The 114,491-nt window shown below is 70.6% G+C and carries 106 protein-coding genes, 1 tRNA gene and 1 pseudogene (2 of these 108 running past the window's edge); 36 read left to right on the top strand and 72 right to left on the bottom strand.

What is annotated here, in order from left to right:
• The 5 genes in view from DEI85_RS02480 to DEI85_RS02460 are tightly spaced (each overlapping or abutting the next) and all read right to left on the bottom strand, a layout consistent with a single transcriptional unit that may run on beyond the window.
• Positions 1-387, bottom strand: partial view of a hypothetical protein gene (locus DEI85_RS02480; RefSeq protein ID WP_111124343.1) — the 5' portion only. 216 nt of this gene lie to the left of the window's left edge; 387 of the gene's 603 nt are visible here — the first part of the coding sequence; it begins with the start codon at positions 385-387; the stop codon falls past the left edge of the window.
• Positions 384-1,025: a hypothetical protein gene (locus DEI85_RS02475; protein ID WP_110858769.1), complete on the bottom strand. Its 642-nt coding sequence runs from the start codon at positions 1,023-1,025 to the stop codon at positions 384-386. Before DEI85_RS02475 ends, DEI85_RS02480 begins: the two co-directional genes overlap by 4 nt.
• Positions 1,022-1,393 (bottom strand): hypothetical protein, encoded by a 372-nt coding sequence (locus DEI85_RS02470; RefSeq protein WP_111124342.1) that lies wholly within the window; start codon positions 1,391-1,393, stop codon positions 1,022-1,024. The genes DEI85_RS02475 and DEI85_RS02470 overlap by 4 nt, the downstream gene beginning before the upstream one ends.
• The gene (locus DEI85_RS02465) at positions 1,390-1,581 is read right to left on the bottom strand and encodes a DUF2273 domain-containing protein (protein ID WP_110858767.1); all 192 of its coding nucleotides are present in this window, start codon (positions 1,579-1,581) and stop codon (positions 1,390-1,392) included. The genes DEI85_RS02470 and DEI85_RS02465 overlap by 4 nt, the downstream gene beginning before the upstream one ends.
• A complete protein-coding gene (locus tag DEI85_RS02460; protein ID WP_110858766.1) occupies positions 1,578-2,072 on the bottom strand; it encodes an Asp23/Gls24 family envelope stress response protein in 495 nt (164 codons plus the stop codon). Before DEI85_RS02460 ends, DEI85_RS02465 begins: the two co-directional genes overlap by 4 nt.
• Before the next feature lie 45 nt (positions 2,073-2,117).
• Here DEI85_RS02460 and DEI85_RS02455 point away from each other — a divergent pair, with 45 nt between their 5' ends.
• From DEI85_RS02455 to DEI85_RS02445, 3 genes are all read left to right on the top strand, one after another.
• On the top strand, positions 2,118-2,255 hold the full coding sequence (locus DEI85_RS02455; RefSeq protein ID WP_181430057.1) for a hypothetical protein: 138 nt from the start codon (positions 2,118-2,120) through the stop codon (positions 2,253-2,255).
• A gap of 11 nt (positions 2,256-2,266) precedes the next feature.
• Positions 2,267-3,103: an exodeoxyribonuclease III gene (locus DEI85_RS02450; RefSeq protein WP_111124341.1), complete on the top strand. Its 837-nt coding sequence runs from the start codon at positions 2,267-2,269 to the stop codon at positions 3,101-3,103.
• A 133-nt stretch (positions 3,104-3,236) separates the two neighbouring features.
• Complete coding sequence (locus DEI85_RS02445; RefSeq protein WP_111124340.1) at positions 3,237-3,485, top strand: nuclease; 249 nt, start codon at positions 3,237-3,239, stop codon at positions 3,483-3,485.
• A gap of 24 nt (positions 3,486-3,509) precedes the next feature.
• Here DEI85_RS02445 and DEI85_RS02440 read toward each other — a convergent pair whose 3' ends face one another.
• On the bottom strand, positions 3,510-3,884 hold the full coding sequence (locus DEI85_RS02440) for a four-helix bundle copper-binding protein (RefSeq protein WP_284183459.1): 375 nt from the start codon (positions 3,882-3,884) through the stop codon (positions 3,510-3,512).
• Between DEI85_RS02440 and DEI85_RS02435 the strand changes: the two genes are divergently transcribed.
• Positions 3,856-4,005: a hypothetical protein gene (locus DEI85_RS02435; protein WP_181435501.1), complete on the top strand. Its 150-nt coding sequence runs from the start codon at positions 3,856-3,858 to the stop codon at positions 4,003-4,005. The two genes, DEI85_RS02440 and DEI85_RS02435, sit on opposite strands and share 29 nt — an antisense overlap.
• Positions 4,006-4,282: 277 nt before the next feature.
• On the opposite strand, the gene DEI85_RS02430 is transcribed toward DEI85_RS02435, so the two are convergent.
• Positions 4,283-5,206 (bottom strand): AEC family transporter, encoded by a 924-nt coding sequence (locus DEI85_RS02430; protein ID WP_111124338.1) that lies wholly within the window; start codon positions 5,204-5,206, stop codon positions 4,283-4,285.
• A gap of 84 nt (positions 5,207-5,290) precedes the next feature.
• On the opposite strand from DEI85_RS02430, the gene DEI85_RS02425 reads away from it, so the two are divergent.
• The 3 genes from DEI85_RS02425 to DEI85_RS02415 all read left to right on the top strand — a co-directional run bounded on the left by DEI85_RS02425 (position 5,291) and on the right by DEI85_RS02415 (position 7,245).
• Complete coding sequence (locus DEI85_RS02425; RefSeq protein ID WP_110858762.1) at positions 5,291-5,887, top strand: nitroreductase family protein; 597 nt, start codon at positions 5,291-5,293, stop codon at positions 5,885-5,887.
• 82 nt (positions 5,888-5,969) lie between these two features.
• Entirely contained in the window at positions 5,970-6,404 is a 435-nt protein-coding gene (locus DEI85_RS02420) for an acyl-CoA thioesterase (RefSeq protein WP_017886352.1), read from the top strand.
• 82 nt (positions 6,405-6,486) lie between these two features.
• Positions 6,487-7,245 (top strand): HAD-IIB family hydrolase, encoded by a 759-nt coding sequence (locus DEI85_RS02415; RefSeq protein WP_111124337.1) that lies wholly within the window; start codon positions 6,487-6,489, stop codon positions 7,243-7,245.
• Positions 7,246-7,281: 36 nt separating this feature from the next.
• Here the strand turns inward: DEI85_RS02415 and DEI85_RS02410 are convergent, their stop codons facing one another.
• Both DEI85_RS02410 and DEI85_RS02405 read right to left on the bottom strand, forming a co-directional pair.
• The gene (locus tag DEI85_RS02410; protein ID WP_027464868.1) at positions 7,282-7,902 is read right to left on the bottom strand and encodes a phosphoribosylanthranilate isomerase; all 621 of its coding nucleotides are present in this window, start codon (positions 7,900-7,902) and stop codon (positions 7,282-7,284) included.
• A 130-nt stretch (positions 7,903-8,032) separates the two neighbouring features.
• Complete coding sequence (locus DEI85_RS02405; protein ID WP_110858761.1) at positions 8,033-9,085, bottom strand: serine/threonine-protein kinase; 1,053 nt, start codon at positions 9,083-9,085, stop codon at positions 8,033-8,035.
• 198 nt (positions 9,086-9,283) lie between these two features.
• Between DEI85_RS02405 and DEI85_RS02400 the strand changes: the two genes are divergently transcribed.
• On the top strand, positions 9,284-9,487 hold the full coding sequence (locus DEI85_RS02400) for a hypervirulence associated TUDOR domain-containing protein (RefSeq protein WP_110858760.1): 204 nt from the start codon (positions 9,284-9,286) through the stop codon (positions 9,485-9,487).
• Positions 9,488-9,490: 3 nt separating this feature from the next.
• Here the strand turns inward: DEI85_RS02400 and DEI85_RS02395 are convergent, their stop codons facing one another.
• Together DEI85_RS02395 and DEI85_RS02390 are read right to left on the bottom strand one after the other, a co-directional pair.
• Entirely contained in the window at positions 9,491-10,261 is a 771-nt protein-coding gene (locus DEI85_RS02395; protein WP_258369770.1) for a DedA family protein, read from the bottom strand.
• A 51-nt stretch (positions 10,262-10,312) separates the two neighbouring features.
• Complete coding sequence (locus DEI85_RS02390; RefSeq protein WP_181436451.1) at positions 10,313-11,593, bottom strand: ROK family transcriptional regulator; 1,281 nt, start codon at positions 11,591-11,593, stop codon at positions 10,313-10,315.
• 50 nt (positions 11,594-11,643) lie between these two features.
• Between DEI85_RS02390 and DEI85_RS02385 the strand changes: the two genes are divergently transcribed.
• Positions 11,644-13,341, top strand: coding sequence for a beta-N-acetylhexosaminidase (locus DEI85_RS02385; protein ID WP_111124335.1), 1,698 nt, complete (start codon positions 11,644-11,646; stop codon positions 13,339-13,341).
• 187 nt (positions 13,342-13,528) lie between these two features.
• On the opposite strand, the gene DEI85_RS02380 is transcribed toward DEI85_RS02385, so the two are convergent.
• From DEI85_RS02380 to DEI85_RS02295, 18 genes are all read right to left on the bottom strand, one after another.
• Positions 13,529-15,658 carry a PTS fructose transporter subunit IIABC gene (locus tag DEI85_RS02380; protein WP_111124334.1) on the bottom strand — a complete coding sequence of 710 codons (2,130 nt, stop codon included), beginning with the start codon at positions 15,656-15,658 and terminating at the stop codon, positions 13,529-13,531.
• A 79-nt stretch (positions 15,659-15,737) separates the two neighbouring features.
• The gene (locus tag DEI85_RS02375) at positions 15,738-16,733 is read right to left on the bottom strand and encodes a 1-phosphofructokinase family hexose kinase (RefSeq protein ID WP_111124333.1); all 996 of its coding nucleotides are present in this window, start codon (positions 16,731-16,733) and stop codon (positions 15,738-15,740) included.
• Positions 16,730-17,518 carry a DeoR/GlpR family DNA-binding transcription regulator gene (locus DEI85_RS02370; RefSeq protein ID WP_071404329.1) on the bottom strand — a complete coding sequence of 263 codons (789 nt, stop codon included), beginning with the start codon at positions 17,516-17,518 and terminating at the stop codon, positions 16,730-16,732. Before DEI85_RS02370 ends, DEI85_RS02375 begins: the two co-directional genes overlap by 4 nt.
• A 261-nt stretch (positions 17,519-17,779) precedes the next feature.
• The gene (locus DEI85_RS02365; RefSeq protein WP_258376411.1) at positions 17,780-18,667 is read right to left on the bottom strand and encodes a carbohydrate ABC transporter permease; all 888 of its coding nucleotides are present in this window, start codon (positions 18,665-18,667) and stop codon (positions 17,780-17,782) included.
• Positions 18,664-19,494: a carbohydrate ABC transporter permease gene (locus tag DEI85_RS02360; protein ID WP_284183458.1), complete on the bottom strand. Its 831-nt coding sequence runs from the start codon at positions 19,492-19,494 to the stop codon at positions 18,664-18,666. The genes DEI85_RS02365 and DEI85_RS02360 overlap by 4 nt, the downstream gene beginning before the upstream one ends.
• Before the next feature lie 242 nt (positions 19,495-19,736).
• A complete protein-coding gene (locus DEI85_RS02355; RefSeq protein WP_220038932.1) occupies positions 19,737-21,062 on the bottom strand; it encodes a sugar ABC transporter substrate-binding protein in 1,326 nt (441 codons plus the stop codon).
• A 287-nt stretch (positions 21,063-21,349) separates the two neighbouring features.
• Entirely contained in the window at positions 21,350-22,537 is a 1,188-nt protein-coding gene (locus DEI85_RS02350) for an ABC transporter permease (RefSeq protein ID WP_181436361.1), read from the bottom strand.
• On the bottom strand, positions 22,534-23,283 hold the full coding sequence (locus DEI85_RS02345; protein ID WP_258369768.1) for an ABC transporter ATP-binding protein: 750 nt from the start codon (positions 23,281-23,283) through the stop codon (positions 22,534-22,536). Before DEI85_RS02345 ends, DEI85_RS02350 begins: the two co-directional genes overlap by 4 nt.
• Positions 23,280-24,398 (bottom strand): peptidoglycan-binding protein, encoded by a 1,119-nt coding sequence (locus DEI85_RS02340; RefSeq protein WP_146248993.1) that lies wholly within the window; start codon positions 24,396-24,398, stop codon positions 23,280-23,282. Before DEI85_RS02340 ends, DEI85_RS02345 begins: the two co-directional genes overlap by 4 nt.
• Entirely contained in the window at positions 24,395-24,913 is a 519-nt protein-coding gene (locus DEI85_RS02335; protein ID WP_111123497.1) for a hypothetical protein, read from the bottom strand. Before DEI85_RS02335 ends, DEI85_RS02340 begins: the two co-directional genes overlap by 4 nt.
• Positions 24,910-26,049: a sensor histidine kinase gene (locus DEI85_RS02330; protein WP_111123498.1), complete on the bottom strand. Its 1,140-nt coding sequence runs from the start codon at positions 26,047-26,049 to the stop codon at positions 24,910-24,912. The genes DEI85_RS02335 and DEI85_RS02330 overlap by 4 nt, the downstream gene beginning before the upstream one ends.
• 62 nt (positions 26,050-26,111) lie before the next feature.
• Entirely contained in the window at positions 26,112-26,765 is a 654-nt protein-coding gene (locus tag DEI85_RS02325; protein WP_111123499.1) for a response regulator transcription factor, read from the bottom strand.
• A gap of 45 nt (positions 26,766-26,810) precedes the next feature.
• A complete protein-coding gene (locus DEI85_RS02320) occupies positions 26,811-27,365 on the bottom strand; it encodes a DUF2231 domain-containing protein (RefSeq protein ID WP_111123500.1) in 555 nt (184 codons plus the stop codon).
• A 74-nt stretch (positions 27,366-27,439) separates the two neighbouring features.
• Entirely contained in the window at positions 27,440-29,608 is a 2,169-nt protein-coding gene (locus DEI85_RS02315; RefSeq protein WP_110858750.1) for an ATP-dependent Clp protease ATP-binding subunit, read from the bottom strand.
• A 53-nt stretch (positions 29,609-29,661) separates the two neighbouring features.
• Positions 29,662-31,080 (bottom strand): MFS transporter, encoded by a 1,419-nt coding sequence (locus tag DEI85_RS02310; RefSeq protein WP_111123501.1) that lies wholly within the window; start codon positions 31,078-31,080, stop codon positions 29,662-29,664.
• A 104-nt stretch (positions 31,081-31,184) separates the two neighbouring features.
• On the bottom strand, positions 31,185-31,469 hold the full coding sequence (gene tatA / locus DEI85_RS02305; protein WP_110858933.1) for a twin-arginine translocase TatA/TatE family subunit: 285 nt from the start codon (positions 31,467-31,469) through the stop codon (positions 31,185-31,187).
• 153 nt (positions 31,470-31,622) lie between these two features.
• Positions 31,623-33,170: a sugar transferase gene (locus DEI85_RS02300; protein WP_111123502.1), complete on the bottom strand. Its 1,548-nt coding sequence runs from the start codon at positions 33,168-33,170 to the stop codon at positions 31,623-31,625.
• 111 nt (positions 33,171-33,281) lie between these two features.
• The gene (locus DEI85_RS02295; protein WP_111123503.1) at positions 33,282-35,972 is read right to left on the bottom strand and encodes a glycoside hydrolase family 2 protein; all 2,691 of its coding nucleotides are present in this window, start codon (positions 35,970-35,972) and stop codon (positions 33,282-33,284) included.
• A gap of 238 nt (positions 35,973-36,210) precedes the next feature.
• Between DEI85_RS02295 and DEI85_RS02290 the strand changes: the two genes are divergently transcribed.
• Both DEI85_RS02290 and DEI85_RS02285 read left to right on the top strand, forming a co-directional pair.
• A complete protein-coding gene (locus DEI85_RS02290) occupies positions 36,211-36,630 on the top strand; it encodes a hypothetical protein (RefSeq protein WP_027464885.1) in 420 nt (139 codons plus the stop codon).
• 73 nt (positions 36,631-36,703) lie between these two features.
• A complete protein-coding gene (locus DEI85_RS02285; RefSeq protein ID WP_027464886.1) occupies positions 36,704-37,534 on the top strand; it encodes an aldo/keto reductase in 831 nt (276 codons plus the stop codon).
• Positions 37,535-37,589: 55 nt separating this feature from the next.
• Here the strand turns inward: DEI85_RS02285 and DEI85_RS02280 are convergent, their stop codons facing one another.
• The 5 genes from DEI85_RS02280 to dnaK all read right to left on the bottom strand — a co-directional run bounded on the left by DEI85_RS02280 (position 37,590) and on the right by dnaK (position 43,004).
• The gene (locus tag DEI85_RS02280) at positions 37,590-38,735 is read right to left on the bottom strand and encodes a class I SAM-dependent methyltransferase (RefSeq protein ID WP_110858745.1); all 1,146 of its coding nucleotides are present in this window, start codon (positions 38,733-38,735) and stop codon (positions 37,590-37,592) included.
• A gap of 159 nt (positions 38,736-38,894) precedes the next feature.
• Entirely contained in the window at positions 38,895-39,305 is a 411-nt protein-coding gene (locus DEI85_RS02275) for a heat shock protein transcriptional repressor HspR (protein ID WP_027464889.1), read from the bottom strand.
• Positions 39,306-39,430: 125 nt separating this feature from the next.
• Positions 39,431-40,435, bottom strand: a complete 1,005-nt coding sequence (locus tag DEI85_RS02270) for a DnaJ C-terminal domain-containing protein (protein WP_111123504.1) — start codon at positions 40,433-40,435, stop codon at positions 39,431-39,433.
• Between the two features lie 41 nt (positions 40,436-40,476).
• A complete protein-coding gene (locus tag DEI85_RS02265; RefSeq protein WP_146248994.1) occupies positions 40,477-41,136 on the bottom strand; it encodes a nucleotide exchange factor GrpE in 660 nt (219 codons plus the stop codon).
• 2 nt (positions 41,137-41,138) lie between these two features.
• Positions 41,139-43,004 carry a molecular chaperone DnaK gene (gene dnaK, locus DEI85_RS02260; RefSeq protein ID WP_110858742.1) on the bottom strand — a complete coding sequence of 622 codons (1,866 nt, stop codon included), beginning with the start codon at positions 43,002-43,004 and terminating at the stop codon, positions 41,139-41,141.
• A gap of 912 nt (positions 43,005-43,916) precedes the next feature.
• On the opposite strand from dnaK, the gene DEI85_RS02255 reads away from it, so the two are divergent.
• Together DEI85_RS02255 and DEI85_RS02250 are read left to right on the top strand one after the other, a co-directional pair.
• A complete protein-coding gene (locus DEI85_RS02255; protein WP_284183457.1) occupies positions 43,917-47,156 on the top strand; it encodes an Ig-like domain-containing protein in 3,240 nt (1,079 codons plus the stop codon).
• Positions 47,157-47,258: 102 nt separating this feature from the next.
• Entirely contained in the window at positions 47,259-47,684 is a 426-nt protein-coding gene (locus DEI85_RS02250) for a DUF3060 domain-containing protein (protein ID WP_111123506.1), read from the top strand.
• Positions 47,685-47,902: 218 nt separating this feature from the next.
• Here the strand turns inward: DEI85_RS02250 and DEI85_RS02245 are convergent, their stop codons facing one another.
• The 5 genes from DEI85_RS02245 to DEI85_RS02225 are packed head-to-tail and all read right to left on the bottom strand — an operon-like array spanning position 47,903 to position 52,908.
• Complete coding sequence (locus tag DEI85_RS02245; RefSeq protein ID WP_110858739.1) at positions 47,903-48,994, bottom strand: NAD-dependent epimerase/dehydratase family protein; 1,092 nt, start codon at positions 48,992-48,994, stop codon at positions 47,903-47,905.
• Complete coding sequence (locus DEI85_RS02240; protein ID WP_111090161.1) at positions 48,991-49,857, bottom strand: glycosyltransferase family 2 protein; 867 nt, start codon at positions 49,855-49,857, stop codon at positions 48,991-48,993. Before DEI85_RS02240 ends, DEI85_RS02245 begins: the two co-directional genes overlap by 4 nt.
• Positions 49,854-51,116, bottom strand: a complete 1,263-nt coding sequence (locus DEI85_RS02235; RefSeq protein WP_111123507.1) for an O-antigen ligase family protein — start codon at positions 51,114-51,116, stop codon at positions 49,854-49,856. Before DEI85_RS02235 ends, DEI85_RS02240 begins: the two co-directional genes overlap by 4 nt.
• Positions 51,113-52,186 carry a glycosyltransferase family 4 protein gene (locus DEI85_RS02230; protein WP_284183456.1) on the bottom strand — a complete coding sequence of 358 codons (1,074 nt, stop codon included), beginning with the start codon at positions 52,184-52,186 and terminating at the stop codon, positions 51,113-51,115. The genes DEI85_RS02235 and DEI85_RS02230 overlap by 4 nt, the downstream gene beginning before the upstream one ends.
• 11 nt (positions 52,187-52,197) lie before the next feature.
• On the bottom strand, positions 52,198-52,908 hold the full coding sequence (locus DEI85_RS02225) for a WecB/TagA/CpsF family glycosyltransferase (RefSeq protein ID WP_284183455.1): 711 nt from the start codon (positions 52,906-52,908) through the stop codon (positions 52,198-52,200).
• 125 nt (positions 52,909-53,033) lie between these two features.
• Between DEI85_RS02225 and DEI85_RS02220 the strand changes: the two genes are divergently transcribed.
• Positions 53,034-54,296, top strand: coding sequence for an MATE family efflux transporter (locus DEI85_RS02220; RefSeq protein ID WP_111123508.1), 1,263 nt, complete (start codon positions 53,034-53,036; stop codon positions 54,294-54,296).
• Positions 54,297-54,338: 42 nt separating this feature from the next.
• On the opposite strand, the gene galE is transcribed toward DEI85_RS02220, so the two are convergent.
• The 3 genes from galE to DEI85_RS02205 form a co-directional block, all read right to left on the bottom strand.
• Positions 54,339-55,304 carry a UDP-glucose 4-epimerase GalE gene (galE, locus tag DEI85_RS02215; RefSeq protein WP_502868683.1) on the bottom strand — a complete coding sequence of 322 codons (966 nt, stop codon included), beginning with the start codon at positions 55,302-55,304 and terminating at the stop codon, positions 54,339-54,341.
• A gap of 70 nt (positions 55,305-55,374) precedes the next feature.
• On the bottom strand, positions 55,375-56,793 hold the full coding sequence (locus DEI85_RS02210) for a tyrosine-protein kinase domain-containing protein (RefSeq protein ID WP_111123510.1): 1,419 nt from the start codon (positions 56,791-56,793) through the stop codon (positions 55,375-55,377).
• On the bottom strand, positions 56,793-57,899 hold the full coding sequence (locus DEI85_RS02205) for a polysaccharide pyruvyl transferase family protein (RefSeq protein WP_111123511.1): 1,107 nt from the start codon (positions 57,897-57,899) through the stop codon (positions 56,793-56,795). The genes DEI85_RS02210 and DEI85_RS02205 overlap by 1 nt, the downstream gene beginning before the upstream one ends.
• 83 nt (positions 57,900-57,982) lie before the next feature.
• On the opposite strand from DEI85_RS02205, the gene DEI85_RS02200 reads away from it, so the two are divergent.
• The gene (locus DEI85_RS02200) at positions 57,983-59,167 is read left to right on the top strand and encodes an acyltransferase family protein (protein WP_111123512.1); all 1,185 of its coding nucleotides are present in this window, start codon (positions 57,983-57,985) and stop codon (positions 59,165-59,167) included.
• Between the two features lie 97 nt (positions 59,168-59,264).
• Positions 59,265-60,452 carry an ankyrin repeat domain-containing protein gene (locus DEI85_RS02195; protein ID WP_146248995.1) on the top strand — a complete coding sequence of 396 codons (1,188 nt, stop codon included), beginning with the start codon at positions 59,265-59,267 and terminating at the stop codon, positions 60,450-60,452.
• Between the two features lie 107 nt (positions 60,453-60,559).
• Here the strand turns inward: DEI85_RS02195 and DEI85_RS02190 are convergent, their stop codons facing one another.
• The 7 genes from DEI85_RS02190 to DEI85_RS02160 form a co-directional block, all read right to left on the bottom strand.
• Complete coding sequence (locus DEI85_RS02190; RefSeq protein WP_111123568.1) at positions 60,560-61,756, bottom strand: family 1 glycosylhydrolase; 1,197 nt, start codon at positions 61,754-61,756, stop codon at positions 60,560-60,562.
• Between the two features lie 8 nt (positions 61,757-61,764).
• Positions 61,765-62,637: an alpha/beta fold hydrolase gene (locus tag DEI85_RS02185; RefSeq protein WP_111123514.1), complete on the bottom strand. Its 873-nt coding sequence runs from the start codon at positions 62,635-62,637 to the stop codon at positions 61,765-61,767.
• Positions 62,634-64,430 (bottom strand): ABC transporter ATP-binding protein, encoded by a 1,797-nt coding sequence (locus tag DEI85_RS02180; protein WP_111123515.1) that lies wholly within the window; start codon positions 64,428-64,430, stop codon positions 62,634-62,636. The genes DEI85_RS02185 and DEI85_RS02180 overlap by 4 nt, the downstream gene beginning before the upstream one ends.
• The gene (locus DEI85_RS02175; protein ID WP_111123516.1) at positions 64,427-65,368 is read right to left on the bottom strand and encodes an ABC transporter permease; all 942 of its coding nucleotides are present in this window, start codon (positions 65,366-65,368) and stop codon (positions 64,427-64,429) included. Before DEI85_RS02175 ends, DEI85_RS02180 begins: the two co-directional genes overlap by 4 nt.
• Positions 65,369-65,488: 120 nt before the next feature.
• The gene (locus tag DEI85_RS02170; RefSeq protein WP_110858725.1) at positions 65,489-66,469 is read right to left on the bottom strand and encodes an ABC transporter permease; all 981 of its coding nucleotides are present in this window, start codon (positions 66,467-66,469) and stop codon (positions 65,489-65,491) included.
• Positions 66,466-68,247, bottom strand: coding sequence for an ABC transporter substrate-binding protein (locus tag DEI85_RS02165; protein WP_258376341.1), 1,782 nt, complete (start codon positions 68,245-68,247; stop codon positions 66,466-66,468). The genes DEI85_RS02170 and DEI85_RS02165 overlap by 4 nt, the downstream gene beginning before the upstream one ends.
• A 94-nt stretch (positions 68,248-68,341) precedes the next feature.
• Complete coding sequence (locus DEI85_RS02160; RefSeq protein WP_110858723.1) at positions 68,342-69,442, bottom strand: LacI family DNA-binding transcriptional regulator; 1,101 nt, start codon at positions 69,440-69,442, stop codon at positions 68,342-68,344.
• A gap of 228 nt (positions 69,443-69,670) precedes the next feature.
• On the opposite strand from DEI85_RS02160, the gene DEI85_RS02155 reads away from it, so the two are divergent.
• The gene (locus tag DEI85_RS02155) at positions 69,671-69,820 is read left to right on the top strand and encodes a hypothetical protein (protein WP_155896754.1); all 150 of its coding nucleotides are present in this window, start codon (positions 69,671-69,673) and stop codon (positions 69,818-69,820) included.
• 102 nt (positions 69,821-69,922) lie between these two features.
• Here the strand turns inward: DEI85_RS02155 and DEI85_RS02150 are convergent, their stop codons facing one another.
• Positions 69,923-70,624: a GntR family transcriptional regulator gene (locus DEI85_RS02150; RefSeq protein WP_231564062.1), complete on the bottom strand. Its 702-nt coding sequence runs from the start codon at positions 70,622-70,624 to the stop codon at positions 69,923-69,925.
• Between the two features lie 98 nt (positions 70,625-70,722).
• Between DEI85_RS02150 and DEI85_RS02145 the strand changes: the two genes are divergently transcribed.
• On the top strand, positions 70,723-71,934 hold the full coding sequence (locus tag DEI85_RS02145) for an MFS transporter (protein WP_111123518.1): 1,212 nt from the start codon (positions 70,723-70,725) through the stop codon (positions 71,932-71,934).
• Between the two features lie 56 nt (positions 71,935-71,990).
• Here the strand turns inward: DEI85_RS02145 and DEI85_RS02140 are convergent, their stop codons facing one another.
• From DEI85_RS02140 to DEI85_RS02130, 3 genes are all read right to left on the bottom strand, one after another.
• Positions 71,991-72,833, bottom strand: a complete 843-nt coding sequence (locus DEI85_RS02140; protein ID WP_111123519.1) for a formate/nitrite transporter family protein — start codon at positions 72,831-72,833, stop codon at positions 71,991-71,993.
• 111 nt (positions 72,834-72,944) lie between these two features.
• Positions 72,945-74,111 carry a baeRF2 domain-containing protein gene (locus DEI85_RS02135; RefSeq protein WP_110858720.1) on the bottom strand — a complete coding sequence of 389 codons (1,167 nt, stop codon included), beginning with the start codon at positions 74,109-74,111 and terminating at the stop codon, positions 72,945-72,947.
• Positions 74,092-74,433: a hypothetical protein gene (locus DEI85_RS02130; RefSeq protein WP_110858719.1), complete on the bottom strand. Its 342-nt coding sequence runs from the start codon at positions 74,431-74,433 to the stop codon at positions 74,092-74,094. Before DEI85_RS02130 ends, DEI85_RS02135 begins: the two co-directional genes overlap by 20 nt.
• 208 nt (positions 74,434-74,641) lie before the next feature.
• Between DEI85_RS02130 and DEI85_RS02125 the strand changes: the two genes are divergently transcribed.
• From DEI85_RS02125 to DEI85_RS02110, 4 genes are read left to right on the top strand one after another with little or no spacing between them, the layout of a single operon-like run.
• Entirely contained in the window at positions 74,642-76,000 is a 1,359-nt protein-coding gene (locus tag DEI85_RS02125) for an extracellular solute-binding protein (RefSeq protein WP_111123520.1), read from the top strand.
• A complete protein-coding gene (locus DEI85_RS02120; protein WP_110858717.1) occupies positions 75,997-77,112 on the top strand; it encodes a carbohydrate ABC transporter permease in 1,116 nt (371 codons plus the stop codon). The genes DEI85_RS02125 and DEI85_RS02120 overlap by 4 nt, the downstream gene beginning before the upstream one ends.
• On the top strand, positions 77,109-78,044 hold the full coding sequence (locus tag DEI85_RS02115) for a carbohydrate ABC transporter permease (RefSeq protein WP_110858716.1): 936 nt from the start codon (positions 77,109-77,111) through the stop codon (positions 78,042-78,044). Before DEI85_RS02120 ends, DEI85_RS02115 begins: the two co-directional genes overlap by 4 nt.
• Positions 78,041-81,085 carry a glycoside hydrolase family 2 TIM barrel-domain containing protein gene (locus DEI85_RS02110; RefSeq protein WP_111123521.1) on the top strand — a complete coding sequence of 1,015 codons (3,045 nt, stop codon included), beginning with the start codon at positions 78,041-78,043 and terminating at the stop codon, positions 81,083-81,085. Before DEI85_RS02115 ends, DEI85_RS02110 begins: the two co-directional genes overlap by 4 nt.
• A gap of 89 nt (positions 81,086-81,174) precedes the next feature.
• On the opposite strand, the gene DEI85_RS02105 is transcribed toward DEI85_RS02110, so the two are convergent.
• Entirely contained in the window at positions 81,175-81,600 is a 426-nt protein-coding gene (locus tag DEI85_RS02105; protein ID WP_110858714.1) for a DUF3151 domain-containing protein, read from the bottom strand.
• Between the two features lie 274 nt (positions 81,601-81,874).
• On the opposite strand from DEI85_RS02105, the gene DEI85_RS02100 reads away from it, so the two are divergent.
• Positions 81,875-83,506, top strand: a complete 1,632-nt coding sequence (locus DEI85_RS02100; RefSeq protein ID WP_111123522.1) for an ABC-F family ATP-binding cassette domain-containing protein — start codon at positions 81,875-81,877, stop codon at positions 83,504-83,506.
• A 7-nt stretch (positions 83,507-83,513) separates the two neighbouring features.
• Here the strand turns inward: DEI85_RS02100 and DEI85_RS02095 are convergent, their stop codons facing one another.
• From DEI85_RS02095 to DEI85_RS02080, 4 genes are all read right to left on the bottom strand, one after another.
• Complete coding sequence (locus DEI85_RS02095; RefSeq protein ID WP_111123523.1) at positions 83,514-84,209, bottom strand: SDR family oxidoreductase; 696 nt, start codon at positions 84,207-84,209, stop codon at positions 83,514-83,516.
• A 10-nt stretch (positions 84,210-84,219) separates the two neighbouring features.
• Positions 84,220-84,708, bottom strand: a complete 489-nt coding sequence (locus DEI85_RS02090; protein ID WP_111123524.1) for a DedA family protein — start codon at positions 84,706-84,708, stop codon at positions 84,220-84,222.
• Between the two features lie 71 nt (positions 84,709-84,779).
• Positions 84,780-85,811 carry a YihY/virulence factor BrkB family protein gene (locus DEI85_RS02085; RefSeq protein WP_111123525.1) on the bottom strand — a complete coding sequence of 344 codons (1,032 nt, stop codon included), beginning with the start codon at positions 85,809-85,811 and terminating at the stop codon, positions 84,780-84,782.
• A 4-nt stretch (positions 85,812-85,815) separates the two neighbouring features.
• Positions 85,816-86,331, bottom strand: coding sequence for a hypothetical protein (locus DEI85_RS02080; RefSeq protein WP_110858709.1), 516 nt, complete (start codon positions 86,329-86,331; stop codon positions 85,816-85,818).
• Positions 86,332-86,394: 63 nt separating this feature from the next.
• On the opposite strand from DEI85_RS02080, the gene DEI85_RS02075 reads away from it, so the two are divergent.
• Entirely contained in the window at positions 86,395-87,135 is a 741-nt protein-coding gene (locus tag DEI85_RS02075; RefSeq protein WP_110858708.1) for an MBL fold metallo-hydrolase, read from the top strand.
• A gap of 191 nt (positions 87,136-87,326) precedes the next feature.
• Here the strand turns inward: DEI85_RS02075 and DEI85_RS02070 are convergent, their stop codons facing one another.
• The 7 genes from DEI85_RS02070 to DEI85_RS02040 form a co-directional block, all read right to left on the bottom strand.
• A complete protein-coding gene (locus DEI85_RS02070) occupies positions 87,327-88,370 on the bottom strand; it encodes a Gfo/Idh/MocA family protein (RefSeq protein WP_110858707.1) in 1,044 nt (347 codons plus the stop codon).
• Between the two features lie 73 nt (positions 88,371-88,443).
• Entirely contained in the window at positions 88,444-89,337 is an 894-nt protein-coding gene (locus DEI85_RS02065) for a prenyltransferase (protein ID WP_110858931.1), read from the bottom strand.
• Positions 89,338-89,366: 29 nt separating this feature from the next.
• Entirely contained in the window at positions 89,367-89,837 is a 471-nt protein-coding gene (locus tag DEI85_RS02060; RefSeq protein ID WP_181419946.1) for a lycopene cyclase domain-containing protein, read from the bottom strand.
• Positions 89,834-90,166 carry a lycopene cyclase domain-containing protein gene (locus DEI85_RS02055; protein ID WP_027464925.1) on the bottom strand — a complete coding sequence of 111 codons (333 nt, stop codon included), beginning with the start codon at positions 90,164-90,166 and terminating at the stop codon, positions 89,834-89,836. Before DEI85_RS02055 ends, DEI85_RS02060 begins: the two co-directional genes overlap by 4 nt.
• Positions 90,166-91,806, bottom strand: coding sequence for a phytoene desaturase family protein (gene crtI, locus DEI85_RS02050; protein ID WP_110858705.1), 1,641 nt, complete (start codon positions 91,804-91,806; stop codon positions 90,166-90,168). The genes DEI85_RS02055 and crtI overlap by 1 nt, the downstream gene beginning before the upstream one ends.
• Positions 91,803-92,741 (bottom strand): phytoene/squalene synthase family protein, encoded by a 939-nt coding sequence (locus DEI85_RS02045; protein ID WP_110858704.1) that lies wholly within the window; start codon positions 92,739-92,741, stop codon positions 91,803-91,805. Before DEI85_RS02045 ends, crtI begins: the two co-directional genes overlap by 4 nt.
• Entirely contained in the window at positions 92,738-93,796 is a 1,059-nt protein-coding gene (locus DEI85_RS02040; RefSeq protein WP_181419945.1) for a polyprenyl synthetase family protein, read from the bottom strand. Before DEI85_RS02040 ends, DEI85_RS02045 begins: the two co-directional genes overlap by 4 nt.
• A 21-nt stretch (positions 93,797-93,817) precedes the next feature.
• On the opposite strand from DEI85_RS02040, the gene idi reads away from it, so the two are divergent.
• The 6 genes and pseudogenes from idi to DEI85_RS02010 all read left to right on the top strand — a co-directional run bounded on the left by idi (position 93,818) and on the right by DEI85_RS02010 (position 101,577).
• Positions 93,818-94,360: an isopentenyl-diphosphate Delta-isomerase gene (gene idi, locus DEI85_RS02035; RefSeq protein ID WP_071246200.1), complete on the top strand. Its 543-nt coding sequence runs from the start codon at positions 93,818-93,820 to the stop codon at positions 94,358-94,360.
• A gap of 246 nt (positions 94,361-94,606) precedes the next feature.
• Positions 94,607-95,656 (top strand): annotated as a pseudogene (locus DEI85_RS02030) (magnesium and cobalt transport protein CorA).
• A 117-nt stretch (positions 95,657-95,773) separates the two neighbouring features.
• A complete protein-coding gene (locus DEI85_RS02025) occupies positions 95,774-96,793 on the top strand; it encodes a LacI family DNA-binding transcriptional regulator (protein WP_017886425.1) in 1,020 nt (339 codons plus the stop codon).
• An 805-nt stretch (positions 96,794-97,598) separates the two neighbouring features.
• On the top strand, positions 97,599-99,122 hold the full coding sequence (mmsA, locus tag DEI85_RS02020; protein WP_181419966.1) for a multiple monosaccharide ABC transporter ATP-binding protein: 1,524 nt from the start codon (positions 97,599-97,601) through the stop codon (positions 99,120-99,122).
• Positions 99,119-100,411: a multiple monosaccharide ABC transporter permease gene (mmsB, locus tag DEI85_RS02015; RefSeq protein WP_110858703.1), complete on the top strand. Its 1,293-nt coding sequence runs from the start codon at positions 99,119-99,121 to the stop codon at positions 100,409-100,411. The genes mmsA and mmsB overlap by 4 nt, the downstream gene beginning before the upstream one ends.
• A 62-nt stretch (positions 100,412-100,473) precedes the next feature.
• Positions 100,474-101,577 carry a substrate-binding domain-containing protein gene (locus tag DEI85_RS02010; protein ID WP_027464932.1) on the top strand — a complete coding sequence of 368 codons (1,104 nt, stop codon included), beginning with the start codon at positions 100,474-100,476 and terminating at the stop codon, positions 101,575-101,577.
• A gap of 177 nt (positions 101,578-101,754) precedes the next feature.
• Here DEI85_RS02010 and DEI85_RS02005 read toward each other — a convergent pair whose 3' ends face one another.
• Genes DEI85_RS02005 through dcd form a run of 3 tightly spaced genes read right to left on the bottom strand, consistent with a single transcriptional unit; the run spans position 101,755 to position 103,255 of the window.
• The gene (locus DEI85_RS02005) at positions 101,755-102,102 is read right to left on the bottom strand and encodes a HepT-like ribonuclease domain-containing protein (protein ID WP_111123526.1); all 348 of its coding nucleotides are present in this window, start codon (positions 102,100-102,102) and stop codon (positions 101,755-101,757) included.
• Entirely contained in the window at positions 102,099-102,614 is a 516-nt protein-coding gene (locus DEI85_RS02000; protein ID WP_181419944.1) for a helix-turn-helix domain-containing protein, read from the bottom strand. The genes DEI85_RS02005 and DEI85_RS02000 overlap by 4 nt, the downstream gene beginning before the upstream one ends.
• A gap of 53 nt (positions 102,615-102,667) precedes the next feature.
• On the bottom strand, positions 102,668-103,255 hold the full coding sequence (gene dcd / locus DEI85_RS01995) for a dCTP deaminase (RefSeq protein ID WP_027464935.1): 588 nt from the start codon (positions 103,253-103,255) through the stop codon (positions 102,668-102,670).
• An 83-nt stretch (positions 103,256-103,338) separates the two neighbouring features.
• Between dcd and DEI85_RS01990 the strand changes: the two genes are divergently transcribed.
• Both DEI85_RS01990 and DEI85_RS01985 read left to right on the top strand, forming a co-directional pair.
• Positions 103,339-104,430: a GNAT family N-acetyltransferase gene (locus DEI85_RS01990; RefSeq protein ID WP_181436366.1), complete on the top strand. Its 1,092-nt coding sequence runs from the start codon at positions 103,339-103,341 to the stop codon at positions 104,428-104,430.
• Between the two features lie 52 nt (positions 104,431-104,482).
• A complete protein-coding gene (locus DEI85_RS01985) occupies positions 104,483-106,528 on the top strand; it encodes a bifunctional copper resistance protein CopD/cytochrome c oxidase assembly protein (protein WP_111123528.1) in 2,046 nt (681 codons plus the stop codon).
• Between the two features lie 45 nt (positions 106,529-106,573).
• Here DEI85_RS01985 and DEI85_RS01980 read toward each other — a convergent pair whose 3' ends face one another.
• Both DEI85_RS01980 and DEI85_RS01975 read right to left on the bottom strand, forming a co-directional pair.
• The gene (locus DEI85_RS01980; RefSeq protein ID WP_027464937.1) at positions 106,574-106,921 is read right to left on the bottom strand and encodes a hypothetical protein; all 348 of its coding nucleotides are present in this window, start codon (positions 106,919-106,921) and stop codon (positions 106,574-106,576) included.
• Positions 106,911-108,020: a DUF6177 family protein gene (locus DEI85_RS01975; protein ID WP_111090152.1), complete on the bottom strand. Its 1,110-nt coding sequence runs from the start codon at positions 108,018-108,020 to the stop codon at positions 106,911-106,913. The genes DEI85_RS01980 and DEI85_RS01975 overlap by 11 nt, the downstream gene beginning before the upstream one ends.
• Positions 108,021-108,215: 195 nt before the next feature.
• Between DEI85_RS01975 and DEI85_RS01970 the strand changes: the two genes are divergently transcribed.
• The 4 genes from DEI85_RS01970 (at position 108,216) to DEI85_RS01955 (ending at position 112,621) form a co-directional block, all read left to right on the top strand.
• Positions 108,216-108,286: transfer RNA gene (locus DEI85_RS01970), tRNA-Gly, on the top strand.
• 571 nt (positions 108,287-108,857) lie between these two features.
• Positions 108,858-109,544 carry a TetR/AcrR family transcriptional regulator gene (locus DEI85_RS01965; RefSeq protein ID WP_110858697.1) on the top strand — a complete coding sequence of 229 codons (687 nt, stop codon included), beginning with the start codon at positions 108,858-108,860 and terminating at the stop codon, positions 109,542-109,544.
• 177 nt (positions 109,545-109,721) lie between these two features.
• The gene (locus DEI85_RS01960) at positions 109,722-111,539 is read left to right on the top strand and encodes a flavin-containing monooxygenase (RefSeq protein ID WP_111123569.1); all 1,818 of its coding nucleotides are present in this window, start codon (positions 109,722-109,724) and stop codon (positions 111,537-111,539) included.
• Positions 111,539-112,621, top strand: a complete 1,083-nt coding sequence (locus tag DEI85_RS01955) for an SMP-30/gluconolactonase/LRE family protein (RefSeq protein ID WP_111123529.1) — start codon at positions 111,539-111,541, stop codon at positions 112,619-112,621. The genes DEI85_RS01960 and DEI85_RS01955 overlap by 1 nt, the downstream gene beginning before the upstream one ends.
• A 17-nt stretch (positions 112,622-112,638) precedes the next feature.
• Here DEI85_RS01955 and DEI85_RS01950 read toward each other — a convergent pair whose 3' ends face one another.
• Together DEI85_RS01950 and DEI85_RS01945 are read right to left on the bottom strand one after the other, a co-directional pair.
• Positions 112,639-114,414 (bottom strand): glycerophosphodiester phosphodiesterase family protein, encoded by a 1,776-nt coding sequence (locus DEI85_RS01950; RefSeq protein ID WP_111123530.1) that lies wholly within the window; start codon positions 114,412-114,414, stop codon positions 112,639-112,641.
• Positions 114,415-114,479: 65 nt separating this feature from the next.
• Positions 114,480-114,491, bottom strand: partial view of an SDR family NAD(P)-dependent oxidoreductase gene (locus DEI85_RS01945; RefSeq protein WP_111123531.1) — the final stretch only. Its footprint extends 1,002 nt past the window's final position; only the last 12 of its 1,014 coding nucleotides appear in the window; its start codon lies off the right edge, out of view; the stop codon is at positions 114,480-114,482.

Here is a 114,491-nt window from a genome sequence, read left to right as displayed (position 1 = left end):
CTGCGGCATCTCGCCGATGGCCGAGGACAGCGCGTGCTGCACGGCAGTGGACTCGATGCGCACCGCCCCGGCGACGCCGTCCGCCGAACCGTCGCTGTCCACGACGGTGCCCTCGCGGCCACCGCCGAGGGTCGTCAGCACGACGAGGGCGAGCACGCCGAGCACGACGCCACCGCCGAGCACGCAGGTCCAGGCGAACACCGAGTCGTCACGCGATGCCCCGTTGCCGAGTCCGGCGAGGGCATCGCCGACCGCGCGCCACCCCGAGGCGACGAGGGGCAGCCCCTGTGCGGTCTGCACCAGGATCGCCGCCACCCCTGCGACGAGCAGGACGAGCCCGAGCACGACGAGCGCCGTCCGGCCGAGCCCACGGTTCGTGGCGTTCATCCGTCCACCCGCCCCGTCGGCTGCACCCGGACCCGCGCGGCCAGCGGCGGCTGCGCGTCGATCGCGGCGAACTCCCGCTCGACGGCCTCGGTCGCGGCGACCGCGGGGACGTCCACCCCGGCTGCGGGCCGGAGCACGACGTCGACCGTGCGGCGGCCGACGGTACCCACGGCTGCGTCGGCGCCGAGACGGGTCGCGGAACGGGCGGCGCGGGCCGCAGCGGAGGCCAGGACCTCGTCGTCGACGACGACCGCGAGCCGATCGGACGCCATCACGTGCCGCGGACGGCGCTGGGGCAGGATCCCCTGCAGCAACAGCACGAGCCCGATCAGGGCCACGATGGCGCCGATGCCGATCACGATGGTGGTCTCGAGACCGTCCGGGGCCGCGAGCGCGGCGTCGGCCACGGCACGCGGGTCGACACCCAGGACGTTCTGGTCGAGCAGGACGAGCGCACCGGCGAAGACGGCGGCGGCGGCGAGCACCAGGGCGATGAGCATCGCGACGACGACGGCGGCGGAGCGGGAGACGTGGGTCTCGCGGCGCAGCAGGCGGCGGTAGGTGGCGTGGTGGTCGTCGTGCGAGGGGCCGGCGGGGACGACCGGATCGGTGCGCCCGACGGCGGGGGCGGCAGTCACCGGACCCTCCGTGGGGTGTCCACGACCGACGAGGCGAAGGTCACGGTCACGCGGGCGACCTGTCGGCCGGTGATGGTCCGGAAACGTTCGGCGATCGTGCCGCGAGCCCGGTGCGCCGTGGCGACGACCGGTTCGTCGGGGAGTGCGTGCGAGCCCAGCACCGGCAGGGCGAGCGGGGCGGTGATCTCGACCGCCAGTGCGCCGCGACCGTCGTCGGCGACCCGGGCACGGACCTCCCGGAAGGCCACGTGCAGTGCTTCGGCGGCGACCGCCTGGGCGGTGTGCACCAGCGCCGACGTGCCGATGCGGTCGGAGCCGCGGAGCCGGACGCCGCTGTCGCCGGTCGTGGCGACGGCGGCGTCGCTCACGACGAGCTCCGGCGTCCGCGCAGCACGTCGAGCAGGCGGCGGAAGTCGACGTCACCCGTGACGATGCGGGCGACCAGAGCGCCGAGCGCCATGCAGACGGCGACGACGACGAACGCCCAGAACCCGAGCGTCACGGCGACGATCGCGAGCAGGGCGCCGGTGCCCATCCCGACGACGGTGGCGTTCACCGGACTCGACCGTCCCGGGTGTCGAGCTCGTCCGCGACGCCGTTGAGCGCCGGGATGTTCACGTCGTTGATGGCGATGTTGACCTCGGTGACCTCGAGGCCGACGAGTTCGGTGACGGCGTTCGTGACGGCGGCGCGCACCGCGGAGGCGACCTCCATCATCGGCGTCGGGTAGTCGACGACGATGGTCAGGTCGACGGCGACCTGGGTCTCGCCGACCTCGACGCGGACACCCTGACCGAGCGCACTCGAGCCGATGGCGTCGCGGATGGCGCCGAACGCCCGCGAGGCGTTGCCGCCGAGCGCGAAGACACCGGGGACGTCGCGGGCGGCGATGCCCGCGACCTTCGCGACGACCGTGTCGTCGATGATGGTCCTGCCCTTGGCGGTGACCTGCGTCGTGGTGGTGCCGGCGGGCTGGGTGCTCCCGGCCCCGGTGCCGAGCGTGGCCCCGGTCGTGGTCCCGTCGACGCGATTCGTCGTCGATGCCATTGCTGCCTCCGTGCGATCGATTGCTGGTCTCCAGCGAACACCATCGTGCCGTACGCCGCACAGGCGGCGCACCTGCCGGACCCCGCACAGGCGGCGCACCTGCCGGACCCCGCACAGTCGGCGCACGTGCCGCCCGGTCGCGCCGCTGGTCTCGCCGACCTCGTCGTCAGTCGGCACCGGTAGGTTCTTGTTCCATGCGCGTCGCGACCTGGAACGTGAACTCCGTCCGCACCCGAGTGGGTCGGATCGTCGACTGGCTGGTGCGTGAGGACATCGACGTCCTCGGCATGCAGGAGATCAAGTGCAAGCCGGAGCAGTTCCCGGTCGAGCAGTTCGAGGCCGCGGGGTACCACGTCGAGGCGCACGGCCTGAACCAGTGGAACGGCGTCGCGTTCGCCAGCCGGCTGCCGATGGAGGACGTCACCCGCGACTTCCCCGGCCAGCCCGGGTTCCTGAAGGGCCACGAGGGGCCGGACCTGCCGGTCGAGGCCCGCGCGATCGGCGTCACGGTCGACGGCGTGCGGCTCTGGAGCCTCTACGTGCCGAACGGCCGCGAGCTCGGCGACCCGCACTACACGTACAAGCTCGACTGGCTCGCCCAGCTGGCCGACCGCACCTCTGAGTGGCTCGAGGCCTCGCCGGAGACCCCGCTCGCGCTGATGGGCGACTGGAACGTTGCACCGCTCGACCAGGACGTCTGGGACATGCGGGTCTTCGAGGGGTCGACCCACGTCAGCGAGCCCGAGCGGAAGGCGTTCCGCGAGTTCGAGGCGCGGGGCCTGCAGGACGTCGTCCGCCCGATCGTGCCCGACGGCTACACCTACTGGGACTACAAGCAGCTGCGGTTCCCGCGCAACGAGGGCATGCGCATCGACTTCGTGCTCGGCTCGCAGGCCTTCGCCGACGTCGTCACCGACGCCTCGATCCACCGGAACGAGCGGAAGGGCGACGCCCCGAGCGACCACGTGCCCGTGGTGGTCGACCTCGACCTGGACACGTCGCTCGACGACGACCGCCCGATGATCTTCTGATCGGAGTCGGGTCACCGGCCCGGAGCGACGACGCACGACCGGTTCTGTTACGCCCGGCGTCCGCCGTGATTGAGCCGTCCGTCACGCCGACGTAGGTTTCCTGCACCGCCCCCCTCCGAGAGCAGGTGAAGCCATGTCCCGCACGACGATCCTTCCCATCCAGCGCCTCATGGCGAGCGCGGCCCCCGGTGCGTGGCGCGACGGCATCGTCGTCGAGACCCGGGCAGCCGACGCCGTGGTGCTGTTCCTCGACGGGAGCATCACGCAGCTGCGGGTGGCGGACGCCGACGGCGTCCTGTCGGTCGGCGAGCCGGTCGCCCACCACCCGGTCGCGGAGATCCTCAGCGCCGGCGGTCGGCAGACCACCGCACGCGTCGCGTAGGCGGAGCGGTTCAGGCGGAGCGGCTCAGGCCGCCATCGAGTCGAGCATCGCCTGGCACTTCGACACCATCTCGTCGCAGGCCATGGCGCAGTACCGGCACGACTCGTCCATGTCCTGGTGCTGGCGGCACTCGGCGGCACACGCGGTGCCCATCGCGACGACGGCCATGAGCATCGCCTGCATCGCGGCGGTGTCCATCCCCATCGGACGCATCATCATCCGCATGCCGGTGTCGGCCAGCATCGCGGTGTTCGAGCACATCGCGGCGCAGGTGGCCATCTCGCCGCCCATCCGCATGTCGGCCGCGGAGCACATCGTCGCCGCCATCGATGCGGCGTTCATCGCCATCATCGTGTCCTGCATCACGTCCATGTCCATCTCCATGGGCATGTCCGTCATCGACATGTTCTTCATCATCGCCATCGTGTCCATCGCCGGTCTCCTCGTCGTGGTCATCGGTCACGGAGCGGTCCGCCCCGCGTGCCCGCCAGGGTACGCGCGTGCCGCCCGTGCTTCGTGAGCAGAACGGGTCGGGTCAACGGACGCGACCCGACCGCATCTGCTCACCATCCGCGGTGGTCGCCACCACAGCCGGACGGGAGGCCCGGTGCGGCCCCGCCACGGGCCTCCCGTCCGTCCGGGCGCACGTCCAGGGCGCGGAAGACGCCGGCGTCTCCGCTGGACGCCGGCAAGTGCGCGAGACGCCTCCGAATCCGGCGGCGTCTCGGCGACATCAAGGCGTCTCGACAACACGACGGCGTCGTCCGGAAGCCCACACGCCGGCGTCTCGACGACCGCTACGGGTGCAGCAGGGCGGCGATCGCGACGAGCACGGGCACCGAGCCGAGTGTCGAGATGAGCACGACGTCGCGCGCCACCGGGACCGCTGCCCCGTACCGCTGGGCGTAGTTGAAGACGTTCTGCGCCGCCGGCAGGGCGCCGAGGGTGGTGAGCACGAAGACCTCCTGGTCGCCGAGGCCGAACACGAAGCGTGCGAACACGAAGGCCACGGCCGGCATCAGCACGAGCTTGATCGACGACGCGACGATGACGTCGGTGCGGATCGCCGGGTCCCGCAGGGGGGTGGCACCGTGCAGGCTCATCCCGAAGGACAGCAGCACGACGGGGACCGCGGCCGCGCCGACGAGCGAGAACGGCTCGAGCACCGGGTCGGGCAGCGTGATCCCCGTCGCCGAGCACACGAGCCCGACGAGCGAGGCGATGATGATCGGGTTCCGGAACGGGCCCGCGATCCGCCGTCCCCATCCGCCGCCACCCGCGGTCGCCGCGTCGAGGATCGTCAGCGCGACCGGGGCCATCACGACGAGCTGCAGCAGGATCACGGGCACGACCGCGGTCGCCTGGCCGAGCACGTACACGGCCACCGGCAGCCCGATGTTGTTCGCGTTGACGTAGCTGGAAGCCAAGGCGCCGACGGTGGTCGTGGTGACGGGGCGGCGCAGCACGAGGCGGAACACGGCGGCGGCACCGAGTGCGACCACGGCGGCACTCAGCAGCGAGACCCAGAGCATCGACGACAGCAGCGACGCGATGTCGGCGGTCGCGATGGTGTGGAACAGCAGGCACGGCATCAGCACGAAGAACGCGAGCCGACTCATCACGAACTGCGCGTGCGGGCCCAGCAGGCCGATGCGTCCGACGACGTACCCACCGGCGATGATCGCGCCGATGATCGCGAAGCCGGTCAACACGCCACCCATCCCCTCCATCCTGGCACCTGCCGGCGGTGATGTGACGTCACTCAGGTCGGAAATGCGTACGCATCGAATACCGTTGAGCGCATCATGACCTCGACGAACGCCGACACCCTCACCCGGTCCACCGACTCCAGTCAGCCGCTCGTGCCGCTGCTCGAGGAGCGCTGGAGCCCCCGCTCCTACGACGAGACCGCGACGATCTCGGACGACCAGCTCGACGCCGTCCTCGAGGCCGCTCGCTGGGCACCGTCGGCCATGAACTTCCAGCCCCGCCGCTTCATCGCCGGCCGCCGCGGCACCGAGACGTTCCGGAAGATCAACGAGAACCTGCTCGGCTTCAACGCCGCCTGGGCGTTCCGTGCCAGCGCCCTCGTCGTCGGCGTGCTCGAGACGGTGACCGCCGACGGCGAGGAGCGTCCCTTCGCGCAGTACGACCTCGGCCAGTCGCTCGCCGCCCTGACCGTGCAGGCGCACGCCGCGGGGCTGCACGTGCACCAGATGGCGGGCATCGACGCCGCCGGGCTCCGTGCCGCGTTCGACCTGCCCGAGCGGTTCCTGCCGTACACGGTCACGGCCGTCGGCACCGTCGCGCACCCGTCGCAGCTCGACGACAAGGCCGCGGAGCGCGAGGTCGCCCCGCGCACCCGCATCCCCCTCGACGAGGTCGTCCTCGTCAAGGAGTGAGCACCGGCGGCCCCGCCGCCCGTGATCGCCACGACGGCCGCGTCCCTGCGGGGGCGCGGCCGTCGGCGTACCATGACGTGACATGGATCAGCACCAGGACGACGCCCCGCCGGAGATGAACTTCTACACCCGGAAGTGGGTGCGACCGGAGGACCTCAACGCCAACGGCACCCTGTTCGGCGGCAGCCTGCTCCGCTGGATCGACGAGGAAGCCGCGGTCTACGCGATCATCCAGCTCGGCAACGGCAAGGTCGTCACGAAGTACATGTCGGAGATCAACTTCCTGTCCTCGGCGAAGGAGGGCGACATCGTCGAGATCGGCCTCGTCGCCACCCGGTTCGGCCGGACGTCGCTGACCATGCGGGCCGAGGCGCGCAACCTCTTCACACACCGCAGCATCCTGACGATCGACGAGGTCGTCTTCGTGAACCTCGACGAGGACGGCAACCCCGCCCCGCACGGCTACACGGACATCACCTACGCCCGCGACCGGGTCCCCGCCACGCACCGCGCGTGACCCCGCAGACATCGCGCAGCACCCGGGCACCCGGGTGCGCGCACCCTGCGGGTGGTCGGCGGGCTCTGGCAGGATCGGGGACATGACCACGCCCCGCCTCGTCGCCTTCGACCTGGACGACACGCTCGCCCCGTCGAAGTCCTCCCTCGACCCCCGCATGCTCGAGACCTTCGCGTCCCTGCTCGAGGTCGTGCCGGTCGCGGTCATCTCCGGCGGCAACTTCACCCAGTTCGAGCAGCAGCTGGTCACCCCGCTCCGGCAGCGCGACGGCCTGACGCTCGACGCCCTGCACCTCCTGCCGACCTGCGGCACCCGGTACTACCGCTGGGAGGACCAGGACTGGGCGCTGCAGTACGCCGAGGACCTCACCGACGAGCAGAAGGACCGCGCCCTCGCCGCGGTCGAGGCCCGTGCGAAGGAAGCCGGGTACTGGGAGTCCGAGACGTGGGGCGCCATCCTCGAGGACCGCGGGTCGCAGATCACGTTCTCCGCCCTCGGCCAGTCCGCCCCGGTGGACGTCAAGAAGCAGTGGGACCCGACCGGCGAGAAGAAGGACCACCTGCGACGCCTGGTGCAGCAGGACCTACCCGACCTCGAGGTCCGCTCGGGCGGGTCCACGAGCATCGACATCACCCGCAAGGGCATCGACAAGGCCTACGGCATGCAGCGTCTCGCCGAGATCACCGGCATCGCGCTCGACGACATGCTCTTCGTCGGCGACCGGCTCGACGCCGAGGGCAACGACTACCCGGTGAAGGCGCTCGGGGTCCCCTGCCACGCGGTGCAGGGCTGGGAGGACACCGACGCGTTCCTGACGGAGCTCATCCCCACCCTGCGCTGACCGCCGACGGCCCCGGCGCCGTCCGCAGCCCCGCGCTCAGCCCAGGCTTCGGACGGCCTCGACGAACGCACGGATCTTCGCGGGGTCCTTGACGCCGCGCTCGGACTCGACGCCGCTCGACACGTCGACGCCGTCGGGATCGAGCGCCTCGACCGCGGCGACCACGTTGGCCGGGGTCAGCCCGCCCGCGAGGATCCAGGCCTCGTCCACGCCGTCGATCGTGGCCGGGTCGACGAGCCGACCGCTGCCGGGCACGGCGGCGTCGAGCAGCAGCAGGTCGTGGTCGAACGCGGCGCGCTGTTCGGGCGTCTCGCGCAGGTAGTCCTCGGCCGCGATGGCCCGGATGGTGAAGAAGCCGGCGTCGCGCGCGCGGGCGAAGTCGGAGGCCGACTCGCCACCGTGGAGCTGCAGCGTGGTGAGCCCGACCTCGGAGGCGATGCCGACGATCTCGTCGATCTTCTGGTCGCGGAAGACCCCGACGGCGTCGATGCCGTCCGGCACCCGCTCGACCAGCTCCTTCGCCAGGTCGGCGGTGACGGTCCGGGGGCTGCCCGCCGCGAAGACGAACCCGACGGCGTCGGCACCCGCGTCGATGGCGGCGTCCACGGTGTCGGGCGTCGACAGGCCACAGATCTTGATCCAGCGCTGGTCGGTCATGCTGTCCATCCTGCCAGGGTGGCGCTGCCCGGAGAACACCGGTGTTCGCAGGTCACGTCCCCGGATGCCGGTGTTCGACGCGGGAGCACCGGTGTTCCGCCGTGCCCGGCGTCCGGAACCCGCACGAGGATCAGTGCAGAGCGCCCGCGACGTAGGCGGCCACGCAGGCCGCGGTCATGCCGAAGGCCGCGAAGGATCCGACCAGGACGTTCCGCCGGCGCCAGCGACGCACCGCCGAGAACGTGCCGCGCTTGGCGTGCCGGTGGGCGGCGCGGTGCATGCGGTGATCGCGCTGGTGCTTCACGCGCTCCGGGCCGAGCGGCACCGGGCCGGTGATCTGGGTGGACCCGCCGCGCAGCGCGTTGGCAATGGCGACCGCCGTGGGCCGGCGCTCCGGGTCGCGGGCGGTCATCCGGCTGAGCAGCTCGCGCCACTCGTCGGCGACGTCGTCCGGGATCTCGGGGTCGCGGCGGAGCCGGGCGAGTGCGGCCTCGATCAGGGTGCCCGAGTACTCCTGCTTGCCGGTCAGCGCCTCGAGCAGGACGAGCCCGAGCGAGTACACGTCGGTGGCGAAGCTGATCGGTTCGCCGGCGACCTGCTCGGGGCTGAGGTAGGCGGCGGTGCCGATGACCGTGCCGTCGTTCGTCAGGCGGGAGCCGTCGACGAAGTGGGCGACACCGAAGTCGGTGAGCTTGACCGTGCGGGCGAACCCGGACGAGCCCTCGTCGCTGATCAGGATGTTGGCGGGCTTGACGTCGCGGTGCACGATGCCGCGCGAGTGCACGTAGGCCAGGGCGTCGGCGAGCTGCGCACCGAGGTCGGCCACCTCGTAGTTGTGCAGGGCGCCCTCGGACAGGCGGCGGAGCAGCGTCGTGTCGGCGATGAGCTCCATCACGATGAACCGGTGCGGGCCGTCCTCGAACTCGTGGGTGCCGGCGTCGTACAGCGGGATGAGCCCCGGGTGGGAGAGCATGCTGAGCAGCCGGATCTCGCGCTCCTGGCGCACACGGTCGGCGGTGGTCATCTTGTCCGGGGTCGCGAAGAGCTTCACGGCCACGGCCCGGTACGTGTGCTCGTCACGGGCTTCGTAGACGGATCCCATGCCGCCGGTGCCGATGAGCTTCACGAGCCGGTACCGCGCAGAGAGGACGGTGTCCGCCCGCGCGCTGTCCAGCAGGGTCATGGTGTCCGTCGTCCCGTCCGGAGCCCGTGGTTCCGCGGCCGCTGCCGGCGTGTGGGCTCATGGGAAACGGTACGCGTCCGACTCTCGATCCGCATGGCCGTTACGACATCGTGATCGCCCTACTCCCCCGGTTTTCCGGGGATCGACGGGGTACAGTCCGACCTCCACCAGGACGAGGAATCGCGCAAGGAGGACAGCATGGCATTGTCGAAGGGTGACGAGGTGCACTGGAACACCTCGCAGGGCAGGACGACCGGCACGCTCGTGCGGAAGCGGACGAGCGACTTCGAGTTCGACGGGCAGCACTTCAAGCCGACCGATGACGACCCGTACTGGATCGTCGAGTCGGAGAAGAGCGGCAAGCAGGCCGCCCACAAGGAGTCGGCGCTGACGAAGGCCTGAGGCTCAGTCGCGGGCGGGCTCGGCGCGACGGCGACCCCGGGCACCGCCCACGGCAGGGTTGCCGGCGTCGTCGTCGTGGTCATCACGGCCGCCCGCACGCCGCTCGGCGCGCACACGGCGGACCCGGCGCACGACGAAGCTCACCACGACCACGGCGATCGCGACGTAGAGCACGCGGTCGATCCACTCGGTGTAGGCCTCGACCTGGTCGTACTGCGACCCGAACGCGGCGCCGAGCAGCACGAGCGCACTGTTCCAGATGCCGCTCGCGATGATCGTGAACACCGAGAACGTGCCGAGGTGCATGCGGTCGGCGCCGGCCGGCAGCGAGATGAGGCTGCGGACGATCGGGACGAACCGGCCGAAGAAGACCGCGCTCTTGCCGTGCCGGTGGAACCAGCCGGCCGCCTTGCGGAAGTCGTCCTCGTCGACGAGGGGCAGCTTGCCGAACCACCGCGTGGTGCGTTCGAACCCGATCACCGCTCCGAGCCAGTACAGCACCAGCGCCCCGAGGTACGAGCCGATCGTCGCCAGCACCAGGACCAGCACGAGGTTCATTTGGCCGGCGCCCGCGAGGAACCCGGCCAGCGGCAGGATGACCTCGGACGGGATGGGCGGGAACACCGTCTCGACGAAGAGCATCAGCCCGACGCCCCACTCCCCCAGGGCGTCGATCAGCTGGAGCACCAGGCCGGAGAGCCCGCCGAGGTCGGACGGAGCGGTGGAGTCGCCACTGGCGACGGTCATGGCACGGGCGGTCACGGCAGTCGTCATGCCCCCAGCATCCCTGAACGCCCTGTCAGGACCCGGCGCGCTCCCTGGGTGTCAGCCGAGTCCCATGTGAGCTGAGCGGACGTGCGAGAGCGATCGGGCGAGTGCACCCCGCGCGACGGCGTCACGACCGACGGTCGACGGGCTGAACGCCACGGGGTGCCGGAGCTGCGGCGTGACGATCTCGTCGAGCGCGGCACAGAACACCTCCGCAGCCGGCAGGACCTCCCCACCGACGACGACGACCTCGGGGTCGATCGTCGTCACCAGCTGCACGACGCCGGGCGCCACGTCGGCGGCGAACGCGCGGACGGTCTCGACGGCCGACACCGAGCCCTGGGCGGCCGCGGCGAAGACGGACTCGAGGTCCGTGTCGGACGGGATCCGGGCCTCCAGGCGGGCGGGTGCGGCGGGCCAGCCGGTCGACGCGATGCCGCCCATCTCACCGGCGGCACCGCGCGCACCGCGCGCCAACGAGCCGTCGACCACCAGGGCGGCACCGATCTGCCGACCCATCACCAGGTACAGACCGTCCCGGACGCCGCGGAACCGCCCCCACCGGGCCTCGGCCGTCGCGGCCAGCTTGGCGTCGTTGTCGAAGAAGGTGGCGACCCCGGGGAAGAGGTCCTGGATCCGGCCGGGCACCCGTCGCTCGACCCACTCCGGCACCGCGACCGTGTAGTCGATCGCGCCGTCACGGTCGACGACCGCCGGGACGCCGAACGTGGCACCGAGCACCGGCGCACTGCCGACGGCGCCACCGACCGCGGCGCCACCGACCACGCCGACGGACGACGTCAGCCGACGGACCACGTCCTGCACGCTCGACCAGGCCTGTTCGGCGTCGGCGAGGTCGGCGTAGCGCTCCTCGACCCGGGCGAGCGTGACGCCGCGCAGGTCCGCACGCACCCCGACGATGCCGTGCAGGCCGAGGTCCACGCCGAGCACGGAGCCGGCCGACGCGTCCGCCGCGAAGCGCTTGGCCCGACGACCTGCCTTGTTCGGGGTCGCGATCGCCTCGGCCTCGGTCACCCAGCCCTGGTCGACCAGGTCGGCGAGCGCGGCCTCGACCGTGGGGCGGGAGAGTCCGACCGTGCGGCCGAGCTCGGTGACCGTGCGGGAGACGTCGTCGCGCAGGAGCTCGTCGAGGATCGCCCGCGAGTTCATCTGCCGCAGGACGCCGGGGGTCGTCCCCACGACACCGGGGGTAGCCATTACGACGCCGGGGGTCGTCCCCACGACACCGGGGGTCGCCACCACGACGCCGGGGGTCGAGCCCGCGACGCCCGGGGTCGAGCCCGCGACGCCCGGGGTCGTTGACACGGTCTGCTCCACGGTCATAGCCTCCACATTACGAAAGATCATTGAGGAATGGTGGCTCCGACATGCTCGTCCCACGACCGCGCCGCACCGCTCCCGGTGTCGGGGCCTTCGAGATCACCCCGTCGACCCGGATCGCCGCCGACCCGGCGAGCGAGTCCGTCCGACTGTACCTGCAGCAGACCCTGCGGGGATCGACCGGGCTGCCGGTGCGGGACGCCCTCGACGACACGGCACCGGGGGCCGGCACGATCGCGCTGCGCGTCGCCGACGACCCGTCCCTGCCCGCGGGCCCGACGACGCCGGAGGGCGACCGGGCGGAGTCGTTCCGCCTCACGGTGACGCCGGACGGCATCGACGTCGTCGGCGGCTCGCCCGCCGGGGTCTTCTACGGCGTGCAGGCCCTGCTGCAGCTGCTGCCCCCGGACGTGTACCGCCGCGGCCGGGTCGCGACCGGCCCGTGGTCCGTCGCCGCCGTGGTCATCGAGGACGCCCCCGCCTTCGCCTGGCGCGGCGTGATGCTCGACGTCGCCCGGCACTTCCGCACGAAGCACGAGGTCATGCGGGTCGTCGACCAGCTCGCCGCGCACCGGATCAACCGCCTGCACTTCCACCTCACCGAGGACCAGGGGTGGCGCATCGAGATCCGGAAGTACCCGCGCCTGACCGAGGTCGGCTCCTGGCGTCGGGAGTCCCAGGTCGGCGCGCACGTCCCCGGTCCGGACGGCACACTCGTCGTCGCCGGGTTCGACGGCCGCCCGCACGGCGGGTACTACACGCAGGACGACATCCGCGAGATCGTGGCCTACGCGGCCGACCGGTTCGTCACCGTCGTCCCGGAGATCGAGACCCCCGGGCACGTCCGTGCGGCGCTGGCGGCCTACCCGTCGCTCGGCGTCACGGGCGACCCGGTCGAGGTCTGGACGGAGTGGGGCATCGCCGACGACGTCCTGAACGCCGAGGACGCCACGATCGACTTCTTCAAGGACGTCCTCGACGAGGTCATCGCGCTCTTCCCCTCCGGCTACATCGGCATCGGCGGCGACGAGTGCCCGAAGGTGCAGTGGGAGACCGACCCGCGCACCCAGGAGCGCATCCGCGAGCTCGGGCTGCAGGACGAGGAACAGCTGCAGGCCTGGATCATCGGGCAGCTCGCCGCACACGTCGAGTCGCACGGCCGGCGGGCGTTCGGGTGGGACGAGATCCTCGAGGGCGGCACGCTCGACCCCTCGGCGACCGTGGTCTCCTGGCGCGGCCTGACCGGCGCACGGACCGCCGCCCGCCGCGGGCACGACGTCATCTCGTCGCCGGACGACCAGGTGTACCTCGACTACCGCCAGAGCGACCTGCCGACCGAGCCGATCCCGGTCTCGATCGTGCTCACCGTCGACGACGTCTTCGCCTTCGACCCGGTGCCGTCCGGGCTGACCGACGCCGAGCGTGCCCACGTCATCGGCGGCCAGGGCAACATGTGGACGGAGCACGTCGACACCGCCCGTCGGCTCGACTACCAGCTCTTCCCCCGCGTCGCCGCCCTCGCCGAGGCACTGTGGTCGGCTGACGTCACCGGGCCGCGCGACCTCGCCGAGTTCCGCGGACGCCTGGCCGAGCACACCGCCCGACTCGAGGCCATGGGCGTCGAGTACCGGCACGAGGCCGGGCCGTTCCCGTGGGAGCAGCGACCGGGCGTGCCGGGTCGACCGCACTCGCGCGAGGAGCGCGCGGCGTACATCGACGCGGTCACGGCGAACATCGCCGAGTAGCGCGCGTCGAGCGGTCGCGACACGCGCTCAGTTCCGCCGAGCGGTCGGGTTCCGACGTGTGGGCGCCACGCCAGCGACGTGACGTGACCGCTCGACGCGCGGCCGGCGGTGCGTGGCGACCACCAACGGACTGGAGGCCCGGTGCCAGCTGGCACCGGGCCTCCCGTCCGTCGTGTGCTGCGGTCGACTACGCGGCGACCGGAGCGCGCTGGCCCACCGTCTCGCCGGCCACGGCAGCCTCGCTGCCCGCAGCGGCCTCGTCGACGGGGCGACGACGGACCCACTTCTTCAGGGCGACGAGCACCAGCGCGGACACCACGGTCCCCGCCAGGATCGCGACGACGAACATCAGGACGTCACCGATCGCGAAGAAGACGAAGATCCCGCCGTGCGGCGCTCGCGACGTCACGCCGGCGGCCATCGAGATCGCACCCGTGATCGCGGCACCGACCATCGACGCCGGGATGACGCGCAGCGGGTCGGCGGCGGCGAACGGGATCGCACCCTCGGAGATGAAGGACGCACCGAGGAGCCACGCGGCCTTGCCGTTCTCGCGCTCCGGCTTCGTGAAGCCCTTGCGGTAGAGCACGGTCGAGGCGAGCGCGAGTGCGAGCGGCGGCACCATGCCGGCCGCCATGACGGCGGCCATGATCTCGAACGGCACCGTGTTGCTCGCGGTCCCGGCACCGAGCCCGGCGACGGCGAACGCGTACGCCACCTTGTTGACCGGGCCACCGAGGTCGAACGCCATCATCAGGCCGAGGATGATCCCGAGCAGCACGGCCGAAGCACCGGACAGCGAGTTGAGGAACGCGGTGAGCTCGGTCATGACCCAGGCGATCGGGCCACCGAGCACCAGGAGCATGAGGCCCGAGGCGATGATCGACGCGAACAGCGGGATGATCACGACCGGCATCAGGCCGCGCAGCCAGCGCCAGGTCGGGATGCGCCCGATCCAGTACGCGGCGGCACCGGCGATGAGGCCACCGACCAGACCACCGAGGAACCCGGCGTTCATGAACACGGCGATGGACCCGGCCACGAAGCCCGGTGCGATGCCCGGACGGTCGGCGATGGCGTAGGCGATGTACCCGGCGAGTGCTGCGACCAGGAACCCGAGCGACACGGAGCCGATCTGGAACGCGGCCGCGCCGAGGTAGTAGCCGAGGCCCTCCGGCGGCAGGTTCAGCAGGGTGTAGTTGGTGAGCGTGAAGACGGCGTTGTTCTGGCCCGAGTCACCGTGGGTCAGCGCGATGCCGTACCCGGACAGCAGGAAGCCGAGCGCGATGAGGAGCCCGCCGCCGGCGACGAACGGGATCATGTAGCTGACGCCCGTGAGCAGCCAGCGCTTGAGCGCCTGACCGAAGTGCTCGTTCGACTTGTTCGTCCCGCCCTCGACGGCGGCGCCGCCCTGCACGCGTGCGGCGTGCGGGTCCTCCGAGGCGCGGAGGGCCTCGGCGATCATCTCGTCGGGCTCGTCGACACCGCGCTTGACGGGTCCGGACACCAGCGGCTTGCCGGCGAACCGACCGCGGTCGCGGACGTCGACGTCGACCGCGAACACCACGGCGTCGGCCCGGGCGATGAGCGCCGGGTCGAGGGGTTCGACCTGCGAGGACCCCTGCGTCTCGATGTGCATCTCGGCACCGGCACGCTGGGCCGCGGCGACGAGGGCGTCGGCCGCCATGTAGGTGTGCGCGATGCCGGTCGGGCAGGCGGTGACGCCGACGAAGACCTTGCGGTCGGCGGCGGGGGCGCCGGCGGTCGCCCCGGCTGCGGCGGTCGCGCCGGCTGCGGCGGTCGTCGCACCGGAGGCCCGTCCTGCGTTCCCGACGCCGGCCTCGGCCACTTCGCCACTCACCTCGTTGTCGACCAACTGGACGATCTCGTCGGCCGTGGTCGCGGCGCGCAGCGCGGCCGTGAAGTCGTCACGGATGAGCGCCCGGGCCAGGGTCGAGAGGACCGTCAGGTGGTCCTTGTCGGCCCCCTCGGGCACGGCGATCATGAACACGATGTCGGCGTCGCCGTCCGGGGCGCCGAAGGGCACCTTCCGAGCCAGGCGCGAGAACGCCAGCGTCGGCTCGGACACCGACGCCGACCGGGCGTGCGGGATGGCGATGCCACCGGGGACGCCCGTTCCGACGCTCGCCTCGCGCTTGACGGCGTCGTCGGCGAGCGTGGCACCGTCGGCGGCGCGGCCGGTCGCGGCGACGCGGTCGGCGAGCACCCGGATGACGTCGGTCGAGGTGGCGCCGAGGTCCTCGTCGAGGCCGACGAGCTGTGCGCTGATGAGGCGCGGACTCGAGTCTGCGGACATGTGCTTGCTCCTTCGCAATGGCGCTGATCGCGCGGTGGTGCAGGTGTTCGTGGGGTGGTCGGGCGGGATGGGGAGGGGATCAGGCGGGTTCGGGTGCCGGGTGCGTGTCGAGCACCCGGACGGAGACCGCCGTCGGGTCGGTGTGGTCGAGTGCCGGCACGTCGCTGCCAGGCAGGGCCGCGGCCGCGGCACCGGTGGCGACGGCCTGTGCGAGACGCTGCTCGGGCGACGCGCCGGCGACCTCGGCGAGCAGGTAGCCGGCGAGCGAGGAGTCCCCCGCGCCGACCGTCGACCGGGCGACGATCTTCGGTGCGGCGGCGGCGAACGCGCCCTCGTCGCAGACGAGCACGGCGCCGGCGCTGCCCAGGGTGAGCAGGACCGTGCCGACGTTCCTCCGCCGCAGCCGCTGGGCCCCGGCCACCGCGGCGTCGAGGTCGCGCTCGTACTCCTCGGGGTCGCCGCCGACGACCTCGGCGAGTTCCTCGGCGTTCGGCTTCACCAGGTCGATCCGTTCGCCCGACTGCAGCAGCGCGGTGAACGGCACCCCGGACGAGTCGACGGCGATCCGGACGTCCGCACCGTGGCGGGCACGGACGGCCCGGACGAGCACGGCGAGCGCGTCGTCGGGCAGACCGGGCGGCAGCGACCCGGCGACCACGACCCAGCGGGCGGCGGGGCCGGTGGCGGTCGCAGCGGCGGTGTCGGCGACCAGGGCGGCGAGGTCGTCGAGGCGACCGGCGAGCGAGGGGCCGGGTTCGTTGAGCTTCGTCGTGGTGCCGGTCGGCTCCGTCACGGTGACGTTCGACCGGAGCGGCGCCCCGATCGGCAGCGCGGCCGTCGGGATCCCGCGTGTGGCCAGGCCGAGCAGGACCGGGTCGAGCTCGTCGCCGGGCAGGACGGCGACGGTGTCCCCTCCGCTCGCGACGACGACGCGGGAGACGTTGACGCCCTTGCCGCCGGGTTCCGCGGTGGACCGGGTGGCACGCTGGACGGCGCCGCGCTGCAGTTCGCCGGCGAGCTCGATCGTGCGGTCGAGGGACGGGTTCGGGGTGACCGTGACGATGCGGACGTTCATGCGACGACCACCTCGACGTCGGCGTCGGCGAGCGCACCGGCGAGGTCGGCCGGGGGCTGTTCGTCGGTGACGAGCGTGTCGATCTCGTCCAGGCGCGCGAACCGCATCAGGGCCTCCACGCCGTGCTTGGCGGCGTCGGCGAGCACCACGGCCCGTCGGGCGGCGAGCACGTAGGCGCCCTTCACGGCGGCCTCGTACTCGTCCGGGGTGCTCAGACCGAAGCCGGCGGACAGGCCGTTCGTGCCGATGAACGCCACGTCGGGCCGGAGGGCGCCGATCTGCTCGACGGTGGCCGTGCCGACCGCGGCGCTCGTGACGCCACGCACGCGGCCGCCGAGCAGGTGCAGTTCGAGGTGCTCGCTGTGCTGCAGGGTGGCGGCGATCGGCACCGAGTTCGTGATGACGGTGATGGTCGAGCCGGCGACCTCGGGCTCCCAGCGGGCGAGTTCGGAGGCCACGGCGGCGCAGGTGGTGCCGGCGTCGAGGGCGATCGAGCCGGTGAAGGTCGGCGGCACCAGTCGCATCGCGGCGCGGGCGATCGCGGACTTCGCGGTGCCGTGCTGCCCCTCGCGCTCGGCGACGCTGAGTTCGACGACGCTCGAGCGGCCGACGGGGACCGCTCCCCCGTGGACCCGGCGCAGGACCCCGGCGGACTCGAGGGCGTCGAGGTCACGGCGCACGGTCTCGGTGGTGACGTCGAAGTGCTCGGCAAGACCGGCGACCGACACGCGACCGGCGGACTGCAGCTCGGCGGCGATGGCGGTGTGCCGCTCGGTTGCGTACATGCCCGAACTCCTTCGTTCCGTTGGGTTTCGAGCACTGTACGTCTGAAACCCACAAGAACGCAACCGTTCCGTCGTGCAACCAACACGTCCGCAGGTGTCAGCCGTGCGCTACAGCGGTCACAACACGTCGCAAGCCGGAGGTCGAGGGGGCACGAAACGTCGGCGGCGACCGCGCCAGCCGACGCTCTGTGACCGCTCGCAGGCAACCATGCGGGGTGTTGCGACCACGCGACACCACGCAGATGCGGGCTGTTGCGACGGCTACCCCTTCACGGCGCCCGCCGTCATCCCGCTGACCAGTCGACGCTGCACGATGAGGAAGAACACCACGACGGGGATCGAGAACAGCACGCTCGCCGCCATCAGCCCTCCGAAGTCCGTACCCTTGTTCGTCGAGAACCCGGCGAGCCAGACCGGCAACGTGTACATCCCCTGGTCCTTGAGCATCACGTACGCGATCAGGTAGTCGTTCCACGCCGCGATGAACGCGAACACGCTCGTGGCGATGACCCCGGGCATGACGAGCGGGAACAGCACGCTCCACAGGATCCGGAAGGTGCCGGCACCGTCCACCTTCGCCGCCTCCTCGATCTCGACGGGGACGGCCACGAAGAAGCCACGCATCACCCAGATCGAGAACGGCAGCACGCTCGCCACGTACGCCAGGATCAGCCCGACGTAGCTGTTCAGCAGCCCGAGGGTCTGGAACGACAGGAACAGCGGGATGAGCAGTGCGCCCGACGGGATCATCTGCACGAACAGGATCGCGACCAGGATTGCCCGCCGCCCCCGGAACCGGAACCGCGACAGTGCCGCCGACGCCAGGAACCCGACGACGATCGACAGCAGCACGGCCGCCACCACGACGATCGAGGAGTTCCGCAGGTAGACCAGGAAACCCTCCTGCGTGAGCGCACGCGTGAAGTTGTCGAGCGTCGGGTGCAGCGGCGCCCAGATCGGGGTCATCGTGGTGACCTCGTCGGCGGGCTTGAAGGCGGTGTTCACCATCCAGTAGATCGGGAACACCCAGACCAGGCAGAACAGCACGGCGATGGTGTTCGCGACGACGCGCGGCTTGCGCTTGCCCACCCGCACGGGGCCCGGCGCGGACGCGCCGCCCGCACGGGGCGCCGTTCTCGAGACGGTCACAGGTCCTCCTCGCCGCTGCGGACGAGCCGGCGGATGTAGTAGCTGGTGAGCACCCCGAGGATCAGGGTCGAGATCACGGCGATCGCCGCGCCCTGCCCGTAGGCGTTGGACACGAACGACTGCACGAAGGTCCAGATGCCGAGGGTCAGCGTGGCCTCCTCCGGTCCGCCTCGGGTGAGCAGCCAGATCTGGTTGAAGACGTTGAAGTCCCAGATCACCGACAGGATCGACACGAGCAGCAGCGTCGGCGCGAGTGCCGGCAGCGTGATCGCGCGGTACATGGTCCACACCGAGGCCCCGTCGAGCGCACCGGCCTCGTAGTACTCCGGCGCGATCTGGGACTGCGCGGCGTACAGTGTCAGCGCCACGAACGGCACGGCCTGCCAGATGACGAGCGTCAGCACGATCGTGTACGCCTGCCCCGGGTGCGACGCCCAGTTGTCCTGCGTGTGGTCGCCGAACACCCGCAGCTGCGTGATGAGCCAGTTGAGCACGCCGTAGAACGGCTGGAAGAGCCACTGCCAGACCAGGCTCGAGGCCACGTTCGGCATCGCCCAGGCCAGCACGAGCACGACGCTGACGATGGTGCGCATCGCGACCCCGAGGCGGGTGAGCAGCTGCGCCACCCCCATGCCGATGACGATCGTGCCCAGGACCATCGCGCCCGTCACGAGCACGGTGCGCAGGATGACCGGCCAGAACGACGCGTCGGTCAGGACGTCCGTGTAGTTCGTCAGCCCGGTGAACCCGGCCTGCCCGGTGAAGATCGCCCGCAGCCCGTAGTCCTGGAACGAGATGACGACGAGCCGGACGAGCGGGTAGACCACGAGGGCCAGGAGCAGCAGCGCCGCCGGGGCCAGCAGGACGAGCGGCGCCCGCGACCCGACCGGCGACCGACGACCCGCGCCGCGCCCACCCCGACGGGACCCCCGCGACGGCCCCCGAACCGGTCCGCCGGCCCGCCGGCCGTCCCCCCCGGCCGCCGGCTCGCCGGCCCCGCACCCCGCCCGCCGGTGACCGGCGCGGACTGCTCCGCGTCGGTCACCGGCTCCGCAGTGGACGTCATCGCCTACGGCTGCGCGTTCAGCGCGGTCGTGAGGTGCTTCGAGAAGCCCTCGGCGGCCTGCTCCGGCGACTTCCGGCCGGTGGCGACGTCGGCGAACATCGACTGGAACGAGGCGTCGCCCTCGATGGTGGCCCAGCCCGGGGTGGCCGGGGTCGGTCGGCTCGTGCCGGCCGCCTCGAAGTACGGCTTGTGCAGCTCGTCGACGTCGCCGGCGACCGCGTCGAGCAGCTCGGTGGAGTTCGGCTCCCAGCCGTCGACCCCGAACACCTGGTCCTGCTGGAACTCCTTCGAGGTCAGGATCTTCAGGTAGTACAGCGCGAGCTCCTGGTTCTGCGCCTTCGCCGGGATCCCCAGGTCGGAGCCGCCGAGGAACACCGGCTGCGTCTTCCCCGCCGTGGACGACGGCATCGGGAACGTGCCGATGCGGTCCGCGAGCTCCGGCTTCGCCGTGGTGATCGAGCCGATCTCCCAGGCGGACCCGAGGAACGCCGAGGTGTTCCCCTGCGCGAAGACGTCGCTCTGCGAGGGCTTGTCGGTGTTGATGTCCTGGGTGGACTTCGCCGAGTACGCGTTCTGGAAGTCCTTCCAGGCGGTCAGCCCCTCGACCGCGTCCGCGGAGTCGAGCGTGCCGGTCCACTTGCCGCCCTTGTCCGTCGCGATCTCGCCGCCGGCGTCCCAGACCCACTGCAGCCCGCCGTACCAGTACTGCCCGGGCATGTAGAAGGCCGAGAAGTCGCTGGCCGGGTTGGCGGCCTTGACCTTGTCGAGGTCGGCGGTGAGCTCGTCGTAGGTGGTCGGCACGTCGGTCACGCCGGCGTCCTTCCAGACCTGCTTGTCGTAGACCACGGCCCGGTTGCCGGCGAACAGCGGCGCCCCGTAGAGCTTGCCGTCGACGGTGGCGGGGCCCTCGAGCCCGGTGAGCCAGGTCTGGCCGTCCTTGAGCTCGTCGCGGTACGGCGTCAGGTCGGTCAACCCGCCGGCGGCCGCGTAGACCGGCACCTGCGTGTTGCCGAGGTCGACGACGTCGGGGGCGTCGCTCTGCGCGAGCGCCGTGGTGAGCTTGGTGGTGATCCCGTCCCACTGCTGGGTCTGGATCTTCACCTTCGCCCCGGTGTCGGCGGTGAACTGCTTGCCGGCGGCGTCGAGCACCTTGTCGCTCAGGTCGCCGTTCATCATCCAGACGGTGATGGTCTTGCCCTTGCCATCGGGCGTGCCGATGGACTTCGTGCCGCCGTCGGAAGCGGCGTTGCTCCCGGCGGAGCACCCGGTGAGGGCGAGCGCGCCTGCGAGGGCGAGCGCACCGAGTGCGGCGAAACGCGTTCGTGTCACGATGACTCCCTTGGTCCGACCTTTATGAAAGGACGTTGCGTATTCGCAATAGAAGACCCTGCACGGCCCCTTGTCAACCGTTGGATCGGTCCCTGTGACCTCTTTCGATCCGCGTGTTTCCGGGGCATCACGGATGTCGAACAGATCGACGCAGATGCTTGACCAGGTGGTCATGACCAGGCATGATCTGCGTCTCGCGTCCGGCGTGTGGAAGCGACTGCCTGGAGGCCCGGTGCCGGTCCACCGGACCGGCACCGGGCCTCCTGTGCGCGCGTCCACGGCACGCGTCAGACGGCCGCCAGGGCGGACGTCGGCGGGATCCGCGCTGCGCGTGCCGCCGGGTAGAGCCCGGAGACCCCGCCGATGACGACCGTGGCACCGAGCCCGGCGACGACGGCCCACACCGGCAGTGCGACCGGCCACCCCTGCGTGACGGCGAAGACGACCGTCACCGCGACGCCGAGCACGACACCGGCCAGCCCGCCGAGGAACGACAGCAGCAACGACTCGACCAGGAACTGGTCGCGGATGCTGCGACGACGGGCCCCCAGCGCACGACGGACGCCCACCTCGGCCCGCCGTTCCAGGACGGTGATCACCATCGTGTTCGCCACCCCGATGCCACCGACGAGCAGCGCCACCCCGCCGATGCCGACCAGCAGCCCGGTGAAGGAGTCGTCCGTGGCGTCCTTCGCGGCCAACGCGTCCGACGGCCGTGTCACGCCGACGTCCTGCGGTGCCCCGGGTCGGACCGCACCGGCGAGCAGGTCCCTCGACCGCTCGACGTGCGCCGGGTCGACGCGCGTGTAGACCGCGGTCGGGGCCCCGTCGAAGCCCAGCTGCCCGGCGGACCCGCGGGGCACGAACACCCGCGAGTCGAGGTCCTCGGCGAGCGCGACGGGTTCGAGCACCCCGACCACCTGCACCCACCGACCGCCGATCCACACCCGGCTGTCCGGATGCAGGTCGTCGAAGCCGAGGACCGCGGCCGCCCGTGCCCCCAGCACCACCTGCGGCGGCGCCCCGGCTGCGTCGTCGATCCACCGCCCGGCTGCGAGCTGCCCGCCGAGGACCCGCGGCACGTCGCCCCACGCGGCGAGCACCTCGAGGCCCTTCGTCTCGGGCGCCGGGACGTGGTCGTTCCGGTACACACCGGTGTCCGGCACGATGCCGACGGCCGCGGCCGACTCGATGTCGTCCTGCCGCAGCACCGACTCGAGTGCGGTGGACGGCAACGGGACCGGTTCGCCGAGGCCCTGCGCCTGGGTGAGGGTGAGCACGTTCGTGCCGAGCGTGTCGAGCACCTGGTCGACCTCCGCCTTGCTCGACGACGAGATCCCGACGACCGCGAGCATCGCCGCGATGCCGATCGCGATGCCCAGCGCCGACAGCACGACGCGACCCGGACGGGTCCGCAACCCGAAGACGCCGAGGCGGAGCAGGTCGACCGCGCCCACGGACCGACGCCGGCTCATCGGGCGACCTCGTCGACGACCGGCGTGACCTCGTGCTCGATCCGGCCGTCGCGCATCCGGACCTGCCGGGGCAGCGACGCCGCCAGGTCGAGGTCGTGCGTGATGACCACGACCGTCGTGCCCGCCGCGTTGAGCTCGCGCAGGAGCTCGACCACCGCGGCACCGGACGCAGTGTCGAGTGCACCCGTCGGTTCGTCGGCGAGCAGGATCGTCGGGTCGCCCACGACGGCCCGCGCGATGGCGACGCGCTGGCGCTCACCGCCGGAGAGCTGGTGCGGTCGGTGGTCCACCCGGTGCGCCAGGCCCACTCGGCCCAGGGCCTCGACCGCCAGTCGGTGCCGCTCGCGCCGGGGCACGCCCTGGTAGAGCAGGCCGTCGGCGACGTTCTCGGTGGCGGTCGCGCCGGCCTGCAGGTGGAAGTGCTGGAAGACGAACCCGATGTGGTCGGCACGGAGCCCGGACAGGGCGTCGTCGGACATCGTCGCCACGTCGTTGCCGGCGATCGTCACCGTGCCGGACGTGGGACGGTCGAGGGTCCCGACGACGTTGAGCATCGTCGACTTGCCCGACCCCGACGGGCCGACGACCGCGACGAGTTCGCCCGCGGTGACCTCGAGCGACACCCCGCGCAGGGCTCCGACGTCGCCGTACGTCTTCGTGACGTCCCGGAGCGACAGGACGGAGTCGGGTCGCAGCACGGAGTCGGGTGGCAGCACGGCGGCGGGTGGCAGCACGGCGGCGCTCATCCGGGCACCACCACGCGGTCGCCGGCGGTCAGGGCCCCGGTGACCGCGATCCGTCCGTCCGCGCTGAAGCCGGGCTCGACCCGGACCCGCTCCGTCGTGCCGTCCCGCTGCACGACGTCGACGGCGTACCGGCCACCGGCGCGCGCGACGAGTGCGGCGACCGGCACCGACAGGACGTCGTGCTCGGTGGTGCCCTTCGCGTCGACCTGCGCGGACGCTGCCGCGGGCAGTGTGCGCTTCCCCGGGTCGAACGACACCGAGACGTCGACGGCCGTGCCGCCGTCCTCGCTCGTCGTCGGCTGCACGTCGACGACCGAACCGGGCATGGCCGCCCCGGCGCCGTTGACCCGGACCTGGACGTCGGTGCCGACCGCGAGCCGCTCGGCGTCGCGCTGGGGCACGGTCGCCGCGACCACGCGCCGGGTGCTCGTGACCTGCAGGACGTCACCCGCCGCACCAGCACCAGCACCAGCACCAGCCGTACCCGCCCCCGCACCCGCTCCGCCGGCGATCCGCTCCCCGAGCCGACCGTCGACCGAGGCGACCCGGACCGCGCCGTCGACGAAGGCGACGTCGTCCGCCGTCAGCACCGCGGTCACCTCGTGTCCGCGGTCCTGCTGCCACTGCCGGACGGCTCGCTCGGTCCGTGGACCGAACCGGTCGTCCACGGACACGTCGTACCCGAGCGCGGCCAGGTTCTCGTTGAGCTGCCGCACGTCGGCGCCCTGCAGCCCCCGCTCCAGGTCACGCCAGAGCGGCACGGTGCCGTACATCGACCGGACGTCCCGCTCGTCGACGGCGTACAGGGCCCCGTCGCGTTCGATGACGTCGCCGGCGCGGGGCAGCCAGGTGATCATGCCGGCGGCGGCCCCGGGGACCCCCGTCGCCGCGCCGTACCCGAGCGTCCCGGCGAACACCTTCGAGTCGGTCAGGTCGCCGCGCGTGACCGTGGCGGTGGCTCCGGTCGACGCAGTCCCGCCGCGCGACCCACTGCTGGCCGAGGCTCCCGGACCAGTCGGCACCGTGGCGAGGGCCCACGTCCCGACCCCCGCGGCCACCGCCGCGACGAGGCACACCGACACGATCGTCCGGCGTCGGGCCCGCCGGTGGCTCACGATCCGGCTCCGCCCCGGACGGCCTCGAAGGCCGCGTCGGTGCAGGTGCCGGCGGCCTCGTCGAACGCCTCTCGGTCGTCGGGCTGGAACCGGCTCTGCGCCTCCTGGTCGTCCGGGAAGTCCGGGAACCCCTGCTCCCGCAGGCACTCCGCCGTCTTCCTCGCGATCTCCTCGCTGCCCGGCATCGGCTGCGCGGCCTGCGCGTCGCCGGCCGCTGCGGAGTCGTCGAGGCAGCCCTTGAGGTCCTCCTGGTACTGATCGGGATCGACGCCGTCGGGTGCACTGAGCTGCATCGCCCCGCCACCCGTGCCGGGGTCGGGCACGTCGTAGCCGCGGTCGCGCATGCACTCGGCCAGGGCGACGCCGGGCGCCGCACCCCCGGCCGCAGTCGTCGTGTCGTCGTCCGGTGCCGTGTCCGAGCAGCCGACCAGCAGCAGCGGCAGCAGGACGACGGCCGCGGCCGCGCTCATCAGGGACCGGGTGCGACGAGTGGTCGTCATCGTGGTGTGGTTCATGTCCCCAGCACACCGGAACGGCTGTTTCGCCCCGCGTGCACGTCGGGTTGCACCGGCGAAACACGGACCCGGACGAGCAGCCCGCCGGCCGGCCGTGCGGCGATCGACAGTCGCCACCCGTGGGCGCGCACGATCGCGGCCACGATCGACAGCCCGAGACCGCTGTGCTGCCCGCGTGCGTCGTCCGTCCCGCCGCGGCGGAACGGTTCGACGAGCAGTCCCGCCTCGTCCGCCGGGACCGCCGGCCCGCCGTTCTCGACGACGAACCCGTCGGGCTCCGTGGTCACCAGGACGGCACCGCCGGGTTCGTTGTACTCGACGGCGTTGCCGACCAGGTTGCCGAGCAGCTGCCGCAGCAGCGTCGGCTCCCCCGGTACGACCAGGCCGGGAGGCCCGGTGCGGCGCTCGTGGGTCAGCGTCACCCCCGCCTCGGCCGCGTCTCGGGCCGCCCCAGCGACGACCTCGGCGGTCACCTCGTCCAGGTCGACCGCGCGCGTCGCACCCGCCAGCCCGCGATCGGCCTCGGCGAGCACGAGCAACGACTCGACCAACCGCTCGGTCCGACGGTTCTGCTCGAGCAGCTCCGCCCGGACCGCTCGGACGTCGGCGGGGTCGGCGTCGTCGTGCAGCCCGATCTGCACCGCCGCGCGCTGCACCGCGAGGGGCGTCCGGAGTTCGTGGGACGCCTGGGCGACGAACCGACGCTGGCCCTCGAACGCGGTCTCCAGGCGGGCCAGCAGGTCATCGACGGTGCGTGAGAGTCGCCGGAGCTCGTCGTCCGGACCGTCCAGCGCGATGCGCTCGTGCAGGTTCGACGCCGAGATGCGGTTCGTGGTCGCGGTGATCCGGTCGATGGGGCGGAGGACCCGGCGGCTGACGAGCCAACCGATGCCCCCGGCCGCGAGCCCGGCACCCGCGATCCCGACCGCGGACCACTGCCACTGCTGCACGGCCACGAGCCGGATCACCGCCGCACCGTCGTCGTCGGCGCCGTCCGCCTCGATCGGGGCCGGAGCGGTCGTGGCGCCATTCGATCCGGACGGGGCGCGCTGCACGGCCGCAGTGTCGAGGCCGGCACCGACACCGGCCAGCGACATCGTGTTCGTGAAGAGGACGACCCCGGTCGCCAGCGCCATGGCCGCGAGCGCGAACGTCAGAGCCGTCCGGGTCCGGATGCTCCACAGCCCGGGCCGTCGCCTCACAACGCGTAGCCCTGGCCGGGCACCGTCCGGATCGGGTCCGGGTCCCCGAGCTTCCGGCGGAGTTTCGACATCGTGACCCGTACCGCGGCGGTGAAGGGGTCGGTGTTCACGTCCCAGACCTTCTCGAGCAGGTGTTCAGCGGAGACGATCCGGCCGTCCGCACGGAGCAGGGTCTCGAGCACCCCGAGTTCCTTCGAGGTCAGGTCGAGCGGGCGACCGTCACGTGTCGCCATCCGCCGGTTCGTGTCGACGACGAACCCTGCACGCTCGAGCACCGGGGCGACGGGTGCGACGCTCCGCCGACCGAGCGCGCGCACCCGGGCGACGAGTTCCGGGTACTCGAACGGCTTGGTCAGGTAGTCGTCGGCACCGAGCTCGAGCCCGTGCACACGGGCGCTCAACGTCGTCGCGGCGGTGAGCAGGAGGATCCGCGTGAGTGCACCGCGGGCGGCCAGACGCCGTGCGACCTCGTCGCCGTGCAGCCCGGGGACGTCACGGTCCAGCACGACGACGTCGTAGTCGTGCACCGCCAGCAGCTCGTCGGCGTCGTCGCCGCGGTAGGCGACGTCCACCGCCATGTCCTGCCGGGTCAGGCCCGTCGCGACCAGGTCGGCGAGGGCCCGTTCGTCGTCCACCACGAGTACGCGCATCGGTACATCACACGTGATGTACCTCTGCCGGACCTGGGAAGTGGATCAGGCGTCGAACGGCACCTCGCCGTCTTCGCTCACGCCGGCACGCTGTCGGTAGGACAGGTGTCCGCCGAGGTACCCGCCGACGCTGACGACGGCGAGACCCGCGAAGCCGAGCAGCTTGCCGGCGCCGTGGTTGCCGCGCTTCCGCTGCAGCCACGACAGGCCGTACAACGACAGACCGGTCCAGTTCACGGCCTGGTGCACCCATCCGGTGCGGAGCTGCTCGCGGTTCAGCTCGGACCAGTCGACGTAGCCGGCGACCGAGGCGCTGCTCGCCGAGACGACCCCGACGCCGACCAGGGTCTTGGCGGCCTTCGCGTTGCCCTTCCCGCCGACCAGGTCGAGCACCGCGGCGGAGATCCAGGCGCCCAGGGGCACCTGCACCATGAGCGGGTGGATCGGGTGGCCGAACGGCACGCCGTGCAGCAGCTGGCGCAGGGCCTTCGGCTTGGCGAGGGCGTTCACGACGGCACGGTCGATGTCGACGGCCTTGTCGAGCACGCTCGCGTGCTCGACGGCGTCGGTGAGGCGACGGATCGCGCGGATCTCAGGCATGCCGTGGACGGTAGACGAACGGCCCGTCACCGGTCCCAGGAACCGGTGACGGGCCTCCCGTCCGTCTTGGTGGGCTACTCCTCGACGATCTCGGCCAGCTCGAAGGGCTCGACCGTCAGACCGTCCCCGTCCGCCGCGACGTCCACCCGCACCGTGTCGCCGTCGCGGACGTCACCCGACAGGATGGCGCGTGCCAACCGGTCGTCGATCTGCCGCTGCATCAGGCGACGCAGGGGCCGCGCGCCGTACAGCGGGTCGTACCCACGCTCCGCCAGCCAGCCGCGTGCCTCGGGGGTGACGGCGAGCTCGAGCCGGCGGTCGGTCAGACGGCGGGCCAGCCGGTCGACGTAGAGCGACACGATCTGTCCGAGGTCGTCGGCCGTCAGGGCCTGGAACACCACGATGTCGTCGAGACGGTTGATGAACTCCGGCCGGAACGCCTGCTGCACGAGCTCACGGACGGCCTCTTCCCGCTGCGCGTCGCTCAGGGACAGGTCGGTCATGAACTGCGACCCCAGGTTCGACGTCAGCACGAGGATCGTGTTCCGGAAGTCGACCGTGCGCCCCTGGCCGTCGGTCAGTCGCCCGTCGTCGAGCACCTGGAGCAGCACGTCGAACACCTCGGGGTGCGCCTTCTCGATCTCGTCGAGCAGGATCACCGAGTACGGACGGCGGCGGACCGCCTCGGTCAGCTGCCCACCGGCCTCGTACCCGACGTACCCGGGCGGGGCACCGATCAGGCGGGCCACGGAGTGCTTCTCGCCGTATTCGCTCATGTCGATGCGGACGAGGGCCTTCTCGTCGTCGAACAGGAACTCGGCGAGCGCCTTGGCCAGCTCGGTCTTGCCGACGCCCGTCGGCCCGAGGAACAGGAACGAACCGGTCGGGCGGTCCGGGTCGGAGATGCCGGCGCGGGTGCGACGGACGGCCTCGGACACGGTGGTCACGGCGGTGCGCTGCCCGATGATCCGGCGGCCGAGCTCGCTCTCGAGGTGCAGGAGCTTCTCGGTCTCACCCTGCAGCAGCCGACCGAGCGGGATGCCCGTCCACTGCGCGATGACCGCCGCGATGTCCTCGTCGGTGACGCTGTCGTTCACCATCCGGTCGGCACTCTCGGCCTGTTCGGCGGCGGCGAGCTCGGCCTCGATGCGGGGCTTCTCGCCGTACTCCAGCCGGGAGACGAGTTCGTAGTCGGCCTCGCGCTGGGCTCGCTGCGACCGCATGTTCAGGTCGTCGAGCTGCTGCTTGAGCTCACCGATGCGGTTCAGGCTCGCGCGCTCGGCCTGCCAGCGCTGCTCGAGCTCGGCCAGCCGTTCCTCGCGCGTGTGCAGCTCGTTGCGCAGGGTTTCGAGGCGGGCCTTGGAGGCGTCGTCCTTCTCCTGCTTGAGCGCGAACTCCTCGACACGCAGACGGTCGACGTTCCGCTTCAGCTCGTCGATCTCGACCGGGCTGGAGTCGATCTCCATGCGGAGTCGGCTCGCGGCCTCGTCGATCAGGTCGATGGCCTTGTCGGGCAACTGGCGGCCGGAGATGTACCGGTTCGACAGGCTCGCGGCGGCGACCAGTGCGGAGTCGTTGATCGTCACCTTGTGGTGCGCCTCGTAGCGCTCCTTGAGCCCGCGGAGGATCGCCACGGCGTCCTCGACGCTGGGCTCACCCACGTAGACCTGCTGGAAGCGCCGCTCCAGCGCGGCGTCCTTCTCGATGTACTCGCGGTACTCGTCGAGGGTCGTCGCGCCGATGAGCCGGAGCTCACCGCGGGCGAGCATCGGCTTGAGCATGTTCGAGGCCGCCACCGACCCCTCGCCGCCACCGGCACCCATCAGGGTGTGCAGCTCGTCGATGAACGTGATGACCTGCCCGTCGGAGTCGTTGATCTCCTTGAGCACGGCCTTGAGTCGCTCCTCGAACTCGCCGCGGTACTTGGCGCCGGCGATCAGGGCGGAGATGTCGAGCGAGATGAGCCGCTTGTCCTTGAGGGAGTCGGCGACGTCGCCGGCGACGATGCGCTGCGCGAGCCCCTCGACGACGGCGGTCTTGCCGACGCCGGGCTCGCCGATGAGCACCGGGTTGTTCTTGGTGCGTCGCGTCAGCACCTGGGAGACGCGCCGGATCTCGGCGTCGCGTCCGATCACGGGGTCGAGCTTGCCGCTGCGGGCGATCGCCGTGAGGTCGATGCCGTACTGCTCGAGGGCGGTCTTCTGCCGTTCTTGCGAGTCAGGAGCGCCCTGGAGGTTCGCCATGCGTTCCGTCCTTTCGTTGCGGTGGTCCTGGAGTTGAGTCTATTCCACTCAACTTACTTGCGCTCGGACGTATTCCGGATCCCCACCGCGCAGACGACGGCACCGGCCAGCAGCAGGAGCGCCATCACCACCATGGCCCGGTGCAGCCCGTCGACGCTCACCTCGCCGCCGAGCACCACGCCGGCCAGTGCCACCGTGACGAGTCCGGCGATCCGCGCGACCGCGTTGTTCACGGCCGAACCGGACCCTGCCTCGGACTGCGGCACCGACCCGAGCACCGCGCTCGTCAGGGGTGTGACCATCAGGGCGATGCCCACGCCGATCAGCACCAGCCCGGGGAACACCGACCACCAGTAGCCGATCGGGTCGTCGCCGGCGAGCAGCAGCAGGAGCGCCCCGACCGCCCCCACTGCCGGCCCGGCAGCCATGAACCACCGCGGGCCGAACCGACCCGCCGCGGACCCCACGGCGGTGGACAGCGCGAGCAGCATGATCGTCGGCGGCAGCGTCGCGAGGCCGGCGAGCCAGGCCGGGAACCGCCAGACCTCCTGCAGGAACAGCGTGACGACGAAGAACACCATGCCGAGCGCGCCGTAGATGGACAGTGTCGCGAGGTTGCCGACCGTGAAGTTCCGCGCCCGGAACAGCTCGAGCGGCACGAGCGGCGACCCCGTCGTCCGGGTCACCCGCAGTTCCCACGGCACGAAGGCCACGAGTGCGGCGGCACCGAGCACGAGGGCACCCACCACCACGGGTGCACCCCACCCCAACCGCTCCTGCTCGATGAGTCCGAGCACGACCCCGCCGACCCCGACCACCGCGAGCACGGCCCCGACGACGTCGATGCGTGGGCGCACCGCAGGGTGCACGTCGCCGGTGATGCGCAGGACCAGCGGGATCGTGACGGCGATCGGCACCGCGGTGAGCACGAAGACCCACCGCCACCCGATGCCGTCGACCACCAACCCGCCGACCACGGGACCGAGGATCGTGGCCGCGCTCGACCACGCCGTCCACGTGCCGATCGCCTTCGCCTGCGCCGCCCCGCGGAACGCCGCGACGATGAGGGCGAGTGCACTCGGCATGACGAGTGCCCCGCCGACGCCCTGCAGCGCCCGCGCGACGATGAGCACCTCGCCGGTCGGGGCGATGGCGCACGCCACGGACGCGATCCCGAAGACCACGAGCCCCCACGTGATGATCCGGACCCGGCCGAACAGGTCGGACAGGCTGCCGGCGACCAGGATGAGCGAGCCGAGGGTGACCAGGTAGGCGTCGACGACCCACTGCTGCACGACGAGTCCGCCGCCGAGCTCCTGCCGGATCGCGGGGAGCGCGACGTTCACGACGCTCGAGTCGAGCCCGACGACGAACGACGCCAGGATCGCCACCACCAGCACGATCCGCCGGTCGTCCCGGAGCGGCGCGACTCCGTGCGGCACGGGGGCCGGGACGGGAACGGGAGCGGTCATGTGCTCATCCTGCGGCACGGGGTACCCCGCGGTCGATCCCGCACGACGAAGCCCCCGCGACCGATGTGGTCGCGGGGGCTGCCGACAGGACGGGGCTGGGTGTCCTAACGCCGGGAGTCGGTGTTCGGCTGCGCGCTCGGCCCCGGGTTCAGGACCGGACCGGCGGTCGGCTCGGCGGGAGCGTTCTGGACGGTGCTGTTGTGCACCGTGCCGTCCGGCGCCGTGCCGTTGGCCTGAGCCTTCTTCTCGTCGTCGGACATCTCCTTCTTGAAGATGTTGATCGACTGGCCGAGGCCCTTGGCGAGCGCCGGGAGCTTGGTCGCGCCGAACAGCAGGATGACGATCCCGAGGATGATCAGCAGGTGAATGCCGCCGAGGTTTCCGAGCATCATGACTCCTTGTTGTGGAACTGGTCGCCGTCCGGTGATCGTCGTCGACCCACGCGGCGGAAGTCCGTGTGCGTCCATCGTAACTCCCCCACCCCTGGATGCCCAGGCCGGGCACCGGAACGGACACCGTTCGTACAGGGAAGCGCAGCGCTCTCAGTACGCGCCGCGGGACCGCAGCACCGACGGGACGGTGCGGGCGAGGATCACGAGGTCGTGCAGGAACGACCAGTTCTCGACGTAGTGCAGGTCGAGCCGGACCCCTTCGGCCCAGTCGAGGTCCGATCGGCCGCTGACCTGCCACAGGCCGGTGATCCCCGGGGTCACGAGGAGTCGGCGGTCCGCGAAGTCCTCGTACAGCGCGACCTCGCGTGGCAGGGCAGGCCGCGGGCCGACCAGGCTCATCGAACCGGTGAACACGTTCCACAGCTGCGGCAGTTCGTCGAGTGAGGTCCGTCGCAGGAACGCACCGACCCGGGTCACCCGCGGGTCGTCCTTCATCTTGAACAGCGGACCGGCGCCCTCGTTCTCGGACTGCAGGGCAGCCATGCGCGCCTCGGCGTCGACGCACATGGTCCGGAACTTCAGGATCGGGAACTCCGCGCCACCGCGACCGACGCGGACCTGCCGGAAGAAGACCGGCCCGCCGTCGTCGGCGCGGATCGCCAGCGCGACCACGGCGAGGACGGGGGAGAGCAGCGTCAGGCCGAGCGCGGCGCCGACGACGTCGAGTGCCCGCTTGCCCGCGCGTCGGCGGTAGTCGGGCGTCTCGACGTGCATGAGCGGCAACCCGTCCACGGGGCGCTCGTGCACCCGCCCGGCGGCGATGTCGGCCAGGGGAGAGGACACGACGAGCTCGACGCCGTGCTCCTCGAGCTGCCACCCGAGTCGCCGCAGGCGCGCGTGCCCACCGCGCACCGCACCCGCGACGACGACGGCCGACACACCCTCGGCCCGGGCGTGCGCGAGCACGTCCTCGATGCCGCCGACGACAGGAGCCGTGGCCACCCCCAGGTCGACCTCGGCCCCGACCGGAGCACAGTCCGTCACGACGGCACGCACTCGGTAGCCGGCGCTCGGTGCGGCGGCGATCCGCGCGCCCACGTACCGGACGTCCTCGGCGTCGCCGACGATCAGGACGTCCTGCAGGTGCTCACCCCTGGCACGGCTCCGAGCGAGCACCGTCCGGACCCCCTTGCGGCCGAGCGCCAGGAACACGAGCCCCAACGGGAACGCGATCGCGACGTACCCGCGAGCCAGGTCGAGCTGCGCTGCGTACGCCACGACCGCGACACCGGCGACCGCGACGAGGCTCGCGGTGACCAGGCGGCGGTACTCGTCGCCGCCGATGCCGGCGATCCGGGGGTCACGGGTGCGGAACACCGAGAGCAGGAGCATCCACACCACGACGATGGCGGGGGCCACGACGAACTCGAACCAGCCGGACCGCGGCCGGACGGACGCGAGCTCCCAGGGGAACCGCGCCACGTGGGCGATGACGAACGCGGCGAGCAGCAGCACGAGGTCGAGCAGCGCCACCGCGGGGACGAACCCTCGGCGCGCCCCCGCCGGAGCGATCGTCCGGTGCGACGCGGTGACCCCTGCGGCCCCGGCAGGGGAAGAAACAGGGACGCTCGGGTGCAGCGCGGTCGGGTGCAGCACGGTCGGCACCGCCCCGGTGGGTGGGCGCATGGCGAGCGACATGTGAGACCTCCTGTCGACCGGTCGACGAGGAGGTCGATCGGACGCCGGAGTCGCTCAGGTCACGACAACGAGCGGCGCGGGAATAAATATATCAGCGTGCCGTACTGCATATCAACGAGCGAGCGCGCGGTCCAGACTCCAGAGGACCGGCTCCGTTCGCAGCGCCGGCACGTCCGCTTCGGTCACACCGCCGAGCCGGAACACCACCCGTTCCCCGGGCAGCAGCGTCATGAACCCACGATCGACCGTGCCGCCGTCCGCGACCCGGTCCGGCTGCACCAGCAGGTCGCGCACGAGCGAGTCGGCCTCGACCGTCAGGTCCAGACCGCCGTCGACCACCGCGAACGAGGTCCGGTAGCGGGCGGGCTCCCAGCGGATCGCAGCGTCGGGGCCGGGGGTCCAGACCGCGCGGCGCCAGTCCATGTCCGCGACGATGAGCTCGTTCGCAGGGTCGTCGACGACACCGACCGACTCGGGCAGCGACACCACCGCGACGCCGGCACCGGACAACCGGACCGGCAGTGACACCTCGGCCAGGATCGTGCCGGCCGTGGTGATCCGGCGCACCCGCACCACGCTGTCGTGACCGGTGCGGGTCGACCGGACGGCCACCTCGACCGGTGAGGACCCGAACGCGCCGGGCGAGACACCCAGCGAGAGCGTGTCCGCGAGCTCGCCCAGGTCGGCCGTCTCACCGACCGCAGCCGACCCACCCGGGTGATCCGGGCCTCCAGTCCGCTCCGCACCCGACGCACCCGACGCATCTGCGGTACCGGCCGCACCCGGCGTCACCGACACCGACGACACCGGACGGATCGTCAGCAGCACGTCGTCGTACAGGCGGCGCAGCTCGTGCGCCAGCGGCTTCAGCCGCCCCGCCGAGTCGATCGCCGACCACGACGACACCGGCCACAGGTCGTTCAGCTGCCACACCACGACGCCGGTGTTGCGCGGCCAGTGCGTGCGCCAGTGCTCGATGCCGGTCGCGATCGCCCGCGCCTGCTGCAGCTGCGTCAGGTAGTGCCACGCGTCGAACGCGGCCGGGTCGACCGCGCCGAAGCGCGGCTCCAGCCCGCGGGCCAGCTTGGCCATCCCGTCGGCCGCCTTCTGGTGGTGGACCACACCGGGCGAGTCCACCCGGAGCGGCGAGTCCGTGACCGCCTCGCGCAGCGTGCGCCAGGCGGGCGGCGCCTGCCAGCCGAACTCGGACACGAACCGCGGCACCGACTCGCGGTAGGCGGTGTCGGGCAGCCGGTTCCAGACGTCCCACGAATGGTGCGTCTCGTGGTCGACCTCGTTCGCGGGCAGCGACTCGGAGCCGGACCACGGCGACGCGACCGTGTAGAAGCGCGACGGGTCGACGGCGTCGACGATGGTCGGCAGCAGGTCGAGGTAGTAGTCGAGTCCCCAGCCCCGATCGCCCAGCTCCGCACCCCAGCCGTCGGCGTCGTGCAGCCAGATGTTCTCGTTGTTGCCGTTCCAGACCACCAGCGAGGGGTGACGGGCGAGCCGGGCGACGTTGTCCCGCGCCTCGGCGATGACCTCGCTGCGGATCGGCTCGACCTCGGGGTAGGCCGAGCACGCGAACGGGAAGTCCTGCCAGACGAGCAGACCGAGTTCGTCGCAGACCTCGTAGAAGTCGCGCGATTCGTACACTCCGCCGCCCCAGACGCGCACGAGGTTCGTCCCGAGCGAGGCCGCGGTACCCAACCGGGACTCGAGTCGGGCACGGTCGACGCGCGAGATGATGACGTCGTCGGGGATCCAGTTGACGCCCCGGACGTCGATGAGCGTGCCGTTGACGTGCACGGCGAAGGGGCGACCGATGCCGTCGACCTGGGTCTCGATGCGGGTCGACCGGAACCCGGTGCGGAACGTGTCGCGGTCGAGCACCTCGCCGTCGACGGTCTGCAGCTCGACCACGACGTCGTACTGCGGCTGCGCACCGTAGCCGTGCGGCCACCAGCGCCGCGCCTCGGGGACGCGCACGGTGACGACCGTCTCGTCGTCCTTCGGGGTCAGCTGCGCGCGGGACCGCTGGCGTGTGGTGCCGCCGTCCTCGGTCTCGCCGCTGACGGTGACGACGAGCACGAGGTCGTCGTCCTCGCCGTCCTGGTCCAGGTCGTTCATGCCCGAGCGCTCGACGGTGATGTGCGCATCGAGCACGCCCTCGCCGGCCTCGACGTCGACGAGCGGGCGGACCTCGCGCAGGCGGGCGGTCGACCAACGCTCGATCGCGACCGGCCGCCAGGGGCCGCTCGTGACCGCCGTCAGGCCCCAGTCCCAGCCGAAGTTCGACGCCATCTTGCGGATGTACGGGAACGGCTCGTCGTACGGACCGGGCATGCTGCCCGCCTTCGCGGCGACCCGGCCGGCCTCGCGGTAGGGCGACTCGAACAGGATCTCGAGGTCCTTCGTGGTACCGCCGGACCCCGTCTGCACCCGGGCGTCGAACCGGTACCGACGGTGCATGTTGCGGGTCGTGCCCACGACGACGCCGTCCAGGCTGAGCTCCGCGACCGTGTCCAGGCCGTCGCAGACCAGGTCGACGCGCTCGTGGCCCCGCGGGTCGACGTCGACCGTGCGGCGGTAGGCCCAGTCGGCGCGTCCGACCCACTTGGCAGGCTGCTCGTTCAGGTGGAACGTCGGGTCCGGCAGCAGGCCCTCCCGCTCCAGGTCGGTGTGCACCTGGCCCGGCACCGTCGCCGGGATGGCAGGGCCCGCGACACCGTCCGGTGCGCCGGTTCCCCCGGCCAGGGTCACTGTCCAGTCGTCGCGGAGTTCCTCGCGTTCGAGGGTCATGCGGGTCCTTCTCTTCGGCGGCAGGGTGTCCGTCAGCCTCGGTCGGGGACGCCGACCGGCGGTCCGACCCACGGCCGGTTCCCACGGCCTGGAGGCTCGGCACCGGTTGCCCGGGCGTCGTCACGTCGCGCGCACGAACGGGTTGCGCTCGCGCGAGGGGTGCTCGGCGATGCTAGTACGGGATGCTTTCGGCAACCTAGGTGGTGACAGGGGCGGGTCGCGCGGGCAAGGTGGGAACGTGATCACCGTCGAACTCGCCAGGTCCCTCCGTGACGCCGGCCTCCGCTGGCACCCCGAGACCGGGGACCGGTTCGTGATCGACAAGCCCGGCATCGACGACGACGTCTACACGGTGTCCGAGATGACCGTGGAGCGGCACGACTCCCCCACCGGCACGATCCTCGGCTTCAACGGCACCACCGAGTGGGCGCTCGACTCGGTCACCGCCACCGAGTCGCTCTGGCTGCCCCGCGAGGACCAGCTCCGCGAACTCCTCGGGCCCTCGTTCATCGGACTGACCCGGGTGCAGGTCGGCGGTCGCGTGGTCTTCACCGTGACGGCGACGATCGGCGGGGCCGACCGCAGCTTCGCGTCCGAGGTGCCGGCCATCGCCTACGGGCAGGCCCTGCAGGCGTACATCACGGCTGCGCTCGCTTGAACGGCGCGCCCGGTGTCGCCGTTCCTGGGCGTTGCCGGGATGGGCGCTGAGGGGCGTTTGGTTGCATGGCACCATGACCGTTCCGAACATCACCCTGAACGACGGCAAGACCATCCCGCAGCTCGGCTTCGGTGTCTTCCAGATCGACCCCTCCGAGACGAAGGCCGCCACGCTGGCCGCGCTCGAGGTCGGCTACCGCCACATCGACACCGCCGAGATGTACGGCAACGAGAAGGAGGTCGGCGAGGCGATCGCTTCGTCCGGCATCCCGCGCGAGGAGATCTTCGTCACCTCGAAGCTCAACAACGGCTTCCACGACCCGGCCGCGGCGCTGGAGAACGGCAAGAAGTCGGCCGACCTGCTCGGCGGCTACACCGACCTGTTCCTCATCCACTGGCCCCTGCCCACCGTCTCGGACTTCGTCCCGACGTGGAAGGCCCTCGAGGAGCTGTACCACGCCGGCACCGCCCGCTCGATCGGTGTCTCGAACTTCCAGGCGCACCACCTGCACCGCCTGCGCGCCGAGACCGACGTCCCGCCGTCGGTCAACCAGATCGAGGTGCACCCGTACCTCGTGCAGGACGACCTCCGCGCCGTGAACCGCGAGCTCGGCATCGCGACCGAGGCGTGGTCCCCCATCGCGCAGGGCCTCGTCCTCGACGACGAGACCATCACCCGCGTCGCCGCGTCGGTCGGCAAGTCCCCGGCCCAGGTGGTCCTCCGCTGGCACATCCAGCGCGGCGACATCGTGTTCCCGAAGTCGGTCACCCGTGCCCGCGTCGAGGAGAACTTCGCGATCTTCGACTTCGAGCTCTCGGACGAGGACATGACGGACATCACCGCCCTCGACAAGGGTCACCGCACGGGCCCCGACCCCGACACGTTCGACTACGTGCCGGCCTGATCGGTCCCAGCACCGTCGCGAGAGCCGTCCGGGTCAGCCCGGGCGGCTCTCGCCGTCAGCGGTTGGTCGCGACCGAGGCCGTCACCGTGAACTTCGGGGTCCGGACGACCTCACGGGTCGGCCCGACCAGGCGCGAGAGCACCGGCCGGTAGCGCAGGTGCGTGTTCCAGACGCACCACAGTTCACCGCCGGCCTGGAGGATCGTGGCCGCGTTCCGGAACATCGCCTCGGCCGTGTCCGTGGTCACCGTGGTGTCCGCGTGGAACGGCGGGTTGCAGAGCACGAGCTGCGCAGACCCCTCGGCGAGCTCGTCGCCCGCGTCGGTCCGCAGCACCGTCACCCGGTCGGCCACGCCGTTGGCCTCCGCCGTCGCGCGCGTCGACTCGACCGCGATCCGGGACACGTCGGTGGCGATCACCCGGACCGCGGGACGTCGGCGAGCCACCGCAGCGGCGATCACGCCGTTGCCGCACCCCAGGTCGACGACGGTACGAGCGGTCGGGACCGCCTGGTCCATCGCGTCCAGCAGCACCCGCGTGCCCTGGTCGAGTGACGCCCCGGCGAACACGCCGCCGTGCGCGACCAGGGTCATGCCGAGGTCGTCGACGTGCACCGACCGGGGCCAGGGGTTCGTCGTGGCGGCGCGGTCGGCCTGCGCTCGCAGGGGGTCCTGCGCGATGAGCAACCGGGACTTGCCGCGCCCCCTGGAAGCCGTGACCTCGCCGAACGAGCGCCGGAGCACGTCGTTCTGCGTCACGTGCATGTACTTCACGTTGCCGCCGCAGAGCAGCACCACGTCGGGCGCCGCGAACCGGGCGACGGCGCGGGCGATCTCGTCGAGCCGATCGTGCGACTTCGACAGCCGCAGCACCACGAGCCGCACGTCGCGGAAGGCGTCCTCGAGCGAGTCAGGGTGGTGGAAGCCGCGCAGTCCGAACGTGCCGGCGTTGGCCTCGAGCGCCCGCTCCCCCACCAGGGAGTCCTGCACGACGCGGATGTCGCTCGCCCCGTACTGCGTGATGAGGCCGAGCGTCAGCACCCCGTACCGGTCGTCGACGACCGCGACCTCGCCGGGCTGCCGGAGTGCGTCGCCGTGCACGTGCGGTGCTTCGTCGAGCAGGAAGCGGTCGGTGCCGTCGATCGCGATCAGGTCAGGCGCGTCGTCGTCGCGTCGGCGGAAGAGGTCGGCGAAGTCTGGCACCGCGTCAGCGTACCCGGCGGCTGACGTGTCGCGGTGAGGATCGCACCCGACAACGCCACGACCGAAGCCCCCGTCCGCTTCACCATCAACTGAGCCCCGGCTCACAGAACGTCCCCGGTGACCAGATGGTCACCGGGGACGTTCGCCGCTCTCCGACACTCAGCGCGGCCCGCGGTAGAGCACGATCTGCGTGTTCCGCTGCGGCCGCGAACCCGCCTTGAGCGAGATCGCCGCACCACTCGCGGTGGCGGCGAAGACCCGTGCACCGGGCCGGTTGATGAGCTGGTCGGCCAGCGCCGACTCGAGCTCCCGCACCCGGTCACGCAGCGCCTTGTTCTCGTTCTCCAGGTCGAGCACCCGCCGGATGCCCTCCAGCGACACCCCCTCGGAGCCGAGGCGCGCGATCTCGCGAAGCTGCACCACGTCGCGCATCGAGTAGCGCCGCGACCCACCCCGGGTTCGACCCGGCACGACCAGGCCGAGCCGGTCGTACTGCCGGAGCGTCTGCGGGTGCATCTCGGCGAGCTCCGCAGCGACCGCGATCGCGAAGACGGGCGAGTTCTCGTCCATGTCGGTCATGGCGCGTTCCTTTCCGTCGTCCGCGTGGGGTGGAAACCCGCCTGGAGGAACGGCGAGCGTCCGTCAGGAAGCCGCGCCGTTCCTCCAGGCCGGGTCGACTGCTGTGGTCGCGCGCGCTAGTCGCGCGCCTTGGCGAGGAGGTCCTCGCGGGGGTTCTCGTCGGGCAGCGCAGCCGCGAGTGCCTCGACGGCCTCGCGCTGCTTGTCCGACAGGTGCGACGGCACCGCGACCTGGACGGTCGCGAGCAGGTCGCCCGTGCCGTTCTTCGTCGTGACGCCACGGCCCTTGACGCGCAGGACGCGACCCGACGGCGTGCCGGGGGCGACCTTGAGCTTCACGGGCGGACCACCGAGCGTCGGGACCTCGATCGTCGCGCCGAGCGCCGCCTCGGTGAACGTCACGGGGACGTCCACGCGCAGGTTGAGCCCGTCGCGCTCGAACACCGGGTGCTTCCGCACCGACACGGCGACCACGAGGTCACCGGCCTCACCACCGTCGGGCGAGGGCTCGCCGCGGCCGCGCAGACGGATCTTCTGACCGTCGGCGACACCCGCGGGGATGCGGACGTTCACCGGTCGACCGTTGCCCTGCGACAGCTTGACGGTGTCACCGGCGATCGCCGTGGTGAAGTCGAGGGTCGTCGACGCCGTGACGTCGCGGCCCTTCGTCGGCCCACCGAAGCCGCGGTAGCCGCCGGAGGTCTGACCGAAGCCACCACCCCCGCCGAACATCCCGCCGAGGATGTCCTCGAAACCGCCGGCACCGCCCGGGCCGCCCTGGCCGAAGCGGACGCGCTGTCCGCCACCGCCCTGCTGCCCGAACATCCCGCCGAAGACGTCCTCGAACCCGCCCTGCCCTCCGCCGCCCGCCGTGAAGCGGGCGCCGGAGCCCATCGCGCGGACCTGGTCGTACTCCTGGCGCTGCTCCTTGTCGGAGAGCACCGAGTACGCCTCGCTGATCTCCTTGAAGCGGTTCTCGGCGGCGGCGTCACCCGGGTTGGAGTCCGGGTGGAACTGCCGCGCGAGCTTCCGGTACGTCTTCTTCAGCTCGGCGTCGGAGGCGTCCTTGGACACGCCGAGGACCTTGTAGAAGTCCTTGTCGAACCAATCCTGACTGGCCATGGATCACCTGCCTTCTTCTGTCGTCACCGTGGGGACCCGGCTCAGGCCGGGACCGCCACCGCGACCTTGGCCGCGCGGAGGACCCGCTCACCGAGCTTGTAGCCCGGCTCGACGACGTCCGCGACGGTCTGTCCGGTGGCACCCGGGGTGGGGAGCTGGACGATCGCCTCGTGGATGTTCGGGTCGAACGCCTCGCCCTTCTCGCCGATCTGCACCAGCTTGAACTTCTCGAAGCCCCCGCGGATCTTCTGGCCGATGACCTGCATCGGGCCCTCGGCGAGGTCACCGTGGGCCTCGGCCCGGGTGAGGTCGTCGAGCGCCGGCAGCAGTGCCCGCACCACTTCGGCGATGGCGACCTCGCGGTTGGCCTCACGGTCACGCTCGACGCGCTTCCGGAAGTTCACCAGCTCGGCCTGCGCACGGAGCATGTCCGCACGCATCTCGGCGACGAGGTCGCGGTCCTCGGTGCTCAGCTTGTCCTCGGCGATGCCGCGGGCTGCGTCGGCGAGCAGTGCTTCGTCCTCCGGGGAGAGATCATTCGCTGCATCGGCCGCCGGGCCCCCGGCGGCGGGGCCGTCCGTCGGTACTTCGACGTCGGGCCCCTCCGCATCGATGAGGTCCTCGGGCTCGGCAGCGTTCGTGGCATCGCCCTCGACCTGGGGCTCGTCCTCGTGGGGCGCGTTGTCCTTGGGATCCGTCATCGTTACTTCTTGTCCTTGTCGTCCTCGTCGTCCACGACCTCGGCGTCGACGATGTCCTCGTCGTCGGCCGGCTGCTCACCCGCGGGCTGCTCGCCACCGGCGGTACCGGCTGCTGCGTCCTGCTGGCTGTAGATGGCCTGGCCGAGCTTGCCCTGCGACTCGTTGAGCTTGTCGAAGGCGGTCTTCACGGCGTCGTCGTCCTCGCCCGCGAGAGCGGACTTGAGCGCGTCGACGTCGGCCTGCACCTCGGACTTGACGTCCGCGGGGAGCTTCTCGTCGTTCTCCTTAATCAGCTTCTCGATCGAGTAGACGAGCTGCTCGGCCTGGTTGCGACGCTCGTTTGCCTCGCGACGAGCCTTGTCCTCGGCGGCGTGCTCCTCGGCCTCGCGGACCATGCGCTCGATGTCCTCCTTCGGCAGCGACGAGCCGCCGGAGATGACCATCGACTGCTCCTTGCCGGTGCCCTTGTCCTTGGCGGACACGTGCACGATGCCGTTGGCGTCGATGTCGAAGGTGACCTCGACCTGCGGCACGCCACGGGGAGCCGGCGCGATGCCGGTGAGCTCGAAGGTGCCGAGCGGCTTGTTGTCGCGGGTGAACTCGCGCTCGCCCTGGAAGACCTGGATCGCGACCGACGGCTGGTTGTCGTCAGCGGTCGTGAAGGTCTCGCTCCGCTTGGTCGGGATCGCGGTGTTGCGGTCGATGAGCTTCGTCATCAGGCCGCCCTTGGTCTCGATGCCGAGCGACAGCGGCGTGACGTCGATGAGCAGGACGTCCTTGCGCTCGCCCTTCAGCACGCCGGCCTGCAGTGCGGCGCCGACGGCGACGACCTCGTCCGGGTTCACGCCCTGGTTCGGGGACTTGCCGCCGGTCAGCGACTTGACGACCTCGGCCACGGCCGGCATGCGGGTCGAGCCACCGACGAGGACCACGTGGGCGATGTCGTTGACCGAGACACCGGCTTCCTTGATGACGTCGTTGAACGGCTTCTTGGTGCGGTCGAGCAGGTCGGAGGTCATCTGCTCGAACTGTGCGCGCGAGATGGTCTCGTCCAGGTTCAGCGGGCCCTCGGCGGTGAGCGTCAGGTACGGGAGCTGAATGTTCGCCGACATCTGCGACGACAGTTCCTTCTTGGCCTGCTCAGCCGCTTCCTTCAGGCGCTGCTTGGCGATCTTGTCCGTGGACAGGTCGACGCCGTGCTCGTCCTTGAACTTCTTGACCAGGTAGTCGACGATGCGCTGGTCCCAGTCGTCGCCACCGAGGCGGTTGTCACCGGAGGTCGCGCGGACCTGGATCGTCGAGAAGTCGTCGTCCTTGCCCACCTCGAGCAGGGAGACGTCGAACGTGCCGCCACCGAGGTCGAAGACCAGGATGAGCTCGTCTTCCTTGCCCTTGTCGAGGCCGTAGGCCAGAGCGGCCGCAGTCGGCTCGTTGATGATGCGGAGGACGTTGAGGCCGGCGATCTCACCGGCGTCCTTCGTGGCCTGGCGCTCGGCGTCGTTGAAGTACGCCGGCACGGTGATGACCGCGTCGGTGACGTCCTCACCGAGGTACTGCTCGGCGTCGCGCTTGAGCTTGCCGAGGGTGCGAGCCGAGATCTCCTGCGGCGTGTACTTCTTGCCGTCGATCTCGGTGGTCCAGTCGGTGCCGACGTGACGCTTGACCGACGCGATGGTGCGGTCGACGTTCGTCACGGCCTGGCGCTTGGCGGTCTCGCCGACCAGCACCTCGCCGTCCTTCGTGAACGCCACGATCGACGGCGTGGTGCGCATGCCCTCGGCGTTGGCGATGACGGTGGGCTCACCGCCCTCGAGCACGCTGACGACCGAGTTGGTGGTTCCGAGGTCGATGCCTACTGCACGTCCCATGTGTGGGTACTCCTTCTGTCAGTGCTGGTGGTGCGAAGTCTGTTGCGAACTTGCGTCCGCATGGCTCAACTCTACACCGGTCAGGAGGCGCGTCAACGTCGGGTGGACAAAGTTGCGTTGATCACACTCAACTCACAGGGCCAGCGAGAGGTCAACGACTGGCATATCAGGTGATATTCTGTATCTACATGCTGCATTCGCTTCGGCGAGCTGTGGCGTGTCCCTTCCCGCACGGCCGCATCCTGCGGCCCGTCTCGAAAGATGCACATGTCTCACAAGAAGAGGGCTTCGACAGCTCTCAAGTCCATGGGCGCGGCCGGGCTGGCCGCAGCCACCATCGTCTCTGGTTTGTCGTTCGGCGCCCCTGCCGCTTCCGCCACTGCCGCTCCCGAACCGTCCAGTGCAGAAACACAGGCGAGTGATCGACTCATCGGCAAGTTCGTTCAGCTGAATCGGACGGGGTCGACAGACCCCAGGGCATTCGTGGGCGTCGCGGCTCCGACCTTGAACGCTGCTCCTGGCAGGGTGTGGAGCCAATCGAAGGCAACCGCACAGTCATCCGCGGGTACATATACCTTCCCTGCAGCTGGAAATCGTGGCCCGATCCGAGGTACTGGATCTGCCGCGGACTTGTGCTTGCAGCCGTCAAGTTTGTCGGTCGGCAGCGTCGTTCTCGGACGTGCCTGCACTGGAGCTGCGAACCAGGACTGGGAGTGGACCAACGTCTACAATCAGTTCGTTTCTGGCCCGGGACTCCGGCCGGTCGGGTCCACTTACACGATCGGGGCCTCCGACCCGGGTGATAGCGGCTTTATGTCGATCACCCACCTCACAGCAGAGCACTACGCCGACGCCGTCCTGCGTGGCGACCTCGCGGATGCAACCGCAGCGCTGTCTGCAACAGTCACGTCCGTGGACTACTCCGCCAAGTCGGCGGTCCTCTCCGGCACGGCGACACCGGGTGCGACGGTGACGATCGGCAGCCAGAGCGTCACGGTCGCGAGCGACGGGACCTGGTCGATGACCGTCTCGGGGCTCGCGAACGGGACGAACACGCTGACCGCGATCCAGAAGATCAACAACGTCGAGCACGACCGCAAGGACGTCACGGTCAACCTGGTCGAGGGCGGCACGCTCGTCGGCGTCGACCAGGGCCCGATCGAGCTCGCCCGCGGTACGACCACGGACGTGCCGATGGTGGTGCAGAACAACGAGGCACGTGAAAACGTCGACGGCACGGTCACGCTCACCGCGCCGGAGGGCGCTACGTTCGATGCGCAGTCCACGGTCCAGGGCGCGTACCGCGCCGTCGGGGCCGAGGAATGGTCCGCTTCGACGACGATCCCGCTGACCGACGGTCGTCTCTCGGACGCCGGGAAGACGATCACGTTCGATGCCGACTGGGCAGGAACCCGTCCCGCGGGTCAGCAGTACCGCTTCATGATGAAGGTCAACGTCCCCGAAGCCACGCGTGGTGGAACCGACAAGATGGGCTTCGTCTTCAACGGCACCAGCTCGGTCGGCACGTTCCGCGCGGCCGCAGCGACCTCGACCCACATCGAGGTCACGGAGCAGCCGTTGACGGCGAAGGTGGACTCGGTGAACCAGGCCGGCAAGTCCGCGGTCATCTCCGGCACCGCAACGCCCGGCGCGTTCGTCTACATCCCCGGCACCGGCGTCCCGGTCCGGGTCGCAGCCGACGGGTCCTGGACCATGACCGTCACGGGCCTGAAGGACGGCGACAACTCCCTCCGCGTCGTGCAGATGATCGACAACAAGGACATCGACGACAAGATCCTCGAGGTCACGATCAACGCGTCCGCGATCGTCGGGCAGGACGGCCCCGCCGTCACGCTCGAGCGCGACGCCACCACGAAGGTCCAGGCGCAGTTCCAGACCCAGGGCGATGTGTCCCGACCGGATGCGAAGGTCACCTTCACCGCTCCCGAGGGCACCGTCTTCGCCGAGGGCCAGGACACCATCCAGGGCAGCTACCAGAAGCCCGGCGAGGGCTGGACGAACCGTTCCCTGACCCTCACCAACGGTGACCTGTCCATGGACGGCAAGACCTACACCTACACGTTCAAGCCGACCACGTCCACGTGGACGCTGCCGGACGCGTCCCTGCTGCGCTGGGGCATCGACATCGAGACCCCGGCTGACGCGCCCGAGGCGACCTCGGCGATGACGACCAAGCTCGTCGGGACCGCTGTCGAAGGCTCCTTCGACACCACCTCCACCACGAAGACCACGATCGGTGAGGCCGCGAACCCGGTCGCTCCGATTGTCGTGGAGACTCCGGCGAACGGGTCGAACGTGACCGACAAGCGTCCGGTGTTCTCCGGCACGGGTGACGAAGGCGCCACGATCGAGATCAAGGGCGCGACCGGCAGGGTCGTCGCGACCACCACCGTCAAGGACGGCAAGTGGAGCGTCCCGGCCGGTTTCGACCTCGTCGACGGCAGCTACATGCTCACCGCGGTCCAGACACCGCTCAAGGGTGAGAGCACGAGCGCACCGATCAACTTCGTCGTCAAGGCGATGGTCCCGGTCACGTTGACCGCTCCCGCGATCGACTCGGACGTCTCAACGCCGAACCCGGTGTTCGAAGGCCGCGGCACCGTCGGAGCAACCGTCGTCGTGCGGGGCACCTACGGCACCGTCCTCGCCTCGACCACGGTCAAGGCGGACGGCACCTGGTCGGTCCCCTCGGCGGTTGCGCTCGCGATCGGCAGCTACGCCGGAACGGCATCCCAGACCGTCACCGGCACGACCACCACGGCACCGTTCAAGTTCACCGTCGGCCAGAACATCGCCCCGGTGACGCTGGAAACCCCGGCGGTCGGCGCTGAGGTCACGGACACCAACCCCGTGTTCACCGGTACGGGCCAGGCCGGCGCGACCATCGAGGTCAAGGGCACCTACGGCACGACCCTCGCCACCACGACGGTCAAGGCCGACGGCACCTGGTCGGTCCCCTCGGCGGTTGCGCTCGCCAACGGCGAGTACGCCGGCAAGGCATGGCAGACCGTGAACGGCAAGACCACCTCGGCGGACTTCCGGTTCACCGTCGTGCAGAACATCGCCCCGGTGACGCTGGAAACCCCGGCGATCGGCGCTGAGGTCACGGACACCAACCCCGTGTTCACCGGTACGGGCCAGGCCGGCGCGACCATCGAGGTCAAGGGCACCTACGGCACGACCCTCGCCACCACGACGGTCAAGGCCGACGGCACCTGGTCGGTCCCCTCGGCGGTTGCGCTCGCCAACGGCGAGTACGCCGGCAAGGCATGGCAGACCGTGAACGGCAAGACCACCTCGGCGGACTTCCGGTTCACCGTCGTGCAGAACATCGCCCCGGTGACGCTGGAAACCCCGGCGATCGGCGCTGAGGTCACGGACACCAACCCCGTGTTCACCGGTACGGGCCAGGCCGGCGCGACCATCGAGGTCAAGGGCACCTACGGCACGACCCTCGCCACCACGACGGTCAAGGCCGACGGCACCTGGTCGGTCCCCTCGGCGGTTGCGCTCGCCAACGGCGAGTACGCCGGCAAGGCATGGCAGACCGTGAACGGCAAGACCACCTCGGCGGAATTCCGGTTCACGATCGTCGCACCGATGATCCCCGTCTCGCTGACCGCTCCCGGCCAGGACGCGGTGGTCACCACCCCGAACCCGGTCTTCAGCGGCACCGGGACCCCGAACGCCGACATCACCGTCACCGGTGCTTCCGGGACGCAGCTCGCATCGGGCAAGGTGCGCAGCGATGGCCGCTTCGACGTCACCTCGACGATCGCTCTCGGAGCCGGTTCCTACTCCGGGACCGTTCGACAGGTCGCTGACGGCAAGGTGACCACCGCGCCGTTCCAGTTCCGCATCGAGTTCACTGCGGTGACGCTGGAGAGCCCGGCGATCGGCGCGAGTCTGACCAACGGCACGCCGGTGTTCTCCGGCAAGGGCACGCCCAAGGCTCCCCTGGTCGTCAAGGGCTCCGGCGGCACCACCCTGGCCGAGGGATCGGTCAAGGACGACGGCACCTGGACGCTGACGTCGACCGTGACGCTGGCACCCGGCAGCTACTCGGGCACCGTGCTGCAGTCCCTGCCTGGGGCGGACACGACCGCGCGGTTCTCCTTCACGGTGAGCTGAGCACTCCGAATCCGGAGCGCTCGTCGAGGCCCAGGCTCGCTCACCGCGACCTGGGCCTCGACCCTTCCATCCACACAACGCCTTCGACGTCAGGATCCCCTCATGCAGTTCATCAAGCCGATCACCATCGCCACCGCAGCACTCGCCCTCGCCACCCTCGCGGGCTGCTCGGCGGCAGAGACGAACACCGCGAAGCCCAGCTCCACCCCGTCAGCCACGTCGACCGCCGGGCCCGCGGTCAAGAAGGACGTCGCATGCAAGGACGGGACTGCGAAGGTCACCGACGACAGCGCCGAGTTCACCGTGAAGGGCGACTGCACGAACCTCGAGATCTCCGCTTCCAATTCACTCGTCACCGTGACGGGAGCCGTTGAGCACGTGTCGATCGCGGGTGCCATCAACTCGGTCCACGCGAAGTCGGTCGGGTCGGTGACCATCGGCGCCGGCTCGAACGGCAACGTGGTCAAGGCCGGGAACACGCCCACGGTCGACGACAAGGGCGCGCAGAACGAGATCACTGCGGAGTAGCGCGCACGCGAGCGTGCAACGCCCCCGCACAACGACGATGCCCCGGCTGCTCATCCCGAGCAGCCGGGGCATCGTCGTTCGCTCAGGATCGCCGTCGAACTGATCCATCGCACGGAGTGGCATCGGCGTCGCCTCCCCCCCCCCTGCCGACCTCCCAGGGGCAGCAGGAAGCCCCGGCCACTCCACACGGAGCAGCCGGGGCTTCCTGCGCAGAAACCTCAGCTGGCCAGGAGTGCCTCGGCTGCGGTTCCGAGTTGGCCGTCGATCCAGTCCTGCAGGCGCACGACGCCGGCGTCCAGGTTCCACTGCGGCTCCCAGTCGATCGCGGCCACCGTCGGAGCGACATCACACGCCGCGAACCGGACGTCGCCGTCACGGAACGCCCCGGTGACGTGCGGAGCGGGCGCTCCGTGGTGCTGAGCGATCGTCCGAGCGAGGTCGTTGATCGTCGATGGGACGCCGGACCCGATGTCGAACGTCGTGGTCCCGACCGAGCGAGTCATCCCGAGCGCCGCCACGAAGGCGTCGGCGATGTCGTCGATGAACACGAAGTCACGGGTGATCTCGCCGTCCTCGTAGATCGGGATGCTCTGCCCGGCACGGGCGAGCTGGGAGAACAGCGAGACGATGCCGGTGTAGCTGTTCGTCAGGGACTGCCCGGGCCCGAAGACGTTCTGCAGGCGCAGGACGGTCAACGCCGTGTCCCGCGCGCCGACCCAGGCCGCAAGGATCTGCTCCTGCGACAGCTTGGTCGAGCCGTAGACGCTGGTCGGATGCGGGACGTTGTCATCGGCGCGGGCGGGGAGCGGTGACAGTCCGTCGAAGTTCCACGCCCCACGCTCGAGCTGCGCGTGGCTGCGCTGGCCCGGGTACTGGACGTCACCGGCCTCGGACATCCAGCGCCCCTCCCCGTACACCGCGCGACTGCTGCTGAGGAGGATCCGCTCGGGGACGACGCCGTGACGGCCGAACCCGTCGAGCATGCGGGTGGTTCCGACGACGTTCACCTCAGCGTGTCGCGACGCCTCGTCGAGCGACTGCGCTGTTCCGGTCTCTGCCGCGAGGTGGATCACGATCTCGGGGCGGACGTCCGAGAGCACATCGTCCCAGACCTCGCTCCTCGTGATGTCACCCACCACGAGTTCTGCGGAAGCATGGAGTCCGACCGGTCGCACCCGCTCGGGATGGACCTGCGGATGCAGCGAGTCGACGACGACCCAGCGGGCGAATCTGCTCGCAAGCCGCTCAGAGAGTGCGCAGCCGATGAAGCCGGCGCCCCCGGTGACGAGGACAGTGTTGGTGGTGTTCATCTGTTTCCGCTTTCTTCTTCGGTGGAACGGTGGAGACGCCGACGTTCACGGACGGCATCGCGTGCTGACACGGCGACGTACCGGAGCACCTCGACGGCGCGACGTGGTGGGGCGCTGGCAGCACGGAGGTAGGGCGCGATGGGAGTCGCACCGGCTCGAGAACGGCCGGCCGCGAGGACACGGGCGGTGATCGCACGACGGTGCCGCTCGTTCTCCCACCAGTAGCGCCACGACCGGACGGCGCCAGGGGACGCGTAGAGCACGACGGACGTGGGGTCGGGGACGACGGCTCCGGGGCGCCATCCGCGTGCGAACAGGTCGTAGTCCTCGCACCAGCGGATCTCTGGGTCGTACCCGCCGGTGTCGAGGTACCACTCGCGACGGAACGCACTCGCCGGGTGCGCGACCGGCATCTGACCGCGTTCGAACATCGCGTCGACGGCGACGGAGTCGTGCGGGAACCGATCGGCGAGGATCGTCCGCGTGCCGCGCTGCTCGACGAGCCTGCCGAAGGTCGCGACCGCGGCAGGGTTCTCCCGAAGCTGACGGACGTGCGCCGCGAGCCTTCCGGGGAGCGCGACGTCGTCTGCGTCTGCGATCGCGATCACCGCTGCGGTCGTCGCTCGGATGGCGCGCTCGCGTCCGATCGATCGACCGACGTTGTGCGGGGATCGGAGCACGCGGAGCCTCGGATCGACGAGTGATCTCAGCGCGAGATCGGTCCCGTCCGTCGATCCGTCGTCGAACACGACGACCTCCAAGGCGACCTCGGTCTGGTCGAGGAGCGAGCGCACGGCGGGGACGATCGTGTCGACGGCGTTGTACGCGCTCATCACGGCTGCGATGTCTGGTCGACCACTCATCGCAGCACCCCGGTGAGTTCGTCCGCTCTGTCCCGACGCGCTCGTGTGCGTTTTCCTGTCGTCTTCGATCCTGCCGAGAGATCGACGGGGAGGCCGAGTGACAGCCCGATGAGCACCGCGGCGGGAAGCAGGACGAACGGGTAGACGAGGACGTTGTCCGTGGCGGCGGCAGCGAGTGTCGCCGTTAGAGCGAACAGCGCGGCCCAGTGGATCGGCTGGTCCGTCCGTGCGATCCGCTTGACGACACGGATGAGCACGAGCAGACAGCCCAGGACGAACGGGACCAGTCCGACGAGCCCCTCGTCGTGCAGGACGCGGAGGTACTCGTTGTGCGGCTGTGTGATCCCACCGAACCGTTCCGTCACGAAGACGACCGCCGACCCCGGGCCATGGCCGAGGAAGGGCGCGTGCATCGCGTTCTGGCTGACTGCTTCCCAGAGCGCCGAACGGCCGGAGGTGTTGATCGCGAGGCCACCGACCTCGACCGCGTTGTCACCGACGAGGAAGCGATCGCGCAACGGTGCGAACGTCGACAGGAGCGCCCAGGTGGCGAGCGCGACGCCGGTCACCGCGCCGCAGGCGAGCAGGATCCGGTGTCCTCGGCGGAGCCGGACGACGAGTCCCACCAACATGAGGATGCTGATCGCGGACGCCGTCCGGGACAGGCTGAGCACGATGGCCCCGACGATCACGAACGGAGCGGCACGGGCGAGGAGGTCTGCCGGTGGCAGCACCACCGCAGCGGACAGCAGCACGAGAGCAGTGAGGGCGAATGCACGGGTCATGTAGACGTCCGCACCCGACACACTGCCGACGGCGAACAGGACGGCGACCAGGACACCGACACCGGCGAACACCCGGAGCGTCGCGCCGGCGATCTCCACCGTCGCCGACCGCGCAGAGAACGCGATGCCGAAGGTGAACATGGTGAGGATCGCTGCGTTCTGGAGCCCGTCGGGGTTGGGAGCGAAGACGAGACGGACGACGACGAAGCCGTAAAACAGGAGCAACGGCAAGGGGACGGTTGCGAGTCCCGCTCCCACGACGAGCGGGGCCAGCGCGATGAGCACCGCCATGACACCGAGCGAGATGAACGCGGAGAGGCTCACCGGCCCCAGACCGACACGGCCACTCGTGTCGATCACGATCGCCATCGTCACCGCCACCCAGGTGAGCCAGGGCAGGGCCGGGGCTCGCCAGCGGTGTCCTCGGAACGATCGACGGCTCGGAAGGAACGTCATGGCGGGATGGACGCTCATCGGGCGCTCTCGTCGAGGACGTGTCGCCAGGCGTCCGTGTAGGCGAGCTCGGACAGACGCGCCGAGAAGGTCCGCGAGGCGCCAGCGGACAGTCGTCCGCGGAGTGCAGGGTCTCTGATCAGGGACTCGAGGGCATCGGCGAACGCATCCTCGTCGCCGACGTCGACGAGGAAGCCGTTGACACCGTGCTCGATGAGGTCTGGAACACCGCCGGTGCGGTACGCGACCACAGGCGTGCCGCTCGCGAACGCCTCGACGATCGTCAACGGCTGCGCCTCTTCGAGCGACGACGTGAAGGCAAGACACGTCGACACCGCCAACGCTTGCCACTTCTCGGGCGCGCCGAGCGCGCCCACGACCGCGACACGTGCCGCCACGTCGGCATCGACCAGTTCGCGTTCGACCGCTGCGACGACGTCTGCATCGGCGGGCGAACCCGCCAGTGTGAAACGCCAGCGCTCGGTCCCGGTGCGACGAAGGAGGAGTCCGGCGATCCGCACGAAGTCCTCGGCACCCTTGCCAGGGATGAGGTTCGACAGGAAGAGGACGCTGCACGGATCGGCGTCGGTGGTCACAGACGGCACCGGGCCCGGCGTGTTGGCGAGACAAAGTGCAGCGCGGCCAGGCAGGTCTGCGAGCAGGGACGGACCGAGTGTGACGATCCGGTCGCTCGAGCCGAGGAGACGATCGACACACCACGCCCACAACCGGCCTCGACGACGGAGGTCCTCGAAGCCGACCGAATGCACGTAGAGCACCAGAGAACTCCGGAAGAGCCGCAGGAGCTCGGACACGGCCCAGTCGACGAGGAACGATCCGCCCCGGGTGGTGACGAACACCACGACCGCCTCGGGCCGGAAACGGACGCTGGTCCAGACGACACGGGTGAGCAGTCCGACCACCGCGACCACCTTGCGCAGCGAAGGCACACCGACCTCGGCGACCGTCGCACTGAACCGACGGTCGACGAGTCGTGACGGTCGCCCCAGCCGCTCGAGCACGTCGAGGAAACGGAGGGTCATCACGGTCTGGCCGTGCACGGGCGGAGGAACCTGGCTGACGACCGCCACGCGTCTGCCGGTCATCGGCGTCGCCGCAGGGCCGCGCGGAGGAACACGAAGTTCCCGATGAGGTAACGCTTCCAGAGACGGCGCGGTTCGCTCGCGAGCCGGAAGACCCACTCCAGCCCGACACGGGTCATCCACTCCGGAGCCACTGGCTTCGTCCCCGCGATGAAGTCGAACGCCACCCCGACCCCGATCGCGACTTTCCCGAGGTGTTCGGCGATCCGTCGCGTCTCGACGTCCTGCAGCGGTGTTCCGAGGCCGACCCAGATGATGTCCGGATCAGCGGCGACGATTTCGGCGTCCTGAGCGGCGAGCTCGTCGTCGGTCAGTGGCCGGAAGTACGAGCGGTGCATCCCGACGATCGAGACGCCCGGGTACCGCCGCTCGAGTTCGGCGCGGAGGGACGCCAGCACCTCGTCCGTGTTGCCGAGCAAGAAGTGCCGGAGTCCCCGGCTCCGCCCCCGGTCCATCATGTCCGGGAACAGCGACGGGCCCCTGACCTGCGACAGCGCGCGGCCCGGGAGCACTCTCGACACCCACGTGAGGGGCTTGCCGTCTGGGTAGACGGCAGCCCCGGAGGCGATGAGCCGATGGTAGTCCTCGTCCTGCGCGGTGAGGGAGATCACGTACGAGTTCGCCAGGTGGACGTCACCGGCACCACCGCTCTGCGCGACCGCCGCGATCTGTTCGATCGCTTCATCACGGGTCGCGACGATGATCGGCACGCCCGCGATCTCCGTTCGCTCGAACTCGGCAAATGTCAGCATCTCGGTCCTTCACTCATCAGGTCGGTCACTCACGGGTCAGTGATATACTAACACGTGACATCCATAATGAGAGGGGCGCGAACATGCAGCGACTCGGCCGACTCGCGCTCCCCTTCGCCGCTCAGGCGATGCTGAGCCTGGGCCAGATGGGCATCACGATCGTCGGCACCGTCCGCCTGACTCCCGACGGATGGGGCCGTTTCGCCGTTCTGCTCTCCGTGTTCTTCGTGGCGGCCGGCTTCGTGCGCGGGTTCGGAGCACTACCCGTCGTCATCTACCTGTCAGGCGACCCGGAACGGTCTCGAGCGGCACGCCGTGCTGCGGTGCTGCTCACCCTCGCCGCAGCTGTTCCCGCGTCGATCACGATCGCGGTCGTCGGCCTCGGTCTCGCGACCGCCGCATCCGGACTCGCGCTCGCAGTGGCACTCGTCACGTACGCCCTGTACGACACGACACGATCGGTCGAGATGTCGGCAGTCCGCTACGGTCGCGTCGTCTCCACCGACGCCGTGGTCATGGTGGTCCTGGCCGGATTCTGTGCGATCGGGCTGTTGCCCGGCGTCGACGCGTCGGTGGCGCTGCCGGTGGCGATGACGATCGCGTACGGAGCGGGTGCCGCAGGACTCGCACTGCGAGGACGCCCGACCCGGTCGTGGAGCGTTCGGGTGTTCCTCGATGAGTACCGGCGGGACATCCCGTTCCTCGCGCTCGACGGTGTCCTGATCGGCACCACGATGAGCGCGGTGGTGATCGCGCTCGGCGCATCGACGTCACTCGCCGTGGCCGGCGCGTTCCGGAGCTGCACCACCCTCATCGCGGGGCCGTTCCAGATGCTGCAGACAGGACTCTCCCCGACCGTCATCCGCTCGATGCGAGGCCGCGCGGTCGAGGAACGATCGGCCGATCACCGGAATCCCACTCAGGCTGCGCCGTCGTCCTTCCGCGCACGGATGCGGTCGCTCGCCTTCCCCGCAACGATCGCTGCGAGCGCGATCCTGGCCGCTGTGCTCTGGGGCACGACGGCGGCTGCGGTCGTGCCGTTCGTCCTGAGCGCCGTCCACGTGACCGCGCTCTCCGACGCAGTCCCGTTCAGCGTCGTCGCTTGTCTCCTGGTGTCAGCACTGTGGACCAGCACCGTGTTCTCGACGTTTCAGCGCTACCGCCGGTCGAACGCCGAGCTCACGACTGTGCGGGTCATCACGCTCGCGTGTTCGCTCGGCATCCTCATCGCCGTGCCGTCGGACATCGCGGTACCCGTGCGGCTGATCGCCGCGACCACGCCGTGGGTCGTCGTCCCTGCTCTCCATGCCGCGCTCCGCTGGGCGCCCGTGTCGCGGCGACTCTGAAGGGCCCCGAGCCGAGAACGCGACGGTCGCACCCATCGTGCGTCAGGAGTGGACTGCTCCGAGGGCGGAACGGACGATCGCGTCGAGACCGTGACGAGCCCGCCACCCGAGTTGATCGGCCGCGACGGACGGGTCCGCGACGACCGCGGCGGGATCGCCAGCACGAGCTTCGGCGACCCGCAGGGTGCTCGGTCGCCCGAGGGCGCTGCTCACCTCGGCCACGACCTCTCGGACGGACGCCCCCTTGCCCGTGCCGATGTTGACCGGCCCGGCGAAGTCGCTGGCGTCGCGGAGCGTGTCGACCGCGGCGAGGTGCGCCCGTGCGAGGTCTGCGACGTGGATGTAGTCGCGGACGCAGGTGCCGTCGGGGGTGTCGTGGTCGTCGCCGTAGACGACCGGTGGCTCACCGCGACGGATCCGATCCACCACGATCGGGATGAGGTTCTTGGCAGCGGTGTCCGCGAGGTCGTCCCATCCGGCGCCGGCGACGTTGAAGTAGCGCAGCGAGATCGCCCGCAGACCCCAGGCGTCGTGCGCTGCGTCGAGCATCCACTCACCGATCAGCTTCGTCTGCCCGTACGGATTGATCGGCGAACACGGGGTCCGCTCGGTGACGACGACGTCATGCACAGCGCCGTACACCGCAGCCGAGGACGAGAAGACGATCCGAGCGACCCCGACCCCACGCATCGCTTCGAGCAGGTGCCCGAGCCCTCCGACGTTGACGCTGTAGTAGCGCTCCGGTTCGGCGACCGATTCCGCGACGTCCTTGAGGGCCGCGAGGTGGATGACCGAGGACACGTCGTGCTCGTGCATGACGTCGATGAGCACTGACGTGGCATCAGCGGCCGCGAGGTCGAGTTGGATGACGACGGCTTCGACCCGCGACCTGAGGCCGCTCGAGAAGTCGTCGACCACGACGACCGACTCGCCTCGCTCCTCGAGGAGGCGCACCACGTGCGAGCCGATGTACCCGGCGCCGCCGGTGACGAGGATTGACAAGTTCAACTCCCAGAGGGTTCGGGGTGGGTGAGGGCGGCGCCGACCGGGCGCGCGACGGTCGAGCCGACACCGCGGGTCATGTGGTCAGACCGCGCCGGCCGCGCCGCTCCTCGGGCACTGGCTCGATGACCGGGGTGTCGCCGTCGTAGTAGGCGTACTTGCCGTAGGACCCACCACCGGCACCGCGCATCGGCAGCATCTGGCCGACCACTCCGAACGTGACCGCCTTGACGGCGTCGAGCGCCCGGAGTGCCGCGACGACATCCGCCTTGCGGACCTTGCCGGCGGCGGCCACGAAGAGGATGCCGGCGACGGCGCTGAGCACGGCGGCATCGGCGACCAGCAGGACCGGAGGCGCATCGATCACGACGTAGTCGAAGTTGCGCTCCAGGTGTTCCACGGTTGCACGCATCGCAGCGGAGCCGAGCATCTCGCTCGGGTTCGGGGGGATGCGTCCGGACGGGAGCACCGAGAGCGCTTGCTCACCCCACGGCTGCAGGACGTCGGCGATCTCCGCACGTCCGATGAGCAGGTCCGTCAGCCCGGCGTTCCCCTCGATGCCGAGGTAGTCCGCCACACGGGGGCGCCGGAGGTCCGCATCGACGAGCGCGACACTCGCTCCGGTCTCAGCAAGGGCGATGGCCAGGTTCGCCGCGACGTAGCTCTTGCCCTCGCCCGGCCCGGAACTGGTCACCACGAACGAGCGGCCAGCGTCGCCGAGGCCGACGAACTGCAGACTCGTCCGGAGTCGACGGAAGGCTTCCGACCGTGGACTCCGTGGATCGGCGTGGACGATGAGGGGACGTTTCTGGGCGTCCGGATCGACGAAGATCCCGCCCAGGTAAGGGCGGCGAGCGACTGCCTCGATCTGCTCCGCGGTCCTGACCCTCGTGTCGAGGTTCGTCCGGAGCACCGCGATCCCGACCCCGGTCACGAGACCCACCGCGAGGCCGATCGCGAGCATCAGCGGGACCCGTGGAGCACTCGGCGCGCTCGGCACGGATGCCGGCGCGATCGTCTTCACGGCGATGAGGGACGGTCCGACGCTCGGTTTCTCGAGGTCCTCGGACACGACGCGTGCGAACGACTCCCCGACGGCGTTCGCGATGTCTGCCGCACGCTTCGCGCTGGTGTCCGTCACGGAGACCTCGAGGAGCACGGTGTTGGCGGGGGACGAAGCGCTGACGAGCGGCGCCAGTTCGGCTGCCGTCATGCGCGGCTCCAGCTCGCGTCCGGCCCGATCGAGGACGATCGGGCTGTTCACGACGTCGACGTACGTGGAGATAGCTTGCCGCGCGAAGCTCGTCCCCTGGTTCAGATCCGTACTGGCGGCGCCTTCTTGCGTACGGACGGAGACGTAGAGACGAGTCGACGCGGTGTATGTGGGTGTCGACGCAGCAGCGAGCGCACCACCGCTGAGGATGCCGAGCAGCGCCGTCGCCGTGATGAGGAGCCAGCTCTTGCGCAGGATCCGGACGTACTCCTGAGCCTCCATCAGGCAACACCTCGGTGGGCACCAGCGGGTTCGACCGTCTCGAACTGGAGCGGCTCGCTGAGCTGGTCGGTCGTGGTGACGCCCTCGCGCCAGTCAGCGATCCGTTGCACCCCGAGCACGAGGCGCTGGCGGAGCGCCTTCACCTGCGCCTGGGTCGCCGAGCGCTCCAGGGGGTCGAGTGCCCGGGTCGCAGCATCGACGATCTGCTGCTCCGTCGAGCCCGGCACGACCGCGGCCCGCTCACCCGTGATGCTGAGCCAGAAGTCGTCACACTTCGAGGCGTAGGCGAGCGGCACCGTGGGGATGCCCAGGCCGACCGCGGCGACGGCGCCGTGCAGTCGCTCGGTGAGCATGAGACTGCACCGGCTGATCTCCGAGGTCGTTGCGCGGACGTCGCCGTCGAACCGGTGGATCCGCGACGGGCGGTGCAGTTCGGACTGCAGGGTCCGACAAGCGGCGAGGTCGTTCGGGGACAGTGCGAACAACACGATCTCGGTGTCCGCCCCGGACATCCCGCGAACCGCCGCCGCGACCGACCGCGGATCGAACCGCGACGCCGGATCAGCACCGACGCTCACACCGACCGGGCCGTCGGCGTCATGGACGCGTTCGATGCCCGCCACGACCGGGTACAGCAGAGCAGGGTCACCGACGACAGCAGGACGACCCAAGGCCCGCTCGCACTCCACTGCCGTGAGCGGACCGCGGACACCGAGCAGGATCGATCGGAGCCCCGACCAGCGCCGCCAGTCGTGCCCCTGCAGGCCCAGGGCGAACGTGTCGGTCGACTCAGCAGCCCCTGCGCCGAGTGCGACCACTGCGTCTGCGCGGTACACCCGAGCAGCATCTGCCACGTGCCGCGCCCAGTTCTGGAAGCCGAGCACCGTCCCGCCACCGAGGAGGAGCATCCGCTCGGTACGACGTCCGGTGCGGTACGAGTGGATCGCGCTCTGGACGTCGGCGAGCCGCTCCCGTCGGGTCACCGGCGAAACGGCGTCGATCCCGAGGGCGAGACGCCAGGTCTCGAGGAGGAGTTCGTCGCCGTAGTTGCCGTGCCCCGTCCAGCCGAGGTAGACGACCTCGCGCGCTGCGGTTCGAGTGGTCATGTCGTTAGTATATCACGTGCTATATCCATAGCACGTGCCCGATATCATCGCGTATGTTTGTATTTCGTATGTAGAATGGTTACATGCGATCCCGACAGCAGCCCTTCCGTCTCATCCAGGCGCTGCGGTACGTCGCAGCCACCCTCGTGGTGATCGTCCACGCGTGCTACTACTCGGCGGAGCGCTTCGACGAGCACACCCCGCAGCTCGACCGGATCGGCGGACTGGGCGTTTGGCTGTTCTTCACGATCAGCGGTTTCGTGATGGTGATCGTCGGCGACGACCTCGGTCGGACGCCAGCGTCCTGGCACCGGTTCGCCCGGGCGCGGCTCGCGCGGGTCGTCCCGCTCTACTGGCTGATGACCACCATCAAGATCGCCGCGGTGGTGCTGGCCGGCTCGTTGGTGGTCAACTCGGCCCTCAGCCCGGGGACGGTCCTCGCGTCGTACCTGTTCATCCCCACTCACGATGAAGCGGGTGCCATCCACCCGCTCTGGGGCGTCGGGTGGACGCTGGTCTTCGAGATGGCGTTCTACGCGCTCATGACGCTCGCCCTGGCCATCCGGGTCGACCCGCTGGCCCTCTGCGCACCGATCCTCACGATCGCAGCCGCCACGTCACTCCTGCGCCCGGCCACCGGGTCAGCATGGTGGTTCTACGCCGATGACGTGACGCTCTACTTCCTCGCCGGGATGGTCATCGCCCGCGGGTGGCGAGCACGACGACCGGGCCTGACCGTCTCGTCGCTCGGCGGCATCGCGGTCTGCATGGGCGCCCTGGCCTCGTTGCGTGCCGAACGGCTGGAGGTCTCGGCGGCCGTCGTCCCGCTCGTGATCGCCGCTGTCGTGTTCTCGGCGGTCTGGCTGGAGGATCGGATCGGCCGGTTCGTGCCCCGCTGGGTGATGGCCGGCGGCGCTGCGTCGTACGCGCTGTACCTCGTTCATCCACTCCTGGCGCCGGTGGTGCCCGCAGTACTCGCCGCTGCGGGCGCGTACTGGGTGCCGTGGTTCGTGGTCGTCACGATCACCGTCGGTGCCATGCTCGCCGTGGCGCCGCTCGCCCACCGCTTCGTCGACCGTCCGCTCACTCGCGGGGCCAGCCGCCTGTTGCTCCCCGGGGCTCGAACCAGCCGTCGCCGCAGGTCCTCGAGCCCATCAGTCGCGCGATCAGGACCTCTGGACGCAGTCCGTACCGCAAGTCGGGGGACGGTCCGCGGCGGCATGTCTTCAACATCTCACATTCCGGGCGGCGCCGCTCCGGAAGGGTGACACCTGTGGAGAACTGCGAAGCTGGACGAGAACACGCGACGAGGACCTCACCCGTCCCGCCGCAGGAGGACTGACCTCTGCCGGGTAGTGTCGTCCCGTGCGATGGAGTCGAGTGAACTGGCCCTCCGTTGGCTACGTCTCCCTCGAGGACTTCGACGGCCAGCGCGAACACGTGACCCGGCTGCTCGAGGACGCCCCGCCCACGATCGCCGCGCTCCTGACGGTCAAGTGGACCGATTCGCGGATCGAACGCTGGGTCGTGGAGTCCGCCGACGCCGTCGTCGACCCGGATGCCGACGAGGACGACGTGACGACCCCTGTCGACCTGCCGGGCCACGGTGTGCCCGACCCGGTCGTCGTGCACGCCGACATCGTGGTCCGCAACGACGAGGTGCTCGACACCCCGAGCGGCCTGTGGCGCCGCTGGAACCACGCCAGGGTGTCGCTCCGGTTGCGCGACGCCGTCATCGACCCGCCGGGCGTCGACCCCGCAGCGCTGCTCGCCGGCGATGCGCACGTCGCCCGGGGCGAGCTCGAGTACCTGAACGAGCACGACGCCTGGGAACTCCGCCTGCTGATCTCCCCCGTCGGTGAGGTCGCGATCCGGTTCCGGGGTGTCCGGGTGGCGATCCGGAGCGTCGCCGAGACCGTGTACTCCGGCCTCGAGTCGCGCCCGGCACGCGGCTGGCACGGCCCGGTACCGGACGGTTGGGTGGAGTGGGCGACCGAGGTGGTGCGGGCCGCCGCGTACGGCGACCTCGGCGGGCTGCACCTGGCCGACGACGCGAGCGACGTCGACGACGTCGACCCCCGCTGGGGATTCGCGCCGCTGCACGCCGCCGCGTGGTTCGACCACCCCGAGATGCTCGAGGAACTCCTGCGCCGCGGGGCGACCCTGCAGCTGGAGGACACCGAGGGGCGGACGCCGCTGACGCTGGCGATCGACCGCGATGCGCGACGGGCGGTCGACGTGCTGGTCGCAGCGGGCGCCGACCTGGAGGCCCGTGACGGCGACGGCAACACACCGATCGTCCGCGCTGCGTGGGGCGGCCACGCCTCGATCGTGCGTGCCCTCGCCACCGCGGGTGCGGACACCAGGGCGCGCGGGTCACGGGGCGCGACGCTGCTGATCGCGGCTGTCGACTCCGGCGACCTCGACACGGTCCGGGTCGTGCTGTCGCTCGACGTCGACCGGGACGCCGCCGACGACGAGGGCTCGACCGCTGCGGACCGCGCGGAGCTGCTCCGCGAGACGGCCGTCGCCGACCTGCTCGCCGCCGCCTGAGCACTGCCCGCACCACGACCCGTGGGCCGACCCGTGCCGGACGTGACGAAGCGCGGCGGACGGGAGCAGGGTCTCCCGTCCGCCGCGCGCCTGCGGGGTCGACCGTCCTAGACGGTGACCGATTCGAGGGCGTTCGCCTGCGCGACCCGCCCGTACCAGCGGGCGGAGTCCTTCGGCGTGCGCTCGAAGGTCTCGCGGTCCCACGCGACCAGCCCGAAGGTCGGGCGGAAGCCGGAGGCCCACTCGTAGTTGTCGAGCAGCGACCAGTGCTGGTAGCCGAGGACCTCGATGCCGTCCTCGATGCAGCGGTGGATGCCCTCGAGAGCGCCCTGCGTGTACGCCTGCCGGCGGGAGTCGTCGGCGGTGGCGATGCCGTTCTCGGTGATCATCAGCGGGACACCACCGGAGAGCTCCCACGCGCTGCGGAGCCCGTCGGCCGAGGCCTCGGGGTAGAACTCCCAGCCGGTGAGGGTGGTCTCGACGTCGTCAGCGACGGGCAGGGGCCCGTCCGGACCGATGAACGTGCGGGTGTAGGCCTGCACCCCCAGGAAGTCGTCGCCGGCGGCCTGCTCCAGGTACCAGTCGTCGCGCGGGTACCCGTACTCGCGGAGCATGCTGTCCGCCCCGGGCGCCCCCGACGACTTGAACGCCTGCGTCGCGACGGTCCACCCGGACCGGAGGCCCGACACCTGTGACAGGACCTCGCGCGACCGCCGGTGGCTGGCCAGCAGGGCGTCGGCGACACCCAGGTCCGGGTTCGGCAGACCGTAGGCCACCAGATTCGCGGCGTCCTCGCCGCCGGCGAGCATCGCCGCGATGTTCGGCTCGTTGATCGTGCAGACGTAGCGGACGCCGTCCTGCACGATCGGCAGCGCCGCCTCGGTGTAGCGGGCGAACAGGTCGGCGGCGTCGGGTGCGCGCCAGAAGCCGTCGCGCTCGAACCAGCGCGGCACCGTGAAGTGCATGAGGGTGACGATCGGCTCGATGCCGAACTCGTGGCAGGCGTCGACCATGCGGCGGTAGTGGTCGACCTCGGCACGGCTGACGAACCCGCGCTCGGGCTCGATGCGGGCCCACTCGATGCTGAACCGGTACGAGTTCAGGCCGAGGTCGGCGGCGATGCGGATGTCCTCGCGGTACCGGTGGTAGCTGTCGGCCGCGTCGCCCGAGGGCTCGACGATGGTGGTGTCGGGCTCGTGCTCGTGCACCCACCAGTTGCTGTTGACGTTGTTGCCCTCGATCTGGTGGGCGGCGGTGGCGGCACCCCAGAGGAAGCCGTCGGGGAACTGCAGCGTGGAGATGATGGTGCCTTTCAGTGTTGTGACAAGAAGGTGTCGAACACGGCGACCGTGCCGAGGGGGTTCTCGACCTGGGGGCCGTGGTAGCTGGCCAGGATCACCTCGTACGCTGCCCCGGTGTCCTCGGCCATCTGCCGCTGCCACGGGATCGGCCAGGCGTTGTCCCACTCGCCGTGGGCGACGAGGACCGGCAGGCCGGTGGCGCGCAGGGCGTCGGAGGCGTCGGTGTGGTCCTCGAGGATGTGCCCGCCGGCGACGACGCTGAGCGGGCTGGTCGCGTCGAAGCGGTCGCGCACCATCCGGACGTCATCGGGCAGCTCGTCGTCCGGCCGGTACGCCCAGAGCGGGTTCGTCGAGTCGAACAGTTGCCGGAGGTTCCCGCCGGTGTCGTGCAGGATCGTCAGCTCGGCGACCTTGCGGTACGGCCACCCGTGCGGCCCGGAGCAGAACTGCACGACGTCGCGGAACGCCGTCGGGTCCTGGATCGCGGCGGCCCGGACGATCACACCGCCGAGCGAGTGCCCGACCAGGTGCACGGGGGCGCCGTCGTCGAGCAGGCGCGCGACCCGGACGACGTCGGCGGCTTCTTCGTCGAGGGAGTAGTCGCGGGGTTCGGTCGGTGCGGCCGAGTCGGCCTGACCGCGTCGGCTGATCGCGACCGCGGTCCACCCGGCATCGCGGAGGACGGGCAGGAAGGTCCGCCAGTCCTCCTTCGAGCCGGTGTAGCCGGGGACGATGAGCACGACGCCCTTCGACACCCCCTCGGGCACGATCCGGTAGGCCGTGAGCCGCCCGACCGGGACGTCGATCCCGACGACGTCGACGCCGTCCGGGGTGGGCAGGTGCCCGAAGGCCGGGACGGTGGGGAACTCGTGCAGGTTCGTCATGCGCGCAGTGTCCTCCGCGGGTTCGGCACCGCGTCCAGCAGGGCGACCGTGTAGTCGTCCTGCGGGTGCTGCAGCACCTCGGCCGTGTGACCCCGCTCGACCACGGCGCCCTCGTGGAGCACCATGATGTCGTCCGTGATGAGCCGCGCGCTCAGCAGGTCGTGCGTGATGTAGAGGAGCGAGACGCCCCACTGCTCGCGGAGGTCCTCGAGCAGTGCGAGCACGCCGGCGCGAAGCGTCACGTCGAGCATCGACACCGGCTCGTCGGCGATGATCACCTGCGGGTCGCTCGCGAGCGCCCGGGCGATGACCACGCGCTGCCGCTGCCCGCCGGAGAGCTGGTGCGGGAGCTTCTGCGCGAACTGCTCGACGGGGGTGAGCCCCACCGTCTCGAGCAGCTCGAGCACCCGGCGCCGGGCATCGCGGCCGGTCAGCCCGGTGTAGTTCGCGATCGGCCGGGACAGCGTGTACTCAACCGTGTGCAGCGGGTTGAGCGCCGAGTACGGGTCCTGGAACACCATCTGGACCTCGGAGCGCAGGTCCCGCAGGCCGCGCTTGCCGAGGCGGGCGACGTCGAGCTCCCCGAACCGGACCGTGCCGGTGGTCGGCTTCTCGACGCCGGTGAGCAGCTTCGCGATGGTCGACTTGCCCGAACCGGACTGGCCGACCAGGGCGAGCGACTGCCCGGGCTCCAGGGTGAACGACACGTCGCGCACGGCCTGCACCGGCTGCTCACCGCGGCGGGGAGCCGGGTAGGTCTTCACGATGTGGTCGACGACGATCGGGTTGCGGGCGGCACTGCGCTCGCGGGAGCCGACGGTGCTGAACGACGAGGTCGTCTCCTGCCGCTTCTCGCCGGCTTCGGCACGGAGCGAGCGGTCCGGGAAGCCCGGCAGCGACACCACCTCGGCGCGGGGGTCGGCGTAGTGCGACAGGAGCATCTGCGTGTACTCGTCCTGCGGGTCGCGGAGGATCTCGCGGGAGCCGCCGTCCTCGACGATCCGGCCCTCGTGCATGACGAGGACGCGCTCGGTGGCCTCGAGGACGATGCCGAGGTCGTGGCTGATCAGGATCGCCGTGAAGCCCTCGGTGCGCTGCAGCTCGATGATGGTGTCCATCACGGCGTGCTGCACGAGGACGTCGAGCGCCGTCGTCGGCTCGTCGAACACCATGAGCTGCGGCTCGAGCGAGAGCGCCAGGGCGATGGAGACGCGCTGCCGCATGCCGCCGGAGAGCTCCCCGGGGAACCGGGCGAGCATCGAGGTCGGCAGCTTCACCTTCTCGATGAGCTCCTTCATCCGGGCGTCCCAGCGGTCGCGCGTCACGTGGCCGTGCGCCTTGAAGACGTCGATGAAGTGGTTCCGGATGGTGCGCACCGGGTTGAGCGCGTTCATGCCGGACTGCAGCACCATGGCGAAGCCGCCCTGCCGCTGCTGGCGCAGGGCTTCGTCGTCGAGGTCGCGGATGTCCTTGCCCGCGAAGACGATGCTGCCGCCGTTCGTGCGCGCCGGCGGCTTCTGCAGCCGGGTCAGCGCGTAGCCGAGCGTCGACTTGCCGGAACCGGACTCGCCGACCAGGCCGACGAACTCGCCCTTCTGCAGCTGGAACGACACGTGGTCGACGGCCTGGACGGCGCTCTGGCCGGCCGACTCGTAGACGACCGACAGGTCGCGGACGTCGAGCAGGACGGAGGCGTCGCCCTCGACGGCACCACCGTCGGACTGGAGGCCCGTGGCGGCGCCGGTGGGCGCCTCCAGGCCGTCTGCCGGGTGCGTTTCTGGCAAGCCGCTCATGCGCGCTTCTCCTTACGGGGCCGTGCGCCGTCGCGCAGCCGCGGGTTGGACACGGCGTCGACGCCGAAGTTGATCAGGGTGAGGCTCATCGCGAGGAGCGCGATGCAGAGACCCGGCGCGAAGAGCAGTATCCACTGCCCGGTGAGCAGCGCGTTCGAGTTCTGCGCCCAGTACAGGATCGTGCCCCAGCTGACGATCGACGAGTCGCCGAGTCCGAGGAACTCGAGGCCCGCCTCGGCGAGGATGGCGCTGGTGGCGGCCCCGAAGAAGCTGCCGACGATGAGGCTCGTCATGTTCGGCAGGATCTCGCGGAACACGATGCGGGTCGCGCCCTCACCGGAGAACTGGGCGGCGGTGACGAAGTCCCGGCCGCGCAGCGACTGCGTCTGCGAGCGGAGCACGCGAGCGCCCCACGCCCAACCGGTCACGACGATGACCGCGATGATCACCGCGATGCCGCCGTTCTGCAGGTATGCGGCGATGACGATCATCAGGGGCAGACCCGGGATGACGAGGAACAGGTTCACGATGAACCCGATGACCTCGGCGATCCAGCCGCGGACGTAGCCCCAGCTGAGGCCGATCGCGACGGCGACGAGCGTGGACAGGATGCCCGCGACCGCGCCGACCATGACCGAGATGCGGGCGCCGTAGATGATCTGGGACAGGACGTCCTCGCCGGCGGCGGTGGTGCCCATCCAGTGGTCCGGCGTCGCGTCGGCGGACCGGGCGAAGCCGTTCTGGCTGGCACCGTACGGGGCCAGGAGCGGGGCGAAGACCGCGACGAACACGAAGACGCCGAGGATGATGATGCCGATCCGGGCCTTCTTGTTCGACCAGACGACGCCGAACTGGCGGGCGGCGGCGCGCCACTTGGACGGTGCTGCTTGTTGTTCCGTGTCTTGCGTTCGCACAGCGATGGTTGCGTTGTTGGTCATCGACGTGCCCCCGGGTGCTTGATGTGGGCGCAGCACGCCGCCTTCGTGATGTTGTTGGTCATCGACGTGCCCCCGTGTGCTTGATGTGGGCGCAGCACGCCGCCTTCGTGATGTTGTTGGTCATCGACGCGTCCTCGGGTCCAGGACGCCGTACATGACGTCCACGATGAAGTTGGCGATGAGCACCGACACGGTGATCATCAGGAAGAGGGCCTGCATGAGCGGGTAGTCCTGCCCGATCACGGCGTTGAACAGCAGGTAGCCGATGCCCGGGTAGCCGAAGACCTGCTCGACCAGGACGGAACCGCCGACCACGCCACCGAGCGCCAGACCGAAGCCGGTCAGGTTCGGCAGGATCGCGTTGCGGGCCGCGTAGCGGATGGCCACGGTGCGTCCGCGCAGGCCGTTGGCCTCGGCGAAGGTCACGTAGTCGTCACCGAGGGTGTTGATCATCGCGTTGCGCATGCCGATGATCCAACCGCCGAGGCTCGTCACCAGGATCGTGACCGCCGGCAGCACCGCGTGCTGCAGTGCGTCGCCGAAGAAGGCACCGTTGAGCCCGGGCGTCGTCGTCGCCGAGTAGGCGCCCGTGGTCGGGAACCAGTGCAGCACGTAGCCGAGGAAGAACAGCAGCAGCAGGGCGGTCCAGAAGTACGGGAACGTCGACATGAAACTCCCCGACAGGGTGGGCAGCGAGTCGAGCCAGGTGCCGCGCTTCCACGCCGCCGCGACCCCGATCAGGGTGCCGAGGACGAACGCCAGGATCGTGACGACCCCGACCAGGATCAGCGTGTACGGCAGGGCCTTCGACACGAGGTCGCCGACGGGCTGGGGGTAGAACGTGTAGCTCGTGCCGAAGTCGAGGGTGACGACCTGGTGCAGGTAGCTGACGTACTGGTCCCAGAGGTTGCCGGTCGGCACCCCGAGCTGGGCCTCGATGGCCTTCTTGGTGGCGTCGGTGACCGGGCCGTTCTGGCTGAGCTTCGCGAGTGCGGCGTCGGCCGGGCTGCCGGGCATCAGACGCGGGAGCACGAAGTTCAGCGTGACCGCGGCCCAGAGGGTCAGGACGAAGAGGACGAGTTTCTGGAGGATGTACTTCACTTCTGGTCCTCCTGCTGCGCGGCGTTCTGCTCCTGCAGGATCTGCTTGCCGGCGGCGCTGTCGCGCAGACGGAGCTTGGTGAAGATGAGCAGCGGTGCCGAGTCGTAGTTCTGCGGTGCCATGTAGGGGTCCTTCGCACTCGGCCAGCCGACGAACTTGCCGGTGTTGAACAGGCCCCAGAGCCCGCCGTAGTACATGCCGATGACGGGGAGCTCGTCGTAGACGGTCTGCTGCAGCTGGTCGAGGATCTCCTGCTGCTTCGCGGTGTCCGTCGTCGCCTTGTACTCGTCGAGGAGCTTCTGGGTGTCGGCGTTCTTGTACCGCTCGTAGTTGTTGACGGTCGACTTGCCGACGGGCTGGTAGAACTCGCTGCTGAGCAGGGAGTTGAACGCCTGGTAGACGTCACCGTTGCCCATGCCGCCCATCGCCATGTCGAACGTGCCGTTGTTGATGTTCTGCTGGTACCCGGCGGGCTGCGGCGCCTGGATCGTCACCTTGATGCCGATGGCCGTCAGTTCGCGTCGGACCTCCTGCGCGGCGCGGAGCCAGTCGGAGTAGCCGTTCGCGGTCATGATCGTGATCGCGAGCTGCTTGCCGTCCTTGACGACCTTGCCGCCCTGCACGGTGTAACCGGACTTCGCGAGGCTGGCGAGCGCCGCCTTCGTGTCCTGGGTGATCATGCCCTGGTCGGGGATGTCCGGGTTGAGGTAGCGCTCCTGGTTCGGCAGGATCAGGCCGGTCTGGCCCGCCGCCGACAGGTTGCCCTCGGACGCGGTCTCGGCGATGGCGTCGCGGTCCAGCGCGAGCGAGATGCCCCGGCGGACGTTGACGTCGTCGTACGGCGCCTTCGTGAGGTTCGGGATGAGGCCGATCACACCGCCGGCCGGGAACCACCACTCGTTCGTCTTCGACGCGGCACCCCAGGTGCCCTTGACGTCCGAGATGAACGAGTACGCCCAGTCGTAGCCGCGGGTGACGGTGTCGAGCTGCGTGTTCGTCGCCGGCAGGATGAGGTGCTTGATGGCGATCTTGTCGGCCTGCCAGTACTTCGGGTTCTTGTCCATCGAGTACTGCTGGTCGGTGTAGTTGCCGAGGACGAACGGACCGGTGCCGACCGGGTTCGGGTCGCGCCAGGTCGTCGGGTCCTTCACGCCGCTCCAGTGGTCCGCACCGAGGATGTACGTCTGCCCGATGATCGTCAGGCTCGGGACGTCCTCGCTCTTGAGGTGGAAGACGACGTGGTCACCGTCCTGCTCGATGCGCTCGATGTGCTGCCAGGCGCCCTTGACGTCCATGGCGGGGAACTTCTTGAGCAGGTCGAAGGTGAAGACGACGTCCTTCGCGCTGAACGGCGACCCGTCGGACCACTCGACACCCGAGCGGATCGTCATGTCGATGGTCTTCGCGTCGGGCTGGCTCCACGCGCTGGCGAGCCACGGGTTGCGCTTGCCGTCGAGGGGGTTCACCTCGATGAGGGGCTCGTACATCCACTTGGAGGCCGTGCGGGCGTTCGCGATGTACGGGTTGAAGTTGCGGTCGAACAGCGGGTTGCCGCGGTCCGCGTTGATGAGCATCGTGTCCTTGCCGATGGTGGGATCGGGTTCGGAGCGGACCTGGATGCTGCAGCCGGTGGCCACGAGGGCCACTGCGGCGAGGCCGGCGATGGCCGCGACGAGGCGGCCTCGGCGGCGGGGGCCTGGGTCGCGCGTGCCGCGCGTGCGCTGTGGGGGAAGCGTCATTGCTCGGTCGACCTCCATGTCGAGTCGGTACGTGCTCAATGTATGCGCTTACATCGCGGCGTGCAAGCGCGGGTGTTGTTTCGCGGGGCGGCACGGTGCGAGGGCGTCGCGTGTGGTGCGAAGCGTCGCACGCCTACAGCGCGGGCGGGCAGCTCTCGCGCAGCAGCACCTCGACGGGCAGGCGCACGGCGCGCGGCGGCCCCTCGCGGCGCTCCAGCCGGTCCACGATCGCCAGGACGGCAGCACGGCCGAGCGCCCCCATCGGCTGGTGCACGGTCGTCAGGCGCGGCGACGAGAACCGACCGGCGTCGATGCCGTCGAACCCGGTCACGACGAGGTCCTCGGGCACTCGGAGGCCCCGGGCAGCGGCGGCGTCGAGCACCCCGAGCGCGGACTGGTCGTTCGAGCAGACGACGGCGCGCGGGACGTCGTCGGCCAGCAGCGACACCGCGAGCTCCCGCGCACGAGCCCGGCCGAAGTCGCCGTGCACGATCCGCACCGACGAGGCCGGCACCCCGTGGTCGGCCAGCGCCGCGCGGAACCCCGCCGAGCGCTCCATGTCGTCGGGCGAGTCGATCGGGCCCGCGACGTACGCGAGGGACCGGATCCCCAGGCGCCCGATCACGTGCGACGCCAGGGTCCGCATGCCCGCGGCGTTGTCCACGCTCACCGAGTCGAACCCGTGCGAGCGCCGGTCATCGGCGAGCACCACCACCGGGATGCGTCGGGCGACGTGCTCGAGCAGGTCGTCGGGCACGGTCTGCGCCAGCACGGCGAGCCCGTCGACCCGGCCGGCGACGTCGTTCACGATGACGTCGCGCGACGACCCCCGCCCGGCGGCGACCATGAGCGCGAGCCCCCGCTGCCAGGCCTCGGTCTCGGCACCGCGCAGGACCTCGTCGAAGTACAGGTTGGACGAGAACGGCTGCGTCACGTGCCGCCGGTCGTCGACCACGCGGACGCCGCCGTCGGTGACCAGGTCCGGCCGCTCGTCGGGCACCACGTCGAACCCTGGCAGCAGCAGTCCGACGACGCCGGTGCGCTTGCCGGCGAGGGCACGGGCGTTGCCGGACGGGACGTACCCGAGGCTCCGGATCGCCGCCTGCACGCGGTCCCGGGTGCCTTCGCGGACGGCGTCGGGCGTGCGGAGCACGCGTGAGACGGTGGCGATGGAGACGCCGGCTGCGGAGGCGACGTCGTAGACCGTGGGAGGTGCGGTGCGCTGGTCGGCCAACCCGTGCCTCCCCTTCGACGTCCGCTGGTGCCGCGCCTCGCGCTGTGCGGCCGGACCATCCTAGGCATGCCGTGTCCCGGGAGTTCTCCACACGGCGCCGGAAACGCTTGCGGGACAGCGGGGGTCGCGCGACACTGTTCCGACCTCAGTACGTCCCGTGAGGAAGCGCACCAGCGGGCCGCGTGCCCGCACCGATCAGGTTGCCCACACGCAGGGGAAGGACACGAGATGTCACAGTCGACACGTTCCGGGAGCAAGCTCGCACTCCGCGCGAGCCACGACGAGGCCGAGGTGCGCGACGCGCTGCTCGAGCGCACGGATTCGATCCGCACGTTCGACGATCTCGACGCGCCGCAGGAGACGACGGACCTGCGCTAGCGGCTCGCGCCCGGCCTCCCCCGGACACGGTCAGGAGGCCCGGGCAGCGCCCGCAGACCGCTCACTTCAGCGCTCGTCACCTCAGCGCTCGGTCGCGCCACGTCAGCGCTCGGTCGCGCCCACGATCGTCATGCCCGCCCCGCGCAGGCGTCGGCGCTCCTGCGCGATCCAGCTGAGCAGCCGGTCGTTCGTGCCGGCCACGTGGGCGGCCACGAGTTCCGCTGCGCGGTCCGCGTCACCGTCGCGTACGGCGTCGATGATGGCGCTGTGCTCGTCCCACGCGGCGTCGCGCGCCTCGGGCGTGCGGACCTCGATCCAGCGCGTGCGCTCGAGTCGCGTCAGGGCGTCGGCGATGGCGTCGGTGACGAACCGGTTGCCACCGAGTGCGGCGAGGTCGAGGTGGAACGTCGACCCCATCCGGATGCCGGCCTGCTGGTCGGGGGTGGGCTGGAGGGCGTCGAGGTGCCCGCGGACCTCCGCCAACTGCTCCGGCGTGGCGCGCTGGACGGCCAGCCGCACGGCAGCGGGCTCGAGGATGCCGCGGAGCTCGGCGAGCGAGGCGATCTCGTCGAGGTCGATCGGGGTGACCGTCCACGAACGACCCTCGTGCAGGATGAGTCCCTCGCGCTCGAGCCGCGACAGTGCGGCGCGGACCGGCGTGCGCGAAGCGTGGAACCGTGCCTCGAGCCCTCGCTCCGAGATGCGCTCCCCCGGTGCGATGTCGAGGGTCAGGATGGCTGCGCGCAGGTTGTCGTAGAGCTGGGCCGTCTGCGACACGGGCGCGGCGTCGGTCGTGTCGGTCACGGCGGACAAGCCTAGCGGCGTGACGGCGGGAATGGTATACCGTTCTGGTATACCAAACCGTTCCGCGACGGAACGACGACGAACGGCCGAGACGACCCATGCCCACGACCGACGCTCCGCAGCGATCCACCACGACGTCGCCGGTCTCGGCCCGCGCCTGGACGATGCTCGCCCTCGGGGTCGCGGCCCAGGCGGCGGGGACGCTCGTCGTGTCCGCCCCGGCACTCCTCATCCCCCACCTGCTCAGCCGCGGCACGTCCCTGCCGGTCGCCGGGGTCCTCGCCGCCGCTCCGACCTTCGGCATGGTCCTGACACTCATCGCCTGGGGCGCGATCACCGACCGGTTCGGCGAGCGCGTCGTCATCGCCGGCGGCCTCGTGCTCACCACGCTCGCCGTGGTCGCCGCCTGGCTGGCTGCCGGTGACCCGGTGCTGCTCGGGTTGGCGTTCCTGGCCGGCGGCATGACGAGTGCCTCGACGAACGCCGCGAGCGGTCGGGTCGTGGTGGGGTGGTTCCCGAAGGAGCGCCGGGGACTCGCGATGGGCATCCGACAGATGTCGCAGCCGCTCGGGGTGACGCTCGCGGCGGTCACGGTGCCGCAGCTCGCCGAGGGCTCCGGGATCCGCGCGGCCCTGGTCCTGCCGATCGTGCTCTGCGCGGTGCTCGCCGTCTGCTGCGCGATCGGGATCACCGACCCGCCACGCCCTGCCCGGGCCACGGTGGCGACGACGGCGACCGCGAACCCCTACCGGTCGAGCGGCTTCCTGTGGCGGGTGCACGCGGTGTCGGTCCTGCTCGTGGTGCCGCAGTTCACCCTGTCGACGTACGGGCTCGTCTGGCTCGTGGGCCTCGGCTGGTCGACACCGGCGGCCGGGCTGCTGGTCGGCGCCGCGCAGTTCGTCGGGGCGATCGGCCGGATCGCGGTCGGTGGCTGGAGCGACCGGGCCGGGTCGCGCGTCGGCCCCCTCCGGATCGTCGCGGTGAGCGCGGCGGTGGTGATGGCGGTGCTCGCGGTCGTCGACGCGACGCACCTGGCCGGGGCTGCGGTGTTCCTGGTGCTCGCGACGAGCGTGACGGTCGCCGACAACGGGCTGGCCTACACGTCGGTCGCCGAGGCGGCGGGTCCGTTCTGGTCGGGCCGGGCGCTCGGGGCGCAGAACACCGGGCAGTTCATCGCGGCGAGCGCCGTCGGTCCGGGCATCGGCGCCCTGGTCGGTGCGCTCGGGTTCGCGGCGTCGTTCGGCATCGTGGCGGTGCTCCCGCTGCTCGCGGTCCCGCTGGTGCCCCGCCGCGACCGTTCGCACGACTGACCGCTCGCGCGACTGACCGCGAGCGACCCCGTCAGTCGCACCGCCCGTCGCGCTCGTCAGCCCTGTTCGTGGTCGGCGCGCTCGGGGTCGTCCTGGGAGTCCCGGCGGCGGTCCTGCATGAGCTCCTTCGTCCGGAGCAAGCGCAGCGCCGTCACGAGCAGCAGCCCGCCGAGGACGTTGAACAGCAACGTGTACCCGAACCAGCCGAGCCACTGCCCGTAGGTGATGTCCGCGCCCGACTGGATCGCCCCGAAGACGAGCAGCGAGTCGAGGATCGAGTGGAAGAGCTGCAGCCCGGCGAGGAGGAAGCCTCCGGCGACGGCGGCGACGAGCTTCGCGGGGTCCGAGTCGGTGCCCTGCTGCATCCGCGTCATCAGGGTGATCGTGCTGCCGCCCAGGACCGCCAGCACGATGCTCTGCAGTCCGAACGGCGCATCGACGTAGTGGTGTGCCGACTCCGAGAGCGTCACGTGCCACTGCGGGAACGCCTGGACGACGAGCCACATGAACACCCATCCCCCGGCCAGGTTCGCCACGAGGGTGCCGCCCCACAGTCGAACGAGCTGCAGCACGGTCCCCTCGCGGGCGACCACGGCCGCGACCGGCATCAGGAAGTTCTCGGTGAAGAGTTCGCTGTGCGCCAGGTGCAGCGCGATGAAGCCGATGCCGAAGGCCAGCCCGGCGAGCAGGTGGCTGTCGGTCTCGGTGAGCACCGCCAGGTACGCCATCACCCCGAGACCGACCTCGAGGCCGCCGAAGAACCCCGTGACGAGGACGGCCCGGGTCGTCCGTTGCAGCCGCTCCGCGCCCTCCTCGATGGTCGCGTCGAAGGACTCCGCGAGTTCGTCCTCCACGGGTGCGTCGCTGGTGCCGAGCTCACGTCGGCGGTCGTCGGTCATGGCCGGGACGCTATACGCGGCCGTCGCGGCGGCCCGCAGGATCGCGCCGAGACGGACGCCAGGCCCGGTACCAGCTGGCACCGGGCCTGGCGTCCGTCGTCCGGCCACCGCTCAGGCGGCCGGCACCGCCGGTCCCACCGGCCACCGCAGCAACGCCGCGGCGGGCGCACCGTTCGGCAGCGATGCGGCGTTCACGAGCAGCAGCTCCGCGTCGGTGAGGGCGACCGCCCGGACGATCGCGCACACGGCCGGGACCGGTCCGATGACCGGTGCACCCGCCGCCTGCTCGGGTGCCGTGGCGATCCACGGCACCGCTCCGAGCGCGAGCAGGGTGCGGTCGCCGATCGCGGCGGCGTCGATCGCGACGACCGAGGCCTGCGCCTGCTGCAGCGCCTCGACGACGGACCCGAGGCCGGCGACCGTCTGGTTGTCCCCGCGGCCGACGTGCGTGCGGAGCAGGTCCTCGAAGTCGTGCCGGCGGGTCGCGATGACCCGGGCGAGCGCGATGTCGACGTGCTCGACGAGCGCGGTCTCCGACGCATCCGATGCCCGGGTGTCGACCGGGACCTCGGAGACGACGGCGCGCGCCTCGGTGGACAACTGGTCGAGCAGGAGCCCCCGTGCGCGGATGTCCCCCGCGACCACGATGAGCTTCGGCTGCAGCCGCCGGAACGCCTCGTCGACGGCCGTGGCGACCTCGTTCTGGTTGTCGCGCCAGATCTCCTCGGTGTGGTGCTGCCACCGCAGGTGCGACCAGCCGCCGCCCTGGAACTTGTGGAGCGTGTCGGTGCGGCCCTGCACGCGCTGCTCGTCGCGACGGTCCGGCACGTCGGCGTGACCCAGACGGTAGGCGCGGTAGCCACCGCCCTCGCGACCGACCTCGACGATCAGGAACGGTAGGTCGAGCGGCCGGTGCGCCAGGAGCGGCAGCAGGTCGGGCACGGGGTCGTGGCCGATCGACGTCGGGGCGTGCATCGCCCCGGGCAGGACCTCGCTGAGCACGAGCTCGCCGTCGTGCACGAGCACGTACCGGCTCACGGGCGCCGGCACCCCCGGCGTCTCCTCGAGCTCGGCCATCACCGTGTCGATGACCTCGGCGTCCGCCCCGGCCGACCGCAGCACGTCCTCGGCCTTCCGACGCTGCAGGGCGGCCAGGTGCTGCGGGTCCTCACGGTCACCGGACGCGTCGACGTAGGCCCACGTCCACGTGCCCCCGCGCTTCAGGCGTTCGGCGATCCCGGACTGCAGGTGCGGGGCGTCATTCTGCGTCAGAGCCATCGGTGCTGCCCTCCCCGGTCTCGGTGCGGTACACGGTCGCGTCGGCTCCGTCGCCCTCGCCGGTGGGCAACGGGTCGGCACGGTCGGCGTCGTCCTCGGGCAGGACGTCGGTGGTGTCGTCCTGCAGTTCGCCCTCGAGCTCGCCGTCGTAGCCCGACGCGGCGAGGGTCTCCGGGTCGTCGGTGTCGTCGGGAACCGGCTCGGACTGCCGGAACTCCTCGACGTGGGCGTTGCTGCCGTGCCCCTGGACGATGCTCTGCGCCTCGTGCGCGAGCTGCTCGTCGAGTTCGGGGCGATGGGTGGTGTTCCCGCGTTCGGTCATCGCTTCTCCTCCCGGTCGTGCCACCGGCGGCCTTCGCCGTCCGGGGCGTCGGTGTCTGCTCTGTGACCCCACCGTCCGCGCCTGGGCCTGGGGCCGTTCCAAGGTGCGCCGGGAATGCGCAGTGTCGGTACGGTCACGAAACCACAACGGCATTCGGTTCTGTGGTTGGGTGTGGACAACCCCGATCAACGACGAACGGAGTGCGGCAATGGCGCCACGACCACGACCCATCACGAGACGACACCTGTTGGGCTTCGGCCTCGGCACCGCGGCGGCGGGACTCCTCGCCGGCTGCGCGGTCCCGGGCTCCCCCAACGTCAACAAGGCGGCCCTCGTGCCCGCCGCGGCCCCGGGTGAGGCCGTCCAGCTCACCTACTGGGCCTGGCTCAAGGACCTGCAGAAGGTCTGCGATGTCTGGAACGAGACGCACCCGGACATCCAGGTGACCGCGAACTGGATCCCCGGCGGCAACAGTGGCGGGTACCAGAAGATGTACTCCGCGCTCGCGGCCGGCGGCGGCCCGGACATCGGGCAGGTCGAGCTCCGGCAGATCCCCGAGTTCATGCTCGCGAACGGCCTGGTCGACCTGGCCCGGTACGGGGCGAAGGACTTCGAGTCGGAGTACGACGAGGCCGCATGGGCGCAGGTGTCGTTCGTCGACGGCATCTACGGCATCCCGCAGGACACCGGCCCCATGGGCTTCTACTACCAGACCGCGATCCTCGAGCAGGCCGGCGGCGAACCCCCGACGACGTGGGACGAGTGGCGTGACCTGGCCGACAGGGTCCGGAGCACCGGCAAGCAGAACTACCTCGAGGTGTTCCCGGTCGCCGACGCGTCGCCGTTCGCCGCGTACGCACAGCAGGCCGGCGCGCGCTGGTTCAAGGTCGACGGCGACGAGTGGGTCGTCGACATGACCGACGACAAGACCCTGATGGTCGCGGACTTCTTCGACGGGGTCATCGACGACGAACTGGTCGACACGAGTGCCGGCGCGTACTCCCCCGGGTGGTACGCCGCGGCCGCGAGCGGCAGGATCGCCGCGGTCACGAGCGCGAGCTGGGGTGACGCCCTGATCGAGTCGGTGCAGGGCGGCGAGGGCAAGTGGAAGGTCGCCCCGATGCAGAAGTGGGGCGCCGACGGCTTCGGCTCGAGCGCCATCGGCGGTTCGACGGCCGCCGTGCTGGCGAACGCGAAGCACCCGAAGGAGGCGCTCGAGTTCATCACCTGGATGACCACCTCGAAGGCGGGGATCGACGCGATGATCAAGTACTGCGGCATCGGCTGGTCGCCCGCCGTCGACTACATCGGGGCGCAGCGCCAGCAGCCGTCGAAGTGGTTCTCCGGCCAGAACTACAACGAAGAGGTCTTCGTGCCGGCATCCCAGGAGCAGAACGTCGAGTGGTCGTGGTCCCCGGTGACCCAGTCGGCCTTCACGTCGCTGCAGAACCAGTTCCGCCGCAAGATCACCTCGGGCCTCAAGCTCAGTGACGCCGTGGAGCTCGCACAGCGGGAGATCGTCCAGTCCTTCAAGGACAAGGGCCTCAGCGTCAGGACGGCACGATGACCCAGCAGACCACCACCCCACGGTCCACCGGTCGACCGGCCGGCGGCACCCCCGCGTTCCGCACCAGCACGAAGGCCACGAGCGCGCAGAAGCGTGCCCCGTGGATCCTGCTCGCTCCGTTCCTGGCCCTGTTCCTGCTGACGTTCGTCATCCCGATCATCAGCGCCCTGTTCCAGTCGTTCACCACCGTCGACCGCGAGGGCCTGTTCGGTGAGGACGGCGTCGTCGGTCGGTTCGCCGGGTTCGACAACTACGCGATCGCCCTGCAGGACAGCGGGTTCGTCGCCTCGATCGGCCGCATGCTGCTCTTCGGCATCGTCCAGGTCCCGGTGATGATCATCGCCTGCACGATCCTCGCGCTGTTGCTGGAGTCGGCGAGCGCCCGCTGGCCGGGCTTCTTCCGCGCGATCTACTTCATGCCGTACGGCGTCCCCGGCGTCATCGCGACGATCCTGTGGTCGTTCCTGTACGTGCCCGGGCTGTCACCGATCGTCGCCGGGCTGCAGTCGATGGGGCTGCAGCCGGACTTCCTCGGCGCCAACAGCGTGCTGTGGTCGATCGCGAACATCGTCACCTGGACCTACACCGGCTACAACATGCTCATCATCGTGGCGCAGCTGAAGTCCATCCCCGGCGAGGTCTACGAGGCCGCGAAGGTGGACGGCGCGAACGCATTCCAGGTCGCGTGGCGGATCCAGATCCCGCTCATCGCACCGGCCCTGGTGCTCACGACGGTGTTCTCGATCATCGGCACGCTGCAGCTCTTCGCGGAGCCGCAGATCCTGTCGACCGTGGCCCCGGCGATCGACACCGAGTACACGCCGAACTACGCCGCCTACACGAACGCGTTCGCGTTCAACGAGTACGGCGTCGCGAGTGCGCAGGCGGTCATCATCGCCCTGGCCGCGTTCATCCTGTCGTTCGCGTTCCTCGCGCTGACGAACCGGCCACCCAAGGACGAACGCGACCGGCGCAAGCGTGCACGGCGCGACGGCCGGGAGGCCCGCACCGCGCTCCGGACACGCGCTGCGGCGGGCAGCACGGTCACCACCCAAGCCGACCCGGGCCTCCACGCCGGTCGCGTCGCGACCACCGAAGGGACTGACCGATGACCAGCGAAGCCATCGAAGCGCCGGCCACGGCGAAGTCCGCCGTCCCCGTGGACACCACGTCGATCTCGGCGCACCAGCGCCGCAAGCTCGACCGGTCCCCCAGGTCGCAGATCGTCGTGACGGGGATCCTCGTCATCGCCGCGCTGTACTTCCTCGTCCCGCTCTACTGGGTGATCATCGCCGCGACGAAGACCACGGGGGCGCTGTTCTCCACCCCCGGGTTCTGGTTCGGTGGCGAGTTCGCGCTCTGGAGCAACCTGCAGCAGGTGTTCACCTACGACGGCGGCATCTTCGTGCGGTGGATCGCGAACAGCGTGCTGTACTCCGGCGTCGGTGCGGTCCTGGCGACCTACTTCGCCGCGGCCGGCGGGTACGCGTTGGCGAAGTACGACTTCCGGGGGCGTCAGTTCGTGTTCGGCACGATCCTGGGCGGCGTCCTCGTGCCGGGGACCGCGACGGCGCTGCCGCTGTTCCTGCTGTTCTCGTCGATGGGCCTGACGGACACGTACTGGAGCGTGCTCATCCCGAGCCTGGTGTCGCCGTTCGGCCTGTTCCTGTGCCGGGTGTACGCCGCCGCGTCGGTGGACACCACCCTGCTCGAACAGGCACGCATCGACGGTGCCGGTGAGCTGCGGATCTTCCACACCGTGGTGCTCCGGCAGATGACCCCGGCGCTCGTCACCGTGTTCCTGTTCCAGGTGGTCGGGATCTGGAACAACTTCTTCCTGCCGCTCATCATGCTGGCAGACCAGAAGCTGTACCCGATAACACTGGGGCTGAACAACTGGCGCTCGCAGGTCGACCGCCTGCCGGAGTTCTACCAGCTCACCACCGGCGGGGTGCTCGTCTCGGTCATCCCGCTCGTCATCGCCATCATCGTCCTCCAGCGCTTCTGGCGTGGAGGCCTCACGGAAGGATCGGTCAAGGGTTGACCCACTCCGCACTCTCGTCCACCGCACCCGGCTCCGACTCGCGGCTGGCACCCCGTGCCTGGCTGCACACCGACGCCCCGTCCCTGTCGCTGAACGGTGACTGGCGGTTCCGGTGGTCGCCCGTCGCCTCGGTCTCCGAGGACTTCGCGACCGAGGGTGGGGAGGACGACGACCCGGCCTGGGGCGAGCTGCCGGTGCCGTCGCACTGGGTGCTGCACGGGCACGGGGCCCCGAGCTACACGAACCTGCAGTACCCGTTCCCGATCGACCCCCCGCACCCGCCGGAGGAGAACCCGACCGGCGACCACCGCCGCACCTTCGAGCTGCCGTCGTCGTTCGACGGTGCCGACCGGGTGCTGCTGCGGTTCGACGGGGTCGAGTCGCACTTCCGGGTGTGGCTGAACGGGACGCTCGTGGGGTGGTCGACGGGCTCCCGCCTGGCGACCGAGTTCGACGTCACCGAACTGGTGCGCGCGGGAGCGAACGAGCTCGCGGTCCGGGTGCACCAGTGGTCGGCGGCGTCCTACCTGGAGGACCAGGACCAGTGGTGGCTGCCCGGCATCTTCCGTGACGTCACCCTGCTCGCACGACCCACGGCGCCGATCGACGACGTGTTCGTCCAGGCCGGCTGGCGGGCGACGCTCGGCACGGCGGCCTCGGCGGGGACCGCTGCCTCCGGCCGCCCGGCGGCGGGGACCGGCACGATCACGTTCCCGACGCTCGACGCCGCGTTCCCGGTCCGGTTCACGGTCCCCGACCTGGGCGTCGACGTGACCTGGACCACGGCGGACGACGTGGCACCGATCGAGGTCGAGGGCGTCGAACCGTGGAGCGCGGAGCTGCCGAAGCTGTACGAGGCAACGGTGTCGACCGGCTCCGCGGCGACCGGCGCGTCCGCCGGCTCGGGCGGTGAGACCGTCTCGCTCCGGCTCGGGTTCCGCACCGTGTCGATCGTCGGCGACCGGTTCCTGGTGAACGGCGAGCGCGTGGTGTTCCACGGCGTGAACCGGCACGAGACCCACCCCGTGCGCGGCCGGGTCTTCGACGAGGACCACGCCCGCGCCGACATGACGCTGATGAAGCGGAACAACGTCAACGCCATCCGGACCTCGCACTACCCGCCACACCCCCGCGTGCTCGACCTGGCCGACGAGCTCGGGTTCTGGGTGATCCTGGAGTGCGACCTGGAGACCCACGGGTTCATCTTCACCGACTGGGTCGGCAATCCCTCCGACGACCCGGCGTGGGCCGCCGCGTACCTCGACCGCATCGCACGCACCGTCGAGCGCGACAAGAACCACGCCTCGATCGTGATGTGGTCGCTCGGCAACGAGTCCGGCACCGGCCGGAACCTCGCCGCGATGTCGCAGTGGGTGCACGCCCGCGACCCGGAGCGCCCCGTGCACTACGAGGGCGACTACACGGGCGAGTACACCGACGTCTACTCGCGGATGTACCCGACGCTGCAGGAGACCGAGTCGATCGGCGGCGGTACCCCGACGCCCCTGCTCGGCTGCGGCCCGGCCGAGGCCGCACGGCAGCGGTCGAAGCCCTTCATCCACTGCGAGTACGTGCACGCGATGGGCAACGGCCCCGGGCAGATCGCCGAGTACGAGGCCCTGGTCGACCGGTACCCACGGCTGCACGGCGGGTTCGTGTGGGAGTGGCGGGACCACGGCCTGCTCGCGAAGACGCCCACGGGCGAGGACTACTACGCGTACGGCGGGGACTTCGGCGAGGTCGTGCACGACGGCAACTTCGTGATGGACGGCCTGGTGCTGCCCGACGACACCCCGACGCCGGGGCTCGCCGAGTTCGCCGCCGTCGTGGCCCCGGTCCGCCTGGCGGTCTCGGACACCACGGTGCTGGTCGAGAACCGGTACCACTCGGCCTCGACCGCCGGGCTCCGGCTGTGCTGGACCCTGTCGCGGAACGGCGTCGTCGAGGCCTCGGGGCGCCTGTCCACGGGCATCGTCTCCGCACGTGAGTCGGCGACGGTGCCGGTGCCCTCGGAGGTGCTCGACGCGGCCACGTCCGAACTCGCACCCGGCGACGAGCTCTGGTTCGACCTGACCGTGGAACTGGCGGGGCCGACCGCGTGGGCGGACACCGGCCACGTCGTGGCACGCACCCAGCGGCTCGTCGCGGCGCGCGCGGCGGACGCACCACGGGCCTCCCGGCAGGGGTGGGACGGCGACCGACTCGGTGACGGCACCTTCAGTGCCCGCGGCGACCTGGTGTCCTGGAAGGGCCACGAGGTCGCGGGGCCCCGCCTGGAGCTCTGGCGTGCGCCGACCGACAACGACAGCCTGGCGTCACAGGGCGGCTACGAGACCGCGGACCCGGTGCTCACGCACGGGGTCGGCGACCCGACCGCTCCCCCGTCGGCGTCGCGCTGGCGCGACCGAGGGCTGGACCGGCTGACGCACCGGCTGGTGTCGGTGTCGCGGACCACCTCCGGGCTGGAGCAGCGGGTCCGCGTCGCGGCGGCGAACAGCGGGTGGGGCCTCGAGGTCACGCACCGCTGGACCCTGACGTCCGAGGGGCTCGTGCTGCAGACCGACGCCGTGCCGTTCGGCGCCTGGGACGTCACGTGGCCGCGGATCGGGGTGCGGTTCGACCTGCCCGCGTCGCTGGCCGATGCGGAGGCCACCTGGTTCGGGACCGGACCGCTGGAGTCGTACGCCGATTCGAGTGCTGCGGCCCGGGTCGGCCGGTTCTCCGCGCCGGTGCGGTCGCTCGGGGTGGAGTACTCGCGGCCGCAGGAGACCGGGCACCGGCCGTCGCTGCGATCGCTGGCTGTCGGGCCGTTCACCGTGACGACGGTGGGGTCACACCGTGCGGGGTTCACCCTGTCGCCGTGGACCGCGCAGCAGATCGACCGCGCCGAGCACCCGTACGAGCTGCCGACGTCGGACCACCTGTACCTGTACCTCGACGCCGCGCAGCACGGGCTCGGCAGCCGGGCGTGCGGACTGGACGTGCTGCCGGAGCACCAGCTCTGGCCGCAGGCGTTCAGTTGGAGCGTGCTGCTGGGCTAGTCGGTCACGCGCAAAACACCGGTGTTCGCACGTTGCACACCCGCATCCCGCGGCGTGCAGTGCGAACACCGGTGTTTTGCGTGCGGGAGCTACGCGCCGGCAGACAGGGCGCGCAGGGCCTCGGGGTCGCTCGCGTTCAGGAAGTCGGTCAGGCGCTCCGCCTCGCCGGGCTCCTCGATCGCCTCGGCCGCACGGCGCAGGGCGAACAGCGCCCGCAGGACGCCACGGTTCGGCTCGTGCGACCACGGCACCGGCCCGACACCGCGCCAGCCGGCCTTGCGCAGGGCATCGAGCCCACGGTGGTACCCGACACGGGCGTACGCGTAGGACTCGAGGGTCGCGCCGCGCGCCCACGCCTCGTCGGCGAGCAGCGCCCACGCCAGGCTCGACGACGGGTAGGACACCACCACGCTGGCGACCGGGGCCTCCGCCTCGAGCGCGGCGGTCACCTCCGGCTCGGCGGGCAGCAGGGTCTCGGGGTTCGACGACGGGGTCGGCAACAGGTTCTCCGGCATGCCCCCAGCCTGTCATCCCTTGCGGGTGCCCGTGTCGCGGGATTACCGTGGAGGTCACCTCGTCGTCATCGCGGGGCCGCCGGGGCGGGAAACCGACCGGCGGAACGGATGGCGGACACGGGGGTTCCCCGACGGAAGCAGACGGATTGCTGTCGATCACCGGTACCGCTCAGCCCACGCGCTGACACCGTGATCGCGCGCCCCGTCGGGCGCTCCACCGCACCGCGGTGGCCTCGGTGTCGTGCGCCCAGCATCGACACCGGGAGACACCCCCATGCCCACCAGTCCGTCCGTCGTCCTGCACGACGTCACCTTCGCCTGGCCCGACGGCACCGTCGCGCTCGACCACCTCACCGCCGCCTTCGGGCGTGGCCGGACCGGCCTGGTCGGGAGGAACGGGGCCGGCAAGTCCACGCTGGTCCGGCTCGCGACCGGCCGGCTCCACCCCACGTCGGGCAGCATCGCGACGTCGGGTCCCGTCGACCACCTGCCGCAACGCCTCTCCCCACCGGCACGGCCTGATCGCCGCTGGCGCGTCGATCAGGAACCGGCGGCGTCGGCCCACGCCAGCGCGGACGGCACCGTCGCCGACCTGCTCGGCGTCCGTCCCACACTCACCGCGCTCCGGGCCGTCCTGGCCGGCGACGCCACAGCGGCACAGCTGGAGGCAGTCGGCGACGACTGGGACCTGGAGGAACGGGCCGCCGCGGTGCTCGACCGGGTCGGGCTCGACGGCGCCGACCTCGACCGGCCGGTGTCGACGCTGTCCGGCGGGCAGTCGGTGCTCGCCGCCGTCGCCGGGGTGCGGTTGCGCGCCCGGCCGATCGTGTTCCTGGACGAGCCGACGAACAACCTGGACCGCCGGGCCCGCGGGCTGCTCCTCGACCTGGTCGACGACTGGCGCGGCACCCTCGTGCTCGTCAGCCACGACCGGGAACTCCTCGAGCACGTCGACGAGACCGTGGAGCTCCGCGCCGGGGCCATGACCGTGTTCGGCGGGACGTTCAGCGCGTTCGAGGAGCACCTCGCCGTGCAGCAGGCGGCCGTCGAGCGCGAGGTCCGGGTCGCCGAACAGCGGCACCGCACCGAGAAGCGGCAGCGCATCGAGGCGGAGACCAAGATCGCCCGACGCGCGAAGGCCGGTGCCGAAGCCGGCCGGTCGATGCCGAAGATCCTGGCCAACGAACAGCGGAAGAAGGCCCAGGAGACCGCGGGACGCCTCCGGGTCGCGCACGGGTCGGCCGAACAGCAGGCGCTGGTGACGGTCCGCGCGGCCGAGCTCCGCCTGCGCGACGACGAGTCGATCCACGTCGCCCTGCCCGACCCGGAGGTGCCGGCGTCGCGTCGGATCGCCACCGTGACCGTCCGTGGACGGGACGTCGTCGTGCAGGGGCCGGAACGGATCGCCGTCACCGGGGACAACGGTGTCGGCAAGTCCACCCTGCTCGAGCAGCTCGTCGGCGACCCCGCTGCCCGGGAGCACCCGCTGCCCGAGACCGCGGCCGTCGCCCACGTCGACCGGATCGCGTACCTGCCGCAGCGGAAGGACAGCCTGGACGACACCGCCACCGTGCTCGACAACGTTCGCCGGGACGCCCCGCACGTGCCCGTCGCCGAGGTCCGCAACCGGCTGGCGAAGTTCCTGGTGCGCGGGGACACCGTCGACCGCCCGGCCGGGGACCTGTCCGGCGGGGAGCGGTTCCGGGTGGCGCTGGCGGCCCTGGTGCTCGCCGACCCGCCCCCGCAGCTGCTCGTGCTCGACGAGCCGACGAACGACCTCGACCTGACGAGCGTCGACCAGCTCGTCGACGCGCTGCGGGCCTACCGGGGAGCACTCGTCGTGGTGAGCCACGACGAGACGTTCCTGGAACGGCTCGAGCTCGACGAACGGATCGAGCTGCGGTAGACCCCCGTCAGCGCCGTCGGGTCGGCCGGATCGCGAGCGACTCGACGGTGCCGCGCTCGGGCAGGTCGACGACGGTGCGGACCGCGGCGGCCACGTCCTCGGGGGCCAGGTAGTAGTCGGTGTCGTAGGACTCACCGAGCTTCGCCACGAGCTGCCGCTGCATGTCCGAGTCGGTCCGGCCCGGGTGCACGCTCGACACCCGCACGCCGTTCGCCCGCTCCTCTTCGCGCAGGGCGTCGGCGAAGGCCCGCAGCGCGAACTTCGACGCCGCGTACACGCCACCGCCGGGGCCCGAGTGGAACCCGGAGCCGCTGTTGATCGGCACGACGATGCCCCGGGCGGCCCGCAGTGCCGGGAGCGCCAGCCGGGTGAGCTCGGCGACCGCGAACAGGTTCGTCGCGAAGACCTGCTCCCACACCGCACGCGGGGTGTCGGCGACGGTGGTGCCCTGCTCGACACCGGCCGAGTGCACGAGGACGTCGAGCCGATCGGGCAGCGCCGGGACCTCGCCCGCGCCCAGGTCACCGACGAACGGCGCCGCGCTCGGCAGCTCCGCGACGAGGGCGTCCACGGCGTCGGCGGACCGGCCGCCCACGAGCACGTGGTGGGTGCGGCCGAGGTCGGCGGCGATCGCGCGGCCGATGCCGCGGGTGGCTCCGGTCACCAGGGCGACCGGACGGTTCTGGAGCTGGTCTGTCGTCACGTGGGCCAGCCTACGGAAGCCGGGCCGGGCCTCCTGTGCGGTGGCGACGACGCAGGACCGTGAGCGTGACGCCGGCGACGACAACCAGACCCAGGAGCGCCGCGATGCCCCACGGCGAGCCGGCGAGCGCCGCGACGACCGCCCAGAACACGGCGAGCCCGACCGTCGCGTACAGGAACGCCCACGCGACGCACCCCGGCACCATCGCGATCGTGTACCGCCACCAGGCGACCCGCGCCAGCCCCGCTGCGGCGTTCATCACCGTCTGCAGACCGACCACGACGAAGCTCACCGTCACGACGGGCAGCCCCCAGCGCTCGAGCAACGCCGAACCGCGACGGACGGCCGGCGACCGCAGCCAACCGCCCCACCGCGATCGGGACGCACCCGTCACCGCGAGCCGCGCGATCCAGTACGTGGCCTGCGCACGGCAGAACACGATCACGAAGAGCGCGAGGACGAGCCACCGGAACGGGAGCCCCTCGAGGAAGGACGGCACGCTCGCACCGTAGCGTCCCGACCCGGAGAGCGCCCGTCAGCGCCGGTCAGCGCCGATCAGCCGAGCGACGGTCAGTCGTCGTCGACGCCCTGGCGGATGCGGATGCCCTCGAGCACGTCCTGCGCCCGCTTCTCGTCCTGCTTCTCGATCTGGCGGGTGTCGCGCTCGGGGAGCTGGATGTCCTCCTCCGCCCGGATGCCGGCCTGCAGTTCGCGGCCCCGCTCGATCTCGGCGTCGAACTCGGCGCCGAAGAGCAGCGCGTTGTTCGTGATCCAGATCCACAGCAGGAACACGATGACCCCACCCAGGGAGCCGTACGTGGCGTTGTAGTTCGAGAAGTTCCCGACGTAGAACCCGAAGCCCACGCTCGCGATGATCCAGATGAGGAGCGCCAGGATCGAGCCGCCACTGACCCAGGTGAACTTCGGCTGCTTGACGTTCGGCGACCAGTAGTAGAGCACCGCGACGACGATGATCGCGATGACGAGCAGGATCGGCCACTGCACGATCGACAGGACGGTGACGGCCACGTCGCCGAGGCCGATGACGTCGCCGAAACTCCGGGCGAGCGGAGCGCTCACCAGGACCAGCAGACCGATCACGAGCAGGACGACCGTGGTGACGGTCACGCCGAGCATGGTCGGGCGGAGCTTCCAGATCGGGCGGCCCTCGCGCACGTTGTAGATCCGGTTCATGGCACGGCCGAACGCGCCGACGTAGCCGGATGCCGACCAGAGGGCACCGACGATACCGACGATGAACGTGATGGGGGCGGCGGGCGAGCGGACGAGCCCCTCGACCGGGTCGCGGATCAGCTCGACCACCTGCTGCGAACCGATGTTGCCGATGATGTCGAGGAGCGTGTCGATCGTCTTCTTCGGATCCGACACCAGGCCGAGGATCGACACGACCGCCAGCAGCCCGGGGAACAGCGCGAGCACCGAGTAGTACGTCAGGCTCGCCGCGAGGTCGGTGCACTGGTCGCTCGTGAACTCGCGCAGCGTCTTCTTCAGCGTGTATACGAGCGTCGGCTTCTTGAGGTCGGTGGGGTTGTCGGGCTTCCGGGCGTCGTCCGGATCGGGCTTGTGCTCTTCGTGCGCCATGTGACTACCCTCTCGCCTTCGCGGCCTGCTTCGACCGCTTGACCGCCTGCTTGCGGTTCTTGTTCGCCCGTCGCTGCACCGCCGCGATGCCGACCTGCTGCTTCACGCGGGCGCGGTGCGCCGGGTCCTGCTCGAGGGCTTCCTCGGCCGCCTTGGCCCGCGCCTTCCGACCCTTGCGGCCTGCCTGCGCCTGCTCCTTCGCCGAGGGGGCGTCGCCACGCGCACCGAACGGCAGCAGCGCGGTGAACGCCGAGTTCGCCGGCGGCGCGGCCAGGTGCCCGGCGGGGCGGTTCCGCAGCGCGATGCCGAGGACGATCGCCGCGACACCCGTCAGCCCGGTGATGCCCATCGCCACCAGGGGCGTGGGGTCCCGGTGCCAACGCTGCTTCGTCTTGGCGACCGCGAGCCGCGTCCGGGCGGGCAGGTCCGCGCGTCGCTTCAGCTCCGTCACGGTGTCCGTGATGCCCTCGCGGGTGCGCACGTTGGCGAGCTCGAGCTCGGGCAGACTGTCCTTGGCCATTCCCCATTTCGTACACGTCCCACCCGGGATCGTGCCCAGCAGGCCGCGTCTACCGTGCCGCACATGCTCTTCCGGGACGCCGCCGAGGGGATCCACCGCCTCGAGATCGCACACACCAACACGTACCTCGTCGAGACCGGCGATCGGTTGCTCGTCGTCGACGCCGGGTTGCCCGCCGCGTGGCCGCACCTGCAGCTCGCCGTGCACGACCTGGGCTACACGCCCGACCAGGTCGAGGGGCTCCTGCTCACGCACGGGCACTTCGACCACGTCGGCACCGCCGCACGGATGCACCGCGACTGGGGCACGCCCGTGTTCGTCCACCCGGGCGATCGGCACCTCGCCGCGCACCCGTACTCGTACCGACCGCAGACGAACCGCTTCGGGTTCGTCGCGCTCCACCCGGGTGGTCTGCGCCCCCTGGGTCGGATGCTGCTGGCCGGTGCGGTCACGGTCGACGGCATCGCGGACACCGAACCGCTGGAGAGCCGCGCCGACGTGCCGGGCAACCCGTGGATCATCGAGACCCCGGGGCACACCGACGGCCACGTGGCGCTGCACTTCGCCGACCGCGACGCCGTGATCGCCGGGGACGCGCTCGTCACCTTCGACCCGTACACGGGCGGGATCGGACCGCGGATCGTGGCACCCGCGGCGACCTCGGACGTCGAGACGGCGGTCGCGTCGCTCGACCGGCTCGCGGACACCGAGGCGAAGCACGTGCTGCCCGGCCACGGGCCGGGCTGGTCGCTCGGCGTGCGGCGGGCCGTCGCGCAGGCGCGGCGGGTGGCCGGCGCCGCCTGAAGCGGCGTCCAGCTCGCGAGTCCACGCGCTCAGCGACACCCCACGGGCGCTCCGGCGCGTGGACTGTCGGTGAGCGCGAAAGGTCTCGAGGGGGGTGCGCAAGACGCCACCGACGCGTTGGGCGCGACCAGAGCCGGCCTGGAGGCGCGGTGCGGGCCCGCCCCGCGCCTCCAGGCCGTGGGTGGTTGCGGTCAGGACGGGACGACGACGTCCTCGGGCAGACCGGACGCCGCGGAGCGGCCGGCGGCCTCCATCAGCGCCAGGCTCCGCAGGTTGTCGCGCCCGCTCGTCTCGGGGGTGGGGCCGCCCTGCACCGAGCGGGCGAACGCCTGCAGCCCGCCCTGGCGGTCGGTGTGCGCGAGCACGGGGAGCTCGACCGGCTCGGCGACGTCGTCCTGCGTGCGGCGGACGGTGACCCGGTCACCGTCGACCGCGTTCGGCTCACCGTCGCGGCTCGTGAACCAGAGCTCACCGTCCTCGCCCTCGATGCTCCACTCGCCGGCCCAGGCGGTGCGCGGGCCACGGCTCAGCCAGCTGCCGCGGTAGTTGACCACCGTGCCGTCGTCGAGCTCGATGATCATCGAGGCGACCGCTTCGTCCTGGTACTTGCTGTAGGCGGGGTAGCTGGCCTTGGCGAAGACCCGGACCGCCTCCTGCCCGGTGATCATCCGGAGCAGGTCGAAGTGGTGGATCGCCATGTCGTTGATCATCGCGTGCGGGAACCGGTAGTGCGGGTACGTCTCGGCGGGCTGGTCGTTGTCCCACTGCCGGAAGTCGACGTTGATCGCGGAGACCTCGCCGACGACGTCCGCCTCGAGCATCTCCTGCACCACCCGCGGTGCCGGGTACCAGCGGTAGTTCTGGCTGACCTGCAGCACCAGGCCGAGCTCCTCGGCGCGACGGACCGCGGTGACGGCCTCGTCGGTGGTGTTGGCGAACGGCTTCTCGACCAGGACGTGCTTGCCGGCATCGAGGGCCTCGAGCGCGAGCGGCACGTGCGTCACGGCCGGGGCGGTGATGACGACGGCGTCGGCCTCGACCGCGGCGAGCGCCTCGGTCAGGGACCCGAACGCCGCCGAGGCCGGGAGCCCGAGGTCGGTCCGCACGGCCTCGAGCGTCGGCGCCGACGGGTCGACGATCCCGACCACCTGCACTTCCGACACCTCTGGGATGGCGGTGCGGGCCCAGTTGCCGCCCCACCCTCCGAGACCGACGTGGATGATCCGGACGCTCATGCGTGCACTCCTTCGTGACTGCCGTCGTGGCTGGTGACGCACCACGGTCGCCGCGGTGCGTGCGTCCAGTCTGTCAGTGCGTGAAGGCGTACGCGATGAGCGCCATCGTCACGATGAACCCCGCCAGGTAGTTGATCCAGAGGAACCGCTTCCACCCGGCGTTCGCGGCCTCGGCGCCCTGGTCCGTGATGTTCCACCACGGCAGCACGTTGAGCGCGTACGGCACGACGACGATCGCGGCGATCGGGCCCGGGAACGCCGAGAACAGCAGCGCGACCCCGGCGACCAGGTACGCGACGAAGGCCAGGCGGACGGTGGCCCGGGCGCCGATCACGGTCGCGACGGAGCCGATGCCCCCGGCGCGGTCGGCCAGGACGTCCTGCACGGCACCGAACGCGTGCGAGGCCACGCCCCACAGGAAGAACGCGATGCACACAGCGACGAGCTCCCCGGTCCAGTGCGGGCCGGCGAGGGCGAGGCCGTAGATCGCCGGCGACACGAAGTGGGTGCTCGACGTGAGCGAGTCGAGGAACGGCTTCTCCTTGAACCGCAGGCCCGGCGCCGAGTACGCGATGACCGCGAACACGCTGATCGCCAGGACGAGCCACGACCACGGCCCGTTGCCGCTGACCGCGCCGAGCACCACGAGCGCGACGAGGAAGGGGACGTTCGTGACGACGACGGCCCACAGCGTGGTGCGGTGGACGCTCTTGTCGAGCAGGGCGCCCTCGACACCGCCCTTCCGCGGGTTGCGCAGGTCGGACTCGTAGTCGAAGACGTCGTTGATGCCGTACATCGCCAGGTTGTAGGGCACCAGGAAGTACACGACGCCGACCAGGAACGCGACGAGCGAGAATCCTCCGCCGCCGTCGACGCCGACCCCGCTGCCGAGCAGGTACGCGGCGCCGAACGGGTAGGCGGTGTTCACCCAGCTGATCGGGCGCGACGACACGAACAGAGCGCGCATGGTCGACGGCCTGGAGGCGGTGCTGGCGTTCACTTCGTGTCCTCCGCTGGTGCTGGGGTCGGGTCGGGCGCGGGGCGTGCGCCGGTCCGGTCGCGTGCGCCCGTCCGGTCGCGTGCGCCCATCCGGTCGCGTGCGCCCGTCCGGTCGCGTGCGCCCGTCCGGTCGAACAGGACCCACAGGCTGGGCAGCAGCACGATGGCGGACATCGCGTAGGCGAGGTCCTCGACCGGGATCGCACCGATCTTCGCACCGCTGATGAGCGAGGGGTCGTAGGCGACGATCCGCAGCGTGACGATGACGTTGTCGAACACCATCGTCATCACCAGCAGCGCGACGCCGGCGATCACGGACGTGAGCACCGCGACCCGGCGCCCGACCGCGGGCCGTCGACCCGCCGCACGGGCCCGGCGGGCGGCGACGATGCCGGCGACCACGGCCACGACCGCCGTGACGCCGAAGAACGGCAGGGCCAGGAGCGCGTACGCCCCGGTGCCGTTCACGCGCGCCGCCGATCGGTCGCCCGCTGCACCAGGGGCCGGACGAAGCCGACCAGGTCCATCGTCGAGTAGCAGAGCAGCAGCAGGAAGAAGAGCTCCTCGAGCGGGACCTCGGGCGCCAGGAGCACCCCGGTGAGCAGGTTCTGCGGCCCGATGAAGAAGATGCCGGCAGCGACACCGGCGACGTCCCACACCATGAAGAACGCGACACCGACGACCATCACGGCCGCCGCCCGCCACGGTGCCCGCCAGAAGAACAGCCGGAAGCGGGCGTCCAGCACGGTCATGCCGACCAGGGACACCACCAGGCCGGCGAGGTAGACCCCGGGCATCAGGCGGTCTCGGTCCGGTCCCGCGGAGCCCCGAGGGGTGTCGGCAGCGGCTCGGTGCTCCGGTCGCCGTGGATGCGCTTGAGCAGGACCTCGGCGCTGATCAGGCACATCGGCAGCCCGATGCCCGGGATCGTCGAGGCGCCGACGTAGTACAGCCCCTCGACCTTCTTCGACACGTTCTTCTCGCGGAAGAACGCGCTCTGCTTCAGCGTGTGCGCCGGGCCGAGCATCGAGCCGTTCCAGGCGTTCAGGTCGTCCGCGAAGTCGCGCGGTCCGATCGTGCGTCGGACCCGGATGCGGTCGCGCAGGTCGGGCACCCCGGCCCGCTCGGCCAGCACGTCGATGGCACGGTCCGCGATCTGCTCGACCTGGTAGTCACCGGCACCGTCGATGCCGCCCTTGCCGATCGACAGGTCGGCGGGCAGGGGCACCAGGATGAACAGGTTGCTGGTGCCGGGCGGCGAGACGCTCGGATCGGTCTCGGAGGGGGCGCAGACGTAGATCGAGGCGGGGTCCGGCACGTGCCGGTCGTCCCCGAAGATCGCGCCGAAGTTCGCCTTCCAGTCCGCGGTGAACATCAGGGTGTGGTGCAGCAGGCCCGGCGTCGGACCGTCGATGCCGAGGTACACGAGCACCGCGCTCGGGCCCGGGTCGCGCTTCTTCCAGTGGTCGGCGCCGTGGGTGCGGTGCTCGCGGTCGAGCAGCTGCATCTCGGTGTGCTGCATGTCGGCAGCGCTGACCACGAGGTCGGCGGGGGCCGTGTGCTGCACGCCGTCGCGGTCGCGGTGGACGACCCCGGTGGCGACGCCGTCCTCGACGACGATCCGCTCGACCTTCGCACCGGCGATGATCTTCGCGCCCTCGGCCCGGGCGACCCGCTCGACGGCGGAGATCACCTCGGTGATGCCGCCCTTCGGGTAGAGCACGCCGTCGGCCAGGTCGAGGTGGCTCATCAGGTGGTACATGCTCGGCGCCGCGTACGGGCTCGTGCCGAGGAACACCGCCGGGTAGCCGAGGATCTGCCACAGGCGACGGTCGCGCACCGCGGTCTCGGCGAACGTGGAGAGCGGCTCGAGCAACAGGCGCGCCAGCTTGGGCAGGCGACGCAGGACGTCGGGTGCCGCGAGCTTCGTGAGGTCCTGGAAGCTCGTGTAGAGGAACCGACGCACCGCCATCGTGTAGGTGTCCTCGGCCGACGCGAGGTACTTCCGCATCCGCTCGCCGGCACCGGGCTCGATGGACTCGAACAGCGCGATGTTGGCCTCGGCGTCGGCCCGCAGGTCGATCGGCTCGTCGTGGCCCTCGCTGTAGACGCGGTAGCCGGGGTCGAGCTTCACCAGGTCGAGTTCGGCCTCGGCCGACGTCCCGAGCAGCTGGAAGAAGTGGTCGAAGACCTCGGGCATGAGGTACCACGACGGCCCGGTGTCGAACCGGAACCCGTCCTGCTCCCACGAACCGGCACGGCCGCCGAGCTGCGTGCGCTGCTCGAGCACCGTCACCGAGAAGCCGTCGCGTGCGAGCAGCGCCGCGGCCGCCAGGCCGCTGATGCCGCCGCCGATGACGACGGCGCGGCGCGCGGGCACCTTGCGCCGGGTGGTGGTGGCGACCGTCGTCGGTCGGGAGGCGCGGGGCGGGGTCATGAGGAGCCTCCCGGCCGGTGGGTGGTGACGCGTGACCGGAGCGGTGCGCGTCCGGCGAGGACCTGCGCGGCGAGGCGCACCTTCACCGGGTTGGGGACGCGCACGCGCGTCGTGACGAGGCGGCTCGCCGGCGTGCGCGCGAGTCGGTCGTTGAGTTCCTGGAACAGCGCGTGTGCGAGTCCGACCGCGTTGCGGGCGTCGGCCGGCAGCAGCCGGATCGTCCGTGCGGCGTGGTCGAGGTCGGCCTGCACGTCGGCGACCAGGCGGTCCTTCGTGGCCTCGTCGAAGGATCGGATGTCGACACCCGGGAAGTACGAGCGACCGAGCACCTCGAAGTCGGCGTGCAGGTCACGCAGGAAGTTCACCTTCTGGAACGCGGCGCCGAGCGCACGCGCCCCGGCGACGAGTTCGGCCTGGTCGAACGTCGGACGACCGGCCCGGTACACGAACGCGCGCAGGCACATCAGACCGACGACCTCGGCGGAGCCGTACACGTACGCGTCGAACGAGGCGTCGTCGTGCTCGGTGCGGTCGAGGTCCATGCGCATCGAGGCGAAGAACGGGGCGGTGAGCTCGGCGCCGAAGCCGGTGGCGCGGGCGGTGCGGGCGAAGGCGTGGACGACCGGGTTCACCGAGAAACCGAGCGCGATGGCCCGTTCGGTGTCGGCCTCGAGCTCGTCGAGCACCGTGCGGGCGAGCTCGCGGTCGAGCCCGGCCTCGGTCGCGGGGCCGTCGACGACCTCGTCGGCGACGCGGACCAGCGCGTAGACGTTCCGGATGTGCTCGCGTGTGTCGCGGGCGAGCATGCGGCTCGCCAGTCCGAACGACGTGGAGTACCGGTCGATGACGACACCCGACGCGGCCTCGGCCGTGGCGTCGTAGAGCTGGAGGCGAGCCGGACGGGATCCGGTCGCCGTGGTGGTGCTGTGGGTCACCGGGCGCGCTCCACGAGTTCGGTCACGAGGGCCTCCAGGCGGTCGGCGAGGTCGTACGGCAGCCGGGCGAGCTCGGCCCGGGCGAGTGCGGTGTGGTCGGCGACGCGTTCTTCCGCGGCGCCGCGCGCACCGCAGGAGACCAGGGTCGCACGGACCTCGTCCGCACGGGCCTCGGTCAGGTCCGGGTCGCCCAGGTACGGCTCGAGGTCCGGCCAGCAGTCCGTGGTCGCCGCGTAGGCGATGAGCATCGTGCGTTTGCCCTCGCGCAGGTCGCCCAGAACGGTCTTGCCGGTCATGGTCTCGTCGCCGAAGACCCCCAGCAGGTCGTCGACGATCTGGTACGCGATGCCGATCTCGCGACCGAAGGCACCGAGGGCGGTGACGATCTCCTCGTCGGCACCGGCCAGCACGGCCCCGGACTGCAGCGGAGCCTCGAACGAGTACACGCTCGTCTTCGCCCGCTCCATCGCCAGGACCTCGTCCACCGTCGGCATCACGCCGAGTGCCAGGTCGACGTCGGTCATCTCGCCGGCAGCGCTGGCGAAGACGGCCTCGTCGAACAGTTCGAGCAGTCGCTCGCGCCGAGTGCCGTCGACGCCAGCGGCCTCAATGAAACGGGGCGCACCGGCGAGGGCCAGGTCACCGGCGATGACGGCGGCGCTCATCCCCCGGTGCTCGGCGGTCGGCAGCGGCAGGCCGCCCGTCGTGCCGGTGTCGCGGAAGGACCCGGCGACGTTCGGCTGCCCGCGGCGCGACCAGTCACGGTCGATGACGTCGTCGTGCACCACGAGTGCGGTGTGCAGGAGCTCGTACGCCGCCGCGACGTTGGCGGCAGCGTGCGCGTCGGTGCCGCCCATGCCGGCGTACGCGGTCATGACCATGCGGGGTCGGAAGCGCTTGCCGCCCATGCTCGCCTTGCGGAGCACGCGCCACAGTTCTTCCGACGGTCGGCCGTAGCGCTCGGCGCGCGTCGACGACACGGCGAAGAAGCGCTCGAGGCAGTCGTCGACGAGCGCGAGGTCGATGTGCGGCACGGTGGTCGCTTCCTCGCTCATTGGCCTAACCTATCGAGACAGATGAACGCTTTCCCTGAATCCGTGGTGCTCCTGGCCGACGACCGTACCCCGATCGGCACGGCGGACAAGTTCACGGTGCACACAGCCCACACGCCCCTGCACCTGGCGTTCTCGTGCCACGTCCGGAACACCGACGGCGACGTCCTGGTGACCCGGCGAGCACTGTCGAAGAAGACCTGGCCGGGGGTGTGGACGAACACCTTCTGCGGCCACCCCGGTCCGGACGAGTCCTTCGAGGACGCCATCGCCCGTCGGGCCTCCCGCGAGCTCGGCATCACCGTGCGCGACGTCGAGGTCGTGCTGCCGGAGTTCCGGTACCGCGCGGTCGACGCCTCCGGCATCGTGGAGAACGAGGTCTGCCCCGTCTTCCGCGCCGTGACCGACGACACCCCTGCGCCCGCGGACGACGAGGTGGCCGAGTGGGCGTGGGTGTCCGAGGACTCTCTCAGGCAGGCCGTCGCCGGCGCGCCGTTCGCCTGGAGCCCGTGGCTCGGGTGGCAGCTCGCCGAGCTCGAGACCGCTGGGCTGCACGTCACGCGCTGACGCTCCCCCGCCTGCCGCGACGGGTTGTCCGACCCGAGCCGCAGGCGTACGCTCGACCGTCGGCAGCGCTCTGGGCGCCGCCACGACGAGACGAGAAGGGCAGGTGAGGCGCGATGTCGGGTGACCATCCTCGATCGGGCCGGCCGCCCGTGTCGGTCGTCGCGCCCGCTCGCTGAACCTGCCCCGCCCCGGATCACCTCCGGGGCGCCATCGCGCCCGCCTGCTCCCCACCGAAGGAGCACGCACATGGCACTGATCGACAACGCGATCTACGTCCGGGGACGCCGCGTGGAGTCTCCGTCGACCCTGTCGCGCCCGGCTCGTGGTGACCTGACGTGAATCGGGCTGCTCCGGCCCGACCCGCACGAGCTCGAGGCCGTCGCCACCGAGTTCGACCTGCACGAGAACGCCGTCGAGGACGCCCGCAAGGGACACCAGCGCGCCAAGCTCGAGCGCTACGGCGACACCCTGTTCCTGGTGCTCCGGCCGGCCTGGTTCGACCCGGCCTCGGGCACGGTGGAGTTCGGCGAGGTGCACCTGTTCGTCGGCGACCACTTCGTCGTGAGCGTCCGGCACGCCGCCCGACCCGACCTGGCGGTGCTGCGGGCACAGGTCGAGGCGGACCCGGAGTTACTGGCGAAGGGGTCGGAGGCGGTGACCGCCGCTGTGCTCGACGAGGTCGTGGACGGCTACGGCCCCGTCGTCCAGGTGCTGCAGGAGCAGATCGACGCCATCGAGGACCAGCTGTTCGCCGGGCAGGTCGACCCCGGGGTCTCGAAGCGCATCTACCAGCTGCTCAGCGAGGTCCTGGCGTTCCAGCGGGCCACCACCCCGGTGCCGGCGATGGTCACGGGGCTGCTCCGCGGCGCCGACAAGTACGGCGTGGACGACGACGTGCAGCACCGACTCCGCAATGTGCACGACCACGCACTCCGCGTCACCGAGCGCGTCGACTCGTTCCGCGCCCTGCTCGAGAACGCCCTGACCCTGCACGCCACCCTGGTGTCGCAGGAGCAGAACGAGGCGATGCGCCGGATGACCAGCGCGAGCCTTGCCCAGGGCGAGGAGAGCCGGCAACTCGCCCGGGCAGCACACCGCCAGGGCGAGGAGGTCAAGAAGATCTCGTCGTGGGCGGCGATCCTGTTCGCACCCGGCCTGATCGCCGGCGTCTACGGGATGAACTTCGACCACATGCCCGAGCTGCACTGGCACTACGGGTACCCGGTCGCGATCCTCGGCATGCTCCTGCTGATGGGCGTGCTCTGGGCGATCTTCCGCAAGCGCAACTGGCTCTGAGCGGACGGCGGATCGACGCACAGGTGGCGTCGATCCGCCGGACGTGCATAATGATCTGGCCCGGAATGTGAACGTGCACATCGATGTGCCACGACACCCGGGCGGAAACGAGCAGCAATGGCGTCATCGCGGACACAGCAACCGCGTTCGCCCAGCATCCGTGACGTCGCACGGATCGCGGGCGTCTCGCACCAGACCGTCTCGCGTGTGCTGAACAACTCGGATGCGATCCGGGCCGAGACACGCGACAAGGTCCTGGCGGCCATGGAGCAGCTGCAGTACCGGCCGAACCGGGCCGCACGCGCCCTGGTCACGAGCCGGACCCACACGATCGGCGTCCTGACGGCCCGCCGCGCCCACTACGGTCCCGCCGTGGCACTGCAGGCGATCGAGGACGCCGCGATGCTCCGCGGCTACTCGGTCACGACGGCGAACATCGCCGAGGCGACCGACGCCGCCGTGCGGGAAGGACTCGGGCACCTGCTCGACCTCGACGTCGAGGGCATCGTCGTCATCGCGCCCCAGCAGCGGGTCTTCGACCTGATCGCGGAACTCGGCATCCGCACCCCCTACGTCACCATGCGCGCCAGCGTCGGCGAGGACCCGACGGCCCTGTGGGTGGACCAGATGGAGGGGGCACGACTGGCGACCGCGCACCTGCTCGACCTCGGGCACGAGTACGTCCGGCACATCGCCGGACCACAGGACTGGATCGAGGCCGACGCCCGCATGCAGGGGTTCCTGCGCGAGATGTCCGACCGCGACATGGCCGTCGCGCCGCCGATCCTGGGCGACTGGACCGCCGACTTCGGCTACCACGCCGGCCGTGAGCTGCTGCGGTGGCGGGACTGCACCGCGATCTTCTGCTCGAACGACCAGATGGCGCTCGGGGTGATGCACGCAGCGCGCTCGTACGGACTCGACGTCCCGGGAGACCTGTCCGTGGTCGGCTACGACGACATCCCGGAGGCGAAGCACTTCTGGCCGCCGCTCACCACGGTGCAGGTCGACTTCGCCGAGCTCGGGCGCCGCTGCGTGGACCTGCTGCTGCCGAGTGAGGGCGAACTGCTCCGCCCGATCGACATCGTCCCGCAGCTGGTCGTGCGCGCCTCCACGAGCGCTCCCCGCACGCGCTGACGCACCTCGGCCGCGACACGACCCGAGTACCTGCCACGAACTTTCGCCCAGGTACGCCCGAAACGACCCGGTACGCCCGAACCCACCAGGTACGCCCGAACCCACCCGGTACCCCCGGCAGTACCTGCCAGGAACGGGCATACCTGCCGCAAAGTTCCGACCAGGTACGCCCGAAGACACCAGGTACGCCCGGAACAACCCGGTACGCCCGGGACCTCTCGGTATGCCCGGAACCACCAGGCCGCCGCGGAGTACCTGCCATGTACGGGCATACCCGCCGCAAAGTTTCGACCAGGTACGCCCGGAACGACCAGGTACGCCCGAAATCACCGGGTACGCCCGGAACCGCACGGCGGCGGCGCACCGGCGAGCGCGGCTCCGGACGCGACCACGAAGCGGACGGGAGGCCCGTGGCGGGCCCGCCACGGGCCTCCCGACCGCGCATGCGGTTCCGCGCAACGAAACCCCCGTTCCCGGGGCCCCTGGCCCCAACCCGGGGGACGTTCTCGCCGTATCACGCACGCCGTTACGAAAACGCGACCAATCCGAATTGACAGCCGCACCGAGGCTGTGCGTAAATTGCCTCCGTCCAGCCGATGTGACCGTTCACATGAGCGTCACACCGAGCCGGATCCGGACGCGACAACGAAGTCCACACAGGCCCCCTGTGCTTTCGCTGCCGCAGCAGAACCACCCGAACACACTGCCGCACCGAAGCGGCAGAAGGAGATGCACTGTGGCGTCAACCCCGATCGACACCGGCCTCGAGACCCGGTCGATCACCGCACCCGAGACGATCCTCGAGATGCGCTCGATCACCAAGGAGTTCCCTGGTGTGAAGGCGCTGGCCGACGTCTCCCTCAGCGTCCGCGCCGGCGAGATCCACGCGATCTGCGGCGAGAACGGCGCCGGCAAGTCGACCCTGATGAAGGTCCTGTCCGGCGTCTACCCGTACGGCACCTACAGCGGCGAGATCGTCTACGAGGGCGAAGAAGTCCGCTTCTCGAACATCAAGCAGTCCGAGCAGGCCGGCATCGTCATCATCCACCAGGAGCTGGCGCTCATCCCGGAGCTCTCGATCACCGAGAACCTGTTCCTCGGCAACGAGCCGAGCCGCTTCGGGCGCATCGACTGGACCGCCGCGCAGCTGCGTGCGCAGGACCTGCTCGCCCGCGTCGGCCTGGCCGACGACCCGGACACGCAGATCAAGAACCTCGGTGTCGGCAAGCAGCAGCTCGTCGAGATCGCGAAGGCCCTGCACAAGGACGTCAAGCTCCTGATCCTCGACGAGCCGACCGCCGCGCTCAACGAGAACGACTCGCAGCACCTGCTCGACCTGATCGTCGGGCTGAAGGCCAAGGGCATCGCGAGCATCATCATCAGCCACAAGCTCAACGAGATCGAGCAGATCGCCGACGAGATCACGATCATCCGCGACGGCAAGGCCATCGAGACGCTCAACGTCAAGGCGGACGGCGTCAACGAGGACCGCATCATCCGCGGCATGGTCGGCCGCTCGCTCGAGTCGCGCTTCCCCGACCGCACCCCGAAGATCGGCGAGACCTTCTTCGAGGTCCGCAACTGGACCGTGCAGCACCCGATCGACGCGTCGCGCCTGGTCTGCAAGGCGTCGAACTTCCACGTCCGCAAGGGCGAGATCGTCGGCTTCGCCGGTCTGATGGGCGCCGGGCGCACCGAGCTGGCGATGAGCCTGTTCGGTCGCTCCTACGGCACCTGGATCGACGGCCAGATCATCAAGGACGGCCGCGAGATCAAGGTCACGAACGTCCAGCAGGCGATCGAGAACGGCATGGGCTACGTCTCCGAGGACCGCAAGGCACTCGGCCTGAACCTCCTCGACACCGTGAAGCGCTCGACGGTCGCCGCCGACCTGCAGAAGATCTCGAAGGCCGGCGTCGTCGACTCGCTCGAGGAGTACTCGGTCGCCGAGAAGTACCGCAAGATGCTCCGCACGAAGGTGCCGAGCGTCGAGGACAACGTCGGCAAGCTGTCCGGAGGCAACCAGCAGAAGGTCGTCCTGTCCAAGTGGATGTTCACCGACCCGGACATCCTGATCCTCGACGAGCCCACCCGCGGCATCGACGTGGGCGCCAAGTTCGAGATCTACGGGATCATCCAGCAGCTCGCCGCCGAGGGGAAGGGCATCATCCTCATCTCGTCCGAGCTCCCCGAACTCCTCGGTCTCTCCGACCGGATCTACACCATCTTCGAGGGCCAGATCACCGCTGACCTCCCGGCCGACCAGGCCGATCCCGAATCGCTCATGCGCAGCATGACCTCCGCGCGGAAGGGCGCCACCGCCTCATGAACAACCTGAAACTGCTCTTCGGCAAGGGCAACAGCATCGGCCAGTACGGCATGATCATCGCGCTCATCGTGCTGCTGATCTTCTTCTCGGTCACGACGAACGGGCTCATCCTCGAGCCGACCAACGTCATCAACCTGTTCCTGCAGTACTCCTACATCCTGATCCTGGCGCTCGGCATGGTCATGGTCATCATCGCGGGGCACATCGACCTGTCGGTGGGTTCGGTCGCAGCGGTCGTCGGCATCGTCGTGGCGCAGTCCATGGCCGTGTGGGACTTCCCGGTGTGGGCCGCCATCATCCTGGGTCTCGCGTGCGGTGCCCTGATCGGTGCGTGGCAGGGCTTCTGGGTCGCATTCGTGAAGGTCCCGGCCTTCATCGTGACGCTGGCCGGTCAGCTCATCTTCCGTGGTGTGAACCAGATCATCGGCAACTCGACGTCGGTCCCCGTCCCGGACGCCTTCACCCCGATCGGCGCAGGCTTCCTCGGTGACTTCGGCCCCGACTTCGGCTTCAGCAACGGCACGCTGCTCATCGGCCTCGTCACGATCCTCGCGCTCATCATCATCGAGGCCCGTGGCCGTGCCCGCCGTCGGAAGATGCAGGCCGAGGTCCCGCCGCTGTGGGTCTCGATCGTCCGCACCGGCATCCTGGTCGCCGTCACGCTCGTCGCCACGTACCTGTTCGGCGCCGGCCCGGTCGGCACCTCGGTCCCGATCGTCGCGATCATCCTCGGCATCCTGACCATCGTCTACGGCTTCGTCACGAAGAACACGATCTTCGGTCGCCAGGTCTACGCCGTCGGTGGCAACGCCAACGCAGCCGTCCTGTCCGGCGTCTCGGCGCGGCGGGTCAACTTCTTCGTCATGATGAACATGTCGGTCCTCGCCGCGATCGCCGGCATGGTGTTCGTCGCCTACTCCGGCGCCTCGGGGCCCGCGGACGGCACCGGCTGGGAGCTCGACGCGATCGCCGCCGTGTTCGTCGGTGGCGCGGCGGTCGCCGGTGGTGTCGGCACGATCTCCGGCTCGATCATCGGTGGTCTCGTGATGGCGCTGCTGTCGAACGGTCTGCAGCTCATGGGCCTCGAGTCCAACCAGGTGCAGATCATCCGCGGCCTGGTCCTGCTCGTCGCCGTCGCCTTCGACGTTTACTCGAAGTCGCAGGGACGCCCGTCGCTGATCGGCGGCATGATGCGGCAGTTCCAGCGGAAGGACACCGAGCAGAACACGGTGGCCGCCCAGCAGCCGCGGTCCATCGAGGACCAGCCGGACAAGATCACCCTCCCCTAGTCCACCCCTCCCCACAGCGGGGCTCCGGCCCCACACCTCCTCAACGAAGAGAAAGCAATCACATGCGCAAGAAGATCGTCGCCGGCCTCAGCCTGGCGCTCATCGCGGGCCTCGCCCTCAGCGGCTGCTCGGCACGCGGCTCGTCCGACGACGCCGGCAGCACCAGCAGCATCAAGAAGGGCGACCTCATCGGCGTCGCCCTGCCGGCCAAGACCTCGCAGAACTGGGTCCTCGCGGGCGCCGCGTTCAAGAAGTCGATCGAGGACGCCGGCTTCAAGGCCGACATCCAGTACGCCAACGCCGGCAACCCGGTCCCCGACCAGCAGTCGCAGATCTCGGGCATGATCACCAAGGGCGCCAAGGCCGTCATCATCGGTGCCGCCGACGGTTCGCAGCTGACCGCGCAGGTCAAGTCCGCAAAGGACCGTGGTGCCGTCGTCATCGCCTGGGACCGCAACATCCTGAACACGAAGAACGTCGACTACTACGTGGCGTTCAACAACTTCAAGGTCGGCCAGCTCCAGGCCGAGGCGCTGCTCAAGGGCCTCGAGGAGAAGAAGGGCGACAAGCCGTACAACGTCGAGCTCTTCGCCGGTTCGCCGGACGACGCCAACGCGACCGTGTTCTTCAACGGTGCGATGGACGTCCTGCAGCCGAAGATCGACGACGGCACGATCAAGGTCGTCTCCGGTCAGACCACGTTCCAGAAGGTCGTCACGCAGGGCTGGCTCGCGCAGAAGGCCCAGTCGCGCATGACCGACCTGCTCTCGCAGTACTACACGGGTGACACCGAGCTCGACGGCGTCCTGTCGCCGAACGACACCCTCGCCCGTGCGATCCTCACCGCGACCAAGGCCGCCGGCAAGGACAACCCCGTCGTGACGGGTCAGGACTCGGAGACCGCGTCCATCCCGCTCATCATGCAGGGCACGCAGTACTCGACGATCTTCAAGGACACGTCGAAGGAGGCCCAGGCGGCCGTCGACCTCGTCTCCACGCTGTCGAAGGGCGACAAGCCCGACACGAAGATGGACAAGACGAACAACTACAACGGCAAGAAGACGGTCCCCGCGATCGAGCTCACGCCGGTCCTGGTCACCAAGGACAACGCTGTCGAGGCCTACAAGGGCAACGACACCCTCGAGGAGCTCGCCAAGAAGGGCTGATCTCCCCAGCACCACGGACGGCCCCGTCTCGCCTCGGCGAGACGGGGCCGTCCTGCGTCGTCCGGGGGCCGGCCACACGGCGGACGGGAGGCTCGGTGCACGTCGTGATCCGTGCCTCCAGTCCGCCGGGTGGTCCGCCCAGGGCACGTGGCCGCGGCCGGTCCGAGCCCGCGCCGGTCAGGGGTGGGCAGCGCGCAACCGGCGCGCGGCGTCGGCGAGGTGTGGGACGTCGGTCCGCGCCGTCCCGCACACCAGCGCCCGGGTGGTGTCGAAGTACCGCCGGGTCAGTCGCTCCCCCAGATCGGCCACGCGCGACCACGGGATGCCGGGCTCGCTCGCGGTGACCCCGGCCGGGAGCACCCGGACGGCCTCACCGATCTCGACCAGGCGCATCCGGACCGCGTCGTGCACCAGGTCCTCGGGCACCCGCTCGTCGTCGACGTAGCGCCGGATCGCCTCGCACGCCCGGAGGACGTCGTCGAGCCGGTCGCCGACGGCGCGGCGGACGCCCGGCTCGGCACTCACAGCGGCACCGCGGTCCGGACGACCCCGGGGCGCATGCCCGCGGCGTCGACCACGTCGACCCGGACGCCGAGCAACCGCTCGGCGGCGTCCTGGATCCGCATGAGCGCGAAGATCCCGAGCCCCGCGTCGACGTCGACCATCAGGTCGACGTCGCTGTCCGGGCCGTCGTCACCCCGGGCGACGCTGCCGAAGATCCGGGGGTTCCGCCCGCCGAACCGCTGCACGATGTCGACGAGCTCCTGCCGGGCGGCGACCACCCGTTCGAGGAGCGGCTGGGGTTCCTCGACCGGCTGCAGGTCGATCGTCGTCGTGAAGCCCGCCGCCCGGAGCATCCGCTGCAGGGCGGCGAGCGACGGTTCACGCCGACCGTTCTCGTACGTGCTGATGACGCTCTGCGTGACGCCGGCGCGCCGGGCGAGCTGGACCTGGGTCAGTTCGGCGCGTTCTCGGGCGTCGCGGATGAGCACCGCGGCCGACAGTGGCGGGGCGGACCGTGGGGGAACAGCGGACATGCTGCAACGATACACAGCATCCAACATTTCGTCCGTCGCCGGACCGGCGCGGTTCAGCGGGGGTCGGAGACGTCCGCCCGGTGGAAGTTCTGCGCCGAGCGCGACGCGGTCGGGCCGCGCTGACCCTGGTAGCGGGACTGGTACTCGGCGGAACCGTAGGGCTTCTCGGCCGGGCTCGACAGCTGGAAGAAGCACAGCTGTCCGATCTTCATCCCCGGCCACAGTTTGATCGGCAGCGTCGCCACGTTCGACAGCTCGAGCGTCACGTGCCCCGAGAACCCGGGGTCGATGAAGCCCGCGGTCGAGTGGGTCAGGAGGCCGAGGCGACCGAGCGAGCTCTTGCCCTCGAGTCGCGCTGCGATGTCGTCGGGCAGCGTCACGACCTCGAACGTGGAACCGAGCACGAACTCGCCCGGGTGCAGCACGAACGCCTCGTCCGGGTCGGTCTCGACCAGGCGGGTCAGGTCCGGCTGGTCCACCGCGGGGTCGATGTGCGGGTACTTGTGGTTGTCGAACAGCCGGAAGAACTTGTCGAGCCGGACGTCGATGCTCGACGGCTGCACGAGCGAGGCGTCGTACGGGTCGAGGCCGATCCGGCCTTCGGCGAGCTGGGCGGTGATGTCGCGGTCGGAGAGCAGCACGGACGAAGCCTAGCGGCAGCGGGCGTCGCGCCGGTATGCTGCCAGGCTGCCCACCATCCGGGCGGGCGGCGTTCGGAGCAGTGATGACCACGTACACCGTCGACGAGATCACGGTGCCCGCCACCATGGACGACGACCCGGCGACCGTCGCGACCTTCGCCGAGTGGCTCACGCTGTCCGACGGGGCCGAAGCCGCCGTGCACGGGCTGCACGAGTTGGCGTGGACACCGGAGGAGTACCTGCCGCTGTGCCGCGAGCCGGGCGCCCCGAGCCGGCTCTTCGTCGCCCGTGACGATCGCGGCACCGTGGTCGGTGCGGGCTCCTACGACACGAAGCAGGAGCCCGGCACCACCAACTGCTGGCTGACCGTCGGCGTCACCCCCGAGCACCAGCGCCGCGGTGTCGGAACACTGCTCGCCGACCACCTGGAGTCGATGGCCCGCGCCGACGGGCGCACGCAGTGGAAGACGTACGCCGTCTCGCGGCAGGTCGGTCCCGCGTCCGGGCCGGGGTTCGTGCACGCCCCGACGGGGTTCGGCGCCGTCCCGGAGGACGAGGCCGGGGTGCGGTTCCTGACCGCCCGCGGCTGGCACTTCGGGCAGGTGAACCGGATCAGCCGGCTCCCGCTGCCCGCCGACGCATCCGTGGTGCGCGGACTGCACGAGCGGGCGTCTGCTGCCGCCGGTCCGGAGTACCGCGTGCACGCCTGGACCGGTCGCACGCCGGAGCAGTGGCTCGACGGCATCGCCCTGCTCGAGACCCGGATGAGCACCGACGCGCCCGCCGGGGACATGGAGGAGCCCGAGGACGTCTGGACCGCCGAACGCCTCCGGGAGCACGAGGACGAGCTCGCCCGGGCACCGCGCACCCTGCTCACCGTGGCCGTCGAGCACCTGCCGACGACCACCCTGGCCGGTTTCACGCAGTTGTCCGTGCCGAACGATCCCGCACGCCCGGCACAGCAGTGGGACACCCTGGTGCTCCGCGAGCACCGCGGCCACCGGCTCGGCTGGCTGCTCAAGGTCGTCGGGATCCAGGAGCTCGAGCGGCGGTTCCCGGGGCGTCCCTCGATCATCACGTTCAACGCGGAGGAGAACCGCCACATGCTCGACGTGAACGAGGCCGTCGGGTTCGTCGGCGTCGGCTGCGAGGGCATCTGGGAACGGCGGGTCTGAGCGCGCATCCGAGGGGCCGCCTTCCAGCCGGCACGCCTACCATTGGACGGTCATGACCGTCACGTCACCCGAAACACAGCCCACCGGGTCAGCGCCGGACGCCGCCCCCGTCACCGGGCGCTCGTCCACCGTCGCGACGGTCCTCGTCATCGCGATCCCGTTGGCCGTCGCGTGCTCGATCCTCGGGCTGACGATCACCGGCGCGTTCAGCGCGGGTCAGCAGCTCGTGTCCGCCGGCGACGTCGTCGAGTACGGCCTGCCGATCGCCCGCGTCGTGCACGACACGATGGCGGCGCTGACCATCGGGCTCCTCATCGTCGCGGCGTTCGCGCTGCCCGCGCAGAAGAAGGACCACGGCGCCCTGTCCAGCGTGCAGCACCGGGCCACCCGGTGGGCCGCGGCGACCGGCGCCGTCTGGTTCCTGGCAGCCGCGGTGAGCATCGTCCTGACCGGCGCGAACACCCTCGGTGTCCCGCTCACCAGCCCGGTGTTCGCCCGCAACTTCATGCTCTTCGCGTTCCAGGTCGAGATCGGCCAGGCGCTCGTGGTGTCGGCTGCCGCGATCCTGGTCGCCACGGTGGTCGCTGCGTTCGCCACCCGGGTGACGACCCTGGCGTTCGCCACCGTGATCGGCCTGTTCGCCCTGCTCCCCCTGGCCCTGTCCGGTCACGCCGCCGGGTCACTCGAGCACGCGAACGCGGTGAACTCGCTCGCGATCCACCTGGTCGGGGTGTGCGTGTGGGCCGGCGGCCTGGTCGCCGTGGTCCTGCTCCGCACCCCCACCAAGGGCGCGACCGGACGCGTCGTCGCCCGGTACTCGACGCTCGCCGGCTGGTCGTTCGGGGCCGTGGCGTTCTCCGGCATCGTCAACGCGTCGCTGCGTCTGACCGGCCCGCTCGACCTGGTCACGACGACGTACGGCTGGCTCATCACCGTCAAGGCGCTCATCCTCGTGCTGCTCGGCGTCGCGGGCATCGTGCAGCGCCGGAAGCTCGTGCCCGGGCTCCTCCGCGCACCGCTCGACCGCCGCGTGTTCACCCGGTTCGCGCTGGCCGAGATCGTGTTCATGGCCGTGGCCATCGGCGTCTCGGTCGCCGTGTCCCGCTCGCAGCCGCCGATCCCGCAGACCCCCGCGACGGGCGAGGACACCCGCTCCGGCCTGATCGGGTTCCCGTTCCCGCCCGCACAGACCACGCAGACCTACCTGACCCAGTGGCACATCGACTGGGTGTGGCTCGGCCTGGCCGTCGTCGGGGCCGTCTGGTACCTGCTGGCGGTGCGCAAGCTCCGGAAGCGCGGCGACGCCTGGCCCGTCGGTCGCACCATCGCCTGGCTGATCGGGTGCGCCCTGTTCATCTGGACCACGTCGGCCGGCCCTGCCGTGTACGGCATGATCCACTTCTCGTCGCACATGCTCCAGCACATGCTGCTGATGATGTTCGTCCCGCTGCCGCTCGTGCTCGGCGGCCCGGTGCTGCTCGCGCTCCGCACCCTGCCCGTCCGGAACGACGGCTCACGCGGCGCCCGCGAGTGGCTCATGCTCTTCGTGCACTCCCGCTGGATGCAGTTCCTCGGCAAGCCCGCCGTCGCGGGCATCATCTTCGCCGGGTCCCTCGTGGTGTTCTACTTCACGCCGGCGTACCAGGCCGCGATGCAGTCGCACGAGTGGCACGTCGCGATGATCATCCACTTCGTCCTGAGCGGCTACCTGTTCTTCTGGGTCTTCGTCGGTGTCGACCCGGGCCCGCAGCGCCCGCCGTACCCGATGCTCATCATCACCCTGCTGGCCACCCTGGCGTTCCACGCGTTCTTCGGCGTCGCGGTCATGACGTCGCAGTCGGTGTTCGCGCTCGACTGGTTCCACGCGCTGGGCCAGACGAACGACGCCGCACTGCTCGACGACCAGCACACCGGCGGCGGCATCGCCTGGGGTGCGTCGGAGCTGCCGATGGTGTTCGTGGCCCTGCTCGTCGTCCGGAACTGGATGCGCTCGGACAAGCGCGACGCCAAGCGCCTCGACCGCAAGGCGGACCGCGACGGTGACGCCGACCTCAAGGCCTACAACGAGCGCCTGGCGGCCATGAGCAAGCGGGACTGAACCGCCGGGCCGACCAGCGCAGACAGCGCGGCAGGCCGACCGCGATCAGTCCCCGTGGACGATGCAGACCGCGTCGAGGTCCATCGCGGCCTCGAGCGCGGCCGAGATCCCCGATTCCCCGTCGGGGCCCGCGGGCGTGACGGTGTCGACCCACCACAACGGCGTCGCGAGGGTCGGGGCGTCGGGCAGGATCCGCTCGACCTCGTCGAAGGAGTCCACCCGGCGCACGCCCAGCACGGTGATCACCGGGTGGGTGGCGTCACGGCACACCTGCATCATCGGGCCGTCGTCGAGCGCCCGGACGCCCCAGGTCTCGTCGTGCAGCAGGAGCGCCTCCGCCACCTCGCGCGTCTCCACCGGCTGCCGGCAGAGGATGGTGACGTCACGCGGCACCCTGACCGCCCACCATCCGGTCGTCGCGGACGTGGCCGTCGAGCGTGCCCTCGTCGTGCGCTGGGTCGAGCGGTGCACCGCCGACCAACTGCAGGAAGCGGTCCTCGTCGATGCGGTCGAGGAACGACTCGAGCGCTTCCCAGCCGTCCTCGAAACGGACGATCATCCCGCCGTCGGCGTCGACGTCAGCATCCGCTCGGGTCGACGAGCCGGAACCGGCTGCGAACGTCGCGGTCGTGGTGCGCGGCGGCGGCCAGACTCCGTCACGATCCAGGAAGCCGGCGGCCTCTGGGCCCACGACGACGGCGAGCGGCGACGGTTCGCCGTGCGAGACGGCCCGCACCAGGTGGTCGGCGTCGCCGCGGCGCTGCATCACGACGCCGAACACGGGGACGACCTGGTCGGCGACCCGCTGCACGGCGTCGAACATCCGGTTCGCCAGCCCTGGGTCGGTGTTCTCCTCGGGCACGGTGAGCACGGCGGACATCGTCTCGACGACGACCCCACCGACCAGGTGCGCTGTCATCGTCGCGGAGAACCCCTCGCCGACGGCGTACGAGGTCGAGATGCCGGGTGCCTCGTGCTTCGCGTACTGCGTCACGACCCAGCGGTCCCACGGCACGGTCAGCGGTTCGGCGGTCCCCCACCGGGTCGGGCAGGTGCCGACGGTGTGGCACAACGCCTCGATCGCGGAGCCCATGTCGACCGCACGGCCCGGGTGGTGGCGGAGGGTCAGGTCGATGCTGATCTGTCGCACCGAGTCGGCCGAGACCGGGTGCTCGGGCGACGGGGTGCCCACGAGTTCGGGGCCGCGGTGCACGAAGTCCTCGATGTCCGATGCGGCCACGCCGGTCCGGCCGTCACGCAGTGTGCCGTCGAAGTCGGACACCGCCCACGCGGCACCGTACGCGCCGAGCGCGTGCCGGAGTGCCGGGGTGATCGCCGCGGCCCGGCCGGTGCGGAGCACGACCGTCCGTCCGGCGTCCGCCGACCGGCGGAGCAGCGAGGCGAGCGCATCGGTCAGCCACACGACGGGCGAGGCGGACTCGACCACGATCGCCGAGCCGACCACGTCGTCGATGAGGGGATGCCTGACCATCCGGGTCCTCCTCGGTTCGGGGCTGGAACTCCCTGGACGGTACACACGGGGGCGACACCTGTCCGTCAGGCACGCAGCCTCACAGCGGAGACTCGGGAGGCGCGATACGCGCCCGCGAGACGGCGTACGGTGCGCGGTCGGCTGGCTTCCAGGCGAGAATCCGCTAGGCTTGCGGAGTCCCGTTCTGCGGGGCGCGCGAGTGTAGTTCAATGGTAGAACTCCAGCTTCCCAAGCTGGTAGCGCGGGTTCGATTCCCGTCACTCGCTCCCTCGGACGTACGCTCGGCGCATGTCGTTTCTCAACCCAGATGAGACTTCTGTCGAAGTAGTTGAGACTCCGGCCCCTGAAACGCGCACAACGTCGAGCTTGCCGACGCCGCGCACGCTTGCGCCACCCATTCCCTGGCACGGCCTTGAGGAGCGCGCAGACCTCGTTGCGCGGAATCCGCCGTCGTCCAGCACGGAGGGTCGGAGAGCACCGAGCGCACCTCGGCGGCGTCCTCGCCGCACAGGTCGAGGTGCACCCGGTTCTTGACGGTCTTCGGCTTCGGCACGAGCACGACGAAGTACAGCCCGAGCGCCCTTCGACCAGAACGCATACCTACCCTCAAGTGTCCGAGCTCAGCTACGAGGACTTCGCGAGTGTCGACTGCGCGCCGGACGACGATCCGTCTCAGTAGGCGATTGGCTATACCGTTCTACGGGTTGGCCGACTTCGTGGACGAAGAACAGCAACGGACTTCCACCGCTCGCCGGTCGACCTCGGTGCCCGAGCAGGCCTCAACGGGTACGGACGCCGCCTACAAGCGATCGCCTGCGTGAATCTCGAGGAGCTCCCATGACCGATGCCCAGCAAGGCACCCGTGCGTCACGCGTCGCTGCGACCCGCGAGGCGATCCTCACGTCCGCCGAGCAGCTCTTCGGTGAGTACGGCATCGCACATGTGTCCAGCCGGCAGGTCGGGGAGGCGGCCGGGCAAGGGAACACCGCTGCCGTCGGCTACCACTTCGGCGGCAAGGCGGAACTGATCCGCGCGATCCTCGCGCGCCACCAACACGCCATCAACGCGCTGCGACTCGCCGAACTCGAACGGGTCGGTGAGTCAGCGGACATCCGTGCGTGGATCGCGTGTTTCGTGCGCCCGACGACGACCCACCTCGAGTCCCTCGGCTCGCCGACCTGGTACGGCCGCTTCAGCGCACAGGTCGCCACCGATCCCGCGTGGGCTGAGATCGCCATGGACGAAGCGCGGGACACCCCTGGACTCATGCACATCACACGAGGGATCCAGAAGTGCGTGCCGGACCTCTCCGCACGCGTGTGTGCCGAACGGATGACGATGGGGCGCATCCTCCTCACGCAGGTCATCGCGGAACACGAACGTGCGCTCGAGCGAGGTGGCACCTGCATCTGGGAGAACTGGGCCGCTGTTGCGGACAGCCTCGTCGACGTCGTCTCCTCCCTGTGGCTCGCGCCGGTCGGCGCGGGCCACCACGGCTCGGACGCGGAGAGCACTGCACGCTGACTCGATGGTCCACCGTTCGGGGGACCCCGATCGCAGCGGGCATCAGAGGTTCCCCTGAGTTCAATCAAGCGTTTGATTCATCGCGGCTGAGTGGGTTGACTCGATGGTGGGCAACAGCTGTTGCCGCACCACGTGTCGACGAAACGCATGGTGCGCACCACCACCGTGAGGAGCACGATGACGAACACAGCACTGGCCAGCTCCATGGCTGCCAGCGACCTGGAGGAACTGCGCACCCGGTACCGGGCCGAACGGGATCGACGCATCCGACCGGACGGGTTGCGGCAGTACCAGGGCACGCGCGGTGCGTTCGGGTACTGGGCGACCGATCCATACACGCCACGCGCCGACCGACCGGCGAAGACCGACCGAGTCGAGGTACTCGTCGTCGGTGGGGGGTTCGGCGGCCTCCTCACCGGGGCACGGCTGCGTCAGGCGGGCTTCACCGACATCCGCATGACCGAGGAGGGCGGCGACTTCGGTGGTACCTGGTATTGGAACCGGTATCCGGGCATCCACTGCGACATCGAGGCCTCCGTCTACATGCCGCTGCTCGAGGAAGTCGGGACCGTCCCCACCCGCCGGTATGCACCGGGCGAGGAGATCCGGCAGCACGCGGTGGCGATCGGCCGGCACTTCGCCCTGTACGACGACGTGCTGTTCCACACGCGCATCACGGAGCTCCGATGGGACGACGACGCAGCCGAGTGGGACGTCCAGACGGACCGCGGCGACGAGATGCGGGCGCGGTACGTGATCGTGTCCTCGGGGTCGCTGTCCCAGCCGAAGCTCCCGGCGATCCCTGGCATCGAGACCTTCACGGGGCACACGTTCCACACCAGTCGGTGGGATTACGGCTACACCGGTGGTGATCAGACCGGTGGCATGACCGGACTTGCCGACAAGCGCGTCGCCGTCGTCGGGACCGGAGCGACCGGCATCCAGGTGATCCCACGGGTCGCGGAGGACGCCGAACACCTCACGGTGTTCCAGCGCACCCCGTCGAGCGTGGACGTCCGCGACAACCGCGACCTGCCCACGGACTGGACCACGGGCCTCCCGACCGGATGGCAGCAGGAACGCATGGAGAACTTCCTCGCGGTCGTGTCCGGTGAGGAGACGGACGTCGACCTTGTGCAGGACGGTTGGACGTCCACCGCAGCGCTGCAGCGCACGATGCTCACCGGGCAGATGGAGGACACGCTCGACCCCGAGGAACGCGACCTGTTGGTCGAGATCGCGGACGCCCGCAAGATGGACCAGATCCGTGCACGCGTCGACTCCGTCGTCACAGACCCAGTGACCGCAGAGGTCCTCAAGCCCTGGTACCGGTACATGTGCAAGCGGCCGACGTTCAGCGACCAGTACCTCCAGGCCTTCAACCGTCCGAACGTGACCCTGGTCGACACGGCCGACACCGGGGGGATCACGGCCATGACCGAGACCGCTGTGGTGGTCGGAGACACCGAGTACGAAGTCGACGCCGTCATCTTCGCCACCGGGTTCGAGACCGGCGTCTCGGGCGTGGTCTCCGGGACGCTGCCCGTGCACGGGCGGGACGGCACGCAGCTGCTCGAAGCGTGGTCGCGAGGCCCGCGGACGTTGCACGGGTTCGTGTCGCACGGGTTCCCGAACCTGTTCCACCTCGGGGCGCTGCAGAACGCGAACTCCGTGAACTTCGTCCACATCCTGCAGGAGCAGGCCACGCACATCGCTGCACTGCTGGAACGTGCGCGCGACCAGGGCGCCCGACAGGTGGAGCCCTCGGTGGAAGCCGAGGATCGATGGTTGGCGACGATCCGCGAGGTGGAGGTGGACAACGCTGCGTTCCTGGCGGAGTGCACGCCCGGGTACTACAACGGTGAGGGCTCCCGGAAGCGCGGCGGCGGCGGGTACAGCCCCGGCCCGGTCCGGTTCCACGAGCTGCTCCGGCAGTGGCGGGAGACCTCGATCGACGAAGTCCTGGTGCCCGAACTCGCCGTCAGCGCCTCCTGATGCGCAAGCTGCACACGAGCGCGAGTACGCGGCGGGAACGAGCCGCGCAATCCGGCAGAGTACGGATCGGCGCGGTGCTGACGATGTCGGCGGCCGCAGCAGTCGTGCTGTCGGGCTGCGCCGCGCCCGCGGACGATGCCGCCCCGGCAGCAGCGCGCACGGACGACCAGACAGCACGCCGCGTCGTCCAGGTCGCGCCGGCACCAGAGCCCGGCTCCGGGTACGGACCGCTGCTGGAAGGGCCGACGTTCGCTGCTGACGGGCGACTCATCGCCGTCGACGTCACCGCCGGGACCACACGGCCGAAGGTCGTCAGGATCGACCTCAACCGCCGGAAGGTAACGGCGTTCGGCGACGGTGCCGGTCTGACCGCGCCGACTTCTGCGCAGTTCAACCCGCGCGACGGCCGCTTGACCGTCACCGACTTCGCGACGGGGAAGGTCGTCAGCCTGGACGGCCGGGGAGGTGGCCTCCGCGTCGAGTTCGAGGGCCCCGTCGACGGCCGGCGGATGCAGCCGGACGACCTGACCTTCGACCCGGACGGGAACATGTTCGTCAGCGACGCGGCAGGGAACGCTGCGTCGACGGAGGATCCCGTCGGTCGGGTCGTCCGGATCGACGCGGCGACCCACCACGCCACGGTGGTGGTCGATGCGCTCGCGTCGGCGAACGGGATCGCCTTCGACGAGGACCACCGTGGGCTGTGGGTGAGCGAGTACAACCGTAACCAGATCGACTACGTGGCTTTGGACTCGGAGCGGGAGGAAGCGACGGCGGTCCATCCGGCGATCCGCCCCGACGCCGGGGCGAGCCGCGTCGACTCCATCGCGGTCGATGCTGCTGGGAACGTCTACCAGGGGTACGAAGGCAAACCCGTGATCGACGTCTTCAGCCGCGACGGGGCGTCGATTGCGCGGGTCAGCGTGCCCCGGTCAGATGGCGGGAAGGTGACGTCGGCGACGAACCTGGCGATCAGGCCCGGGACGACGCAGGCCTACATGACCGTCAGCGGTCCCGGTGGGTCGTTCGTCTACGGGTTCCGTGCGTACGGGAAGGGCACACCGCAGTCGAACGGCGGGTGACGTCGCTACGAGCACCGTCACGGCACGCGGCAGCAGCTGCTGAGTTCATCCCGGAGCGCTCCAGGCGCTCCGGGACGCTCCTGCGCCACGCGGGCGACCAGCGCCCTCGCCGCGACGGGACGGTCGGTCACGACGCCGTCCAGGCCGGCGCGCAGCATGACCCGCATCCTGACGTCGCTGTTTGCGGTCCATGCATAGACCTCTCGTCCACGGAGGTGTGCACTGCGGATCACGGCGGAGGTCACCGATGCCTGCTCCACGGTGTAGAAGCTGACCGGGAGGTCCGGTAGCGGGCCGAGATGCGGTCCCACGGTCAACCCGATGCGCTGCTCGGGCCGTTGCGCGAGCATCTGACGAACGACGTTCTGGTCCAGCGAGTGGAACCACGTGTCTTCCGGCGGGCCGGCGCTGTCGAGTTGCGCGAACAGTTCGGCGACCGATCGGTCGTCGGTGGCCGGCGTCGCCTTGAGCTCGATGAGCAGTGGCACGCCGAGTTCCCGTGCGCGGCTGACGTACGTGGACATCGTCGGGATGGTGCCAGCGTTGCCGTGCATCCGTACCGTCGTGCTCGTGACCGCGGCGGTCGTCATCGTGTCGATGTCCTCGTCGCGGCCGGCCAGCACGAGGAGGTTGGTGTCGTGGCTCGCGACGAAGGTACCGTCCCCGGTCTGCTGGACGTCCACCTCGACGCGGTCCGGGTGCAGGGCTGCCGCTGCTTCGAGGCCGGCGATGGTGTTCTCGGGCCCGCCCCGGTCGTACCCACGGTGGGCGATGACCAGGGGAACAGTCGACCGGTGCACGCCGACGGGCTGTGACACGGCACGCGAGGGCACGAGGAGCGCAGTGCACCCGACGACGACGACCATCACCACGGCGACGATCCGACGGGATGTCGGACCCGGGGCGTCGACCCGTTCGCCGATCGGGCTCGCGATCCCCCTGGCGCTCTGCACGGTCGCCACGACGGAGAACGCGACCGCCTGCGCGGTCACCACCGTGAGCGCGGAGAGGACCAGGACGGGCAGGACGTCGACGACCGCCCGGAGCTGCTCGGAGGGGATGAGTTCGACGAGCGGAGTCGAGGACCAGACGACCAGGACGCGTGCGATCGCGGAGCCGACGAGCAGCACCGCGATCTGTCCCGCGACGGGCAGACCTGCGGAGCGGGTCACGCGGAGGCTCGAGAGCAGGCCCCGGATCGGTCCCTCCCCGGCGACGACCGTGAACGCCGGAGCGAGCACGACCCGGAAGCTGACGAACACGACCAGGGCGGCGAGGCTGCACCAGAGCGCTGCACTGAGCGGCGCCTTGAGGAACTCACGGCCGATGAACGGGGGAACTGCCAGTCCGCCGGTGATCGGCGCGAACACGGTAGTCCCCGCGAGCGGTTGCAGCACGGCGAGCTGCAGTCCGGTCACGAGGATGCCCGGCCGCAGGAGCCGAGGGGCAGCCGACCGGACCCCCCGCAACACCGTACGCACTGACGGTCGCCGGTCGGCCCGTCGGTGATCGGCGACCGCCAGGACGAGGACGGCCCAGCCGAGGGTGGCGGCCAGCGTGAGACCCGCGGCGGTCGCCATGCCGGCGAGAGCGACGGGGTCACCGAGCAGGGTGACGAAGCCGGCCGGGGTCGCGGTGACCCCGCCGGCGCGGTCGGTCGCGAGCATGATCGACCACTGTGCCGCTGGGCGCACGATCACCGCGATGACGGCTGAGACCGCCAGGAGCAGCAGCCACACGCGGGCCGGGAGCCGGATCAGCTGGGTGAGCGTGTGGCGGATGGGCGGCACCACATGGCGGACGGGAGGCGCGACACGTGTCCGCATCGCGCCTCCCGTCCGTCGTCTCGTCGGCTCTGTTACTGGATGGA

It is taken from the genome of Curtobacterium sp. MCBD17_026 (assembly GCF_003234895.2).
Taxonomy (GTDB): Bacteria; Actinomycetota; Actinomycetes; order Actinomycetales; family Microbacteriaceae; genus Curtobacterium; species Curtobacterium flaccumfaciens.
The sequence above is the reverse complement of the archived record's forward strand: the minus strand, read 5'-3'. Positions and strand labels throughout refer to the sequence as shown.

Coding starts and splice junctions, on each gene's coding strand:
- DEI85_RS02130 (WP_110858719.1), bottom strand. CDS start 74,433: ATGACCGAACGCGGGAACACCACCCATCGCCCCGAACTCGACGAGCAG.
- tatA (WP_110858933.1), bottom strand. CDS start 31,469: ATGCTCGGAAACCTCGGCGGCATTCACCTGCTGATCATCCTCGGGATC.
- DEI85_RS02450 (WP_111124341.1), top strand. CDS start 2,267: ATGCGCGTCGCGACCTGGAACGTGAACTCCGTCCGCACCCGAGTGGGT.
- DEI85_RS02445 (WP_111124340.1), top strand. CDS start 3,237: ATGTCCCGCACGACGATCCTTCCCATCCAGCGCCTCATGGCGAGCGCG.
- crtI (WP_110858705.1), bottom strand. CDS start 91,806: ATGACCCCGCCCCGCGCCTCCCGACCGACGACGGTCGCCACCACCACC.
- DEI85_RS02440 (WP_284183459.1), bottom strand. CDS start 3,884: ATGACGGACATGCCCATGGAGATGGACATGGACGTGATGCAGGACACG.
- DEI85_RS02395 (WP_258369770.1), bottom strand. CDS start 10,261: ATGACGACTGCCGTGACCGCCCGTGCCATGACCGTCGCCAGTGGCGAC.
- DEI85_RS01975 (WP_111090152.1), bottom strand. CDS start 108,020: ATGGTCAGGCATCCCCTCATCGACGACGTGGTCGGCTCGGCGATCGTG.
- DEI85_RS02425 (WP_110858762.1), top strand. CDS start 5,291: ATGACCTCGACGAACGCCGACACCCTCACCCGGTCCACCGACTCCAGT.
- DEI85_RS01990 (WP_181436366.1), top strand. CDS start 103,339: ATGACCACGTACACCGTCGACGAGATCACGGTGCCCGCCACCATGGAC.
- DEI85_RS02105 (WP_110858714.1), bottom strand. CDS start 81,600: ATGCCGGAGAACCTGTTGCCGACCCCGTCGTCGAACCCCGAGACCCTG.
- DEI85_RS02275 (WP_027464889.1), bottom strand. CDS start 39,305: ATGGACGAGAACTCGCCCGTCTTCGCGATCGCGGTCGCTGCGGAGCTC.
- DEI85_RS02115 (WP_110858716.1), top strand. CDS start 77,109: ATGACCAGCGAAGCCATCGAAGCGCCGGCCACGGCGAAGTCCGCCGTC.
- DEI85_RS02320 (WP_111123500.1), bottom strand. CDS start 27,365: ATGCCTGAGATCCGCGCGATCCGTCGCCTCACCGACGCCGTCGAGCAC.
- DEI85_RS02085 (WP_111123525.1), bottom strand. CDS start 85,811: ATGGCGCACGAAGAGCACAAGCCCGATCCGGACGACGCCCGGAAGCCC.
- DEI85_RS02285 (WP_027464886.1), top strand. CDS start 36,704: ATGACCGTTCCGAACATCACCCTGAACGACGGCAAGACCATCCCGCAG.
- DEI85_RS02375 (WP_111124333.1), bottom strand. CDS start 16,733: ATGAACGTCCGCATCGTCACGGTCACCCCGAACCCGTCCCTCGACCGC.
- DEI85_RS02345 (WP_258369768.1), bottom strand. CDS start 23,283: ATGAGCGCCGCCGTGCTGCCACCCGCCGCCGTGCTGCCACCCGACTCC.
- DEI85_RS02460 (WP_110858766.1), bottom strand. CDS start 2,072: ATGGCATCGACGACGAATCGCGTCGACGGGACCACGACCGGGGCCACG.
- DEI85_RS02155 (WP_155896754.1), top strand. CDS start 69,671: ATGTCACAGTCGACACGTTCCGGGAGCAAGCTCGCACTCCGCGCGAGC.
- DEI85_RS02065 (WP_110858931.1), bottom strand. CDS start 89,337: ATGCGCGCTCTGTTCGTGTCGTCGCGCCCGATCAGCTGGGTGAACACC.
- DEI85_RS02310 (WP_111123501.1), bottom strand. CDS start 31,080: ATGACCGCTCCCGTTCCCGTCCCGGCCCCCGTGCCGCACGGAGTCGCG.
- DEI85_RS02400 (WP_110858760.1), top strand. CDS start 9,284: ATGGCATTGTCGAAGGGTGACGAGGTGCACTGGAACACCTCGCAGGGC.
- DEI85_RS02270 (WP_111123504.1), bottom strand. CDS start 40,435: ATGGCCAGTCAGGATTGGTTCGACAAGGACTTCTACAAGGTCCTCGGC.
- DEI85_RS01965 (WP_110858697.1), top strand. CDS start 108,858: ATGACCGATGCCCAGCAAGGCACCCGTGCGTCACGCGTCGCTGCGACC.
- mmsA (WP_181419966.1), top strand. CDS start 97,599: ATGCGCTCGATCACCAAGGAGTTCCCTGGTGTGAAGGCGCTGGCCGAC.
- DEI85_RS02435 (WP_181435501.1), top strand. CDS start 3,856: ATGTCCATCTCCATGGGCATGTCCGTCATCGACATGTTCTTCATCATC.
- dnaK (WP_110858742.1), bottom strand. CDS start 43,004: ATGGGACGTGCAGTAGGCATCGACCTCGGAACCACCAACTCGGTCGTC.
- DEI85_RS02000 (WP_181419944.1), bottom strand. CDS start 102,614: ATGTCCGCTGTTCCCCCACGGTCCGCCCCGCCACTGTCGGCCGCGGTG.
- DEI85_RS02180 (WP_111123515.1), bottom strand. CDS start 64,430: ATGAGCGGCTTGCCAGAAACGCACCCGGCAGACGGCCTGGAGGCGCCC.
- DEI85_RS02075 (WP_110858708.1), top strand. CDS start 86,395: ATGCTCTTCCGGGACGCCGCCGAGGGGATCCACCGCCTCGAGATCGCA.
- DEI85_RS02235 (WP_111123507.1), bottom strand. CDS start 51,116: ATGAGCGTCCATCCCGCCATGACGTTCCTTCCGAGCCGTCGATCGTTC.
- DEI85_RS02025 (WP_017886425.1), top strand. CDS start 95,774: ATGGCGTCATCGCGGACACAGCAACCGCGTTCGCCCAGCATCCGTGAC.
- DEI85_RS02430 (WP_111124338.1), bottom strand. CDS start 5,206: ATGGGTGGCGTGTTGACCGGCTTCGCGATCATCGGCGCGATCATCGCC.
- DEI85_RS02420 (WP_017886352.1), top strand. CDS start 5,970: ATGGATCAGCACCAGGACGACGCCCCGCCGGAGATGAACTTCTACACC.
- DEI85_RS02315 (WP_110858750.1), bottom strand. CDS start 29,608: ATGGCGAACCTCCAGGGCGCTCCTGACTCGCAAGAACGGCAGAAGACC.
- DEI85_RS02210 (WP_111123510.1), bottom strand. CDS start 56,793: ATGGAGGCTCAGGAGTACGTCCGGATCCTGCGCAAGAGCTGGCTCCTC.
- DEI85_RS02300 (WP_111123502.1), bottom strand. CDS start 33,170: ATGTCGCTCGCCATGCGCCCACCCACCGGGGCGGTGCCGACCGTGCTG.
- DEI85_RS02040 (WP_181419945.1), bottom strand. CDS start 93,796: ATGAGCGAGGAAGCGACCACCGTGCCGCACATCGACCTCGCGCTCGTC.
- DEI85_RS02415 (WP_111124337.1), top strand. CDS start 6,487: ATGACCACGCCCCGCCTCGTCGCCTTCGACCTGGACGACACGCTCGCC.
- DEI85_RS02135 (WP_110858720.1), bottom strand. CDS start 74,111: ATGGCTCTGACGCAGAATGACGCCCCGCACCTGCAGTCCGGGATCGCC.
- DEI85_RS02010 (WP_027464932.1), top strand. CDS start 100,474: ATGCGCAAGAAGATCGTCGCCGGCCTCAGCCTGGCGCTCATCGCGGGC.
- idi (WP_071246200.1), top strand. CDS start 93,818: ATGAACGCTTTCCCTGAATCCGTGGTGCTCCTGGCCGACGACCGTACC.
- DEI85_RS01960 (WP_111123569.1), top strand. CDS start 109,722: ATGACGAACACAGCACTGGCCAGCTCCATGGCTGCCAGCGACCTGGAG.
- DEI85_RS02350 (WP_181436361.1), bottom strand. CDS start 22,537: ATGAGCCGGCGTCGGTCCGTGGGCGCGGTCGACCTGCTCCGCCTCGGC.
- DEI85_RS02205 (WP_111123511.1), bottom strand. CDS start 57,899: ATGACCACTCGAACCGCAGCGCGCGAGGTCGTCTACCTCGGCTGGACG.
- DEI85_RS02410 (WP_027464868.1), bottom strand. CDS start 7,902: ATGACCGACCAGCGCTGGATCAAGATCTGTGGCCTGTCGACGCCCGAC.
- DEI85_RS01955 (WP_111123529.1), top strand. CDS start 111,539: ATGCGCAAGCTGCACACGAGCGCGAGTACGCGGCGGGAACGAGCCGCG.
- DEI85_RS02265 (WP_146248994.1), bottom strand. CDS start 41,136: ATGACGGATCCCAAGGACAACGCGCCCCACGAGGACGAGCCCCAGGTC.
- DEI85_RS01985 (WP_111123528.1), top strand. CDS start 104,483: ATGACCGTCACGTCACCCGAAACACAGCCCACCGGGTCAGCGCCGGAC.
- mmsB (WP_110858703.1), top strand. CDS start 99,119: ATGAACAACCTGAAACTGCTCTTCGGCAAGGGCAACAGCATCGGCCAG.
- DEI85_RS02185 (WP_111123514.1), bottom strand. CDS start 62,637: ATGACGAACCTGCACGAGTTCCCCACCGTCCCGGCCTTCGGGCACCTG.
- DEI85_RS02325 (WP_111123499.1), bottom strand. CDS start 26,765: ATGCGCGTACTCGTGGTGGACGACGAACGGGCCCTCGCCGACCTGGTC.
- DEI85_RS02295 (WP_111123503.1), bottom strand. CDS start 35,972: ATGACCCTCGAACGCGAGGAACTCCGCGACGACTGGACAGTGACCCTG.
- DEI85_RS02175 (WP_111123516.1), bottom strand. CDS start 65,368: ATGACCAACAACGCAACCATCGCTGTGCGAACGCAAGACACGGAACAA.
- DEI85_RS02245 (WP_110858739.1), bottom strand. CDS start 48,994: ATGAACACCACCAACACTGTCCTCGTCACCGGGGGCGCCGGCTTCATC.
- DEI85_RS02140 (WP_111123519.1), bottom strand. CDS start 72,833: ATGACCGACGACCGCCGACGTGAGCTCGGCACCAGCGACGCACCCGTG.
- DEI85_RS02335 (WP_111123497.1), bottom strand. CDS start 24,913: ATGAACCACACCACGATGACGACCACTCGTCGCACCCGGTCCCTGATG.
- DEI85_RS02100 (WP_111123522.1), top strand. CDS start 81,875: ATGCCCACCAGTCCGTCCGTCGTCCTGCACGACGTCACCTTCGCCTGG.
- DEI85_RS02405 (WP_110858761.1), bottom strand. CDS start 9,085: ATGACCCTGCTGGACAGCGCGCGGGCGGACACCGTCCTCTCTGCGCGG.
- DEI85_RS02385 (WP_111124335.1), top strand. CDS start 11,644: ATGCTCGTCCCACGACCGCGCCGCACCGCTCCCGGTGTCGGGGCCTTC.
- DEI85_RS02370 (WP_071404329.1), bottom strand. CDS start 17,518: ATGTACGCAACCGAGCGGCACACCGCCATCGCCGCCGAGCTGCAGTCC.
- DEI85_RS02380 (WP_111124334.1), bottom strand. CDS start 15,658: ATGTCCGCAGACTCGAGTCCGCGCCTCATCAGCGCACAGCTCGTCGGC.
- DEI85_RS02125 (WP_111123520.1), top strand. CDS start 74,642: ATGGCGCCACGACCACGACCCATCACGAGACGACACCTGTTGGGCTTC.
- DEI85_RS02080 (WP_110858709.1), bottom strand. CDS start 86,331: ATGGCCAAGGACAGTCTGCCCGAGCTCGAGCTCGCCAACGTGCGCACC.
- DEI85_RS02070 (WP_110858707.1), bottom strand. CDS start 88,370: ATGAGCGTCCGGATCATCCACGTCGGTCTCGGAGGGTGGGGCGGCAAC.
- DEI85_RS02055 (WP_027464925.1), bottom strand. CDS start 90,166: ATGCCCGGGGTCTACCTCGCCGGCCTGGTGGTGTCCCTGGTCGGCATG.
- DEI85_RS02220 (WP_111123508.1), top strand. CDS start 53,034: ATGCAGCGACTCGGCCGACTCGCGCTCCCCTTCGCCGCTCAGGCGATG.
- DEI85_RS02145 (WP_111123518.1), top strand. CDS start 70,723: ATGCCCACGACCGACGCTCCGCAGCGATCCACCACGACGTCGCCGGTC.
- DEI85_RS02250 (WP_111123506.1), top strand. CDS start 47,259: ATGCAGTTCATCAAGCCGATCACCATCGCCACCGCAGCACTCGCCCTC.
- DEI85_RS02240 (WP_111090161.1), bottom strand. CDS start 49,857: ATGAGTGGTCGACCAGACATCGCAGCCGTGATGAGCGCGTACAACGCC.
- DEI85_RS02200 (WP_111123512.1), top strand. CDS start 57,983: ATGCGATCCCGACAGCAGCCCTTCCGTCTCATCCAGGCGCTGCGGTAC.
- DEI85_RS02330 (WP_111123498.1), bottom strand. CDS start 26,049: ATGGCGCTGGCGACCGGGGTCGTCCTCTTCACGAACACGATGTCGCTG.
- DEI85_RS02120 (WP_110858717.1), top strand. CDS start 75,997: ATGACCCAGCAGACCACCACCCCACGGTCCACCGGTCGACCGGCCGGC.